Annotated in this window: 91 protein-coding genes and 3 rRNA genes (2 of these 94 only partly in view); 68 read left to right on the top strand and 26 right to left on the bottom strand. The window is 69.6% G+C overall.

Translation table 11 applies throughout. The features are described from left to right. The 14 genes from OVA17_RS03675 to OVA17_RS03610 all read left to right on the top strand — a co-directional run. A protein-coding gene (locus tag OVA17_RS03675; protein WP_115917206.1) for an ABC transporter substrate-binding protein crosses the window boundary here: on the top strand, positions 1 to 164 show its final stretch. It extends 820 nt beyond the left edge of the window; 164 of the gene's 984 nt are visible here — the last part of the coding sequence; the start codon falls outside the window, past its left edge; it ends in the stop codon at positions 162 to 164. A 123-nt stretch (positions 165 to 287) separates the two neighbouring features. Then, complete coding sequence (locus OVA17_RS03670) at positions 288 to 1,898, top strand: sugar ABC transporter ATP-binding protein (protein WP_210076917.1); 1,611 nt, start codon at positions 288 to 290, stop codon at positions 1,896 to 1,898. Beyond that, positions 1,895 to 2,938 carry an ABC transporter permease gene (locus OVA17_RS03665; RefSeq protein ID WP_267788251.1) on the top strand — a complete coding sequence of 348 codons (1,044 nt, stop codon included), beginning with the start codon at positions 1,895 to 1,897 and terminating at the stop codon, positions 2,936 to 2,938. The genes OVA17_RS03670 and OVA17_RS03665 overlap by 4 nt, the downstream gene beginning before the upstream one ends. Beyond that, the gene (locus OVA17_RS03660; protein ID WP_210076919.1) at positions 2,938 to 3,957 is read left to right on the top strand and encodes an ABC transporter permease subunit; all 1,020 of its coding nucleotides are present in this window, start codon (positions 2,938 to 2,940) and stop codon (positions 3,955 to 3,957) included. The genes OVA17_RS03665 and OVA17_RS03660 overlap by 1 nt, the downstream gene beginning before the upstream one ends. Before the next feature lie 77 nt (positions 3,958 to 4,034). Continuing rightward, positions 4,035 to 5,570: a sugar ABC transporter ATP-binding protein gene (locus tag OVA17_RS03655; protein ID WP_267788249.1), complete on the top strand. Its 1,536-nt coding sequence runs from the start codon at positions 4,035 to 4,037 to the stop codon at positions 5,568 to 5,570. Beyond that, positions 5,563 to 6,600, top strand: coding sequence for a LacI family DNA-binding transcriptional regulator (locus OVA17_RS03650; RefSeq protein WP_210076921.1), 1,038 nt, complete (start codon positions 5,563 to 5,565; stop codon positions 6,598 to 6,600). The genes OVA17_RS03655 and OVA17_RS03650 overlap by 8 nt, the downstream gene beginning before the upstream one ends. A gap of 216 nt (positions 6,601 to 6,816) precedes the next feature. Continuing rightward, positions 6,817 to 11,133, top strand: coding sequence for a family 43 glycosylhydrolase (locus OVA17_RS03645; protein ID WP_267788246.1), 4,317 nt, complete (start codon positions 6,817 to 6,819; stop codon positions 11,131 to 11,133). Between the two features lie 238 nt (positions 11,134 to 11,371). Further along, a complete protein-coding gene (locus OVA17_RS03640; protein ID WP_267788244.1) occupies positions 11,372 to 15,529 on the top strand; it encodes a LamG-like jellyroll fold domain-containing protein in 4,158 nt (1,385 codons plus the stop codon). Between the two features lie 184 nt (positions 15,530 to 15,713). Further along, entirely contained in the window at positions 15,714 to 16,715 is a 1,002-nt protein-coding gene (locus tag OVA17_RS03635) for a LacI family DNA-binding transcriptional regulator (protein ID WP_210076923.1), read from the top strand. A gap of 100 nt (positions 16,716 to 16,815) precedes the next feature. Beyond that, positions 16,816 to 18,057 (top strand): sugar ABC transporter substrate-binding protein, encoded by a 1,242-nt coding sequence (locus OVA17_RS03630; protein WP_267788242.1) that lies wholly within the window; start codon positions 16,816 to 16,818, stop codon positions 18,055 to 18,057. 28 nt (positions 18,058 to 18,085) lie between these two features. Then, on the top strand, positions 18,086 to 19,060 hold the full coding sequence (locus tag OVA17_RS03625; RefSeq protein ID WP_267788241.1) for a carbohydrate ABC transporter permease: 975 nt from the start codon (positions 18,086 to 18,088) through the stop codon (positions 19,058 to 19,060). After that, the gene (locus OVA17_RS03620; protein WP_210076926.1) at positions 19,060 to 19,875 is read left to right on the top strand and encodes a carbohydrate ABC transporter permease; all 816 of its coding nucleotides are present in this window, start codon (positions 19,060 to 19,062) and stop codon (positions 19,873 to 19,875) included. Before OVA17_RS03625 ends, OVA17_RS03620 begins: the two co-directional genes overlap by 1 nt. A gap of 17 nt (positions 19,876 to 19,892) precedes the next feature. Further along, positions 19,893 to 21,641, top strand: coding sequence for an amylo-alpha-1,6-glucosidase (locus tag OVA17_RS03615; RefSeq protein WP_267788238.1), 1,749 nt, complete (start codon positions 19,893 to 19,895; stop codon positions 21,639 to 21,641). Beyond that, the gene (locus OVA17_RS03610) at positions 21,638 to 23,701 is read left to right on the top strand and encodes a TIM-barrel domain-containing protein (protein WP_267788236.1); all 2,064 of its coding nucleotides are present in this window, start codon (positions 21,638 to 21,640) and stop codon (positions 23,699 to 23,701) included. Before OVA17_RS03615 ends, OVA17_RS03610 begins: the two co-directional genes overlap by 4 nt. A gap of 54 nt (positions 23,702 to 23,755) precedes the next feature. On the opposite strand, the gene OVA17_RS03605 is transcribed toward OVA17_RS03610, so the two are convergent. Next, positions 23,756 to 25,282: a CitMHS family transporter gene (locus OVA17_RS03605; protein WP_267788235.1), complete on the bottom strand. Its 1,527-nt coding sequence runs from the start codon at positions 25,280 to 25,282 to the stop codon at positions 23,756 to 23,758. A gap of 159 nt (positions 25,283 to 25,441) precedes the next feature. On the opposite strand from OVA17_RS03605, the gene OVA17_RS03600 reads away from it, so the two are divergent. Together OVA17_RS03600 and OVA17_RS03595 are read left to right on the top strand one after the other, a co-directional pair. Next, positions 25,442 to 27,055, top strand: coding sequence for a sensor histidine kinase (locus tag OVA17_RS03600; RefSeq protein ID WP_267788234.1), 1,614 nt, complete (start codon positions 25,442 to 25,444; stop codon positions 27,053 to 27,055). Then, a complete protein-coding gene (locus OVA17_RS03595) occupies positions 27,052 to 27,702 on the top strand; it encodes a response regulator (protein ID WP_103208498.1) in 651 nt (216 codons plus the stop codon). Before OVA17_RS03600 ends, OVA17_RS03595 begins: the two co-directional genes overlap by 4 nt. A 171-nt stretch (positions 27,703 to 27,873) precedes the next feature. On the opposite strand, the gene OVA17_RS03590 is transcribed toward OVA17_RS03595, so the two are convergent. Further along, positions 27,874 to 29,157, bottom strand: coding sequence for an alpha-amylase family glycosyl hydrolase (locus OVA17_RS03590; RefSeq protein WP_267788230.1), 1,284 nt, complete (start codon positions 29,155 to 29,157; stop codon positions 27,874 to 27,876). A 98-nt stretch (positions 29,158 to 29,255) separates the two neighbouring features. Further along, positions 29,256 to 30,488, bottom strand: coding sequence for an ROK family protein (locus tag OVA17_RS03585; RefSeq protein WP_246078337.1), 1,233 nt, complete (start codon positions 30,486 to 30,488; stop codon positions 29,256 to 29,258). A 137-nt stretch (positions 30,489 to 30,625) separates the two neighbouring features. On the opposite strand from OVA17_RS03585, the gene OVA17_RS03580 reads away from it, so the two are divergent. From OVA17_RS03580 to OVA17_RS03565, 4 genes are all read left to right on the top strand, one after another. Further along, on the top strand, positions 30,626 to 31,939 hold the full coding sequence (locus OVA17_RS03580; protein ID WP_170210726.1) for an ABC transporter substrate-binding protein: 1,314 nt from the start codon (positions 30,626 to 30,628) through the stop codon (positions 31,937 to 31,939). Then, positions 31,936 to 32,850, top strand: coding sequence for a carbohydrate ABC transporter permease (locus OVA17_RS03575; protein ID WP_094736161.1), 915 nt, complete (start codon positions 31,936 to 31,938; stop codon positions 32,848 to 32,850). The genes OVA17_RS03580 and OVA17_RS03575 overlap by 4 nt, the downstream gene beginning before the upstream one ends. 98 nt (positions 32,851 to 32,948) lie before the next feature. Then, positions 32,949 to 33,770, top strand: coding sequence for a carbohydrate ABC transporter permease (locus tag OVA17_RS03570; protein ID WP_094736171.1), 822 nt, complete (start codon positions 32,949 to 32,951; stop codon positions 33,768 to 33,770). 28 nt (positions 33,771 to 33,798) lie between these two features. After that, a complete protein-coding gene (locus OVA17_RS03565) occupies positions 33,799 to 35,481 on the top strand; it encodes a glycoside hydrolase family 13 protein (RefSeq protein ID WP_267788223.1) in 1,683 nt (560 codons plus the stop codon). 153 nt (positions 35,482 to 35,634) lie between these two features. Here OVA17_RS03565 and OVA17_RS03560 read toward each other — a convergent pair whose 3' ends face one another. Next, positions 35,635 to 36,657, bottom strand: coding sequence for a LacI family DNA-binding transcriptional regulator (locus tag OVA17_RS03560; protein ID WP_103208505.1), 1,023 nt, complete (start codon positions 36,655 to 36,657; stop codon positions 35,635 to 35,637). Positions 36,658 to 36,836: 179 nt separating this feature from the next. Here OVA17_RS03560 and OVA17_RS03555 point away from each other — a divergent pair, with 179 nt between their 5' ends. The 5 genes from OVA17_RS03555 to OVA17_RS03535 are packed head-to-tail and all read left to right on the top strand — an operon-like array spanning position 36,837 to position 42,124. Further along, on the top strand, positions 36,837 to 38,189 hold the full coding sequence (locus OVA17_RS03555; protein ID WP_094736158.1) for an ABC transporter substrate-binding protein: 1,353 nt from the start codon (positions 36,837 to 36,839) through the stop codon (positions 38,187 to 38,189). Then, positions 38,189 to 39,160, top strand: a complete 972-nt coding sequence (locus OVA17_RS03550; RefSeq protein WP_371861629.1) for a carbohydrate ABC transporter permease — start codon at positions 38,189 to 38,191, stop codon at positions 39,158 to 39,160. Before OVA17_RS03555 ends, OVA17_RS03550 begins: the two co-directional genes overlap by 1 nt. After that, positions 39,157 to 39,981, top strand: a complete 825-nt coding sequence (locus OVA17_RS03545; RefSeq protein ID WP_094736157.1) for a carbohydrate ABC transporter permease — start codon at positions 39,157 to 39,159, stop codon at positions 39,979 to 39,981. Before OVA17_RS03550 ends, OVA17_RS03545 begins: the two co-directional genes overlap by 4 nt. Positions 39,982 to 40,010: 29 nt before the next feature. Further along, the gene (locus tag OVA17_RS03540; RefSeq protein WP_094736156.1) at positions 40,011 to 40,967 is read left to right on the top strand and encodes a family 43 glycosylhydrolase; all 957 of its coding nucleotides are present in this window, start codon (positions 40,011 to 40,013) and stop codon (positions 40,965 to 40,967) included. After that, a complete protein-coding gene (locus OVA17_RS03535; protein WP_267788219.1) occupies positions 40,964 to 42,124 on the top strand; it encodes a serine hydrolase domain-containing protein in 1,161 nt (386 codons plus the stop codon). The genes OVA17_RS03540 and OVA17_RS03535 overlap by 4 nt, the downstream gene beginning before the upstream one ends. 7 nt (positions 42,125 to 42,131) lie before the next feature. Here the strand turns inward: OVA17_RS03535 and OVA17_RS03530 are convergent, their stop codons facing one another. The 4 genes from OVA17_RS03530 to OVA17_RS03515 are packed head-to-tail and all read right to left on the bottom strand — an operon-like array spanning position 42,132 to position 46,214. Continuing rightward, positions 42,132 to 42,944: a glycosyltransferase family 2 protein gene (locus tag OVA17_RS03530; RefSeq protein ID WP_103208511.1), complete on the bottom strand. Its 813-nt coding sequence runs from the start codon at positions 42,942 to 42,944 to the stop codon at positions 42,132 to 42,134. Further along, positions 42,941 to 43,945: a hypothetical protein gene (locus OVA17_RS03525; RefSeq protein ID WP_174799718.1), complete on the bottom strand. Its 1,005-nt coding sequence runs from the start codon at positions 43,943 to 43,945 to the stop codon at positions 42,941 to 42,943. Before OVA17_RS03525 ends, OVA17_RS03530 begins: the two co-directional genes overlap by 4 nt. Then, positions 43,942 to 45,078, bottom strand: a complete 1,137-nt coding sequence (locus OVA17_RS03520) for a glycosyltransferase (protein ID WP_267788215.1) — start codon at positions 45,076 to 45,078, stop codon at positions 43,942 to 43,944. The genes OVA17_RS03525 and OVA17_RS03520 overlap by 4 nt, the downstream gene beginning before the upstream one ends. Next, a complete protein-coding gene (locus tag OVA17_RS03515; RefSeq protein WP_267788214.1) occupies positions 45,075 to 46,214 on the bottom strand; it encodes a glycosyltransferase in 1,140 nt (379 codons plus the stop codon). The genes OVA17_RS03520 and OVA17_RS03515 overlap by 4 nt, the downstream gene beginning before the upstream one ends. 6 nt (positions 46,215 to 46,220) lie before the next feature. Between OVA17_RS03515 and OVA17_RS03510 the strand changes: the two genes are divergently transcribed. The 17 genes from OVA17_RS03510 (at position 46,221) to OVA17_RS03430 (ending at position 67,038) form a co-directional block, all read left to right on the top strand. Continuing rightward, entirely contained in the window at positions 46,221 to 47,213 is a 993-nt protein-coding gene (locus OVA17_RS03510) for a WcbI family polysaccharide biosynthesis putative acetyltransferase (protein WP_267788212.1), read from the top strand. Continuing rightward, a complete protein-coding gene (locus OVA17_RS03505) occupies positions 47,210 to 48,211 on the top strand; it encodes a glycosyltransferase (protein WP_267788211.1) in 1,002 nt (333 codons plus the stop codon). The genes OVA17_RS03510 and OVA17_RS03505 overlap by 4 nt, the downstream gene beginning before the upstream one ends. Further along, the gene (locus tag OVA17_RS03500) at positions 48,208 to 49,530 is read left to right on the top strand and encodes a glycosyltransferase family 2 protein (RefSeq protein ID WP_267788210.1); all 1,323 of its coding nucleotides are present in this window, start codon (positions 48,208 to 48,210) and stop codon (positions 49,528 to 49,530) included. The genes OVA17_RS03505 and OVA17_RS03500 overlap by 4 nt, the downstream gene beginning before the upstream one ends. Before the next feature lie 563 nt (positions 49,531 to 50,093). Next, positions 50,094 to 51,614: ribosomal RNA gene (locus tag OVA17_RS03495) — 16S ribosomal RNA — on the top strand. A gap of 414 nt (positions 51,615 to 52,028) precedes the next feature. Beyond that, positions 52,029 to 55,138: ribosomal RNA gene (locus OVA17_RS03490) — 23S ribosomal RNA — on the top strand. Between the two features lie 102 nt (positions 55,139 to 55,240). Beyond that, a 5S ribosomal RNA gene (rrf, locus tag OVA17_RS03485) occupies positions 55,241 to 55,357 on the top strand. The 16S, 23S and 5S rRNA genes sit together here, the layout of an rRNA operon. A 323-nt stretch (positions 55,358 to 55,680) precedes the next feature. Continuing rightward, positions 55,681 to 56,433, top strand: coding sequence for a hypothetical protein (locus OVA17_RS03480; protein ID WP_267788208.1), 753 nt, complete (start codon positions 55,681 to 55,683; stop codon positions 56,431 to 56,433). After that, positions 56,430 to 57,227: a hypothetical protein gene (locus OVA17_RS03475; RefSeq protein ID WP_267788206.1), complete on the top strand. Its 798-nt coding sequence runs from the start codon at positions 56,430 to 56,432 to the stop codon at positions 57,225 to 57,227. The genes OVA17_RS03480 and OVA17_RS03475 overlap by 4 nt, the downstream gene beginning before the upstream one ends. Then, positions 57,224 to 58,261, top strand: coding sequence for an HAD-IIA family hydrolase (locus OVA17_RS03470; protein WP_267788203.1), 1,038 nt, complete (start codon positions 57,224 to 57,226; stop codon positions 58,259 to 58,261). The genes OVA17_RS03475 and OVA17_RS03470 overlap by 4 nt, the downstream gene beginning before the upstream one ends. 19 nt (positions 58,262 to 58,280) lie before the next feature. After that, on the top strand, positions 58,281 to 58,442 hold the full coding sequence (locus OVA17_RS03465) for a hypothetical protein (protein WP_180993495.1): 162 nt from the start codon (positions 58,281 to 58,283) through the stop codon (positions 58,440 to 58,442). Next, positions 58,439 to 59,239: a TlyA family RNA methyltransferase gene (locus OVA17_RS03460; RefSeq protein ID WP_267788198.1), complete on the top strand. Its 801-nt coding sequence runs from the start codon at positions 58,439 to 58,441 to the stop codon at positions 59,237 to 59,239. The genes OVA17_RS03465 and OVA17_RS03460 overlap by 4 nt, the downstream gene beginning before the upstream one ends. After that, positions 59,236 to 60,156, top strand: a complete 921-nt coding sequence (locus OVA17_RS03455) for an NAD kinase (RefSeq protein WP_103211006.1) — start codon at positions 59,236 to 59,238, stop codon at positions 60,154 to 60,156. The genes OVA17_RS03460 and OVA17_RS03455 overlap by 4 nt, the downstream gene beginning before the upstream one ends. Further along, entirely contained in the window at positions 60,153 to 61,847 is a 1,695-nt protein-coding gene (recN, locus tag OVA17_RS03450; RefSeq protein WP_267788193.1) for a DNA repair protein RecN, read from the top strand. The genes OVA17_RS03455 and recN overlap by 4 nt, the downstream gene beginning before the upstream one ends. Positions 61,848 to 62,104: 257 nt before the next feature. After that, positions 62,105 to 63,802, top strand: coding sequence for a CTP synthase (locus tag OVA17_RS03445; protein ID WP_210074117.1), 1,698 nt, complete (start codon positions 62,105 to 62,107; stop codon positions 63,800 to 63,802). 1 nt (position 63,803) lies between these two features. Beyond that, positions 63,804 to 64,382 carry an NUDIX domain-containing protein gene (locus OVA17_RS03440; protein WP_267788192.1) on the top strand — a complete coding sequence of 193 codons (579 nt, stop codon included), beginning with the start codon at positions 63,804 to 63,806 and terminating at the stop codon, positions 64,380 to 64,382. Between the two features lies 1 nt (position 64,383). After that, the gene (gene xerD / locus OVA17_RS03435) at positions 64,384 to 65,313 is read left to right on the top strand and encodes a site-specific tyrosine recombinase XerD (RefSeq protein ID WP_267788190.1); all 930 of its coding nucleotides are present in this window, start codon (positions 64,384 to 64,386) and stop codon (positions 65,311 to 65,313) included. An 84-nt stretch (positions 65,314 to 65,397) separates the two neighbouring features. Further along, positions 65,398 to 67,038 carry an ABC-F family ATP-binding cassette domain-containing protein gene (locus tag OVA17_RS03430; protein WP_267788189.1) on the top strand — a complete coding sequence of 547 codons (1,641 nt, stop codon included), beginning with the start codon at positions 65,398 to 65,400 and terminating at the stop codon, positions 67,036 to 67,038. Between the two features lie 250 nt (positions 67,039 to 67,288). Here the strand turns inward: OVA17_RS03430 and OVA17_RS03425 are convergent, their stop codons facing one another. From OVA17_RS03425 to OVA17_RS03395, 7 genes are all read right to left on the bottom strand, one after another. Next, on the bottom strand, positions 67,289 to 67,633 hold the full coding sequence (locus OVA17_RS03425; RefSeq protein WP_210072800.1) for a LysR family transcriptional regulator: 345 nt from the start codon (positions 67,631 to 67,633) through the stop codon (positions 67,289 to 67,291). Positions 67,634 to 67,751: 118 nt separating this feature from the next. Next, a complete protein-coding gene (locus OVA17_RS03420) occupies positions 67,752 to 69,305 on the bottom strand; it encodes a GMC family oxidoreductase (RefSeq protein ID WP_267788188.1) in 1,554 nt (517 codons plus the stop codon). Continuing rightward, on the bottom strand, positions 69,302 to 70,696 hold the full coding sequence (locus OVA17_RS03415; protein ID WP_267788187.1) for an alpha/beta fold hydrolase: 1,395 nt from the start codon (positions 70,694 to 70,696) through the stop codon (positions 69,302 to 69,304). Before OVA17_RS03415 ends, OVA17_RS03420 begins: the two co-directional genes overlap by 4 nt. A 251-nt stretch (positions 70,697 to 70,947) precedes the next feature. Continuing rightward, positions 70,948 to 71,850 carry an SDR family oxidoreductase gene (locus tag OVA17_RS03410; RefSeq protein ID WP_267788185.1) on the bottom strand — a complete coding sequence of 301 codons (903 nt, stop codon included), beginning with the start codon at positions 71,848 to 71,850 and terminating at the stop codon, positions 70,948 to 70,950. Between the two features lie 68 nt (positions 71,851 to 71,918). Next, complete coding sequence (locus OVA17_RS03405) at positions 71,919 to 72,914, bottom strand: LacI family DNA-binding transcriptional regulator (protein WP_267788184.1); 996 nt, start codon at positions 72,912 to 72,914, stop codon at positions 71,919 to 71,921. Between the two features lie 122 nt (positions 72,915 to 73,036). Further along, positions 73,037 to 74,191, bottom strand: coding sequence for a Gfo/Idh/MocA family protein (locus tag OVA17_RS03400; RefSeq protein WP_267788182.1), 1,155 nt, complete (start codon positions 74,189 to 74,191; stop codon positions 73,037 to 73,039). Continuing rightward, positions 74,188 to 75,042 carry a class I fructose-bisphosphate aldolase gene (locus OVA17_RS03395; RefSeq protein ID WP_267788181.1) on the bottom strand — a complete coding sequence of 285 codons (855 nt, stop codon included), beginning with the start codon at positions 75,040 to 75,042 and terminating at the stop codon, positions 74,188 to 74,190. The genes OVA17_RS03400 and OVA17_RS03395 overlap by 4 nt, the downstream gene beginning before the upstream one ends. A 95-nt stretch (positions 75,043 to 75,137) precedes the next feature. Here OVA17_RS03395 and OVA17_RS03390 point away from each other — a divergent pair, with 95 nt between their 5' ends. From OVA17_RS03390 to OVA17_RS03345, 10 genes are all read left to right on the top strand, one after another. After that, positions 75,138 to 76,163, top strand: a complete 1,026-nt coding sequence (locus OVA17_RS03390; RefSeq protein ID WP_267788179.1) for an aldose 1-epimerase family protein — start codon at positions 75,138 to 75,140, stop codon at positions 76,161 to 76,163. 90 nt (positions 76,164 to 76,253) lie between these two features. After that, the gene (locus OVA17_RS03385; RefSeq protein WP_267788177.1) at positions 76,254 to 77,474 is read left to right on the top strand and encodes a LacI family DNA-binding transcriptional regulator; all 1,221 of its coding nucleotides are present in this window, start codon (positions 76,254 to 76,256) and stop codon (positions 77,472 to 77,474) included. Further along, positions 77,471 to 78,508, top strand: coding sequence for a class I mannose-6-phosphate isomerase (locus tag OVA17_RS03380; protein WP_267788175.1), 1,038 nt, complete (start codon positions 77,471 to 77,473; stop codon positions 78,506 to 78,508). The genes OVA17_RS03385 and OVA17_RS03380 overlap by 4 nt, the downstream gene beginning before the upstream one ends. Next, positions 78,505 to 79,899, top strand: a complete 1,395-nt coding sequence (locus tag OVA17_RS03375; protein ID WP_267788174.1) for an FGGY-family carbohydrate kinase — start codon at positions 78,505 to 78,507, stop codon at positions 79,897 to 79,899. The genes OVA17_RS03380 and OVA17_RS03375 overlap by 4 nt, the downstream gene beginning before the upstream one ends. Positions 79,900 to 79,901: 2 nt before the next feature. Then, positions 79,902 to 80,681, top strand: a complete 780-nt coding sequence (locus tag OVA17_RS03370) for an ATP-binding cassette domain-containing protein (RefSeq protein WP_210072821.1) — start codon at positions 79,902 to 79,904, stop codon at positions 80,679 to 80,681. Then, the gene (locus OVA17_RS03365) at positions 80,678 to 81,760 is read left to right on the top strand and encodes an ABC transporter permease (RefSeq protein WP_267788172.1); all 1,083 of its coding nucleotides are present in this window, start codon (positions 80,678 to 80,680) and stop codon (positions 81,758 to 81,760) included. Before OVA17_RS03370 ends, OVA17_RS03365 begins: the two co-directional genes overlap by 4 nt. A gap of 42 nt (positions 81,761 to 81,802) precedes the next feature. Continuing rightward, positions 81,803 to 82,789, top strand: coding sequence for an ABC transporter substrate-binding protein (locus OVA17_RS03360; RefSeq protein ID WP_267788170.1), 987 nt, complete (start codon positions 81,803 to 81,805; stop codon positions 82,787 to 82,789). Between the two features lie 211 nt (positions 82,790 to 83,000). Beyond that, complete coding sequence (locus OVA17_RS03355; protein ID WP_267788168.1) at positions 83,001 to 83,873, top strand: class II fructose-bisphosphate aldolase; 873 nt, start codon at positions 83,001 to 83,003, stop codon at positions 83,871 to 83,873. Further along, positions 83,870 to 84,868 carry a 1-phosphofructokinase family hexose kinase gene (locus OVA17_RS03350; RefSeq protein ID WP_267788166.1) on the top strand — a complete coding sequence of 333 codons (999 nt, stop codon included), beginning with the start codon at positions 83,870 to 83,872 and terminating at the stop codon, positions 84,866 to 84,868. The genes OVA17_RS03355 and OVA17_RS03350 overlap by 4 nt, the downstream gene beginning before the upstream one ends. 31 nt (positions 84,869 to 84,899) lie before the next feature. After that, positions 84,900 to 87,710, top strand: a complete 2,811-nt coding sequence (locus OVA17_RS03345; RefSeq protein WP_267788165.1) for an FAD-binding and (Fe-S)-binding domain-containing protein — start codon at positions 84,900 to 84,902, stop codon at positions 87,708 to 87,710. A 37-nt stretch (positions 87,711 to 87,747) separates the two neighbouring features. On the opposite strand, the gene OVA17_RS03340 is transcribed toward OVA17_RS03345, so the two are convergent. From OVA17_RS03340 to OVA17_RS03330, 3 genes are all read right to left on the bottom strand, one after another. Then, positions 87,748 to 88,848, bottom strand: coding sequence for an NAD(P)-dependent alcohol dehydrogenase (locus OVA17_RS03340; RefSeq protein ID WP_210072832.1), 1,101 nt, complete (start codon positions 88,846 to 88,848; stop codon positions 87,748 to 87,750). A gap of 153 nt (positions 88,849 to 89,001) precedes the next feature. Next, complete coding sequence (locus OVA17_RS03335) at positions 89,002 to 89,583, bottom strand: hypothetical protein (protein WP_210072834.1); 582 nt, start codon at positions 89,581 to 89,583, stop codon at positions 89,002 to 89,004. Then, positions 89,580 to 90,116 (bottom strand): RNA polymerase sigma factor, encoded by a 537-nt coding sequence (locus OVA17_RS03330; protein WP_267788163.1) that lies wholly within the window; start codon positions 90,114 to 90,116, stop codon positions 89,580 to 89,582. Before OVA17_RS03330 ends, OVA17_RS03335 begins: the two co-directional genes overlap by 4 nt. A gap of 220 nt (positions 90,117 to 90,336) precedes the next feature. Here OVA17_RS03330 and OVA17_RS03325 point away from each other — a divergent pair, with 220 nt between their 5' ends. Next, a complete protein-coding gene (locus OVA17_RS03325; protein WP_267788162.1) occupies positions 90,337 to 90,864 on the top strand; it encodes a hypothetical protein in 528 nt (175 codons plus the stop codon). 77 nt (positions 90,865 to 90,941) lie between these two features. Here OVA17_RS03325 and OVA17_RS03320 read toward each other — a convergent pair whose 3' ends face one another. After that, the gene (locus tag OVA17_RS03320; RefSeq protein ID WP_267788161.1) at positions 90,942 to 92,156 is read right to left on the bottom strand and encodes an HAD-IA family hydrolase; all 1,215 of its coding nucleotides are present in this window, start codon (positions 92,154 to 92,156) and stop codon (positions 90,942 to 90,944) included. A 101-nt stretch (positions 92,157 to 92,257) separates the two neighbouring features. On the opposite strand from OVA17_RS03320, the gene OVA17_RS03315 reads away from it, so the two are divergent. The 7 genes from OVA17_RS03315 to OVA17_RS03285 all read left to right on the top strand — a co-directional run bounded on the left by OVA17_RS03315 (position 92,258) and on the right by OVA17_RS03285 (position 99,190). Next, complete coding sequence (locus OVA17_RS03315; RefSeq protein ID WP_267788159.1) at positions 92,258 to 93,610, top strand: FGGY family carbohydrate kinase; 1,353 nt, start codon at positions 92,258 to 92,260, stop codon at positions 93,608 to 93,610. A 49-nt stretch (positions 93,611 to 93,659) separates the two neighbouring features. Then, positions 93,660 to 94,547 carry a hypothetical protein gene (locus tag OVA17_RS03310; protein WP_210072843.1) on the top strand — a complete coding sequence of 296 codons (888 nt, stop codon included), beginning with the start codon at positions 93,660 to 93,662 and terminating at the stop codon, positions 94,545 to 94,547. 162 nt (positions 94,548 to 94,709) lie between these two features. Next, positions 94,710 to 95,681: a LacI family DNA-binding transcriptional regulator gene (locus OVA17_RS03305; protein WP_267789351.1), complete on the top strand. Its 972-nt coding sequence runs from the start codon at positions 94,710 to 94,712 to the stop codon at positions 95,679 to 95,681. Between the two features lie 327 nt (positions 95,682 to 96,008). Next, the gene (locus OVA17_RS03300) at positions 96,009 to 96,653 is read left to right on the top strand and encodes a helix-turn-helix domain-containing protein (protein WP_210072847.1); all 645 of its coding nucleotides are present in this window, start codon (positions 96,009 to 96,011) and stop codon (positions 96,651 to 96,653) included. 22 nt (positions 96,654 to 96,675) lie between these two features. Beyond that, entirely contained in the window at positions 96,676 to 97,137 is a 462-nt protein-coding gene (locus OVA17_RS03295; protein ID WP_210072850.1) for a hypothetical protein, read from the top strand. Further along, a complete protein-coding gene (locus OVA17_RS03290; protein ID WP_267788157.1) occupies positions 97,131 to 98,057 on the top strand; it encodes a hypothetical protein in 927 nt (308 codons plus the stop codon). Before OVA17_RS03295 ends, OVA17_RS03290 begins: the two co-directional genes overlap by 7 nt. Next, a complete protein-coding gene (locus tag OVA17_RS03285) occupies positions 98,054 to 99,190 on the top strand; it encodes an alpha/beta hydrolase family protein (protein WP_267788156.1) in 1,137 nt (378 codons plus the stop codon). The genes OVA17_RS03290 and OVA17_RS03285 overlap by 4 nt, the downstream gene beginning before the upstream one ends. Before the next feature lie 31 nt (positions 99,191 to 99,221). Here the strand turns inward: OVA17_RS03285 and OVA17_RS03280 are convergent, their stop codons facing one another. From OVA17_RS03280 to OVA17_RS03260, 5 genes are all read right to left on the bottom strand, one after another. Then, positions 99,222 to 100,682, bottom strand: coding sequence for a mannitol dehydrogenase family protein (locus OVA17_RS03280; RefSeq protein ID WP_267788155.1), 1,461 nt, complete (start codon positions 100,680 to 100,682; stop codon positions 99,222 to 99,224). A 127-nt stretch (positions 100,683 to 100,809) separates the two neighbouring features. After that, a complete protein-coding gene (locus OVA17_RS03275; RefSeq protein ID WP_267788154.1) occupies positions 100,810 to 101,796 on the bottom strand; it encodes an ABC transporter substrate-binding protein in 987 nt (328 codons plus the stop codon). A gap of 63 nt (positions 101,797 to 101,859) precedes the next feature. After that, a complete protein-coding gene (locus OVA17_RS03270) occupies positions 101,860 to 102,945 on the bottom strand; it encodes an ABC transporter permease (protein WP_210072861.1) in 1,086 nt (361 codons plus the stop codon). Beyond that, on the bottom strand, positions 102,942 to 103,718 hold the full coding sequence (locus tag OVA17_RS03265) for an ATP-binding cassette domain-containing protein (RefSeq protein ID WP_267788151.1): 777 nt from the start codon (positions 103,716 to 103,718) through the stop codon (positions 102,942 to 102,944). Before OVA17_RS03265 ends, OVA17_RS03270 begins: the two co-directional genes overlap by 4 nt. Then, the gene (locus OVA17_RS03260; protein WP_267788149.1) at positions 103,715 to 104,404 is read right to left on the bottom strand and encodes a nucleoside/nucleotide kinase family protein; all 690 of its coding nucleotides are present in this window, start codon (positions 104,402 to 104,404) and stop codon (positions 103,715 to 103,717) included. The genes OVA17_RS03265 and OVA17_RS03260 overlap by 4 nt, the downstream gene beginning before the upstream one ends. A 234-nt stretch (positions 104,405 to 104,638) precedes the next feature. Here OVA17_RS03260 and OVA17_RS03255 point away from each other — a divergent pair, with 234 nt between their 5' ends. Continuing rightward, positions 104,639 to 105,367, top strand: a complete 729-nt coding sequence (locus OVA17_RS03255; protein ID WP_267788147.1) for an SDR family oxidoreductase — start codon at positions 104,639 to 104,641, stop codon at positions 105,365 to 105,367. A 580-nt stretch (positions 105,368 to 105,947) separates the two neighbouring features. Here the strand turns inward: OVA17_RS03255 and OVA17_RS03250 are convergent. Beyond that, positions 105,948 to 107,195, bottom strand: coding sequence for a D-arabinono-1,4-lactone oxidase (locus OVA17_RS03250; RefSeq protein WP_267788146.1), 1,248 nt, complete (start codon positions 107,193 to 107,195; stop codon positions 105,948 to 105,950). A gap of 63 nt (positions 107,196 to 107,258) precedes the next feature. Further along, complete coding sequence (locus OVA17_RS03245) at positions 107,259 to 108,419, bottom strand: ROK family transcriptional regulator (RefSeq protein ID WP_267788144.1); 1,161 nt, start codon at positions 108,417 to 108,419, stop codon at positions 107,259 to 107,261. Positions 108,420 to 108,711: 292 nt separating this feature from the next. Here OVA17_RS03245 and OVA17_RS03240 point away from each other — a divergent pair, with 292 nt between their 5' ends. The 7 genes from OVA17_RS03240 to OVA17_RS03210 all read left to right on the top strand — a co-directional run. After that, positions 108,712 to 109,197, top strand: a complete 486-nt coding sequence (locus OVA17_RS03240; protein ID WP_210072869.1) for a glutathione peroxidase — start codon at positions 108,712 to 108,714, stop codon at positions 109,195 to 109,197. A gap of 28 nt (positions 109,198 to 109,225) precedes the next feature. Continuing rightward, entirely contained in the window at positions 109,226 to 110,122 is an 897-nt protein-coding gene (locus OVA17_RS03235; RefSeq protein WP_267788142.1) for an alpha/beta fold hydrolase, read from the top strand. Positions 110,123 to 110,223: 101 nt separating this feature from the next. Further along, positions 110,224 to 111,411 (top strand): xylose isomerase, encoded by a 1,188-nt coding sequence (gene xylA / locus OVA17_RS03230; protein WP_210072873.1) that lies wholly within the window; start codon positions 110,224 to 110,226, stop codon positions 111,409 to 111,411. 269 nt (positions 111,412 to 111,680) lie between these two features. Further along, complete coding sequence (gene xylB, locus OVA17_RS03225; RefSeq protein ID WP_267788139.1) at positions 111,681 to 113,072, top strand: xylulokinase; 1,392 nt, start codon at positions 111,681 to 111,683, stop codon at positions 113,070 to 113,072. 256 nt (positions 113,073 to 113,328) lie between these two features. After that, positions 113,329 to 114,339 carry a LacI family DNA-binding transcriptional regulator gene (locus OVA17_RS03220; RefSeq protein ID WP_210072877.1) on the top strand — a complete coding sequence of 337 codons (1,011 nt, stop codon included), beginning with the start codon at positions 113,329 to 113,331 and terminating at the stop codon, positions 114,337 to 114,339. 174 nt (positions 114,340 to 114,513) lie between these two features. Then, positions 114,514 to 115,230: an L-ribulose-5-phosphate 4-epimerase gene (locus OVA17_RS03215; RefSeq protein ID WP_210072879.1), complete on the top strand. Its 717-nt coding sequence runs from the start codon at positions 114,514 to 114,516 to the stop codon at positions 115,228 to 115,230. After that, positions 115,227 to 115,343, top strand: partial view of a xylulokinase gene (locus OVA17_RS03210; RefSeq protein WP_267788136.1) — the 5' end (the start) only. It continues 1,455 nt past the right edge of the window; only the first 117 of its 1,572 coding nucleotides appear in the window; the start codon lies at positions 115,227 to 115,229; its stop codon lies off the right edge, out of view. The genes OVA17_RS03215 and OVA17_RS03210 overlap by 4 nt, the downstream gene beginning before the upstream one ends.

Here is a 115,343-nt window from a genome sequence, read left to right as displayed (position 1 = left end):
AGTTCAACTACATCGTCGAGTGCAACCCGCTCCTCGGTGAGAAGACCGCCGAGGTCGTGAAGAAGGTCGTGGCCGGCGAGTCCGTCGACAAGAGCTACATCGTCGAGGACCAGGCGTTCGACCAGGAGCAGGCCAAGAAGGTCCTGGACAGCCGCCCCTACTGATCCGCAGGGATCCGTCGTCGACTCCCCTCGACGACACCCCGGCATCGACGGAACATCCTCCCCGGCGTGCGGGGTCGGTATCCACCGGCCCCGCACGCTCCCGATCCGAGAAAGCGATCGACAATGACATTCGAACGGGTCGCCGTGCAGACAGCCGAACGGGCAGCCGTGGTCGCGATGCGCGGCATCAGCATCCAGTTCCCCGGGGTGAAGGCGCTCGACGGCGTGGACTTCACCCTCTACGCCGGCGAAGTGCACTCCCTCATGGGAGAGAACGGCGCCGGAAAGTCCACCCTCATCAAGGCCCTGACCGGCGTGTACGGGATCGACGAAGGCGTCATCCGCGTCGGCGGGACCGAGCGTCAGTTCCGCGCCACCGCCGACGCCCAGGCCGCGGGCATCGCCACCGTCTATCAAGAGGTCAACCTCTGCCAGAACCTCACCGTCGGTGAGAACGTCATGCTCGGCAACGAGATCCGTCGCGCCGGCATGGTCGACTGGAAGGCCACGCACGCCGCGGCCGCCACCTACCTCGCCGAGCTGGGCGTGCATATCGATACCCGATCGATCCTGGCCAGCCACTCGATCGCCGTGCAGCAGCTGGTCGCGATCAGCCGCGCCATGGTCGTCGACACCAAGGTCCTCGTGCTCGACGAGCCCACCTCGAGCCTCGACCGCGGGGAGGTCGAGCAGCTGTTCGGCGTCATCCGGGATCTGCGCGACCGCGGCGTGGCCATCCTCTTCGTCTCGCACTTCCTCGACCAGATCTACGAGATCTCCGACCGTCTCACGGTGCTGCGCAACGGCACCCTGGTGGGGGAGTACCCCGTCGCCGAACTCGGCCGCGAGCAGCTCGTCGCGAAGATGATCGGCCGCGAGCTCGGTGAGCTCGATGCGATCTCCGCCAGTGCCGAGAGACCGATCGACCGCACCGGAACCCCGGTGCTGCGCACTCTGTCGCTCGGGCGCAAGAACGCCCTCGAGCCGGTCGACCTCGACGTCTACCCGGGCGAGGTCGTGGGGCTGGCCGGGCTCCTGGGCTCCGGCCGCACCGAACTCGCCCGCCTGATCGCCGGCGCCGATCGGCCCGACGACGGCACCGTGCAGGTGTCCGGCTCGGGCGCGCGCACCGGGTCGCCCCGTCACGCTCTCGACCGCGGCATCGCGTTCTCGTCCGAGGACCGCCGTGCCGAGGGCATCGTCGGCGACCTGACCGTCGCCGAGAACATCGTGCTCGGCATCCAGGCCCGCCGGGGAGCGCTGCGCAAGATCAGCGCGGCCGAGAAGCAGGCGGTCGTCGAGGAGTACATCACCGCCCTCGGCGTGCGCCCGGCCGATCCCAACGCCCTCATCCGAAACCTCTCGGGCGGCAACCAGCAGAAGGTGCTGCTGGCACGATGGCTCGCCACCGCCCCCGAATTGCTCATCCTCGACGAACCCACCCGCGGCATCGACGTCGGTGCGAAGGCCGATATCCAACGCAAGGTCGCCGAGCTCGCCGAGAAGGGCCTCGCGGTCATCTTCATCTCGTCCGAACTCGAAGAGGTCCTGCGCCTCGCGCAGCGCGTGGCCGTGTTGCGCGACCGTCGTAAGATCGGCGAACTGGCCACCCGAGACGTCGACCTCGACGCCCTCGTGGCCTACATCGCCGAGGGGCAATCCGAGTCGGCGACCGCCGAAACGCCGCACGCCGCACCCGAGACACCGTCGTCCGATCGGGAGAAGATCGCATGAAGAAATTCCTCACCCACCGCCTCGTGTGGCCGATCGCGGCTCTGCTCGCGCTCATCGCCATCAACACGATCTCGCGGCCGTCCTTCCTGAGCATCACGGTGCAGAACGGTCAGTTCTACGGGTCGCTGATCGACATCCTGCGCAACAGCGCGCCCCTCATGCTCGTCGCCCTCGGGATGACCCTGGTCATCGCCACTCGCGGCATCGACCTCTCGGTCGGCGCGATCATGGCCGTCTCGGGGGCCGTCGCGCTCACCGTCATCGAGGCCTCGCCCGACCCCGGCAACCTCGGGGTGGTCTTCACCGCGATCGCCGCAGCGGTCGGCGTCGCCCTGATCCTCGGTGTCTGGAACGGCTTCCTCGTCTCGGTGCTCGGCATCCAGCCGATCATCGCGACGCTGGTGCTCATGCTCGCCGGACGCGGGGTCGCCCTGCTCATCACGGGCGGCTTCATCACCACGATCAACAGCGATCCCTACAAGTTCATCGCCGGCGGGTACGTTTTCGGCCTCCCCTTCGCGTTCTTCGTCGCGATCTTCGCGGTGATCGTCGTCGGCATCCTCGAACGGCGAACGGCCCTCGGCATGCTGACCGAGGCGGTCGGCATCAACCCCGAGGCCAGCCGCCTGGCGGGTGTCCGCTCGCGCGGCATCATCTGGGGGGCCTACATCGCCAGCGGCGCCCTCGCGGGCATCGCGGGCATCCTCTACAGCTCGAACATCATGGCCGCCGACGCCAACGCCGCCGGTCTCTACATCGAACTGGATGCCATCCTCGCGGTCGTTCTGGGCGGTACCTCGCTCGCGGGGGGAAAGTTCAGCCTCGCCGGCACCGTCGTGGGCGTCTTCACCATCCAGACGCTGAAGAGCACCATCACCTTCCTCGGTGTTCCGCCCGCGGTCAGCCCCGTGTTCATGGCCGCGGCGGTGCTCATCGTGGTGCTGCTGCAGTCGAAGCGCTTCCGTGCCTACTTCCACACGGCCGGGCGCAGCGCGCTCCGTCCGATCACCCGACGTCCTGACGCAAAGGTGCTGTCCTGATGGCCACTCTCACCGAAGAACGACGCTCGACGTCGTCGCCCGCGGTCTCGTACCGTCGCTTCCTCAGCCGTCACATCTCGTGGGTGCCCGTCTTCGCCGCGGTCGTCATCCTCGTCGTGATGATCGCCGGGGCCATGTGGTACTTCCCGAACTTCCAGCTGAACCGCATCATGTCGTCGATCCTGCTCGACAACGCCTACCTGCTCGTGCTCGCGGTGGGCATGACCTTCGTCATCCTCACCGGCGGCATCGATCTGTCGGTGGGAGCCGTGATGGCGTTCACCGGCATCCTGTGCGCGAAGATGCTCGGCGACGGCGTCCCGGTCGCGGTCGCCATCCCCGCGATGGTGCTTATCGGCGCGGCGATAGGCCTGCTGATCGGCGTGCTGGTGCAGTTCTTCGACGTGCAGCCCTTCATCGCGTCGCTGATCGGGATGTTCCTCGCTCGCGGCCTGGCCTTCGTCGTCAGCCTCGAATCGATCAAGGTCGACAACGAAGGGCTGCTGTGGCTGCAGTCGACGCGCTTCTCGTTCGCGGGCTGGTACATCACCCCGACCGGCATCATCGCGCTGCTGACCGTCGCGCTCGCCGCGTTCGTCCTGCGCTACACGCGTTTCGGACGCACGGTCTACGCGGTGGGCGGCAACGAGCAGTCGGCTCGCCTGATGGGCCTTCCCGTCGTCCGTGCCAAGCTGTCGGTCTACGTCATCAGCGGTGTGTGCGCGGGCCTGGCCGGTATCGTCCTGACCGCGTACTCGGGCGCCGGCTACCCCCTGAACGGCGTAGGCACCGAGCTGGACACCATCGCCGCGGTGGTCATCGGCGGCACGCTGCTGACCGGAGGCAGCGGGTTCGTCCTCGGCTCGATGATCGGCGTCTTCGTCTACGGGCTGATCCGCACGATCATCTCTTTCTCGGGAGCAGAACAGTCCTGGACGCGCATCACCGTGGGCGCCCTGCTGCTGCTGTTCGTGGTCGTGCAGCGCGTGATCGTGTCGCGCTCCGCCCTGAGTCGTTGACTTCCGGCCGGGGCGGCGCGGAACACGCTCCGCCTCGGTGTTAGCGCTCTCGCCCCGACGCGGGCATGATTGACCCCATGCCCGCCGCCGTCGCCCCGCCCCTTCTCGAGGTGCGCGGGGCGTCGGTGCGTTTCGGCGTCGAGTCGGCGCTCTCGGGCGTCGACTTCCGGCTGCAGGCCGGCGAGGTCCACTCGCTCATGGGCGAGAACGGTGCCGGCAAGTCGACGCTGATCAAGGCGATCACCGGAGCCCTCCGCCTCGACAGCGGCCAGATCCTCATCGAGGGTGCGCCCGTGCGACTGTCGTCCCCCGCCGAGGCGCAGGCGGCCGGCATCTCGACGGTCTACCAGGAGATCGATCTCCTCCCCAATCTCACGGTGGCCGAGAACATCTCCCTCGGCCGCGAGCCCCGCAAGTGGGGCATGATCGACCACGCCGCGATGCGTCGTCGGGCCACATCCGCCCTGGCGTCTCTGGGTGTCGAGGTGGATCCGGCCTCGATCCTGTCTTCGCATCCGCTGGCGATCCAGCAACTCGTCGCCATCGCTCGCGCGGTCTCGGTCGACGTCAAGGTGCTCGTCCTCGACGAGCCGACCTCGAGCCTCGACGCCGACGAGGTCGCCGAGCTCTTCCGGGTCATCCGCGAGCTGAAGGACACCGGCATCGCGGTCGTGTTCGTCTCGCACTTCCTCGACCAGGTCTACGAGATCTGCGACCGCGTCACGGTCCTGCGTGGGGGCCACCTCGTCGGTGAGTACGCCACGAGGGAGCTGTTGCGCATCGATCTCGTGGAGAAGATGCTCGGTGCCGCCGCGGACGTTCTCGCGCCCCTCGGCCAGCGCACCGTCGATGACAGCGAGGGTCCCGCTGTCGTCAGCGCACGCGGCCTGAGTGCCGGCTCCCGACTGCGCGAGGCCGATCTCGATCTCGCCGAGGGGGAGGTGATCGGGGTCGCGGGTCTTCTCGGTTCCGGCCGAAGCGAGCTGGCCCGGGCGCTGACCGGCGTGGACCAGCCGGGATCGGGCGAGGTGCTCGTCGATGGTGTGTCGGCGCGATTCCGTTCGCCGCGTGAGGCCATGAGTCGCCGGATCGCCTATTCGTCCGAGAACCGTCGCACCGAGGGCGTCATCGGCGACCTGAGCGTCCTCGACAACATCAGCCTCGCGCTGCAGGCTCAGCGCGGAGTGCTGCGGAGAATGAGCACGGCGCGGCGTCGCGAACTGGCCACCAGCTGGGTCGAGGCTTTGCACATCCGCCCCGCCGACATCGATCGCCCGGTCTCGACGCTGTCGGGCGGCAACCAGCAGAAAGTGCTTCTCGCGCGCCTGCTCGCTCTCTCACCCCGCGTGATCGTCCTGGACGAGCCCACGCGGGGCATCGACGTGGGCGCCAAGGCGGAGATCCAGCGGCTCGTCGGTGAGCTGTCCGACAACGGGCTCTCGATCATCTACATCTCGGCCGAGCTCGACGAGGTGCTGCGCGTGGCGCACTTGGTGGCGGTCATGCGAGACGGAGTCCTCGCGCAGATCGTCCCCGCCGTCGATCTCACCCCCGATGCCCTCCTGGCTCTCGTGGCGGGGCACGAGAGTCCCGGTGAGGCGGTCCATGGCTGACGACAAAGCGGCGCGTACGGCGAACATCTTCGATGTGGCCCGCCTGGCGGGCGTCTCGCATCAGACGGTCTCGCGCGTCCTGAACAACATGCCGAACGTGCGCCCGGCCACGCGCGCGCGAGTCGAGCAGGCCATCGCGCAGCTGCGGTACAGCCCGTCGCCGGCCGCCCGGGCCCTCGTCACGCGCCGGACCCGCACCATCGGCCTCGTCACCCCGGGCAGCGTCGACTACGGCCCCTCGTCGATCGCGATGAACTTCAACTTCGCGGCCCGCGCCGCGCGGTACAACGTCGACGCCATCAGCTCCCCGCAGGGCGACGCCGTGGCGGTGAGAGCGGCCATCGACGGGCTCTTGAAGCAGCGAGTGGATGCCATCGTGCTCATCGTTGTGGACACCGAGGTGCTGGCATCCGTGCAGGCCCTCGACCTCGACATCCCGGTCGTGGCGTCGGCGACGACGAGTCGGCCGCACCCGCGCCTGGTCGCCATCGACCAGTACCGAGCGGCCCGGAGCGCGGTACGACACCTGCGCGAGGCGGGCTACGGCCCGATCCGCCACATCGCCGGCCCCGCTCGAAACCCCGACGCCGTCGAGCGCATCCGCGGGTGGCGCGAAGAGCTCGCGTCCTCGCGCAGCGAGTCGATGGACCTCGTGCACGGGGACTGGTCGGCCGAGAGCGGATACCGCATCGCCGGTGAGGCCGACATCGCCCCGGGCGAGGGCATCTTCGTCGCCAACGACCACATGGCGATCGGCGTGCTCTCGGCTCTGCGCGAGCGTGGGCTGCGCGTGCCGGAGGACGTCGGTGTCGTCGGCATCGACGATGTCCCGGAGGCGGCATTCCTCTACCCGTCCCTGACGACGGTGCGGCAGGACTTCGCGGCCCTCGGAGAGATCCTCATGCAGAAGGTGCTGCTGGCCGTCGAAGACCCCGACACCGTGAGCGAGAGCACCCCCCTTCCCACGCGACTCATCGTGCGCGACTCGGCGCCGACCGTACGTCCCACCGGCTCGCGTCGCTCGCGCTGATCGCGCCGACGCGTCCCGCGGGCGCGGATGCTCGAGCGATCGATGGGCCAGAGGGAGGTCTCGGCCGCGAAACGCGAGGCCGTGACATCGCTCCCACGGCCGGCGGGTGAGGCTGTTGACGTAACCATGCTGGTCATCGCGTGGTGTGAGCGCTAACATGCGAAGGGCCGTCGAAGACGACGGTTCCTGCAATGACGCACCCCGAGAGGACCCCCCGTGACCCCTCACGATCGATTGGCGACCCCGCGCCGCCGTTCCCGTTGGACGCTCGCCGTCCCGGTCATCGCCGCCCTGGTCGCGGCACCCCTCACCGTCCCCGCCATGGCCGGCGCGGTCGCCGCCGACGCGAGCCTCGTGGTGGCATACCCCCTCGACGAGACCACCGGCACCGTCGCCCGCGACGCATCCGGCAACGGACGCGACGCCGCCTTCGAGGGCGGGCCGACGCTCACGGGCGCCGACGGCGTCCGTCTCGACGGCGACGACGATGACATCAAGCTGCCCGATGGCATCCTCGAGGGGCTCGATTCGATCACGGTCAGCACCGACGTCATCGTGCGGCCCGAGCAGAGCGGCAATTACTTCATCTGGGGCCTCGGCAATACCAAGGAGTGGTACGGCAACGGCTACCTCTTCGCCACGGGCAACCCGGCGCGCACGGGAATCGCCCTGGGTAACTGGGAGACCGAGCAGAAGGCCGAGAGCACCGATGCCCTCGAGCGCGGCGTCTGGAAGACGCTGACGTACACGCTCGATGCGGGGTCGAAGACGTCGCGTATGTACATCGACGGCGTGCAGATCGCCGAGAACACCAACACCACCACGCTCCCGAGCATGATCGGCGGCGGTGCCACGACCGCGAACTACCTCGGTCGCTCCACCTACACCCCCGACAAGCGCCTGGCCGGAAGCCTCCGCGACTTCCGTATCTACGACCGCGCCCTCTCCGCCACCGAGGTCAAAGCCCTCGTGAAGACGCCCGAGGACAGCACGGCGGTGCAGTCTGCGCTCAGCGCACTGACGGTGACGAACGTCGACGACGTCCGCGGCAACCTCACCCTCCCCGGGTCGTCGCAGGGGCTCCCGGTCACCTGGACGACCTCGGATGCGAAGATCGTCACCGCCGACGGCGTCGTCACGCGCCCCGCGGCCGACACGACCGTGGCGCTCACGGCATCCGTCACGAAGAACGCCGTCACCCAGACGCGCGACTTCTCCGCGACCGTCCGTAAGGCGGCGCAGATCGGGCCGTTCGAGGGGTACACGTTCGCGTACTTCACGGGCAACTCCGTCGCGGGCGAGAACATCTACTTCGCCGCCAGCAACGGAAACAACGCCCTGTCCTGGACCGAGCTCAACAACGGGCAGCCGACGCTCACCTCGACGTTCGGCGAGAAGGGCCTGCGCGATCCGTTCCTCATCCGCTCTCCGGAGGGCGACACGTTTTACCTGATCGCCACCGACCTCTCGATCGGCCGCGACGGAAACTGGGATCGCGCGCAGCGCACGGGGTCGAAGTACCTCGAGGTGTGGGAGTCGCACGACCTCATCACCTGGAGCCCCCAGCGCCACGTCAAGGTCTCGCCGGACACGGCGGGGAACACGTGGGCGCCCGAGGCGTACTGGGATGAATCGCTGGGTGAGTACGTCGTCTTCTGGGCGTCGAAGCTCTACCCCGAGAGCGACCCGAACCACACCTCGAACGTCGCCAACAGCATGCTGTACGCCACCACCCGCGACTTCGTCACCTTCAGCGACACCAAGGTCTGGCAGGGCGGTATGTCGCGGATCGACTCCACCGTCATCAAGGCCGACGGGGTCTACCAGCGCTTCACGAAGGATGAGGGCGCGGGCACCACCGGCTGCAGCGACATCATCCAGGAGAGCTCGTCGGTGCTGACGGCACCGCTCGACCAGTGGAAGCCCGTCACCTCGTGCATCGGCAAGAACGCGGGTACCGGCGCCGTCGAGGGGCCGAGCATCTTCAAGTCGAACCCCGGCGACGTCAACGGCGACAAGTACTACCTGTTCGTCGACGAGTACGGCGGACGCGGCTACATCCCGCTCGCGACCACCGACATCGCCAACCCGGACTGGCAGGTCCCGGCGTCGTACCGTCTGCCCGGCAGCCCGCGGCACGGCACCGTCATGCCCGTCACCCAGGCCGAGCTCACGGCGCTCCGTGCGAACCTTCCGCAGCCGCTCGCGGCCAACGAGAAGGGCGAGCTCCTGCGCTACGACTTCACCGACGGCTCCGGCTCGACCCTGCACGACCGCTCCGGTGCGGGGCGCGATGCGCAGATCAAGGGGAATGCCGTCTGGGATGACGCCGCCCTCACCTTCGACGGGACAGACGACTACGTCGATCTCCCCGACAACGTGCTGGCGGGGACGACCGACATCACGGTCCAGGCGGAGATGCGCGTCGACGCGGCGCAGAAGAACCCGTACTTCCTGTACGCGTTCGGCAACACCGCTCAGGACGGCACCGGCAACGGTTATCTGTTCGCGACGGGCGACAACCAGCTCCGCGGAGCGCTCACGACGGGCAACTGGTCGCGGGAGCAGAACGCGCAATCGGCGTCGGCTCTGCCGCGCGACCGGTGGGTGAACGTGACCTACACTCTCAGCGGCTCGACGGCACGTCTCTACCTCGACGGCCAGCAGGTCGCCGAGAACACCAACGTCACGGTGCGCCCCGGCGATATCGGCGGCGGTCGTACCCTCGCCAACTACATCGGGAAGTCGGTCTACAACGCCGACAACCTGCTCCGCGGCCGGGTGCGCGAGTTCGCGCTCTACAACCGCGCGCTGTCGGCCGACGAGATCGTCGCGCAGTCGGGCAACGGATCGATCCTCGGGGCGGTGAGCCTTCAAGACTCCAGCGTGCTGAAGGTCGCGCCGATGGTCGACGCCGACACCCGGACGGTGACGTTCCCGGTCAAGCCCGGCACCGACCTGACCACGCTGCGCCCGACCTTCGCCACCGCGACGGGAACGACCGCGACCCCGGCGTCGGGGACGCTGCGCAACCTCAGCTCGCCGGTGACGGTCACGCTCAAGACGTCCGGCCAGGCCGACACGGCGTGGACGCTGACGGCCGTCGAGATGAAGAGCCCGGTCCTGCCGGGGCTGTACGCCGATCCGAACATCGCGGTGTTCGGTGACACGTACTACATCTACGCGACGACCGACGGTACCCCTGGCTGGGGCGGCAACACCTTCTACGTCTGGAAGTCCAAGAACCTCGTGGACTGGACGCGTTCGGACAAGCCGTTCCTGACCCTCGACGGCGCCGCGGGCAATGTCCCGTGGGCCACCGGCAACGCGTGGGCTCCGACGATCATCGAGAAGGGCGGGAAGTACTACTTCTACTTCAGCGGTCACGAGCCCACCGACAACCGCAAGGAGATCGGCGTCGCCGTGGCAGACAGCCCCGAGGGGCCGTTCACCGCGGAGTCGCGGCCGATGATCACCAACGCCGAGAGCGTCAACAGCGGTCAGGCGATCGACCCCGCGGCGTTCAAGGACCCCCAGACGGGCAAGTTCTACCTGTTCTGGGGCAACGGCCGGCCGGTCTACGGAGAGCTGTCCGACGACATGAAGAGCATCAAGGCGGGAACGATCAAGCCGATCAGCGGCCTGCCCGACTTCCGCGAGGGGCTCTTCATGAACTTCCGGGACGGCACCTACCATCTGACGTACTCGATCGACGACACCGGGTCGCCCGACTACCGCGTCGGCTACGCCACGTCGACGAGCATCGACGGACCGTGGACCTACCGCGGCATCCTGCTGCAGAAGGACCCCTCGCAGGGGATCCTCGGACCTGCGCACAGCTCGATCATCAACGTGCCGGGAACCGACGAGTGGTACATCGCGTACCACCGCTTCGCGATCCCCGGAGGGGGCGGAACCAACCGCGAGACGACGATCGACCGGGTCCCGATCGGTGCCGATGGGCTGTTCCAGACCGTGAAGCCGACGCTGACCAGCGTTGCTGCGCGCGAGGTCCCCACCGAGTCGAACCCCGAGCCGAGCCCGTCGCCGAGCGGCCCGCCCACGGCGAGCCCGTCTCCCACGCCGCCTCCGACCGGTACGCCCACGGCCCAGCCGACCGCCTCACCGACGACAGCTCCGGCGGCCCCCTCGGTCTCGGTATCGGCGTCGACGGTCGAGCGCGGTGGCACGGTACGGGTCACGGTCACGGGCCTCGGAGCCGGCGAGCAGATCACCGCCGAGCTGCGCAGCACGCCGATCCGCATCGCCGGGATCCCCGTCGCCGATGCGGCGGGCCGGGTCAGCTTCGACGTTCGCATCCCCGCGGACCTCGAGGCGGGCGCGCACTCGATCGTGGTGTTCGCGGCGGACGGCTCGGTGATCCAGCGAGTGCCGATCACGGTCGTCCCGCGGGGTCAGCTCGCCGCGACCGGCGCGCAGGGTCCGTTGGGCGCATCGCTGCTCGCGGTCTTCCTCCTGGTCGGGGGAGCGTCGGTCTGGGCAATGCGTCGACCGCGGCGCACGGTGTCGTAAGCACCCGAGAGGGGCGACGAGAAGGGGTCCGGATGCCGCGACATCCGGGCCCCTTCTCGTGTTTCGCTGACGCCGGGCGGCGCGTGCGGGAGTGCGGTCCGAGAGCACCCGTCGCGGGCGACGGCTACGACAGCGGCGAATCCCCTCTTGACCGTGTGGCGATACCGATCTACCGTGTGTGTCGAACCGGTTCGACAGATGAAACGGTGATCCCCTCGACGACGAGAGAAGAGTTTCCATGAGGCCGACTCGACGGCGTGCCGTACGCGCGCCCATCGCGACCGTCACGGCAGGGCTGGCCGTCGCCGCCCTTGCCATCGGTTCCCCCGCCCACCCCCAGGTCGCTCAGGCGGCACCCGCCGCCGATTCCGGCAGCCATGTCATCCTCGACTACGAATTCGACGCAGAGACCGCCGTCTCCTCGACCGTGAAGGACGAATCGGGCAAGGGACGCGACGGCGTGCTGACCAACCCGGGCTCGGCGCAGCTGGTCGACGGTCCGGCGGGAGGCAAGGCTCTGCATCTCTCCGGCGGCGCAGCCGGATCGAGCACGGCGCCGTTCATCACGGTGCCCTCGGGACTGTTCCAGGGGCTCACCTCGACCACGATCTCGACGTGGGTCAAGTGGGATGGCGGTGACGCCTTCCAGTGGCTGTACACGCTCGGCAAAGACAAGGACAACGCCGCCTTCTACACCCCTCGCTTCCAGGGCGACGACAAGGCGCGCTCGAGCATCAAACCCACTGCACAGGGCGAGGTGGGAGCTTCCGGATCGACGGCCCTGCCATCCGGCGAGTGGCACCTGGTGACCACGACCATCGACTCCGAGGCGCTCGTGTACTACCTCGACGGCCTCGAGGTAAGCCGCACCCGGGTCGGAGCCGATGTGTCGACCGCTCTCTTCGACGCGTCTTCGCCCGACTCGGGCTTCATCGGTCAGCCCTTCTGGACCGGGGTCCACCCCTTCTTCGCCGGGGCGATCGACGACTTCCAGGTCTACGACACCGCTCTCTCGGCGGCCCAGGTACGCGCGCTCGCCAGCACCGCGGCACCGAAGCCCACCAAGGTGCTGCAGACGAGCGTCGACGTGCAGACCGACGTGGGTAAAGCCCCCGACCTCCCCGGGGTGAAGGCCGAGTTCGACGACGGCCAGCAGCGGCTCGCTCCCGTCACCTGGGCCCAGGTCCCGGCATCCTCCTACGCTCAGCGCGGCGTCTTCGTCGTCACCGGTACGGTGGACGGGACCGACACCGCGGTCACGGCCACCGTCCGGGTCACGACGCCCGACGAGTTCTCGATCGACGTCGGGGATCGCACCGGCGCATTCATGGGCGGCGCGTCGGGAACGCTCTACGGCCTGTACGGTCCCGGTCTGCCCTCGAACAACCTCATCGACGGCATCCAGCTGCGCACCGTCTCCACCAAGGCCCAGGACGGCCCCCAGCACCCCGGCGCCGACGCGCTCGAGGTGGTCAAGCCGCTCGCCGACTCCTCCAACGGTGACGTCTACATCTACATGACCGACATCAACCGCGGCTTCCCGTACGAGGTGCCCGGCGACGACGGCGCAGCGAAGGAGGCCTGGTACCTCGATTCGATCGGCGCGCAGGTCGACCAGGTGCTGCAACTGCCCGAGCAGTACCGCAAGCGCATCGTCTTCGTGCCCTTCAACGAGCCCGAGGGCAATATGTACGGCAACGGCGCTCAGTCGTTCTGGGGCCAGAGCTGGCTCGACAACCCCGACCGCTTCTTCAGCGCGTGGGATCGCGCCTATCGGCTCATCAAGAGCAAGATGCCCGATGCGCGCATCGGTGGGCCGAACACGAGTGTGCTGTTCGACCAGGACTACGGGTTCCTGCAGCACGCGATCGCCAACGACACGGTTCCGCAGGCGTTCACCTGGCACGAGCTGAGCAACCCCGCCACGATCCGCGACTCCGTCGCGAAGTACCGCGGATGGGAAGACGAGCTGTTCGCCGGCACGAAGTGGGCCGGTCAGCACCTGCCGATCAACGTCAACGAGTACGCGTTCAACTACCACACGTCGGTTCCCGCGCAGATGATCCAGTGGATCTCCGCGATCGAGGACTCCAAGATCGACGCGGACATCGCCTATTGGAACATCGACGGCAACCTCAGCGACTCGGCCGTCCAGTCCAACCGCGGCAACGGCCAGTGGTGGTTGCTCAACGCCTACGGCAACATGACCGGCGACACGGTCACCGTGCACCCGCCGCGTCCCGGAGAGAGCTACACGCTGCAGGGGGTGGCCACCGTGGACGACGCCGACAAGAAGGTGCATGCCCTCCTCGGCGGCAGCTCCGGCGATCAGAACGTCTACTTCGACCGTCTGCCCGACTACCTGTCGGGGACCGCTCGCGTCCAGGTGCGCGACATCCGCTGGACCGGTCAGATCGGCGACTCGGGCGAGCCGCAGACGGTCGCCGAGTTCGACGCCCCCGTGACGAACGGCTCGCTCGGCCTCCGGTTCGGTCAGGGCGGCCTTCCGCAGCTGGGCACCGACTCGGCGTACGAGATCATCGTCACCCCGGGCCAGAACGCCTCGAGCCCGGCGCAGTCGCCGGTGTCGTGGCGTGGCGTCTACGAGGCGGAGGACGCCCGCTTCAGCGGAGCAACCCCCGAGATCAACGGTCCCGAAGGCACGCCGAGCAACGTGGGCGGCTTCTACACCTCGGGGACGAAGGACGTTGGGGGGATCCGCGGCGGATCGAATCTGCAGATCTCCTTCGACGTCGACGTGCCCGCCGCCGGCTCCTACGACCTCAGTGTTCTCGCCAGCGCGTACAACAAGGACCAGCTCAACCTCGCGCAGGGGCCGGTGAACATGTTCGTGACCGTGAACGGCGGCGCCGAACAGGAGATCTACGCGGAGCTCGGATACAAGTGGGTCGTCTGGAATCACAGTGACACGACGGTCGACCTGCAGGCAGGCAAGAACACCATCACCATCGCGGCGAAGAGTCTCGACGGGACCAAGCAGACCGTCGGTACGGCGATCATCGACAAGATCGACCTGACCCAGCCCAACCCCGGGTACACGCCCATCTACGAGGCCGAGAACGCCGTCCTGCACGGCGCCGCGGCCGCGTACGACAAGGCGGGCGTCTCGGGATCGGGGTACGTGCCCGTCGCGAGCGGCGAATCGGTCACGTTCTGGGTCTACAACGCCGACGACTCCGAGAAGTCCCTCGAGGTGAAGACCCTCGGAGGCGGCACCGCGACCCTGCGCGTCAACGGTGTGGACCTCGGTACGGTGTCCGACACCGCGGTGATCCCGGCCTTCCTCGTCGGCGGTATCAACAAGGTGGAGGTCGTCGGGTCGTCCGGGACCCTTGCCCTGGACCGCGTGGCGGTGCGGGCCTCGAAGAACGAGCTGGCCTCGCAGACCATCGAGGCGGAGGCCGGAACCCTCGCGGGCTCGGCGAAGGTTCAGGACCTCTCGCTCGCAAGCGGCGGCAAGGCGGTCGTCGGCATCGGCGGCGCCCCCGGCAACGGCAACAGCCTCACCCAGAAGGTGACGGTCGCCCAGGCGGGGACCTACGCGATGACCCTGCGCTACTCGAACGAGGAGCAGTCGCCGTCCTCGCACTACAACCCCGATCCCGTGGCCCGTCGCGCCGACATCACCGTCAACGGCGGCCCGGTGCAGAAGGTGCTGTTCCCGCAGAGCTACAACGCCAACCAGTTCTGGGATCTGACGGTCGAGGTGCAGTTGCAGGCCGGGGAGAACTCGATCCGCTTCGCATCGGAGGAGCAGCCGGACTTCAACGGCGTCACCTACATCTCCGAGCGGTACCCGACCCTGGGGCTGCGCTCCCAGTGGGCGCCGAACCTCGATCGGATGACGTTCACGGCCCTCCACCCCGATACGTCTTCGGCCCCGACCCTCTCGGCGGGGGCCTCCTCGGTCGCTCAGGGAGCGACGGTGACCGCGTCGGGCACGGGCTTCACCCCGGGAGAGAAGGTCGAGTTCGTCCTGCACTCCGACCCGATCGTGCTCGGTGAGGCGTCGGCGGATGCCGCGGGTGCCGTGTCGGCGACCTTGACGGTGCCCGTATCGGCGCCCGTCGGCGACCACCGGCTCATCGCGACGGGGGCGATCTCGCAGCGCTCGGCGACCACGTCTCTCGCGGTGACCGCCGCGAGCGCCGGCGGCTCGGGCGGGGGCGGAACGGGTGGTACCGGCTCCGGTGGGACCGGTGGCGGGGCGTCGTCGGGGGGAGCGGCGCCCTCGGGCGCCGGCGTCTCGGCCTCCGGATCGCTCGCCATGACGGGCTCCACCTTCGTCGGCTTCGGCGGTCTGCTCGTCGGGGCTGCGGCTCTCGCCGCGGGTGCCGCGCTCATCGCCCGCCGAACGGAACGTGCGAGCAGCTGACGGCTCGATCGCAGGACGCCCCGGGGACCCGAGCCCCGGGGCGTCCTCGCGTCGTGCGCGGGCACCCGCGGCGGTGACCTGAAGGCGGGTGAAATACCCCGCGTTCGACTGCAAAACTGTTTGCTGTGGTCCGATTACGGCGCTACACTAGTCGAACCGGTTCGATGATGAAGGGGGTGCAGAGATGACCACCATCGGTGACGTGGCCAAAGCTGCGGGCGTCTCACGCAGCACGGTCTCGTACGCGCTCTCGGGCAACCGTCCCATCTCGCGCGAGACGCGGGAGCGCATCGATGCCGCCATCTCCGAGCTCGGCTTCACCGTGAACGCGGGGGCGCGAGCTCTCGCCACCTCGCAGACCATGGTCCTCGGGCTGCTACTGCAATTCCACGAGGACGAGTTCCCGCCGGCCATGCTGCAGTACATCTTGGCGGTGTCCGATGCGGCGCGCGAGCTCGGATACGACATCCTCATGGTCACCGATGGCGACGGTCCGGGGGCGATCCGTCGCATCACGTCGTCGAACATGGTCGACGGCGTCGTGCTCCTCGACGTCACGCACGACGATCCTCGCCTCGACGCGCTCCGCCAGGCGCGCCAGCCCGGCGCGCTCGTCGGTCTGCCGCGCGACACGGAGGGGCTCGACGTCTTCGACCTCGACTTCGGTGAGGCCGCGCGCCTCACCGTCGATCACCTCTACGGGCTCGGCCATCACGACATCGTGCTCGTCTCGCCCCCGCGGCACGTCTTCGAGCGCGGTGGCGCCTACGCATGGCGGTTCCGCGATGCCGCCCTCGAGCGGGCCGCGCGCTACGGGATCCGTATCCATGCCCACTACGGCGAGTCGCAGCAGCCCGCGATCGAGCGCAGTCTCAACGCGATCCTCGACACCCGAACCGACGCCACGGCGCTCATCGTGCACAACGATGCCTCGATCGCCGCGCTCCCCGGGGTGCTGCGCGAGCGCGGCACCGTGGTTCCCCGAGACCTGTCCGTCGTCAGCCTCTACTCGAGAGACTTCGGGCGCACCTTCCTGCTGCCGTACACGGCAGTCGAGACCTCCCCCGACGGTCTGGGACGCAAGGCGGTCCAGCACCTGGTCCGGCGCATCGCCGACCCCGACTACGGGCCCCCCGTCGTCGGGTTCATCGAGCCCGAGCTGACCGACCGGGGGAGCACCGCCTGACGGGGCGGAAGACGCGCCCCGTTCCGTCGGTCCCTCGTCGAACCGGTTCAACGCGTCGCTTGAACGACAACGTAGTCACATTTCAGAGAGGAAATCGCAAGTGAGCACGACAATCACCCGTACCCGCGCTCTCGGAGCGCTCGCCATCGGCGCCGTCGCCGTCGGTGTCCTGGCCGGTTGCTCCAGCGGAGGCTCCGGCGGATCCGGAGACTCCGGCGGCAGCTACACCTTCTGGGACCCGTACCCGCAGTACGACGCCACCTCGGACTGGGCCAAGGTCATCGACAAGTGCGCGGCCGACGCCGGAGTCACCGTCGAGCGCACCGGCTTCGACACGAGCGATCTGACCAGCAAGGCGCTTCTCGCAGGCCAGCAGGGCGACTCTCCGGACATCCTCCTCATCGACAACCCCGCGGTCTCGACGCTGGTCGAGGCGGGCATCGTCACCGCAACCGACGAGAACGGACTGCAGGTCGGCGACGTCGCCGAGAACATCCTCGGTGCGTCGGCCATCGACGGGAAGACGTACGGCGTCCCGATCGGGGCGAACACCCTCGCCCTGTACTACAACCCCACCGTCCTCAGCGCCGCCGGCGTCGATCCCTCCTCCATCAAGGATTGGTCGAGCCTCAACAGCGCGATCGAGAAGGTCGTGGCATCCGGCAAGAAGGGCATCACCTTCTCGGGTATCGGCACGGAAGAGGGCAGTTTTCAGTTCCTGCCGTGGTTCTGGGGTGCGGGTGCGGACCTGACGCAGCTCGACTCCTCGCAAGCGGTCTCCGCCGTGCAGCTGTGGACCGACTGGGTCAAGAAGGGCTGGGCGCCGAACTCGGTCATCAACAACACCCAGACCACCAGCTGGCAGGAATTCGAGACCGGCGACTTCGGCTTCGCCGAGAACGGCACCTGGCAGAAGGCGGGAGCGGCGAAGGCCGGTTACCAGGTCATCCCGATCCCGTCGGCCAAGGGCGGCGCAGCCCCCGCTCCCACCGGCGGTGAGTTCCTCACCCTGCCTGTCCAGAAGGACTCGGCCCGTTACGCCACCTCGGCCAAGATCGTCGAGTGCCTCACCAGCACGGCGAACGTGGTCGGCACCGACAACACGCTCAACTACATCGCGGCCACGCCCGAGGCGCAGAAGGAGCAGCTGGCGAAGGACCCCTCGCTCGAGCCCTGGGTCGAAGCCGTCGGCGCGGCCAAGGCCCGCACCGGAGACAACCTCGGTGTGAAGTACCCGATCATCTCCGAGCAGCTCTGGACCGCGGTGCAGAACTCCCTCACCGGCGCGCAGTCGCCGCAGGACGCCCTGAAGGCCGCCCAGCAGGCCGCCTCGTCCAAGTAATCCCATCCATCGAAAGGGGTACGCCGACATGACCGCGACGCAGATCACTGCCTCGACGGGCACCGGCGACGCCGGGAGGGCGGCGGCGCGGTCCGCCGTCCTCCCCGCCCCCGGCGGCCGCCCGCGGCGCCGGGGCCAGTGGACGGCGTGGGCGTTCCTCGCCCCCGTCGTCATCTATCTGGTCGTCTTCTACGCCTATCCGCTCTATCGCAACCTCGACCTGAGCCTGCGCGACTACACCGTCCGCTCGTTCATCGACGGCAACGCCCCCTTCGTCTGGTTCGCCAACTACGTCGCCGTCTTCCAAGACGCCACGTTCTGGCCCGCGCTGGCGAACGCGGCCACCTTCACGCTCGTCTCCATCGCGTTCCAGTACACGATCGGCATGGCGCTGGCCGTGTTCTTCTTCCAACGTTTCCCGCTGTCGGCCACGCTGCGCGCGCTGTTCCTCGTGCCGTGGCTGCTGCCGCTGCTGGTCTCGGCCTCCGCGTGGTCGTGGATGCTCAACTCGGACTCCGGAGTGGTCAATGCCGCGCTCGGCGCGGTGGGCATCGATCCGGTGAACTGGCTCACCTCCCCGCAGTGGGCACTGGTGTCCGTGCTGATCGCGAACATCTGGATCGGGGTGCCGTTCAATCTCGTCATCCTCTACAGCGGCCTGCAGAACATCTCGACCGACATCTACGAAGCGGCATCCATCGACGGGGCGAACGCGTGGCAGAAGTTCTGGCGCATCACCTTCCCGCTGCTGCGCCCCGTCTCGGCGATCACGATCCTGCTGGGGCTGGTCTACACGCTCAAGGTGTTCGACATCATCTGGATCATGACGCGAGGGGGCCCGGGCTCCAGCTCCACCACCTTCGCGATCTGGTCGTACCGGCTCGGCTTCGGGTCGGCCCTGCCCGACCTCAGCCCCGCGGCGGCCGTCGGCAACCTTCTCATCGTGATCGCCCTGGTCTTCGGGCTGATCTACATCCGCGCCCAGCGCCGTCTGGAGGTCTGATGAAGCGTCGACCGTGGTGGATCACCCTCGTGGGTGTGATCCTGACCGGGATCATGCTGTTCCCGATCTACTGGATGATCAACGTCTCGCTCACCCCCCAGGGCGATATGCGCAAGTCGCCGCCGGATCTGTTCCCCCTCGCCCCTACCTTCGAGGGATACCAGAGGGTGCTCTCCGACCAGTTGCCCTACCTCGGCACCAGCTTCGTGATCGGTGTCGGCACCGTGGTGCTGACGCTGGTGCTGTCGGCACCGGCGGCCTACGCCCTAGCCAAGCTCCGTCCCCGGGGAGGCAACGTGCTCAGCTTCGCGTTGCTCATCGCGCAGATGATCCCCGGGATCATCATGGCGATGGGGTTCTACGGCATCTACCTCAATGCCGGGATCCTCAACACGGTGCCCGGGCTGATCCTCGCCGACTCCACCCTGGCGGTGCCCTTCGGGGTGCTGATCTTCACCGCCTTCATGCGGGGTATCCCCGATGAGCTCCTCGCCGCCGCCCGCATCGACGGGGCGGGCACCTGGCGCACGTTCCGGTCGATCGTCCTCCCGGTCAGCCGCAACTCGATCGTCACGGTCTCGCTGTTCGCGTTCCTGTGGTCGTGGTCCGACTTCATCTTCGCCTCGACGCTGAACAGCGGCGGCAAGCTCCAGCCGATCACGATCGGCATCTACCGGTACATCGGCAACAACAACCAGGAGTGGAACGCCATCATGGCGACCGCCGTCGTGGCATCCATTCCCGCCGCCGTCCTGCTGATCCTCGCCCAGCGCTACGTGGCGGCCGGTGTGACCGCCGGCGCGGTCAAAGACTGACCCCTGAAAGGCCTCTCGTGTCCCTCTCTTCTCTGCCGTCGTTCGACGTGCGCGAAATCCCCTTCAGCCGTCGCGGTTCGTGGATGAACCTGTCTCCCGTGATCGGGCTGCACCGCCGCGTGCGCGACATCCATCTGGTCTCCCACCTCACCGGCATGCACGCGGTGCTGCGTCTGACGCTGAGCCGGGACGGTTCCTTCGTGGATGCCGAGACCGTGGCAGACCCCTCGGCTCTGTCGTGGCTGGTCGAGGGCGAGGTCGTGGCCTCGGCGGTGTTCGAGTCGAACGACGTGGTGCGGCTGGCGGGTACGGGGGTCGACCTCGTCCTGGCGGACGCGGCAGAGGAGCTCACCCCCTTCAGCGGCTCGTACTTCTTCCGAGAGCCCCGCGACCGATCGTGGGTCTTCACCTCGTACGAGACGGGGAGGCGCTACCGGGTGACCGTGCTGTCGGGGACCGCGGCGGCAGAGGGGGAGGAAGCCCTCGGGCAGAACGCCCGCTCGATCACCGTGGGCGGCGTGGCCGGTTGGGAGGTCGCGATCGAGCAGATCGAGAGCGCGGCCCCGGTGTTCACCTCTCTCGAGACCTTCGCCGAGGTGCAGCGGCGGGTCGTCGAGGAGTTCGAGGAGTATCTCGAGGCAGTGGCGGGCTGGCGGAGCGAGGACACACCCGCCGCGGCGCTCGCCGCCTACGTGCTGTGGTCGGCGACCGTCGTCCCCGCCGGCTTCGTCACTCGCGAGTCGGTGCTCATGTCGAAGCACTGGATGGACAAGGTCTGGAGCTGGGACCACACCTTCAACGCCCTGGCCCTCGCGCCCGGTGCGCCGGAGCTCGCCCTCGACCAGTTCCACGCCCCGTTCGACCACCAGGATGCCGCGGGTGCCCTGCCCGACTCGATCACCCACTCCGAGGTGCTCTACAACTTCGTCAAGCCCCCGATCCACGGGTGGGCGCTGACGCGCCTCCGTGAGCGGCTGCCCCGTCCCCTCGACCGGGCGGAGCTCGAAGCGGTGTACGCGCGGCTCGCGCGCTGGTCGCGGTTCTGGCTGGACTCCCGGACGGCCCCGGGTCGCTCGCTGCCCTATTACCAGCACGGCAACGACAGCGGCTGGGACAACTCCACCGCCTTCGACCACGACCGTGTCGTCGAGGCGCCCGACCTCGCCGCTTTTCTCGCAGTCCAGCTCGACGTCGTGGCAGATCTCGCCGACGAGCTCGGGCTCGACGAGGGCGCCCACTGGCGCGACGAGCGCGACCGGGTCGAGCGGGCGCTGCTGGCCGAGCTGCGCGACGAGGACGGCTTCTTCGCCGTCGGCGCCCTGAGCCGCACCCGCAGCAAGCGCACCAGCCTGCTCACCCTGCTGCCGGTGCTGGCCTCCCCGCGTCTTCCGGGCGACGTCGTCGACGCCCTGGCCGCCGGAATCGAGGCGCATCTCACCGAATGGGGGCCGGCGACCCAGCTCGTCGACACCGCGGAGTACGAGAGCGACGGCTACTGGAGGGGCCCCATCTGGGCCCCCTCGACGATGCTGATCGAGGAGGGGCTCCGCCGCGGGGGCCGGATCGGCCTCGCCGACACGATCAGCGAGAGGTTCCGGGCCCTGTGCGAGCGGTCCGGGTTCGCCGAGAACTTCGACGCCCTCACCGGTGAGGGGCTGCGCGATCGGGCCTACACCTGGACCGCGAGCGTGTACCTCGTCTTCGCCCACGATCACGTGGAGCGGCGCCGAGCCGAGGAGGCCGAGGGTATCGAGGCCCGGGCGTGAGCACCGTCACCGAGCACTTCTCCATCGAGGGGGACCGCCTCGTGTGGCGGGGCGATGGCGAGACCGTGGTGGTCGAGCCGTGGGGGCGAGACAGCGTGCGCGTGCGCGCGCGTCTCATGCACGACGTGCTCGATAACGACTGGGCGCTCCTGGCCGCCGATCCCGTGTCCGCGACGATCGAGATCGAGGGGGAACGGGCGACGCTGAGCAACGGGCGGCTGCGCGTGGTCGCGACCTCGCGCAGCGGCATCCAGCTGCAGACCGGATACCACCGCAACTTCTGCCACCTCGCCTTCTTCGACGCCTCGGGGCGCCTGCTCTTCGCCGAGAGGGATGCGGGAGGCTCGTTGGCGCTCGTCGCGCGCGAGCATCGCCCCATCGCGGGAGGCGACGTCAGGCTCACGGCGTCGTTCGACACCGCCGCGGACGAGCACCTGTACGGCATGGGGCAGTACCAGCAGGACGTGCTGGATCTGAAGGGCAGCTCCCTCGAGCTCGCCCACCGCAACTCGCAGTCGAGCGTGCCGTTCGTCATGTCGAGTCGTGGCTACGGCTTCCTCTGGCACAACCCCGCGATCGGGCGCGCGACGTTCGCGACCAACGGCACCCGGTGGGAGGCCGAGTCGACCGAGCAGCTCGACTACTGGGTGACCGCCGGCCAGACCCCGCGCGAGATCGCCCGGGCCTACGCGGATGCCACGGGGCACGCGCCGATGATGCCGGAGCGCGGGCTGGGGTTCTGGCAGTGCAAGCTCCGGTACTCCTCGCAGGAGGAGCTGCTGTCGGTGGCGCGCGAGCACGCGCGCCGCGGTCTTCCCCTCGACGTCATCGTCGCGGACTTCTTCCACTGGCCGAGGATGGGGGACTTCCGCTTCGAGCAGGAGTTCTGGCCGGATCCGGCGGCGATGGTGCGCGAGCTCGACGAGCTCGGCGTCGAGCTCATGGTCTCGGTGTGGCCGCAGGTGTCGCTCGAGAGCGAGAACTACGCGCTCATGAAGAAAGAGAACCTGCTCGTGCGCGCCGAGCGCGGGCTCGACGTGCAGATGTCGTTCGAGGGGCCGAGCGCGTTCCTCGACGCCACCAACCCCCGCGCCCGCGACTTCGTGTGGCAGAAATGCCGCGACAACTATGCGCGCCACGGCATCCGCACCTTCTGGCTCGACGAAGCGGAGCCCGAGTTTGGTCTCTACGACTACGACAACTACCGGTATCACGCCGGTCCGGTGCCGCAGGTGGCAAACCTCTACCCCCAGCACTACGCTCGCGCTTTCGCCGAGGGACAGTGGGCAGACGACGAGACCGAGGTCGTGAACCTCCTGCGCGCCGCCTGGGCGGGGTCTCAGCGCTACGGCGCCCTCGTCTGGTCGGGCGACATCGCCTCGACCTTCGCTGCGTTGCGGGCGCAGATCACCGCCGGGATCCACATGGGGGTGGCGGGTATCCCGTGGTTCACCACCGACATCGGCGGCTTCCACCACGGCGATCCCGACGACGAGGGGTTCCGCGAGCTCTTGGTGCGCTGGTTCCAATTCGGCGCGTTCAGCCCGGTGATGCGCCTGCACGGCGACCGCCTGCCGACGACCCCGGTGCACGCCGCCGACGGCTCGCGGCGGTCCCCGAGCGGCGGACCGAACGAGGTCTGGAGCTTCGGCGACCAGGTCACGCCGATCCTGGAGCGGTACCTGTTCGCGCGGGAGGCGTTGCGACCGTACCTGCGAGAGGTGATGCGCGATGCGCACCGGGACGGGCAGCCCGTGCTGCGCGGGCTGTTCCACGAGTTCCCCGCCGACGAGCGCTCGTGGACCGTGAAGGACCAGTACCTGCTCGGCTCCGACCTGCTCGTGGCCCCCGTTCTCGAGGCCGGTGCGCGCACCCGCCGCGTCCTGCTGCCCGAGGGCGCAGGCTGGACCGACCTGTGGACCGGCGCCGTGCACCTCGGCGGGGGAGAGGTCGAGGTCGAGACTCCTGCCGACCGCGTCCCGCTGTTCGTCCGCAACGCCGCGCACCCCGAGATCTTCGAGGCCGTGCGTCGCGCTCTGATTCCGTCGTCGGGACGGTGAACGACAAGACCCCGGATGCCATGGCATCCGGGGTCATGTTCTTTCGAGGTCGCGTCAGCGCAGCAGCGGCACCGCGCCCACGAGAACGCCCACGGCGAGCATCACCAGTGAGACGATCGTGGCGCGCCACAGCACCTTCTTGTGGTGGTCGCCGAGGTTGACGCCGGCGAGCGAGACGAGCAGCAGGATCGCGGGCACCAGCGGGCTCTGCAGGTGCACCGGCTGCCCGGTGATCGAGGCGCGGGCCATCTCGACCGGGGCGATGCCGTAGTTCGCCGCACTCTCGGCGAGCACGGGCAGGATGCCGAAGTAGAACGCATCGTTCGACATGAAGAACGTGAACGGGATCGACAGCACCCCGGTGATGACGGCGAGGAACGGGCCCATCGACGAGGGGATGACCTCGGTGATCCACGAGGCCATCGCCGTGACCATGCCGGTGCCGTTGAGGACGCCGACCAGGACGCCGGCCGCCAGCACCATCGACACGACGCCGACGATCGAGGGCGCGTGAGCGACGATCTCGTCGGCCTGCGCGCGGAGCTTGGGGAAGTTCACGATGAGGGCGATCGCGGCGCCGACCATGAAGACGAAGGCCAGCGGGAACAGGTCCATGACCAGCAGCACCATGACCGCGGCCGTCAGGGCCAGGTTGAACCAGATGAGCTTCGGGCGCAGCGTCGCGCGGTTCGGGTCGAGCATGGTGTCGGCCATGGCGGTGTCGGCGGTGTCGACCAGTTGCGCGGCGGCGACGGCGTCGCGACCGCCGCGGACGGTGACGATGTTGCCGGTGCGCAGAGAGGCGACCGCGCCGGGCTTGGATTCGGCACCGCGGAAGATCTTCGGGGCGCCGAGTCGGCCGAAGCCGCCGGGCTCGTCGATCCTGGTGGTGTCGACGGTGCCGGCGAGACGCTTGCGCTCGGACAGCCCGAGGAACCAGGCGAAAGCGAGCGAGACGACCAGGCCGGCCAGCAGTGAGGGGATCATCGGCACGAAGACGTCGGTGGGCTGCAGGCCCAGGGCGGTCGCGGCGCGGACTGTCGGCCCACCCCACGGGACGATGTTCATCGTGCCGTTCATCAGTCCCGCGACGCAGGTGAGCACGACGGGACTCATACCCAGACGCAGGTACAGGGGCAGCATCGCCGAGGTGGTGATGATGAAGGTCGTCGAGCCGTCGCCGTCGAGCGAGACCGCCCCGGCGAGGATGGCCGTGCCCAGCACGATCTTGGCCGGGTCGTTCCCCAGCACGCGCGTGATCACGCGGATCAGCGGGTCGAAAAGGCCGACGTCGATCATGATGCCGAAGTACATGATCGCGAACATCAGCAGTGCCGCGGTGGGCGCCATCTTGCTGATCGCGTCGATCACCATGTCGCCGAGGCCGAGACCCGCCCCGGCGATGAGACCGAAGACGGTGGGGACGACGATGAGAGCGACCATCGGGGTCAGGCGTCGGGTCATGATCAGGGCCATGAACGACAGGACCATGAGGAAGCCCAGGGCCACGAGCACCCCATCGGCGGGCGTATAGGCCACCGGGTACTCGGCGGCGTCCGCCGCAAGGATCAGGGGGGTCATCGCGACTCCTTCGTCGTGACGGGCGCGGCTCTCGCACTCGATCCGGCGAGGTTACGCACGACGAGCCTCCCGGCGCGTGCTTGCTCGCATTGCGGACGGTTATGCGCGTACCGTGTGTTCTGCGCATTTCGCGCACGAGAGTCGAGGCGGGAGGTGCGGATGCGGTTCGCCACGCGCATGCTGGTCGTGCAGGTCGCCACGCAGGTGGCCGTCGTCGCCGTGTGCACCGCCGTCTTCGCCTGGCTCGGCGTGCAGCAGCTGAAGGCCGAGGCCGATTCCTCGGCGCTGAACATCGCCCGGTCCGTCGCCGAAGCCCCCGAGGTGCGCGACCTCGTCGAGACCTACTCCGCCGATCCCGGGACCCCGGATGCCGCGGGCTTGCGCGACGGCCTGCTGCAGCGGTACGCCACCGACGTCACTACCCGCACGGAGGGCCTGTTCGTCGTGATCACCGACGATCACGGCATCCGTCTCGCCCACCCCGATCCCGACCGCCTCGGCGAGGTGGTGAGCACGAGCTTCGCGGACGCGCTCGCGGGGCGAGAGGTGGTCACGTGGGAGACGGGAACGCTCGGCGAGTCCGCCCGCGCAAAGGTGCCGGTCTACGCGCCCGGCGGGGGATCCCCGGTGGGGGAGGTGAGCGTGGGCTTCGAGCGGGCGAGCGTCTTCGACGACCTCCCGGCCCTGATCGGCGGGATCGCCGTCGCCGTGGCGCTCGCCGTGGCGATCGGCGCCGTGGTCGCCCTGTTCATGCGTCGCCGCCTCGAGCGGCTCACTCTCGGCGTGCAGCCCGAAGAACTCGTCTCGCTCGTCCAGACCCAGACCGCCGTTCTCGAAAGCGCCGATGAGGGGGTCGTCGCCCTCGATGACGCCGGCGTCGTGCGCGTGTGCACGGCCGCCGCCGAACGGCTTTTCGGAGTGAGGGATGCCGTGGGTCGGCCGGTGCGCGATCTCGGACTGCCCCCGGCGGTCGCCGCGGCTCTGTCGGGCACCGGGGCCTCGAGCGGGCTCCCCCTGGGCGACCGCGTCGTGTTCATCGACGTGCGACCGGTGCGGCGCGGGGCCCGCTCCTTCGGCCGCGTGGCGACGCTGCGCGATCGCACCGACGTCATGGCCCTGTCGGGGCGGCTCGACAGCGTCCGCGCGATGAGCGATGCCCTGCGCGTGCAACGGCACGAGAACGCCAACCGGCTGCACGCGGCGGTGGGCCTGCTCGACGCGGGGCGCGCGGGCGAGGCGCGCGCCTTCCTCGCCGATCTCGTCGACCGGGGCTCGGTCGACTGGGCGGTGCCCGGGATCGACCTCGTGGGCGATGCGATGCTGCAGTCGTTCCTGGGGGCGAAGGCCCTCTCGGCCCGCGAGCGCGGCGTGGTGCTGCGCGTCGCCGACGAGACGTTCCTGCGCACTCCGATCGACGAGGTCGAGGACGTCGTGGCCGTCCTCGGCAACCTCGTCGACAACGCCGTGACGGCGGCAGCGGCGGCGCCGGCACCCCGAGAGGTCGAGGTGGCGGTGCTCGGCGACGGGGATGCCGTCGTGCTCACGGTCGGCGACACGGGGGCGGGTATCGCCGACCCCGAGGCCGCCTTCCTCCCGCGAGAGCGGAGCGACGACCCTTCCGCGGTGCACGGACTCGGCATCGGCCTCCCCCTGTCGCGCGAGTTCGCCCGTCGGCGCGGCGGCGACGTCTGGGTCGTCGACCCGGGAGGCGACGGTCACGGCGCCGTCGTGGCCGCGAGACTGCCCGGCGTGACCCGAGGAGAAACCGAATGACAGACATCCGCGTCCTCGTCGTCGACGATGACTTCCGGGTCGCGGGACTGCACCGCGACGCCGTGACCGCGCGCCCGGGGTTCGTCGCGCTCGAGCCCGCGCGCACCGTCGGCGAGGCCCGCGCCGCGCTCGCCGCGCACGCTCCCGACCTGCTGCTGGCCGACGTCTACCTCCCCGACGGCGACGGCATCGAGTTGGTGCGCTCGGCCGGCGTCGACGCGTTCGTCCTGTCGGCGGCGACGGATGCCGCGACCGTGCGCCGGGCGTTCACCGCCGGGGCCCTCGCCTTCCTCGTGAAGCCCTTCGACACGCGGGTGCTGGCGGAACGCCTCGACCGGTACGCGCGGTACCGCAACCTCCTCGCGAGCCCGCGGCCCCTGTCGCAGGACGACATCGACCGCGCAGCCTCGGTCATGCGCGGGGAGCGCGAGGGTGCCTCTCTCGCCCGATCCGCGACCGAGCAGACCGTGCTCGCCGCCCTCGGCGCTGACGAGGCCTCGGCGACCGAGGTGGCCGAGCGCATCGGCGTCTCGCGCGCGACGGCGCAACGCCACTTGACCGCCCTCGCCGAGAGGGGCCTCGTGCAGGTGAGTCTGCGCTACGGCACCACCGGTCGCCCCGAGCACCGCTTCCGCGCCGGGGGCTGACTCGCGCAGGCGGCACGATTCTTCGACACAGCGCGGGGTAGAGGTGGCTGAGCGTGTCGACGTCACCGGGCGTGCTGCGGAGCCCGGTCCCTTCGACAGGCTCAGGGACCTCGGTGCGCGGGTCCAGGGACCTCGCGCCGCGGCCCGGGCGCGAGGATCAGCGCGCCGCGCTCAGGCCTCCAGTACCGCCCACCCTCGCGGTCCCAGCTCGATCCGGCCGTCCGCCGGCGCGCCCTCGCCCGTGACCAGCTGCCGTCCGTCGGCGACCGGCAGCGATACGGGCTCGTCGCCGATGTTCAGCGCCACCACCACGGCGTCGTCTCCCACGGCCGTGCGCAGAGCGATCGCCGTGTTCGTCACCTCGATCACGTCGGTGTGCGCGCGCCAGAGCCATGGTTTGCGGCGCCGCAGCGCGATCAGTTCCCGGTGCACCCGCAGGATGCCCTCGTCGGGGTCGACCTCGTCGGGGCGCGCGGGGAACTCCGGGCGCACCGCATCGTCGCCGCCGAGCCGCTCCTCTTTCACCCCGGTCCACCCGAACTCGTCGCCGGCGTACACCGAGGGCGTTCCCGCGACGGTGAACAGCACCGCGAGGGCGTGCGGCACGAGATCCGCGCCCACCGCCGAGGCGATACGGCTGACATCGTGGTTGCCGACGAAGGTCTGCGGGGCGTAGGTCGACAGCAACTCGTCATGCCGCTCGACGGCATGGCTGAGCTCGAAGAGGTTGCCGTCGGAGATGCCGTGCCAGATCCCCTGCCACAGCTCGTACTGCGTCAGCGAGTCGATAGTCGATTCCCGCACGATCTGCGGACCGTCGCCGTGGATGACCTCGCCCAGGAACCATGCGTCGGGGAAGCGCTCGCGCACCCGCGGAAGCACCTGGGCCCAGAACGACGACGGCACCGCGTACGCGGCATCCAGTCTCCATCCGTCGATCCCGTGGTCGAGCCAGTGACACATGACCTCCACCACGAGATCGACGACGTCGGCAGACGCGTGATCCAGCGCGACGAGGGCGTCGTGCCCCTCGAAGACCTCGGGCTCGAAGCGCCCGTCGACCCACCGCCCCCGGAACAGGCTCGGCCCGTCCTCCCGCAGGTCGCGGAACGCCGGGTGCCCCCGCCCGACGTGGTTGAAGACGCCGTCGAGAAGGACCCGGATGCCACGCCCACGCGCCGCGGAGACGAGTCGGTCGAGATCAGCGGTGTCGCCGAGTCGTGGGTCGATGCGGAGGTGGTCGACGGTGTCGTAGCCGTGTGTCTCCGACGCGAACACCGGGCCCAGGAGCAGACCGTTGAGCCCCAGCTCGATGACGTGGTCGAGCCACGGGTCGAGGCGGTCGAGACGGTGCACCGGGTCGGCATCCGGATCCACGCCGTCACGGATCGGCGCACCGACGAATCCCAGCGGGTAGACGTGCCACCAGATGACGTGTTCGGGCCACGCGGGCATGGATTCTCCTCGGCCCGGCGGGTCGGCGCCGGCGCAGTTCGACGCTATCCCTCCGTCGCCGCGGCGACGCGGGGGGTTGTGGGGGCGGATGCCGGGGGTCACGCTCGCGCGCGGTCGTCCGGGAGGGAGAAGACCGGCAGGTCGAGGGCGTGATCGCGTGCGGCGTCGACGGCGGCGGCGACCGCGCCGATCGAGACGATGTCGGCGCCGAGGGTCGAGGCGACGATCGCGGGGGCGGGGAGGTCGAGCGCGCGCGGGAGGGCGTCGATGGCGGCCGTGATGATGGGGGCCGCGCCCGCGGCGATGGCGCCGGAGACGATCACGCGATCCACGTCGAACAGGCTCCCGAAGATGCCCACGACGCCCGCCAGGGCGCCCCCCACCTCGCGAGCGACGGCGAGGGCTCCTGGATCTCCGGATGCCGCGAGGTCGAGCACGCTCTTGGCGTCGATCGCCGCGGGGTCGATGTCGTGCAGGGCGCTCTGCGCGGGCAGCGAGCCGGAGCGCAGTGCCGCCCGCGCCGCCTCGACGCAGCGGGGCGCGAGCCCCTCGGCGCTGCCGACGCCCTCGACGCGGTCGAAGGCTACGGTCTCTCCCGCGCCGCCGTGCTTTCCGCGCAGGAGGTGCCCGTCGAGGCAGATCCCGGCGCCGAAGCGTTCACCGGCCAAGAGGGCGACGAAGTCGTCGCAATCGGCGGCCGCCCCGCGCGCGTGCTCGGCCACCGCGGCCAGGGTCGCGTCGTTCTCGACCCGCACCACGGGCGACCAGCTCTGGAAGGTGTCGATGAAGCCGGGGTTCATCCGTTCCCAGAAGCGGTCGTGGTGCACGGGGGAGCGGCCCTCGCGGTCGACCGGGGCGGGAACCCCCGCGCACAGCGCGACGATCTCGGAGCGATCGCGTCGTGCGCGTTTCAGGGTCGCCTCCACGGTCGCCTCCGCCGCGCGTCGGCGCCGTTCGGGCGAATCGCGCTCGGGGTCGACCGTCAGGCGCGAGGTCGCGAGCGTCTCGCCGCGCAGGTCGGCCACCGTGGCCGTCAGATGCCCGCGTCCCGCGTCGACCCCCACCACGACGCCCGCCTCGGGCCGGAAGGCGAAGCGGCGCGCGGGGCGCCCCTTGGAGTACTCGCCGACGGCGCGCGCGTTGGGCATCTCCGCGAGCAGGCGCCGCGCGGTCAGCTCGTCAAGCACGTCGATGGCGGTGGAGCGGGTCACCCCGATCGCGGCGATCACGTCGCTGGCGGTGAAGGCGTCGACCTGCCAGGCGTGGCGCAGCACGGCGTCGAGGCTGTGACGTCGCAGCGAGGGCGTCGCGGTCACGGCATCCATCGGCATCCGCCCTCTCTTCGCGTCGGGCGGTCGCTCTTGACCGCCGTGCGTTCCCCCTGCAATACTGCCTGCACGACATTGATTTGGCGACTAGATTTAGTCATCAACACAACATATTCGCAATGCGGCGGAGGAGGAACCAGGTGTCGACGAAGACCAGGGCGACCCGGCGGTGGGTCGCGGCGGCCGCGGTGGGGGTGCTCGGGGCGAGCCTGCTCGCGGGCTGCTCGGCCGATGGGCGCGAGACCATCCGCTTCACCTTCAGCAAACGCGAGGCGCTCTCGTTCATGAACGACGTCGTCGCGCAGTACAACGCCTCTCAAGACAGGGTGCGCGTCGAGATGGACAGCTCCGGCGTCGACGTCGTCTCGGCCAGCTTCGTCCGCGGCAACCCGCCCGACATCATGCTGGCGAACTACAACTACGAGGTGGCCCGGTTCGTGCAGCGCTGCGCCCTCTCCGACCTCAGCGGCACCGCGGCGGCGGCGAGCGTGCGCGAAGACTTGCAGCCGCTCATGGACCAGTACGGCTCGTGCGCGGGTCGCACCAGCGCCCTGCCGTACTCGGTGATGGCGGCATCCGTCATCTACAACACGCAGATCTTCGACCAGCTCGGCCTGTCGGTCCCCACCACGTGGGGCGAGCTCCTCGAGGTGTCCGAGACCCTGAAGGCCAACGGCATCACCCCATTCTACGGCACCTTCAAAGACGACTGGACCGTCGCCCAGGGCTGGTACGACTACTCCGTCGGGGGCTCGCTGGACGTGCTCGACTTCTTCGACTCCCTGGCCGCCGAGGGCGATCAGGTCGGCCCCGACTCGTCGGTGTCGTTCGCGAAGGACTTCACCCAGCCCATGGACCGCATGCTCGAGCTCGCGACGAACTACACGAATGCGGATGCTGAGAGCCGGGCCTACGGCGATGGGAACCTCGCCTTCGCACAGGGGCAGGCGGCGATGTACCTGCAGGGGCCGTGGGCGCTCGGCGAGATCGCTAAGACCGCGCCGGACCTGCCGGTCGGTACCTTCCCCCTGCCGATGACCGACGACCCCGACGACCTCAAGGTGCGCGTCAACATGGACCTCGCCGCCATCATCCCCGAGGCATCGCATCACCAGGATGCCGCTCGCGACTTCCTCGAGTACCTCTACCGCCCCGAGGTGATCGAGGCCTACAACGAGTCGCAGCTCGGCTTCGCGCCCACGGCGGACGCCCCGTCGCCGAGCGACCCGCGCGTGGCGGGCATGGTGCCGTACTACGACGAAGGCCGCATCTACCAGGGCGCCTCGGTGCTCGTGCCCAAGACGATCCCCACCTTCAACTACGCGCAGGCGATGATCTTCGGCGCAGCGCCCGAGACCACCCTGCGCACCATGGACGAGGACTGGTCGCGCCTCGCGTTCCGCCAGCCCCCGGCCTCGACGAACGATGCCGCTGGCGAGGAGGCCGCGCGATGACCACCACCACCACGATCGTCACCGGGGGCAAAGCGACCGCGCGTCGCAGCTCCCGCCGGATCGAGCCGATCTATTACCTGTTCCTGCTGCCGACCCTCGTGCTGTTCACGCTCGCGATCACGGTTCCGGGTCTCATCGGCATCTTCTTCAGCTTCACGGACTCCATCGGGCTGGGGGAGTGGAGCTTCACGGGCCTGACCAACTACATCGCGATCTTCAGCGACCCGGCGATCCTGCAGGCGTACCTGTTCACCTTCGGCTTCTCGGTGGCCACGGTCATCGTGGTCAACGTGGCCGCGTTCCTGCTCGCGGTCGGGCTCACCTCGCAGATCCGGTTCACGAAGGCCCTGCGGACGGTGTTCGTCATCCCGATGGTGATCTCGGGCATCATCATCGCCTACGTCTTCAATTTCCTCTTCAGCAACTCGGTGCCCCAGGCCGGGGCTGCCCTCGGCATCCCGTGGCTCGAGACGAGCCTGCTCGCCAACCCCGACCTGGCGTGGGTGGCGATCGTGATCGTCACCGCCTGGCAGGCCGTGCCCGGCACGCTGCTCATCTACATCGCGGGGCTCCTCTCCGTCCCCGGCGACGTCTACGAGGCCGCGGGCCTCGACGGGGCGAGCAAGACCCAGCAACTGCTGCGCATCACGCTCCCGCTCGTCGCGGGGTACGTAGTGATCAACATCATCCTGGGCTTCAAGGGCTTCCTGAACGCCTACGACATCATCGTCGGGCTCACCGGCGGAGGCCCCGGTACCGCGACCCGCAGCGTCGCGATGTCGATCATCCTCGGCTTCAACGGCGGCGACTACGCGTATCAGATGGCGAACGCAGCGCTCTTCTTCGTCGTGGCCATCGTCATCTCGCTCCTGCAGCTCTCGCTGACCCGGGGAAGGAACACCCTGTCATGACCGCTCTCAACCAGCCGGCCCTCGCCTTCGAGCAGGCCGAGCTCGCCGTCCCCGATCGTCAGGGCCCCCAGGCTCCCCGCCGCCGTCGTCGCGTCGGCATGGAGCGCATCAACTGGTCGACGACGACGATCCTGGTGCTCTGTTCCCTCACCGTGCTGCTGCCGTTGTACGTCACGGTCTCGATGGCGCTGAAGAGCGGCACGCAGGTCGTCGACGGCAACGCGTTCTCGTTCCCCTCGCCGCTCAGCTTCGACGGCTTCGTCCAGGCGTGGACGCTGACGAAGTTCCCCGTGGGCCTGGCGATCTCGCTGCTGGTGACCGCCGGCACGGTCGTGGCGACGATCGTGCTCGCCGCCTTCGCCTCGTACGCGATCGCGCGCAACTGGGACCGGAAGCTCTTCCGGTACTCGTTCTTCTACCTGCTCGCGGCGATGTTCATCCCGTTCCCCGTCGTGGCGCTTCCGCAGATCCAGCTCACCGGTCGGGTGGGGCTCGACAACCCCGTCGGCGTGATCATCCTCGCCACGATGTTCCAGCTGAGCTTCAGCGTGCTGCTGTTCACGGCCTTCCTCCGGTCGATCCCGCTCGAACTCGAAGAGAGCGCACGCATCGACGGGGCGACGACCTGGCAGACGTTCTGGCGGCTCATCTTCCCGCTCCTGGCCCCTATGAGCGCCACCGTCGGCATCTTCGCCTTCCTCTACGCGTGGAACGACTTCATGATGCCCTCGCTCATCATCAGCGACCCGGCGCTGCAGACCCTGCCGGTGCGGCAGAACCTCTTCCAGACGCAGTTCAGCAACAACTACAACGTCGCTTTCGCGTCGTACCTCATGGCCATGGCCCCCGCCATCATCGCCTACCTCTTCACCCAGCGCTGGGTGATGGCGGGCGTGACCCAGGGCGCCGTCAAGGGCTGACCGACCACCCCCCCTCGAAAGGAAAAACGTGACCACCGCCGCACCCTCCGTGCAGACCCGCGAACTCAGCGCAGCCCCCGACTGGTGGCGCCAGGCCGTGGTGTACCAGGTGTATCCCCGCAGCTTCGCCGACACCGACGGCGACGGCCTGGGCGACATCCGCGGAATCACCTCGCGCGTACCGTATCTGGCAGAGCTGGGGGTGGATGCCGTCTGGCTCAGCCCCTTCTACCCCTCCGATCTCGCGGACGGCGGCTACGACGTCGCCGACTACCGCGACGTCGACCCGCGGCTGGGGACCCTGGCCGACATGGACGAGCTCATTGCGCAGCTGCACGCCCATGGCATCCGGGTCGTCGTCGACATCGTGCCCAACCACACGTCCGACAGGCACGCCTGGTTCCAGGAGGCGCTGGCCGCGGGCCGCGGGTCGGCGGCGCGTGCGCGTTACATCTTCCGTGAGGGCACCGGGCCCGACGGCGGGGAACCGCCCACCGACTGGGTGTCGATCTTCGGCGGCTCGGCGTGGGAGCGGGTGGAGGACGGGCAGTGGTACCTGCACAACTTCGACGTGTCGCAACCCGACCTCGACTGGTCGAACCCCGCGGTGCGCGCCGACTTCGTCACGACGCTGCGTTTCTGGAGCGACCGGGGAGTCGACGGCTTCCGCATCGACGTGGCGCACATGCTCACGAAAGACCTCAGCGAGCCGCTGCCCTCCCGCGCCGAGCTCGAAGCGCTTCCGCAGGACGGCTCCCACCCGATGATCGATCGCGACGACGTGCACGAGGTCTACGCCGAGTGGCGCGCGGTCTTCAACTCGTACGATCCGCCGCGGACGGCGGTCGCCGAGGCGTGGGTGCACCCCTCGCGGGTGCCGCTGTACGCGAGTGCCGACAGCCTCGGGCAGGCGTTCAACTTCGACCTGCTCGAGGCCGACTTCGACCCCGCGCAGTTCCGCCGCATCGTCGCCGACAACCTCGCGCTCGCCGCGGAGTCGGGATCGTCGACGACGTGGGTGCTGTCGAACCACGACGTCGTCCGGCACGCGACGCGCTACGGGCTGCCCGATGCCGAGCGCGGGGACGACGGACGCCCGACGCTCAAGCACGGCAACGAGTGGTTGCTGTCCGGGGGACAGTCGCCGACGCTCGATGCCGCGCGCGGAGAGCGCCGAGCCCGCGCCGCCGCGATGTTCGTCCTGGGCCTGCCCGGTTCGGCGTACCTGTACCAGGGTGAGGAGCTCGGTCTGCACGAGGTGGCCGAGATCCCCGACGCCGCGCGGCAGGATCCGACGTTCTTCCGCAGCCCCGGCATCGATCAGGGTCGGGACGGATGCCGCGTGCCCCTGCCGTGGAGCGCGACCGGCCCCGCGTTCGGCTTCGGAGCGGGCGGCGCGCACCTGCCGCAGCCGGAGTGGTTCGGCTCCTACGCGGTCGACGCGCAGGACGGCGATGCCGACTCGACGCTGACGCTGTACCGGCGCGCTCTCGACCTGCGGCACGAGCTGCAGACCGACGAGCAGCTGCGGTGGATCGACGGCACTCCCGGCGAGGTCGTGGCCTTCGAGCGCCCGAACGGCTGGACGGTCGTGACCAACTTCGGCAGCGAGCCGGCCGCCCTCCCCTCGGGTGACGTGCTGCTGTCGAGCACGGCGCTCGAGGGCGACCTCCTGCCCGGTGAGACGACGGTCTGGCTCCGCCGCGCCTGACGCCTCACGCACGCCCCGGTACCGCGAGTGCCGGGGCGTGCGTGCGCTCACGCACTGCCTCGATGATGTCGAGCGTCCGACACCTCCGGGACGAGCCCTCGGACGATCCGGATGTGTCGGACACGCGACGTCGTCCGCAGATCGCCCGATCGTTCAGGAACGCCGGATGGACTCGCGGACCACGACCGGCATGTCGACGAGGTGGTGCCCCGCGGGCGGGCCCCCGGGCGACAGGAGCAGCTCGACGGCGCGACGCCCCATGTCCTCGTGCGGGAGGCCGATGGTCGTGAGCCCCGGGCGGAGGTAGGCGGCGAGCTCGTCGTTGTCGAACGAGACGAGCGAGACGTCCTCGGGGACGCGGAGCCCGGCATCTCCGAGGGCCTGGAGGGCGCCGAAGGCGAGCCGGTCGTTGAGGCAGACGATCGCGCGCGGCCGCAGGCCTCTCGCGAGCAGGCGCGCGGTGAACTCGTACCCGGGAGCGGGCTCCCACAACCAGATCGATTCCTCGTGGAGGAAGCGCGCCCCGGCATCGGCCATCGCCGCCGAGATCCCGCGGACGCGGGCGGCCACGGTGGCGGAGCGGAAGAGGTCCCGTTCGGCCTCGGCGTCGTATCCCAGCAGCAGGATGCCGTCGCGGATCCCCGCGTCGACGAGAAGCTCGATCGCCCGCCGGCCGCCGGTCTCCTCGTCGGGGAGCACGCTGCAGCGATGCACCTCGTTGGTCGCGTTCAGCATGACGACGCGCAAGTTCGAGGGGAGTGGCGGGACGAAGGTCTCGCGTGCGCGCATCGAGGCGAAGATGATGCCGTCGACCTGGCGGTCCAGCAGTGCCGACACCGCCTCGGCCTCGCGCTCGGGCTCGCCGCCGGTCTCGGCCACGAGCACCACTTGCCCCGCTGCCTCGGCCGCACCGAGGGCGCCCTTGATCAGTCCACTGGCGAATCGGGTCGTGGCGACCAGGTCGGAGACGAATCCGACCGTGTGCGAGGTGTCGGTGCGCAGTGCCCGAGCGGCCATGTTCGGGCGGTAGCCGAGCTCGGCCGCCGCGGCGTGGACGCGTTCGTGAGCGTCCTGCGACAACCGGGTGTCGGGTCGGCCGTTCAGGATCATCGACGCCGCCGCGGGAGACAAACCGGCCAGGCGTGCGACGTCGGCCAGCGTGACCCTCTTGCCCATCGATGCCCCCGTTCTGCGGCCTCGATGCCGCGGTCACGATCTTCGCAGCGATCTTGACAGCGCCGTGGAGGTCTGTATAAATAATCCTGCTAAATCCTTTCAGCAAGGGTATCGCACCAGAAGTCCCGACGCCGGAACCGCCCGAGCGCCGGCACCGCAGCATTGACGAAGGAGTCGACATGAACACCCGTTTCCCGCGCCGTCGCCGAGGGGTATCCCTGGCGCTGCTGACCATCGCGGGCCTCACCGGCGCCGCGCTCACCGGTTGTGCTCCCGGAAGCGCCGCCCCCGCCGCGCAGAACGACGTCCAGGTGAGCACCGAGCTGACGAGCGACCCCGTCCAGCTCACGATCGCCGATGAGACGGGCTTCCCGGTCACCGACAAGCTGACCGAGGAGTTCACCAAGCAGCACCCGAACGTGACCTTCACGATCAACCGCGACACGTTCCAGAACCTCACCGCGAACGCCCCGAAGCTCCTCGCCAGTGCGACGCCGCCCGACCTCATCCGCCTCCCCACGCTCGGCGACACGGTCCGCGACGGTCTGGTCGCGAACCTCGACCCCTATTTCGACGCGTACGGATGGAGCGCGTGGCCCGCGTCTCAGCTCGCTCCCCTCCGGATGAACGACGACGGCGTGCGCGGTTCCGGCTCGCTGTACCAGCTCGGCCTCGGCTACAGCATCACCGGGATCTACATGAACACCACCTTGGCCGCGCAGGTGGGCATCGACTCTCCGCCGCAGACACTGGCCGAGCTCGAGGCCGACATGGCGAAGGCGAAGGCCGCCGGCATCCTGCCGATCATGGCGGGCGACAAGGACGGCGTCGTCAACTTCGTCGTGCAGGCCGCGATGAACCAGTACGTCGACAAGGACAAATTCCTGTCGTGGATGTTCAACGAACCGGGAGCGCGCTACGACGAGTCCGGAAACGTCGAGGGTGCCGAGCTGGTGCGCAAGTGGGCGGACGCCGGATACTTCCCCTCCGACATCAACGCGATCGACTACTTCACCTTCACGAGCCGGTTCTCCGGCGGAGAGGGCCTCTTCACCTTCAACGGCAACTGGGAGGCCGCGAACTATCAGAAGGCACTCGGCTCGAACGTCGAGTTCTTCTTGGTGCCGCCCGCAGAGGCGGGAGCCGACCACGTCGCGATGGGGGCGGCGAACTCGTTCTCGGTCGCGGCGAAGTCGCCGCACATCAACGAGATCGTCTATTTCCTCAACTGGGTGCACACCGACCCCACGGCCCGACAGATCATCGTCGATGTCACGGGGGCGTCGCCCGGTGGCGACCCGGCGCAGGACCTGCCCACGGTGGAGTCCGGCTCGCTGATCGAGAACGCCCTGAAGATGTCCGCGCAGATCGGCGCCGAGAACGGGCAGGTCGACTTCATGGCCAACACCACCGCGGGAATCTACGCCGGCTCGATCATCCCCGAGTCGCAGCTGCTGGTGACCAGTCAGATCACCGGTCAGGACTTCGTCGACCGCGTGCAGAAGTTCTACGAGAGCGAGGTCGGCAAGTAATGACCGATCGTGCGGTCGCCGTCGCGGCGGCCCCTCGACCCGACGGCGCCCCTCCGGCGACGACGACCGCACCTCCTCGTCGGGCTGCCGCACGCGCGGTGGCCCGACGGGCGGCCCGCACCGGATGGCTGCTGCTCGTGCCGGCGCTGGGGTTCTACGTCGCGTTCGTGGTCTGGCCGCTCCTCCAAGGCGTGCAGTACTCGTTCTACGACTGGAACGGTATCGGCGTCGCCCGATGGGTGGGCTTCGGCAACTACCTCACCGTCTTCACCGACCCCGACCTCCTCGGCGCCATCCGCAACGCCTTCATCCTGATCGCGTTCTTCACCGTGATTCCCGTGAGCCTGGGACTCGTCCTGGCCACGCTCATCCGCGGCATCCGATACAAGGGATTCGCGGCGGCCGCGCAGACCGTCCTCTTCCTCCCGCAGATCATCCCGCTGGCCGCGGCGGGTATCGCCTGGTCGTGGATGTACGCCCAGACCGGTGCGATCAACCAGATCCTCGGAGGGGTCGGCCTCGGCTGGATCACGCGGCCGTGGCTCGCCGACTACGGCACCGCCCTCCCCGCGGTGGGACTCATCGGTTCGTGGGTGCTGACGGGCCTGTGCACCGTGCTCCTGCTGACCGGCCTCGGCAAGATCGACGTGTCGCTGTACGAGGCGATCCGTCTCGACGGCGCCGGATGGTGGCGCGAGTTCTTCACCATCACCCTGCCCGGGTTGCGTCAAGAGATCGCGGTGCTCGTCACCGTCACCGTCATCGCCGCGCTGTCGAGCTTCGACATCATCTACACCTCGACCCAGGGCGGTCCGGGACGGGCGACCCTCGTTCCCGGCCTGTCGATCTTCCGCATCGGTTTCACACAGAGTGACGTGGGCCTGGCCTCCGCCTTTGGCATCGTGCTCATGGCGCTCGTGCTCGTCGTGGTCCTTCCCATCCAACGCCTCTCGAGAGCGAGCGACTCGTGATCGCCAGCCGCACCGAGCGCCTGCTCGGCATCCTCCTCCTCAGCGTCGCCGCGATCGTGACGCTCCTGCCGCTGATCAGCATGCTGTCGGCCGCCCTGCAGCCGGCCGACCGCAACCCGACGGGGCTGACCTGGCCGACCGATCCGCAGTGGGGGAACTTCGCCACGGCCTTCGAGACGGGTCACGTCTGGCAGCTCATGGGTTCCAGCCTGCTGATCGTCCTCGGAGTCGTGCCGGTGAGTCTGGTGGCCGCGACCCTCGCCGGATTCGCGCTGGGATCCCTTCAGGTGCGCTTCGGTCGCGGCATCCTGGTGTTCTTCGTTCTCGGGCTCACCATCCCGTTCGAGGCCCTGATCATCCCGCTGTACTACCAAGCGCAGTCGTTGGGCACCGTGAACACCCCGTGGGCGGTGATCTTCCCCCTGATCGGGCTCTACATGCCCTTTGGCGTCTTCTGGATGCGCGCCCACTTCATCAACGTGCCGCGCGAGCTCTCCGAGGCGGCGCGGGTGGACGGCGCGTCGATCTGGCGCGAGTTCCGCAGCATCCAGCTGCCGTTGGCGGCCCCCGCTCTGTCGGCCCTGGCGATCCTGCTGTTCATCTGGACGTGGAACCAGTTCCTGCTTCCCGTCGTCCTCATCGCCGACCCACTGCAGCGGACGGTTGCGGGCGCCCTGACCTTCTTCCAGGGCCAGTACTCGCTGAGCATCCCGCTGCTGAATGCGGGGGCCCTGATCATCATCACTCCCGCCGTCCTGCTGTTCCTCGTCTTCCAGCGCCAGTTCATCCGCGCCCTCGTCCAGGGCGCGGTCAAGGGCTGAGCGCTCCCACCATCTCGAAACGGATCCCCATGACGTTCACGCTGCCCGACCACTGGGTCTGGGACTTCTGGCTCGCCCACGACGGCGACACCCACCACATGATGTTCCTCCAGGCGCCCATGAGCCTCGGCGACCCGGATCTGCGCCATCGCAACGCCAGTGTCGGCTACGCCACCTCCGACGACCTGCGCTCGTGGACCGTCCACGGGACGGTGCTGGAGCCGTCGGGCGGTCAGGCCCCCGACGCCACGGCCACCTGGACGGGCAGCATCGTGCGGACGGATGCCGACTGGCGCATGTTCTACACCGGATCGCGGTTTCTCCGCGAGGGCGAGATCACGAACGTCGAGACGGTGCTGGCCGCCGCCTCGGACGACCTCGCCGCATGGACGAAGGACCCGGCTGTGGTCGTCTCCGCCGACCCCCGGTGGTACGAGACGCTCGCGCACGGAACCTGGCACGAAGAAGCCTGGCGCGATCCGTGGGTGTTCGCCGATCCGGACGGGGACGGCTGGCACATGCTCGTCACCGCTCGTGCGCGGGAGGGTGTCTCGCGCGACCGCGGGGTGATCGGTCACGCCTGGTCGGCCGATCTGCGCCGTTGGGAGGTGCGGCCTCCGCTCAGTGCCCCGGGCGCGGGATTCGCCCACCTCGAGGTGCCGCAGGTCGTGCACGTCGAGGGACGGTGGGTCCTGCTGTTCTCGTGCGACTCCGCGCATCTCGCCGGAGCGAGAGAAGGGCAGGTCGGCGGGATCTGGGCCGTCGCCCTCGACGATCCGCGGGGGCCGTATCCGGTGGAGCGCGCCACCCTCGTGACCGACGAGAGCCTGTACAGCGGTCGCATCGCGCAGGACGCCGAGGGTCGCTCCGTCATGCTTGCTTTTGAGAACACGAGCTCCGACGGGGTCTTCGTCGGAACGCTCTCCGATCCCGTGGCGGTGCGATGGAACGACGACCGCCTCGAGACCGAGGGAGCGCTCCGGTGACGGCTGTGGAGGGCACCGTCGCCCCCGGGTTCGAGGCCGTCGCCGACGCGTTCGCCGCCGCCTTCGAGGGGCTGCCCGAGATGGGCGGCGCTCTCGCTGTGCGCGTGGAGGGTCGCAGCGTCCTCGACCTGTGGGGCGGCGTGGCCGACAGTCGCGACGGTAGACGATGGCAGCGCGAGACGCCGTCCGTGGTGTTCTCCTGCACCAAGGGCCTCATGGCGATCCTGGCGGCGCGGCTGGTCGCGTCGGGCCGTCTCGACCTCGATGAGCCTCTCAGTGCGCTCTGGCCCGAGTTCGGTGCGCGCGGGAAGGACCGGGTGAGCGTCGGTGACGCCCTCGCCCACCGCGCCGGAGTGTCGGCTCCCAGAGAGGACGTCTCGCGCGCGCAGCTCCTCGACTTCGACGCGATGGCGGCTCTGCTCGCGCGACAGCAACCCTTGTGGCAACCGGGCGAGGGATGGGCCTATCACGCGCTCACCCACGGCTGGATCTCCGGAGAGATCGTTCGTCGCGCCGGCGCGACGGAACCGGGAGCGGCCTTCGCCGAGATGGCGGCGGCCGTGGGCGGGGGCGCATGGCTCGGGATGCCGCCCGAGGTCGCGGCATCCGTCGCGCACCTGCGCGTCGGGCCCACGCTGGCCGCTCATGTGGCCCGGCAGCGGGAGGGGCGGGAACCCGCGACCACCGACTGGCTCGAGCGGGCGATGACCCTCGGCGGCGCGCTCCCCGAGACGCTGGTCACCGATGACGACGGCTTCAATGCCGACGACGTCCGCGCCGCGGTCATCCCCGGCGCCGGCGCCATCGCCACCGCTCGTGCCGTCGCGGCGATGTGGTCCGCCACCGTCGCCGTCACCGAGGGCGTCCGCATCCTGGACGACGAGACCCTTCGGGTGGTGACGCGGGAACGGACCGCCGGTCCGCCGGTCTTCGCCGCTCCTGCGCCGTGGCCGCGGTGGGCGGCCGGCTTCCAGCTCGACTCCGAGGCCCGCCGTTACCTGGGCCCCACGAGCTTCGGGCACGATGGAGCCGGTGGTCAGGTGGCGTTCGCCGACCTCGACTCCCGGATCGGATTCGCCTTCGTGACCAACTGGATGGAGGCCGACGATCCCCGCGCGACGCGCATCGTCGACGCGCTCCGCGAGGTCGTGCGCTGATCGGGATTCAGCGCACCCGCGCCCACCCGTCCTCGCGTCGCTCGATGGCCCCGGCCGCTGCGAACGCCTCGAGCCACCCGCCCATCGGCCACACGCCCCACCGTTCGTGGAAGGTGGCGCCGTTGCGCAGGATGTCGTCGAGATGCTGCCACGGGGGAGAAGACACCGGATGCCACTGGTGGTACGCGTCCGCGCCGCCCACCCAGAGCATCTCGATGTCGGCCGCTCGCGCCGTCCAGGCGAGGTCGGTGTCTTCCGCGCCGTACCCCTCGTAGCCCGGGTGAAACCCCCCGATGCGCTTCCACGTCGCGGGGGTGACGGCGAAGGACAGCGACCAGAACAGGTCGTACTCCTCCGGGGTCGCTCGGCGGGTCGCACCGGCGGGCAGGGCGGGCCGGGCCCGGTGGGGACGGGTGAGGAAGGGCAGATCGGATGCCGTTTCCGGCCGCTGCACGCTCACCAGGTACGTGACCGCTCCCGAGAGGACGGCGTCGGGGTTGCTCGAGGCCGCGGTCCGGTATGCGGAAAGCAGGTCGGCGCCGGGCAGGCAGTCCACGTCGAGGAAGACGAGCAGCTCGGCCCCTGCCTCGATGGCCGCCGCGGCGGCACGGTTGCGACCTTCGCCGACGCGGAGCCCCGTCGACCCCGGTGGAACGTGCAGCGTGAGGGTGCCGGCATCCGGGACGTCGGTCGGCGGTGTCTCATCGAGCCAGACCTCGACGCGCACGATGTCGTCGGCGACCTCGGCGAGCACGCGTCGTTGGCGGTCCAGGTGCTCCCGCCGGGATCGCGAGGCGACCGTGAGGACGGCGGTCTTCACGGCAGCGCCGCCTCGATCGCCGCGGCCATGCGCGCGGCCGCTCCGTCGACCTGCCACCGCGACCAGTCGGGGTCGTCTCCGGCGGCGAGTTCGACGAGCGCCACGAGACCCGCGGCGTCGATGCCGCTGCCGCCCTGCCGGGCGAGCCCCCACCGCTCGAGCGCTGCGGCCGTGTCCCGCTGCTCGTCGAACGGGCGCTCCTGCGCGACGACCACTGCACGCGCGCCCGCTGCAGCCAGATCCGCCACGCTGTTCTGCCCGGCGGCGCTCACCACGACCGTGCTGCGTGCGAGCAGCGGCCACGGATCGTCGACCCGGGAAGAGGGGTCGTGTCCCGCCGAGGTGACGTCCCATCCCCGCTCGCGAAGCCGTGCGACGGCATCCTCGCGGACGTGCTCGTCGACCACCCGGCCCAGCAGCAGCACCGACCGTTCCTCGCGCGGTGCGTCGCGTTCGCGTCCGTCGAAGCGCGAGATCCCGCCCGTCCAGACCACGCGATCGGCGTGCGCCGTCAGTGCGTCGGCGCAGACGGCGCCGCGCGGCCAGGGCGCGAGGATGGCGTCGGCGAGGTCGTAGGCGAGCGCGTGCGGCGCGTCCGTGCGCGTCCCGGGCTGCGTCATGGCGAGGGTGCGCAGTCCGAGCAGGCGCGCGAGCGCCACGACCTCGACGCTCACGTCCACCACCAGGGCCGTCACGGACCGTTCGGCGGCGGTCGAAGCGATGAGTGCCAGACGGTCGCGATGGCCCGGGTGATCGTGCGGTGCCCAGTGCAGATGACCGCGCACCGTGGGGTCGGCGTCTCGCGGATCGGCCGTCGACCCATCGGCCCGGGGGAAGGGGTCGGCATCCGGGGGCAGTTCGATCCAGTCCACCCCCGCAGCAAGGCCCGCCGGGCGGGGCATCGACGAGAAGGCGACGACGGGCGTCCGCAGGTGCGGGGTCACCGCGAGGAACCGCGCGACATGCCCGTAGCCGTGATGGTGGACGTACCAGCCGATCACCACGACACCGCCGGCACCCTGCGCGCGGCGGCGGGCTGCGCGACGTGGGTGAGCACGCGCTCGACCTCGCGGTGCCGGTGAGCGAGGGAATGCTGACGTACCGCGGCTTGGCGTGTCCACACGCGCGTGAGCGGCTCGCGAACGCCCTCAGCGGCGAGGTGGGCGGCGGCCTTCCCGAGGGCGACGATGTCGCCGGGCATGACCGTCGCCGAACCCGGCATGCCCGCGAGCACCTCGGAGACGCCGCCGATGTCGAAGGCCGCGACGGGAGTCCCGGTCGCGAGGGCCTCGGCGATCACGAGCCCGAACGGCTCCTCCCACATCGGCGTCACGAGAGCGACCGCCGAAGACCCGACCAGGCGGCAGAGATCGGCCTGGTGAAGCGGGCCGACGTATCGCGCGTGCACGCCGAGACGGGGGACGATCTCCTGCTCGAAATAGTCCACATCGCCGATCCGCCCGGCCAGCACGATGTGCGCATCGGCCTCGCGCGCCGCCTCGATCGCCAGGTGGGGGGCCTTCTCGGGGACGACGCGCCCCGACCAGACCCACGAGGGTCCGCCCGCACCGCGGATCCACTGATCGGTGTCGACACCGTTGGGGAAGACGAATGCGTCGACGCCCTCGACCGACCAGGCGCGCGCGGTGGCCTGGCTCACGGCGACGAACCGATGGGAGGCCTCGGACACCTCGGCTGCCGCCTCGAGCAGGGCCTCCAGCGGAGGCGTGTGCAGGGTCGTGACGACGGGGATGTCGGCCTCGACGCTCCAGCGGATGGGAGCCGGGTGCAGGCTGTGGTTGTCGACGACGTCGAAGTGATGGCGGTCGGCGATCAGCCGGTCCCGGGCGGCGTCGAAGGCCGCGTCGACGGCTTCGGCGTATCCCCGCGGGTACTCGGTGTCGGAGGAGTGCTCCGGCCGCGTCCACTCCGGCGCGGGAAGGCGGAACTCGGGCACGTCGTCGAGGAAGTCGGAACCCTCCGCCGCGCACAGGGTGACCTGGTGTCCGCGGGAACGGAGCCAGCGCACCCGATCCCAGACGGTGGCCTCGAGGCCGCCCGCGTGTGGTTGTCGAAGCGGGTAGCGCGACGGCGCGACGACCAGCACGCGCAGCGGCCGCTGCCCGCGGATCACGCGGCCACCTCGGCGGCGAGCACGCGGCGATAGACGGCGAGGTGCGCTGATCGCACGTCCTCGAGCTCCGCGGAGCGCTCGCTGCGTCGGCGCAGGACTTCGCCCTCGCGTCGAGCGGAACCGGGCGTGGACCACACCTCGTGCGTGGCGTCGAGGATCGCTCGCGCGAGGGACACGGGCTCACCCACGTCGAAGGTGTGGAAATCGTCCGGATGCTGAGCCGCGACGTGTCCGATGCGCGTACCGATCACTGGGACGGCCAGGTCGTAGCAGAGCTCGGCCCATCCCGACTGCGTGCCGTGTCGGTAGGGCAGCACGCACGCGTCGAGGTCGGCGAGCCAGCGGGCGAGCGCGTCGTCGTCGAGACGGGGCCCGCGCTCGACGCGGACGCCCTCGGTCCCCGCGGCCAGCAGATCGATGGATGCCGCGGCCTCCTCGTCGCGTACCCGCTCGTTCACCCGCACGACGGCCTCGACGCGCGCTCCCTGAGCGCGCAGGTCGGAAATGGCCCGCACGAGCGTGGCGGTGGTTCCGACGCCGTCGATGTTGGGGCGGAGGTCGCGCAGGTGAACGCCCACACGGGTGGTGTCGTGGGCCGATCCGGTCGGACGCGGATCGTCTCCGAGGAGGGTCGGATGCGGGATCACGGTCGTGGCGCGGTGCGCGATCGTGTGCACCTCGGCCCCGGCGGTGTCGGTGAGGGTGATGAGCTCGTCCGCTGCGGCGGCGAGCACGGCGAGCGAAGCGCGGTGCTCGTCCTGCGCGCTCAGCTGGGGGTTCTCCAGATCGTGCACCGTGTAGACCAATGGCCGACCGAGGCGGCGCAGGGTCGCGACCGTGTCCTCGAGTTCCGCGGGGCTGTACGACTCGATCCCGAAATGCACGTGGACCAGGTCGAAATCTTCGACGTTCGCCTCGAGCCACGCCGGCAGCAGGACCTGCGGGGGCCACCACTGGCCGGCCGGAGCTCCCGGCGGCGGCGGGTCGGCCAGCACGCGAACGTGGTGCGGATCCGCGATGGCGGCGACGTAGGGATGGGCCGAGGGAACGGCGGCGACTCGAATGGGGGTGACGACGATCTTCTCTCCTCCTCGTGATTGCGTGCGTGACGGTGCGCGTACCGCATCGCCAGGCACATCGCAATGCAACGGGGCGGTTGGGACGACGACGACACCGACGGATACGTTCACATCATGGGTGCGGAGAGGGCAGGCGCGACAAGCCTTGCGGACCACGGCGACGCGGTGATAGCGCGTCGTGTCCACTACGCCGAGTTCTTCGGCGACGCACCCGCCCCCGACGGCTACGGCGTCGTCGTCGGCAACTGCCAGGCCGAGTCCCTGCGGCTCGTCATCGCCTCCGAACAGCTGCCGGCCGTGCGGATCCCCGCCGTGCACGAGCTCGACGCCGCCGAAGCGTCCCGTCTGCACGCTCTGCTCGCGGGGGCGTCCTTCCTCGTGTCGCAGCCCATCCGTGACGACTACCGCGGCCTCCCGCTCGGCACCGCGCAGTTGCGGGCTTCGCTTCCTTCCGGCGCCCGCGTGGTGCTCGTTCCCGCTGTTCGCTTCGCGGGTCTGCACCCGTTCCAGGCGGTGCTCCGACTCCCCGCGTTCCCCGAGGACCCGCCCCTGGTGGCCTATCACGACGTCCGCACGGTTGCCGAAGCGGGTGGGCTGAGCGTGCCCGCGCACCTTCCCGCCTCGGCGGTTCGCGCTCTGGCCGACGCCTCCGTTGCGGAACTGCGTCGCCGCGAGGCCCTCGGCCTTGACGTCGCGGCATCCGACCTCTTCTCTCCCGTCGTCGAAGACCTCGCGCGCACGGTCAATCACCCCGGCAACGCCCTCTTCCTACCCCTGGGGGAGCGCATCGTCGAGGCACTGGGCTCGCCCGGACGCGTCGTCGACCCGGGGCGGCCGATCCTCGCTTCGGTGCGCGCGCCCCTCGAATCGTGGGTCGTCGACGCGTGGAACCTCGACGCCGCACCTCGCCCCGAATGGATCGTGGCCGGCGAGACCGTCTCGGCCGACGCCGTGCGCCGCGCCCACCTCGCCTATTACGCGAAACGTCCCGCCCTTCTCGCAGCCGTCGTCGACCGTATGGCCCCGCTGCTGCGCATCTGGAGCGCCGCCGCATGAGTTCGAAGATCTCGATCCCGGATGCCACCCTCCCGGTGCTCCTCGTCCATCCCGGCCCGCACGGTGTCGCGGTCTACGCCCGGCAGATCGCGGCCGAAGTCGTGGCGGCGGAGCCGCACGCGCGGATCACGACCGTCGATGCTCTCGCCGCCCTCCCCGAGGGGACGCCGGTTCACGCTCACGTCACCGACCGCCTGTGGGGAGCATCGCCCGAGGAGGCGACGCACGCGCTCACGGGCCTCGCCGCCCGGCATCCGCTCACCGTGACGCTGCACGACGTGCCGCAGGAATCCGACGGCGAACGCAACCGCCCGCGGCGCCGAGCCTTCTATCGCGCCGTGACCGAGGCGTCGCGCGGGGTCGTCGTCAACAGCGCCCATGAGCGCGAACTGCTGCGCGAAGAGGGCGTCTTCGACGGCCCGGTCGCCGTCGTGCCTCTCCCGGTCGATTCCGTGGCCGTGCCGCTCGCAACGCCGGAGGTCGACGACTCCGTCGGCGTCCTCGGATACTTCTACCCCGGCAAGGGCCATGACGAGGCGCTCGAAGCCGCTGCGACCGCGGGGCTGACGCGACTGACCGTGCTCGGACGGGCCTCCGACGGCCACGCGGGCGACCTCGACGCCTTCGCGCGACGCGCCGGCGCGCGGGGGGTGTCGGTGGAAGTGACCGGGTGGCTCGACGACGCCGAGATGGCCGACCGGGTGCGTCGCATCGCCGTCCCGGTGATCGCGCACCGTCATGTCTCGGCGTCGGGCTCTCTGGCCTCGTGGATCGGCTGGGGACGCCGTCCTCTCGCCGTCCGCAACCGCTACAACGACGAGATGGCCGCGCTCCGGCCCGGCACCGTGACCCTCGTCGAGCCGGACGCCCTCGCGGCGGCGATCTCAGCCGCCCGTGACGACGAACCCTCCACGTGGCACGGCCAGCACCCTGTGCCTTTCGAACGCGCTGACGCCGCCCGCGCGTACCTCCGCTGGTGGAGCGAGGTCACGTCATGACGGGGGACACCCCCTGGAACGACCGGATGCCATGGGTGCCGGGCAACCGCTGGGACCTGGTCGCACACCTCGAGCCCCAACCGCCGCGCGTGAGCGTCATCGTCACCCATTACGCTCAGCCGGCGGAACTCGCCCGCACCCTCGAGGCTCTCCGCCGACAGGATCACCCGCGCAACCGTCTCGAGATCATCGTCGCCGACGACGGCTCTCCCGAGGCGCCGTCGGTCCCCGAGGGCGTCCTGCTGGTTCGTCAGGAGGACCGCGGTTTCCGCGCGGCCGCGGCTCGAAACCTGGGAGCCGCGGCCGCGTCGGGCGACGTTCTCTGCTTCTTGGATGCCGACACCAGCCCGGAACCCGAGTACGTGCGACGAATCTCGCGTCTTCCCGCACTCCTGTCCGAGGCGGTGACGGTGGGGCGCCGTCGACACGCGGACTTCGCGGGCGTCCCGGCCCAGATCCCGGTCGAGGAATGCGGTCCCGCACGGGAACTCCCCGAACCGGCCTGGCTCCGAGACGCGTACCAGCGCAGTCAGAACCTCCTGCTCGCCGACGACCGGTCCTATCGGTATGTCATCAGCGCCGTCGTGGCCTGCTCCCGATCATTCTTCGAAGAGGTGGGCGGTTTCGACGAGACCTTCTCGTCGTACGGAGGAGAGGATTGGGAGTGGGCGCACCGATGCTGGCAAGCCGGCGCGGTTCTCGCGCATGTTCCGGATGCCGTCGCCTGGCACGACGGCCCGGACTGGGCGGGCCGGGGGGACTCCGAGCGCGAGGCCGAGGGCAATCGGCAGTCGATTCAGCTGGTGACGAAGATCCCCGTCGATGGGTCAGCGGCACGAGGTCTCCTTCCCGCGATGCCCGACATCGAGGTACGCGTGCCGGTGACGACGACCGCGGCCGCGTTCGTGTGCGCCGACTCGCTCCTTGCGGCGCTGCCTCGAGCCGCTGTCGTGATGGCTCCCGTCCCGGATGCGGCCGCGCTGCGCGCTGACCCCCGCGTTCGCTCCACCGTCACCGAGGACCCGCGCGTGAGGGTGGAGCTGGAACACCCGGTGGTCGTGTTGCGTCCCGATGCGCTGAGCGATGCCCTCGCCGTCCTCGGCGAAGGTGACGTGGGACGAGTGCATCTGCGGTCTGCGGAGGGGGTGCCGCTCGGGTCGGCGACGAGCCGCCGGGCCCGCGCCAGGAGCATACGGTGGAGCACGAGGTTGGGGCACGCAGAGACCACTCGCGTCATCGAGGGCATGCACGTCCTGCGGGCGGAACCGTCGGTCGAAGCGTGGCTCGGCGGGTGGGGCGGAGCGCCTCGGTTCCTCTGAGCCCACCGACTTCCGCGGAATTTCGCGGAATGAGCTTCGCGACACGCCCGGGAAGCGTATGAGTTCGACCGAACCCGGGGTCGCACGTAAGCTCTTACATGTTCGCCCCACAGGGGAGAGCGGAGCGGCCGAAAGGCCCCGCGTCCTCTCAAGTGGCGAACCACCCCCAACACCAACACTTGAGAGTTTCGACTCTTTGGTCTACAGTTGGGATCCTGCCACTCGGCACACAAACTCAGTCTGACTGCTTCTTCGTGAAGCTCAATTGCGCTGATCTGGTTGCCGAGTCCGCAGGTCAAATGAAGTGAACCGCCTCACGGGTAGGTCGAGAGATCGTTTCTGTGGGTGCGTCCGTTCCTTGAGAACTCAACAGCGTGCACTTGTCAAATGCCAATTTATTCCTCGTCGGTCTGACTTTTGTTGGATTGCGAGAAATTCCTTTGGATCAAAGACCAGCCCTTCCGGGGGTTGGCATATGAATTCGTCAGTTTTGATGTTTTCTCTTTGGTCAGTTTCAAACTCGCTATGACTGTCGTTTTCCCGGTGGTTGTATGCATTTCTTTTTTACGGAGAGTTTGATCCTGGCTCAGGATGAACGCTGGCGGCGTGCTTAACACATGCAAGTCGAACGGTGAAGCCAAGCTTGCTTGGTGGATCAGTGGCGAACGGGTGAGTAACACGTGAGCAACCTGCCCTGGACTCTGGGATAAGCGCTGGAAACGGCGTCTAATACTGGATATGAGACGTGATCGCATGGTCGTGTTTGGAAAGATTTTTCGGTCTGGGATGGGCTCGCGGCCTATCAGCTTGTTGGTGAGGTAATGGCTCACCAAGGCGTCGACGGGTAGCCGGCCTGAGAGGGTGACCGGCCACACTGGGACTGAGACACGGCCCAGACTCCTACGGGAGGCAGCAGTGGGGAATATTGCACAATGGGCGGAAGCCTGATGCAGCAACGCCGCGTGAGGGATGACGGCCTTCGGGTTGTAAACCTCTTTTAGCAGGGAAGAAGCGTAAGTGACGGTACCTGCAGAAAAAGCGCCGGCTAACTACGTGCCAGCAGCCGCGGTAATACGTAGGGCGCAAGCGTTATCCGGAATTATTGGGCGTAAAGAGCTCGTAGGCGGTTTGTCGCGTCTGCTGTGAAATCCCGAGGCTCAACCTCGGGCCTGCAGTGGGTACGGGCAGACTAGAGTGCGGTAGGGGAGATTGGAATTCCTGGTGTAGCGGTGGAATGCGCAGATATCAGGAGGAACACCGATGGCGAAGGCAGATCTCTGGGCCGTAACTGACGCTGAGGAGCGAAAGGGTGGGGAGCAAACAGGCTTAGATACCCTGGTAGTCCACCCCGTAAACGTTGGGAACTAGTTGTGGGGACCATTCCACGGTTTCCGTGACGCAGCTAACGCATTAAGTTCCCCGCCTGGGGAGTACGGCCGCAAGGCTAAAACTCAAAGGAATTGACGGGGACCCGCACAAGCGGCGGAGCATGCGGATTAATTCGATGCAACGCGAAGAACCTTACCAAGGCTTGACATATACGAGAACGGGCCAGAAATGGTCAACTCTTTGGACACTCGTAAACAGGTGGTGCATGGTTGTCGTCAGCTCGTGTCGTGAGATGTTGGGTTAAGTCCCGCAACGAGCGCAACCCTCGTTCTATGTTGCCAGCACGTAATGGTGGGAACTCATGGGATACTGCCGGGGTCAACTCGGAGGAAGGTGGGGATGACGTCAAATCATCATGCCCCTTATGTCTTGGGCTTCACGCATGCTACAATGGCCGGTACAAAGGGCTGCAATACCGTGAGGTGGAGCGAATCCCAAAAGCCGGTCCCAGTTCGGATTGAGGTCTGCAACTCGACCTCATGAAGTCGGAGTCGCTAGTAATCGCAGATCAGCAACGCTGCGGTGAATACGTTCCCGGGTCTTGTACACACCGCCCGTCAAGTCATGAAAGTCGGTAACACCTGAAGCCGGTGGCCTAACCCTTGTGGAGGGAGCCGTCGAAGGTGGGATCGGTAATTAGGACTAAGTCGTAACAAGGTAGCCGTACCGGAAGGTGCGGCTGGATCACCTCCTTTCTAAGGAGCATCTGGCACTCGGGTTTCGGTTCGAGTGTCCAGGCGCCAGTTCAACACCGAATGTGTGTTGCTGGTAGCTCATGGGTGGAACATTTGATGGGGTGCTCATGCCGATGGTTCGGGTCTAGTACGCAGCTTGCTGTGTGAACGGTTCGGGTTGGAGGGGTGGGTACATGCACGCTGTTGGGTCCTGAGGGGCCGGGCGCTGGTTGCGCTAGTCGGAAGGCTGGTGTGGTTGGTGGCTGTTCCTCGTGGGCCTTCCCTGCTGTCACGGTTGTGGCGTGTGGGGTGGGTACCGCCCGTACTTTGAGAACTACACAGTGGACGCGAGCATCTTCGACATGACCTTTTGGTTGTGTCGTGAAGATGATCTTAAAGATCATTAGTCAATTTTTGACGATTCAACTCATGTGATTTCAAGTCTTTAAGAGCAAACGGTGGATGCCTTGGCATCTGGAGCCGAAGAAGGACGTAGCAATCTGCGATAAGCCTCGGGGAACTGATAAGCGAGTTTTGATCCGAGGATGTCCGAATGGGGAAACCCCGCCAGGGCGCGTGCGTACCTGGTGACTCCCGCCTGAATATATAGGGCGGGTAGAGGGAACGTGGGGAAGTGAAACATCTCAGTACCCACAGGAAGAGAAAGCAAAAGCGATTCCGTAAGTAGTGGCGAGCGAAACCGGAAGAGGCTAAACCTAGCGTGTGTGATAGCCGGCAGGCGTTGCATGTTGGGGGTTGCGGGACTTTTCTGATTGTTCTGCCGAATGATCGACGTGACAAGAGGGTATAGACGAACGGTTTTGAATGGCCGGTCATAGAGGGTGCGAACCCCGTAGTCGAAATGCCTGTTCTTGGCGTGAGAAGTATCCCAAGTAGCACGGGGCCCGAGAAATCCCGTGTGAATCTGTCAGGACCACCTGATAAGCCTAAATACTCCCAGATGACCGATAGCGGACAAGTACCGTGAGGGAAAGGTGAAAAGTACCCCGGGAGGGGAGTGAAATAGTACCTGAAACCGTTTGCTTACAAACCGTTGGAGCCTCCTTAGTAGGGGTGACAGCGTGCCTTTTGAAGAATGAGCCTGCGAGTTAGCGATACGTGGCGAGGTTAACCCGAGTGGGGTAGCCGTAGCGAAAGCGAGTCTGAATAGGGCGATTCAGTCGCGTGTCCTAGACCCGAAGCGAAGTGATCTATCCATGGCCAGGTTGAAGCGACGGTAAGACGTCGTGGAGGACCGAACCCACTTAGGTTGAAAACTGAGGGGATGAGCTGTGGATAGGGGTGAAAGGCCAATCAAACTTCGTGATAGCTGGTTCTCTCCGAAATGCATTTAGGTGCAGCGTTGCGTGTTTCTTGCCGGAGGTAGAGCTACTGGATGGCCGATGGGCCCTACAAGGTTACTGACGTCAGCCAAACTCCGAATGCCGGTAAGTGAGAGCGCAGCAGTGAGACTGTGGGGGATAAGCTTCATAGTCGAGAGGGAAACAACCCAGACCACCAACTAAGGTCCCTAAGCGCGTGCTAAGTGGGAAAGGATGTGGAGTTGCTTTGACAACCAGGAGGTTGGCTTAGAAGCAGCCACCCTTGAAAGAGTGCGTAATAGCTCACTGGTCAAGTGATTCCGCGCCGACAATGTAACGGGGCTCAAGCACGCCACCGAAGTTGTGGCATTGACATTTTTGGTAGGCCTTCGTGGTCCAGCCGTGTTGATGGGTAGGAGAGCGTCGTGTGGCGAGTGAAGCGGCGGGGTGACCCAGCCGTGGACGCTACACGAGTGAGAATGCAGGCATGAGTAGCGAAAGACGTGTGAGAAACACGTCCTCCGAAAGACCAAGGGTTCCAGGGTCAAGCTAATCTTCCCTGGGTAAGTCGGGACCTAAGGCGAGGCCGACAGGCGTAGTCGATGGACAACGGGTTGATATTCCCGTACCGGCGAAGAACCGCCCCAGTCAATCCAGTGGTGCTAAGAGTCCTAGCTCACGCTTTAGCGGATCCCTTCGGGGTGAGGCGGGTGTGTGTGAACGCTCGACCCCATGCTGGTGCGGCTAGCGTATTAACAGGTGTGACGCAGGAAGGTAGCCCAAGCCAGGCGATGGTAGTCCTGGTGCAAGTGCGTAGGCCGACTCTTAGGCAAATCCGGGAGTCATGAGGCTGAGACACGATGCGGATAAAAAGTGGGTGATCCTATGCTGCCAAGAAAAGCATCGACGCGAGGTTCTAGCCGCCCGTACCCCAAACCGACTCAGGTGGTCAGGTAGAGAATACCAAGGAGATCGAGAGAATCGTGGTTAAGGAACTCGGCAAAATGCCCCCGTAACTTCGGGAGAAGGGGGGCCATCCACTTATTAGGACTTGCTCCGAAAGGGTGTGGTGGCCGCAGAGACTAGTGGGTAGCGACTGTTTACTAAAAACACAGGTCCGTGCCAAGTCGCAAGACGATGTATACGGACTGACGCCTGCCCGGTGCTGGAAGGTTAAGAGGACCGGTTAGCCGTAAGGCGAAGCTGAGAATTTAAGCCCCAGTAAACGGCGGTGGTAACTATAACCATCCTAAGGTAGCGAAATTCCTTGTCGGGTAAGTTCCGACCTGCACGAATGGCGTAACGACTTCCCAACTGTCTCAACCGCGAACTCGGCGAAATTGCATTACGAGTAAAGATGCTCGTTACGCGCAGCAGGACGGAAAGACCCCGTGACCTTTACTACAGCTTGGTATTGGTGTTCGGTGTGGCTTGTGTAGGATAGGTGGGAGACGGTGAAGCATTCACGCCAGTGAGTGTGGAGTCATTGTTGAAATACCACTCTGGTCACTCTGGATATCTAACTTAGGACCGTGATCCGGTTCAGGGACAGTGCCTGGTGGGTAGTTTAACTGGGGCGGTTGCCTCCCAAAATGTAACGGAGGCGCCCAAAGGTTCCCTCAACCTGGTTGGCAATCAGGTGGCGAGTGTAAGTGCACAAGGGAGCTTGACTGTGAGACTGACAGGTCGAGCAGGGACGAAAGTCGGGACTAGTGATCCGGCAGTGGCTTGTGGAAGCGCTGTCGCTCAACGGATAAAAGGTACCTCGGGGATAACAGGCTGATCTTGCCCAAGAGTCCATATCGACGGCATGGTTTGGCACCTCGATGTCGGCTCGTCGCATCCTGGGGCTGGAGTAGGTCCCAAGGGTTGGGCTGTTCGCCCATTAAAGCGGTACGCGAGCTGGGTTTAGAACGTCGTGAGACAGTTCGGTCCCTATCCGCTGCGCGCGTAAGAAGTTTGAGAGGATCTGACCCTAGTACGAGAGGACCGGGTTGGACGAACCTCTGGTGTGTCAGTTGTTCCGCCAGGAGCACCGCTGATTAGCTACGTTCGGGATGGATAACCGCTGAAAGCATCTAAGCGGGAAGCCGGCCTCAAGATGAGACTTCCATACCTTTATGGTGAGAGGCTCCCAGCCAGACTACTGGGTTGATAGGCCGGATGTGGAAGCGTAGTAATACGTGAAGCTGACCGGTACTAATAAGCCGATGACTTGATAACACACCTGTTTTTGGTGCTTGCGTCCACTGAGTGGTTCTCGATGTACGGTCGGGAACTCAACAATGATCATGTCGTTGTTGGTTTGTGAAACATCAATAGTGTTTCGGCGGCCATAGCGAGAGGGAAACGCCCGGTTACATTCCGAACCCGGAAGCTAAGCCTCTCAGCGCCGATGGTACTGCAGGGGGGACCCTGTGGGAGAGTAGGACACCGCCGGACTTCTTTTCAGTCGAAATGGCCACCCAACGTTGGGTGGCCATTTCGCATTTACGGGCACTTTTTCCCGGGAAGGACAGTCATGTCTACGGACGACGCGAACGATCGCAGGAGCAACGAAGGGCGCTCGGGCGACCGCGCGTCCGGGCGTGGACAGTCCTCCCGTGGCAACGATTCTTCGTCGCGGAGCGACCGCCCGTTCCGTCGCGACGGCGAAGGTTCGGGTCGTGCGCGTCGTGAGGGTGACTCGCGTCCGTTCCGCCGTGAACACGATGGTGGCGCGCGCCCTTCCGGTCGCGACGGTGGCGGCACGGGTCGCCCCGCGCGTGACGGTGATCGTCCGGTTCGTCGCGATGGAGATCGGCCTGTTCGTCGGGATGGGGATCGTCCGTTCCGTCGCGACGGCGATCGGCCTGTTGGTCGGGAGGGTGACCGTCCGGTTCGTCGTGATGGGGATCGTCCGTTCCGTCGCGACGGCGATCGGCCTGTTGGTCGGGAGGGTGACCGTCCGGTTCGTCGTGATGGGGATCGTCCCTTCCGTGGTGACGGGGATCGGCCTGTTCGTCGGGAGGGTGACCGTCCGGTTCGTCGTGATGGGGATCGTCCCTTCCGTGGTGACGGGGATCGTCCGGTTCGTCGCGATGGTGATCGTCCGTTCCGTCGCGACGGCGACCGGCCCGTGCGTCGGGGTGGGGATCGACCGTTCCGTCGGGAGGGTGACCGTCCGGTTCGTCGTGATGGCGACCGGCCCGTGCGTCGGGATGGGGATCGACCGTTCCGACGTGATGGCGAGCGGCCCGTTCGTCGCGACGGTGACCGTCCGGTGCGTCGCGACGGCGATCGCCCCGTGCGTCGGGACGGGGATCGTCCCGTCCGTCGTGACGGGGATTCCCGCGGCTTCTCCGGCACGGACCGTCGTCCGACGGGCGACCGTCGTCCGGGTGCCGGGGCGCCCCGTAGGTTCGACCGCGAGGACTCGCGGGCCACGCGGCCGCCTCAGGACCGTCGCGAGCGCGGCCCCGAGATCCCCGAGGAGATCACCGCCTACGATCTGCCGGGCGCGGCGCGCAACGAGTTGAAGACCCTCAGCAAGGACAACGCCGACAACGTCGCCCGCCACCTCGCGATGGCGGCTCGCGTGATCGACGAGGACCCGGAGCTCGCCCACCAGCACGCGCTGGCGGCATCCCGGAGCGCGGGACGCGTTGGCGTGGTCCGGGAGACGGTCGCCATCACCGCTTATGCGGTGGGGGACTTCGCCCTGGCGCTTCGCGAGCTGCGCACGCACCGCCGCATCACGGGCTCCGACGACCAGCTCCCGCTCATCGTCGATAGCGAGCGCGGTGTCGGTCGCCCGGATCGTGCGCTCGAGGAGGGCCGCGCGGTCGACCGGTCGACGCTGTCGGTCCCGGTGCGCGTGCAGCTGGCGATCGCCATGTCCGGCGCGCGACTCGACCTCGGCCAGGCTGATCGCGCTCTGCAAGAGCTCGAGATCCCCGAGGCCGACCCTGACCGCGCGTTCGAATGGAGCCCCGCTCTCTTCTCCGCTCGCGCTGCGGTGCTCGAAGAGCTCGGACGCGCGGACGAAGCCGAAGAGTGGGAACGTCGGGCGTCGATCGCGGCCGACGCGCTCGACGCGGCTGCCGGTGTCGCCGACCGCGAGGTGATCGTCGTCGAGGAGATCGAGCTCATCGATGACGAAGGCGGTGTGGATGTGGCATCCGGAGTCATCCCCCTCGAGGAGGACCGCCAGGACTCGGTCGAGTCCGGAGGCGACGAGCACGTCGTCGACGTCGACGGAGAAAGCACCTCCGTCGACGCGAATGCCGACGGACGCGACGACGTGTCGAGTGACGAGGAAGACGCGCGATGATCTTCGGGCGCAGCACCCCTCCGCCGACGCCCCTCGACGGCATCGACGTCGTGCTGGCCGACCTGGACGGTGTCGTGTATGCCGGGCCGGGTGCTCTCCCGCACGCGGTCGACAGCCTGAACCGCGCCCAGCAGGAGGGGCGCCGGCTCGGGTACATCACCAACAATGCTTCGCGTACCGATGCGTCGGTGGCGGAGCACCTCACCTCGCTCGGGTTGCGTGTCGCTCCGGATGACGTCACGACCAGCCCGCAGGCGGCGATGCGTCTCATGCGCGATCTGGTTCCCGCGGGTTCGACCCTGCTGGTCGTCGGCGGAGAGGGCCTCGTCGTCGAGGTCGAGAAGGCGGGATTCGTCGTGACGCGCAGTGCGGACGACAATCCGGCCGCCGTCGTCCAGGGGTTCGCGCCGGACGTCGGGTGGGTCCATCTGGCGGAGGCGGCCTACGCTCTGGCCACACCGGTCGAACAGGGGGGCATTCCCTGGGTGGCGACCAACTCCGACTGGACCATTCCGCAGGCTCGTGGCATCGCACCGGGCAACGGCACGCTCGTGTCCGCCGTGCACACGGCCGTCGGCAGACTGGCGACGATCGCCGGCAAGCCCGAGCGACCCATCTTCGACGTCGCCGTCGCCCGTACGGGCGCGCAGACGCCGCTGTTCATCGGTGACCGTCTCGACACCGACATCCAGGGTGCGCGCACCGCGGAGATGCGGTCCCTGCTGGTGCTGACGGGGATCGATCGTCCCAAGCAGATCCTCGCGGCACCGCCCTCGCAGCGCCCGGACTACATCGTCGAAGACCTCCGGCAGTTGTTCGAGCCGTACCCCGTCACGGTCGTCAAGGGCGAACGTACCCGCGTGGGCGACGCGATCGTCGAGATCGACGGCGTCGATCTGCGGATCGTGAACGACGGAGGTCGCCAGATCGACCTCCTGCGCGCGGGGGCCGCAGCCATCTGGAACAGCGGGCGGGCGATCTTCGGCTTCCGGGTTCCCGAACAGCTCTACGCGGACCCGTTCCGCGTGCGCTGACGTCGGTAGCATGGCATCCATGTCCGACAGCTCCGCCCCGGATGCCGCCGGGCTCATCGATCGGCTGCGTCTCATCGAGGAGCAGCCCCTCGACACCCGCGCGGCCGCCTACGCCGCCGTGCACGAGGAACTGGCTCGACGCCTCGAGTCCGCACCCGCCGATCCGTCCTCGCCGTCGTGACCTCGCGCCTCGACGCCGAACTCGCCGCGCGGGGACTCGCGCGCTCGCGCTCGCACGCGGCGCAGCTGATCTCGGGCGGCCTCGTGACCGTGAACGGACGCGCGGTGGTCAAAGCGGCGGCTCAGGTCGAGGCCGAGAGCGTCATCGAGGTCGCCGGCGCGGACCACTACGTCAGCCGCGGCGCTCACAAGCTGCTCGCGGCTCTCGACGCCTTCGGCCTGGAGGTGCGGGATCGCGTCGCCCTCGACATGGGGGCATCGACGGGCGGCTTCACGCAGGTCCTCCGCGAACGTGGGGCGCGACCGGTGATGGCCGTGGATGTCGGGCACGGACAGTTATCCACCGTCATTGAGGCGGACCCCGACGTGGTGTCGGTCGAGGGGTATAACGTGCGGTTCATGACCGCCGACTCTCTCGCCCACGCCACCGGCGTCGCCGAGCGCGCCACCGTGGTGACGGGGGATCTCTCTTTCATCTCGCTGGAGCACGTGCTGCCCGCCGTGGTCGCCACGGCAGCACCTGACGCCGACATCGTGCTGCTTGTGAAGCCGCAATTCGAAGTGGGGCGTACGTCGGTGAAGGGCGGGCTCGTGACGGACCCGGCGCTGCGGTCGGATGCCGTGCACGGCGTCCTCTGGGCGGCATGGGATGCGGGGCTGAAGACCGCGGGTCTGATCGCGTCCCCCGTCGTCGGCACGCATGGCAACCAGGAGTACGTCGCGTGGTTCTCGGCCACTCGGGGCAGCGACCCCTCAGAATGGGAGAGCACCGTGACCCGACTGACCGGAAGCCGATGACCCCCAGCGATCGCCGAATCCTCCTCGTCGTCCACGCGCGCCGTGACGACACCGTCCATGCCGCCGAGCGCATCCTGACCGCCGTGCGGTCGGCCGGTGCCACACCGGTGGTGTCCGCGGAGGACCGGCCCGAACTGGCGGAGCGGCTTTCGCTCGACGGCGTGCAGACCCTCGGCGTCGACGTGGGTATCGATGAGGTCGAGCTGGCGATCGTCCTGGGCGGCGACGGTACGATTCTGCGGGCGGCCGAGGTCGTCCGCGGCGGAACGGTCCCCATCCTCGGGATCAACATGGGCCACGTCGGTTTTCTCGCCGAGATCGAACGCGACGACATGGACGACGCCGTGCGCCGGGTGATCGACCGCGACTATGTCGTGGAAGAACGTCTCGCTCTCGCCGTGCGTGTCCTCGACGCCGACGACGAGGTCATCTTCGAGACCTGGGCCCTGAACGAGGCCACCGTCGAGAAGGCCAGCCGGGAGCGGATGCTCGAGGTCGTCATGGAGGTCGACGGACGACCGCTGTCGTCGTTCGGGTGCGACGGCATCGTCGTGGCGTCCCCGACCGGGTCGACCGCCTACAACTTCTCGGCCGGGGGGCCCGTCATCTGGCCGACGGTCGAGGCCATCGCCGTCGTCCCCCTCTCGGCACATGCTCTGTTCGCCCGCCCGCTGGTGGTCAGCCCCGACGCCATGGTGGCCGTCGAGGTGCTCGAGCGCACCAGCGGCAGCGGCATCCTGTGGTGCGACGGTCGTCGCTCGCACGAGCTGCCCCCGGGCGCCCGCGTGATGGTGCGCCGTTCGTCGCGCCCCGTCCGCCTCGCACGCCTTCACCCCGCGGCCTTCACCGACCGCCTCGTCCGCAAGTTCCGACTCCCGGTCACGGGATGGCGTGGGATGCCCGGGGGTGCGGCGTGATCGAGGAGATGCGGCTGCGCGACCTCGGGGTCATCGCCGATGCGACGCTTCCGATCGGGCGGGGCTTCACCGCGATCACCGGTGAGACCGGCGCGGGAAAGACGATGGTGGTGACCGGCCTGGGACTGCTGCTCGGCCAGCGCGCGGATTCCGGCGCGGTGCGCAAGGGGGCGGCTCAGGCTGCCGTCGAAGGCGTGTGGCTCGTCCCCGAAGAAGGGGTGGTGGCCGCGCGCGTACGCGAGGCCGGCGGCGACGTCGAGCCCGTCGGCGGCGGGTCCGCCGAGCTCTATCTCGGACGCACCGTCTCGAGCGAGGGGCGTGGCCGAGCCACCGTCGGCGGCCGTACGGCCCCCGCGGGGGTTCTCGCCGACCTGGCCGACGACCTCGTGGTCGTGCACGGGCAGTCCGACCAACTGCGTCTGAAGTCCTCGTCGGCCCAGCGCGAGGCCCTCGACCGCTTCGGCGGTGAGCCCGTCGGCGCCGCTCGGACGGCGTACCGCGCCGCCTGGGACGTCTGGCGCAGGCTGGATGCCGAACTGACCACCCTCACCGCGGACCGCGATGAGCGGGCGCGCGAGGCGGAGCGACTGCGCGCGGCCATCGCCGAGATCGAGGCCGTGGCTCCCGTCGCCGGCGAGGAGGAGGAGCTGGCTCGCCGAGCCGAGCGCCTCGCCAACGCCGAGGACCTGCGCGTCGCCGCCGTGACGGCGCACGCCGCTCTGTCGAGCGAGGACGGCGCACCCGATGTCGTCACGCTTCTGGCAGAGGCCCGCCGAGCCCTCGAGCGGATCTCGGGCAGCGATGAGGCGCTCGCGGAGATCGGCGCGCTCGTCACCGATCTCGGGTACCGCGCGACCGATGCCTCCGTCGCCCTGTCGGGCTACCTCGCCGATCTCGATGAGTCCGGCCCGCACGAGCTGGCCGCGGTGGACGAGCGGCGTGGCGTGATCGCGGGGCTCGTCCGCGCGCACGGTTCCGTGGACGCGGCGATCTCGTTGCTCGAGACGGGCTCGGCCCGCCTGGTCGAGCTCGACGACGACGGCGACCGTCTGCAGCGGCTCGAGACGCAGCGCGACGCGGCCGCCGCCGAGCTCGACGCCGCAGCTGAGGCGTTGACCGCCGCGCGACGCGAGGCCGCCGAACGGCTGAGCGCTGCCGTCACCGAGGAACTGCACGCGCTCGCTCTTCCCGACGCCCGTCTGAGCGTCGACGTGGCGCCCGCGACCCCGGCCGGTCATGGCCGCGACGAGGTCGCGATCCTGCTCGCTCCGCACCCGGGCGCCGACCCTCGGCCCGTCTCGCGGGGGGCGTCGGGTGGAGAGTTGAGCCGTGTCATGCTCGCGATCGAGGTCGTCATCGCGGGTGTCGACCCCGTTCCGACCTTCGTCTTCGACGAGGTCGACGCCGGTATCGGCGGCGCAGCAGCGATCGAGGTCGGCCGTCGTCTCGCCCGGCTCGCCGAGTCTTCGCAGGTGATCGCGGTCACGCACCTCGCCCAGGTCGCGGCCTTCGCCGGGAACCACCTGACGGTCGTCAAGGGGAACGACGGAGCGGTCACGGCATCCAGTGTCCGACGCTTGGACGGTGCGGAACGCGAAGCCGAGATGGCCCGCCTGTTGTCGGGGCTCAGCGATTCGGATGCCGCTCTGACCCACGCCCGCGAGCTGCTGGAGACCGGGCGATCCCGATGAGGCGACCGACGAGGACGAGCCGGGCAGCCGGTGGCCCTCGTCGTCGACGGACGGGTCTGATCTGACATTCGCCGCCGGTCCGTTCTCTTCGGCGGCGACGTCGAGCTGACGCTTTCGCCCTCTGTGCGCTCGTCTCCACCGCTGTGGTCGGCACACGCCGACGCGGCATCGTCACGCGAACGTGACGTGGATGTCGGAGGGGGGTGCGACACTCGGAGTCGAACCCCCACACGCGACTGATAGGATCGAAGCCCGTGATGCAGACTTCGGACGCGGGACAATCAGACGGCACGACTTTCACGACGAAGCACATCTTCGTCACCGGAGGTGTCGTCTCCTCCCTGGGAAAGGGCCTGACGGCGGCAAGCCTCGGCAACCTCCTCACGGCTCGCGGTCTCCGCGTGGTCATGCAGAAGCTCGACCCGTATCTGAACGTCGATCCCGGAACGATGAACCCGTTCCAGCACGGCGAGGTCTTCGTCACCGATGACGGCGCCGAGACCGATCTCGACATCGGCCACTACGAGCGCTTCCTCGACATCGAGCTGAGCCAGGCGGCCAACGTCACCACCGGCCAGATCTACTCGCAGGTCATCGCGCGCGAGCGTCGGGGCGAGTACCTGGGCGACACCGTGCAGGTCATCCCGCACATCACCGACGAGATCAAACGCCGCATGCGCCTTCAGGCGAGCGAGCAGCCGCAGCCCGACGTCATCATCACCGAGATCGGCGGCACCGTCGGCGACATCGAGTCGCAGCCCTTCATCGAGTCGGCTCGTCAGATCCGCCACGAGCTCGGACGAAAGAACGTCTTCTTCGTGCACGTCTCGCTGGTCCCCTTCATGGGAGCCTCGGGAGAGCAGAAGACCAAGCCCACCCAGCACTCCGTCGCCACCCTGCGTTCGATCGGTATCCAGCCCGACGCGCTCGTACTGCGCAGCGACCGGCCGGTCACCGAGTCGAACAAGCGCAAGATCGCGCTCATGTGCGACGTCGACGAAGATGCCGTGGTCAACGCGATCGACGTCCCGAGCATCTACGACATCCCCTCGATGCTGAACGACCAGGGCCTCGACGGGCACATCGTCGACGCCCTCGACCTCGACAAGGCGAGCGACGTCGACTGGTCGCGCTGGCAGCGCGTCCTGCAGGCGGTGCACAATCCCAAGCACGAGGTCACGATCGGTCTCGTCGGCAAGTACATCGACCTGCCCGACGCCTACCTCTCGGTCACCGAGGCCATCAAGGCCGGTGGTTTCGGCCAGGAGACCCACGTGAAGATCACGTGGATCCCCTCCGACCAGTGCGAGACGCCCGAGGGCGCCGCCAAGGCGCTGGGCGCGGTCGACGGCATCATCGTTCCGGGCGGCTTCGGCATCCGCGGCATCGAGGGCAAGCTCGGAGCCCTGCGCTTCGCGCGAGAGCAGGGCATCCCGACGCTCGGCATCTGCCTGGGCCTGCAGTGCATGGTCATCGAGTACGCGCGCACGGTCGCCGGTCTCGACGGGGCGTCGTCGAGCGAGTTCGATCCCGACACCGCGCACCCGGTCGTGGCGACGATGGCCGAGCAGGTCGACATCCTGCAGAGCGGCGACCTGGGCGGCACGATGCGCCTCGGGCTCTACCCGGCAGCCCTCTCGGAGGGATCCCTCGCCGCGGAGGTCTACGGATCGAGCACCATCTCGGAGCGCCACCGCCACCGCTACGAGGTCAACAACGCCTACCGCCAGCAGCTGAGCGACGCGGGCCTGGTGTTCTCGGGCGTGAACCCCGATCTCGACCTCGTCGAGTTCGTCGAGCTGCCGCGTGACGTGCACCCGTACTACATCGCCACCCAGGCCCACCCCGAGCTGCGCTCGCGGCCGACCGAGCCGCACCCGCTCTTCCGCGGTCTCGTCGCGGCGGCATTGGATCGTCACCGCTCGAGCGAGCTGTTCGACGTCGAGGAGGACTGACGTGGAGGAGCTGCGCGACGAGAAGGTCGACCTCGAGCTGGTCTCGACGGACCTCGTCTACGAAGGCGCCGTCTGGGACGTGCGCTCCGACACCGTGCGGTACGGCGACGGCGAGATGACCCGCCAGTACGTCGAGCACCCGGGTGCGGCCGCGGTCGTCGCGCTCGACGACGACGAGAACGTCGTGCTCATTCAGCAGTACCGCCACCCCATCAAGGAACGCGACTGGGAGATCCCGGCCGGTCTCCTCGACGTGGCCGGCGAGCCTCCTCTCGAGACGGCGAAGCGCGAGCTGGCCGAGGAGGTCGACCTCGAGGCCGACCGCTGGCAGCATCTCGTGTCGATGCACACCACGCCCGGAGGAAGCGACGAAGTCGTGCACCTCTTCCTCGCCCGCGGCCTGCGCAGCGTCGAGACCGACTACGAGCGGGAGCACGAGGAGTCCGACATGCGCGTCGAACGCGTGCCTCTCGCGGACGTGATCGACGGAGTGCTCGCGGGACGCCTGCGTAACGGCATCCTGGCCACGGGCGCTTTTGCCGCCGCAGAAGTGCTGCGCCGCGAGGCGTCCACCCGCTGACGTGGAACTCGAGCGGGCGGTCGAGGCCTACCTCCGGCACGTCGCGCTCGAGCGCGGTCTTTCCGACCACACGGTGTCGGCCTACCGCCGTGACCTCGGGGTGTACGTCGAGTGGCTTCGCGCGCGCGGCCTCGGCACCGTCGAAGAGGTGACTCCCGCCCTCGTCGCGGACTTCGCGGGGGAGCGGGCCTCGACGGAACCGCCGCCCGCGTCGTCGTCGCTCGCTCGTCTGCAATCGTCGGTGCGCGGATTGCACCGGTTCCTCGTGCGGGAAGGTCGGGTCGACGCGGACCCGAGCGGCAGACTTCGCCCCCCGAAAACTCCGCGGCGGCTCCCGAAGGCGCTGACCGTCACGCAGATCGACGAGCTCCTGGATGCCGCGGGTCCCGCGCCGGGATCAGCGGACGCGTCCGCGGCGGAGCCGTCGGCGGTCCGCGACCGGGCCCTGCTCGAGCTGTTGTACGCGACCGGGGCGCGCGTCTCGGAGATCGTCCAGCTCGACGTCGACGACACCGCCCACGGAGACCTTCTGCGCGTGCGCGGAAAAGGCGACAAGGAACGCGTGGTGCCGGTGGGGTCGTACGCGCAAGCCGCGATCGAGGCCTACCTCACCCGGGTACGCCCGGCCTGGGCGGCGAAGGCGCGTGCGACGCCTCGGCTGTTCCTGGGCGTGCGCGGTGCTCCGCTGTCGCGCCAGAGCGCCTGGCTCATCATCCAGGCCGCGGCGGAGCGCGCGGGACTGACGGCACACGTGTCGCCGCACACGCTGCGCCACTCCTTCGCCACCCACCTGTTGCAGGGCGGTGCCGACGTGCGGGTCGTGCAAGAACTACTCGGTCATGCCTCGGTGTCGACGACGCAGATCTACACGCACGTGTCGGTCGACGCGCTCCGCGACGTGTACGCGACGTCTCACCCTCGGGCGAGATAGGGACGGCATCCGGCGCCTTCGGCGGGTGAGGGGACCGGGGCGGTGCGGGTACGGGGCCCGACGGCGCCCTGAGACACTAGAGGGATGACCGCCACCCTCGTCGCACAGGGCCTCGCCGGGGGCCACGGACACCGCACGCTCTTCGACGGCGTCGACCTGACGGTCGCACCGGGAGACGTCGTCGGTGTGGTCGGGGCGAACGGGGCCGGTAAGTCGACTCTGCTGCGCCTGCTCGCCGGCGTCGACGAGCCACAGGCGGGAACGGTCAGCCTCGCTCCCGCCGACGCGTTCGTCGGCTGGCTGCCGCAGGAACACGAGCGCGTGGACGGAGAGACGGTCGCGCAGTACATCGCCCGACGGACGGGCGCCGCCGAGGCGACCCGCGAGATGGATGCCACGGCGGCAGCGCTCGGCGACCCTGCGGCTGTCGGAGCCGACGACGCCTACGCGACAGCCCTCGAACGATGGCTCGCAAGCGGCGCCGCCGACCTCGACGAGCGGATGCCGGTGGTGCTCGCCGACCTGGGGCTGGAAGTCGGTGCGGATGCCGAGATGACGGGTCTGTCCGGAGGCCAGGCCGCGCGCGTCGGTCTGGCAGCTCTGCTGCTGTCGCGTTTCGACATCGCCCTGCTCGATGAGCCGACCAACGACCTGGACCTCGACGGGCTGGAGCGTCTCGAGACGTTCGTGCGCGGGCTCCGCGGCGGCGTCGTGCTCGTGAGCCACGATCGCGAGTTCCTCGCCCGTTCGGTGACGCGCGTGCTGGAGCTCGACCTCGCGCAGAACTCCCACCGGGTCTACGGCGGCGGGTACGACGCGTACCTCGAGGAGCGCGCCACGCTGCGGCGTCAGGCGCGCGAGAAGTACGAGGAGTACGCCGACACCAAGGCCGACCTGGTCTCGCGCGCCCGCACGCAGCGGGAGTGGTCCAGTCAGGGCGTCCGCAACGCGATGAAGAAGTCGCCCGACAACGACAAGATCCGCCGCAAGGCCGCCACGGAATCGAGCGAGAAGCAGGCGCAGAAGGTGCGCCAGATGGAGAGCCGGATCGCCCGTCTCGACGAGGTCGAGGAACCGCGCAAGGAGTGGCAGCTCGAGTTCACGATCGGTTCGGCACCGCGGTCGAGCTCGGTCGTCTCGACCCTGTCGGGCGCGGTCTTCCGCCAGGGCGACTTCACCCTCGGTCCTGTCTCGCTGCAGGTGAATGCGGGGGAGCGCATCGGTATCACGGGGCCGAACGGTGCCGGAAAGTCGACGCTGCTGCGTGGCATCCTGGGCCGTCAGACGCCGGACGAGGGATCGGCGAGCCTGGGCGCGAGCGTCGAGATCGGCGAGATCGACCAGGCCCGGTCGCTGTTCGTGGGAGAGCGAGCGCTCGCGGAGACGTTCGAGGGGTTCGTGCCCGAGATGAACGCCGGCGAGGTGCGAACGCTGTTGGCCAAGTTCGGTCTCAAGGCCGACCACGTCACGCGTCCGGTCGACGGGCTGTCGCCGGGAGAGCGCACGCGCGCGGGGCTCGCTCTGCTGCAGGCGCGCGGGGTGAACGTGCTCGTGCTCGACGAGCCGACGAACCACCTCGACCTGCCGGCGATCGAGCAGCTCGAGCAGGCGTTGGAGTCGTACACGGGGACGCTGCTGCTGGTCACGCACGACCGACGCATGCTTGCGGCGGTGCAGACCGACCGTCGCTGGCGCGTCGAGGCGGGGCAGGTCACGGAGCTGTAGAGCGGTCAGGGCACCCGGCCCCGGTGCGCTGTCCGGCCTCGTCGAGCGTGCGCCGGCCGCCGGCCCCGGTGCGCTTGGCCGGCGGGGCCGACCGTGCCTCCGGGCAGCGGCCCCGGCCTAAGATCCGAGGCGCGGGGCGGACGCCGCCGAGCCCGCCGATACTTACGCAGAAACGCTTTCCACGCCTAGAAACGCGTGCAGCACGTGTTTCCGGGCGCAGATCGCGTTTATGCGTGGGGAGGGGGCCGAGTCAGCGGCCTTGGCGCTTCTTGTAGGGCTTGGGCTCGCCCTTCACGATCGGGGCGCGGCCCTTGCCCTTGTTCGCCTTCGCTTTGCCGCCGCCGGGAGCCTTCTGCCGGGGCGCCGCGGGAGGAGCATCGGCGATGCGACGGTGGGCCTCCTCGAGCAGCAGCTCACCGGCCGGCAGCAGCCGCGTGGGCGCCGTGCGCTGCACGAGGGGTTGGCCGACCTCCTCCTCGAGCTTGTCGACGGTGGTGTACAGCGAGGCGAGGGGGATACGCAGCTTGTCGGCCGCGCGCGGGAAGTGCAGCTCCTCTGCGAGGGCGGCGAACCGGACGAGGTGCTCGAGCTTCATGGCATCCATTCTCCCGTGTTGCGAGGTGCGGTGTTGAGCGTCCAGGACACGCCACCTCGCGCGGGGCGGAGGCGGCGTGTCCTGGACACTCGACGGGAGGGGACGACGGAGCCGCGGGTCAGGCGGCGGCCGCGGCGAGGAAGCGGTCGGCGGTGCGCAGCGACAGGGCCATGATCGTCAGCGCGGGGTTGGCCGCGATGGCGGAGGGGAAGACCGAGTTGTCGCAGATCCAGAGGTTCGGGATCTCGTGCGAGCGCCCGTCGGCGTCCACCACGCCGTCGGACGGGTCGTTCGACATGCGGCACGTGCCGATGGTGTGCGCGGTGCGCGCGAGGACCATGGTCTCGCGAGCCCCGGCGGCCTCCATCACCCGCAGCATGAACGCGGTGGCGTGCTTGTCGATCGCCTTCTCGTTCTCACCGGCGGTGAAGCTCACCCGAGCGCGGGGGATGCCGAACTCGTCGGTCTCGTCGACCAGCTCGAGCCTGTTGTCGTCCGACGGCAGGCAATCGGCGTTGATGCCGATACCGGCCATGAACCGTGACTGATCGAGCCGCTGCATGAGCTCGGGACCCCAGAGGCCGCCGCCGCGCACGAGCGTGGTCGAGAAGGTCAGGGGCATGACGCCGAGGCTCTGCACGAGGTAGCCGCCGGCGAAATCCGCATCGGCGGGACGCATCATGTCCTCGCTGATGAGCGACGAGGGGTATCCGCGGTGCCCGCGCACCGGCTCGTCGAACCGCCCCCACACCTGGGTGGCGCCGTGGGCGAGGAAGTTGCGGCCGACCTGGCCGTTGTCGTTCGCCAGGCCCGTGTGCAGCAGCAGGCGCGGCGTCTCGACGCCCCCACCGGCCAGGACGAGTGCGCGACAGCGCTGGCGACGATCGACGCCGCCCTTGCGGTACACGACCGCCTCGACACGGCCGCGGGCGTCGAGCTCGATCCCGTGCACCATCGACTCGCTGCGGATCTCGGCACCGGCCGCGACCGCCGCGGGCAGATATGTGTTCGCGGTGGAGGCCTTGGCATCCACCCGGCAGCCCTGGTGGCATTCTCCGCAGTTCACGCAGGCGCTGCGCTCGCCGTGGTGGTCTTGCAGTCGTGCCCGCGTGAGCACCGCCGCGGGCGCGTCGGCCCAGCGGACGCCGAGGGCCTCGCAGCCCTTCGCGACGAGATTCGCCGGGGCGTTGCGCTTCGCCGGGGCGTAGGCGTATCGGCGCGACGGATCCCAGGGGTACGGGGTCGGTCCGGACACACCGATGTCGCCCTCGACGCGCTCGACGTAGGAGAGCAGTTCGTCGGGGTCGACCGGCCAGTCACGGCCCACACCCGACTCGGTGCGCAGCGCGAGGTCGCGGCGATCCGGGCGCGGGGTGAACGCGCCCCAGTGCAGCATCGAGCCGCCGACGCCGCGTCCGCTGTTGTTCGGGCCGAAGGCCGTGGGGTCGTTGCCGCCGCTGAGTCGTTCCGACATCCAGTTGATCTCGACGGCCTCGGTCTCGTCGGGGGTGAGGTCGTCGAGCGAGAAGTGCCGCCCCGCCTCCAGCGCCACGACGGTGAGTCCCTTGCGCGCCAGCTCGGCGGTGAGGGGGGCGCCGCCGGCACCGGTTCCGACCACCACGATATCGACGATCTCGTCGTCGGTGTAGGTGCGCATCGCTTCGAGGTTCATGCCGCGTCTCCCGTCGCGATCGTGCCGCCGACGTTCGCCGGCTCCCAGTCTTCGCGGCGTCCGAGACGCAGCTCCACGTATCCGCGGATGGGTCTGCCGCCGGTGGCGAAGCCGTCGTACCCGACGCGCGCCATGCTCGCCGGGTGCGCGAGCCACTGCCGGACCAGGTCGTTCCGTACGTCTTCGAGCCACGTCTCGAGCTGAGCGGAGTCGAAGGGACCCTCGGCATCCGACTCTCCCTCGACGGCGGCGCGGAAGGTCTCGGCCCGCTCGGCGGGATCGGTGGGCCAGGTGGTCGCCAGTTGGTCGAGCCCGGTGCGGTACGCCTCGACGTCGACGGGGAGGTCGGCGTTGCGCCAGCCGTCCCCCTCGCCGCGGGCGAGCTGCGCGTCGACGCGTCCGGCGATGTCGATGGCCGGCCCGTCCTGCGGAACGACGAGGTCGGCGATCTCGCGCAGCAGGGTCAGCTGCGCCAGGTTCAGCGCCGCGGGAGCGTAACCGCGGTCGTCGGGCATGCCACGGCGGGCCAGAATGCCGCGGACCCGGTCGTCGACGCGATCGCCCGCGATCAGACGGGCCCAGTCCTCCGGCACCACGGGTCCGACCCGCACCTCGTCCGCGATGAAGCGGGAGATCGCCTCGGCCGCCTCGGCCGGGCGCTCCAGCGGGATCATGTGCCCCGTGTCGGGGAGGGCCCTGAACCGCGCGCGGGGGTAGACGGAGGCGAGCAGCTCGGGCTGGGCGGAGGCGCCGAGATCGGCGTCGTCGGTGCCGGCGAGCACGAGCACGGGCAGGTCGAGCGTTTGCACCTCGACGGTCGCGTCGACGCGGCTCCCCGTCTCGAGCCACGCGCGCCACGCGGTGGGCGAGGTGCGGCGGAGGTCTGCGAGGGCGAGCGAGTGCGCCCCGGCATCGAGGGGTTCGGCCGTGTTCTGGTCGATGAAGGTCTCGGCGTCGTGCTCGGAGATGGCTCCTTCGTCGACCCACGAGAGCATCCGCTCACGACGCTCCTCGTCCATGGGTTCGGGGCGTGGCGGAGAGGGCGCCATCAGCACCATGCCGTGCAGCCCGAAGAGAGGGGCCTCGCCGCGGAGCACGCGCGCTGCGACCAGAGCGGCGATCTTGCCGCCCATGCTGTGGCCGCCGAGCATCCACGGACCGTTCGCGTGCTCGGAGAGGTGCCGGACGACGTGGTCGACGGTCTCGTCGAGCGTGGCGTCAGGGGCGCTCGCGGCGGAGCCGAAACCGGGCAGGTCGATGCCCTGCACGCGCACGTCGCCCGCGAGCTCGTCGGCGAGACGGTCGAAGGATCCAGAGCTGGCCCCCAGCGCGTGCAGCAGGTACAGGGTGAGGGGTGCCCCGTCTGTGGCGGGAGCGGATTCGGTGGGCATGCACTCACGCTCGCTTACGAGAGGGGCCGCGGAGGGTCGCTTGCGCAACGGCACGATTTGCGCAAGCACCGCGGCGGGACGATCGGCGGTGCGGGGACCGCGTACCGAACTCCTGAGAAGCGGCGGCCCTCGCCGCGTGGTGCGGGGCCGCCACCCGGTATGCGAGGTCGGGCCGCGCGGACCTCAGGAGATTCGCACACGACGATCGCCCCGTCCGCACGCGGCGGGCCGGGGCGATCGGGGCGCGCGGGTTACGGCGTGACCATGCCGCCGTTGACGTTAAGGGTCTCGCCCGAGACGTAGCTCGACTCCGCAGAGGCGAGGAAGACGAACGCCGGTGCGATCTCTGCGGGCTGACCGGCGCGCTGGTACGTGCTCTCGTCGTCGAAGTGCTCCATCTGGTCGTCGGAGACGCCCTGGCTCACCTGCAGCGCCGACCAGGTGGGCCCCGGCGCGACGACGTTGACCCGGATGCCGCGCGAGGCGAGCTGCTGCGCGAGGCCCTTCGACAGATTGTTGATCGCGGCCTTGGTCGCGGCGTAGTCGAGGCGATCGGGCGCGGGAACATACGCCTCGAGCGAGGCGGTGTTGATGATGGTGCCGCCCTCGGGAAGGTGGGCCAGCGCCGCCTTCGTGATCCAGAACGGGGCGAACACGTTCGTGCGGAAGGTCTGCTCGAACTGCTCGTCGGCGAGGTCGTCGACCTTCTCGACCATCACCTGCTTGCCAGCGTTGTTCACGACGATGTCGAGACCGCCGAGTGCCTCGGCGGTGCGGGCGACGAGCTCGCGGCACGCGGCGGGATCGGTGATGTCGGTCGCGATCGAGACGCCGGTGCGGCCGGCATCCCGGATCTGCTCGAGGATGTGGTCGGCGTCGCGCTGTTCGTCGGGCAGGTGCACGATGGCCACGTCGGCTCCCTCGCGGGCGAACGCGATCGCCACGGCGCCGCCGATGCCGGAGTCTCCGCCCGTGATGAGGGCCTTTCGCCCGACCAGGCGGCCGAGCCCGCGGTAGGTCTTCTCGCCCAGGTCGGGTACCGGAGTCATATCCGCCTGGACGCCGGGCTCGGGCTGGTGCTGCACGGGCGGCTCGACGCGCGCGTAGCGAGTGACGGGATTGTCGAAGGTGAACTGATCGCGATCGGAGGTCATGTTTCGACGTTAGGCAGAGCCGGCGCTGCGGTGCGCGGCCTTGACGGGGGAGCGGATGCCACGCAGGCTCAGGACACCCCGCCCCGGTCGACGAGACGCGTCGACACAAGGTGCGTGTGGGATCCCGTCGCGGGGTCGGCTCCCCGCGCCAGCAGTGTCTCGGCGGCGCGCGTGCCGAGCTCCGTCACGTCGTAGTCGACGATGCGGATGCGGCGGGGGAGCAGGCGGGAGAGCTCGAAGTCGTCGAAGCCGGCGATGGCGACCTCGGCGCCGCGAGGCAGGATCGCCTCGAGAGCCCCGATCGTGACGCGGTTGTTCGCGCAGAAGACCGCCGTGGGCGGGTCGGCGGAGTCGAGGAGCCGGTGCACCGCGTCACGGGTGACGGCGGGGGTGTGCAACCCGTCGACGACCAGGGCGGGGTCGAGCGTGAGACCCGCGGCGGCGAAGGCCTCGCGTGCTCCGGCGAGGCGCTCGACCATCGTGTAGATCTCGGCGGAGTCGAGCAGGACGGCGATACGGCGGTGCCCGCTCTCGAGCAGCTCGGCGACGGCTGAGCGAGACCCGCCGCGGTTGTCGAGCAGGATCGCGTCGGCGGGGACGCCGCTGCCGGGACGGTCGAGGAAGACCACCGGCGTTCCCAGCTCCACCTCGCGGGAGAGGTAGGAGTGGTCGGCCGCGGTGGGCACGACGATGAGGCCGCCGATCTGACGCTGGCACAGATCGAGGGCGAGGGTGCGTTCCAGATCGGCATCCTCTTCGCTGGATGCCATGACCAGGTGCATGCGCTCGCGCGTGGCGATCGCCGAGACGGCGGCCGCGACCGCCATGTAGAACGTGTTCGAGAGGTCGGCGGCGACGAAACCGATCGTGTCGCGGTTGCCCGATCGCAGGCTGGCGGCGAGGGAGTTGCGGTGGTAGCCGAGCCGGCCGACCGATGCGAGCACTCGCTCGATCATGGCGGGGTCGACGTTCGGCTCCCCGTTCACCACGCGCGAGACGGTCTTCAGGCTCACCCCGGCGTCGGCGGCGACGTCGATCATGGTGGGCCGACCGGTCTTGCGCATGCGTCTCCTCGGGTGGTGCCGCGCGGGGTCGGCACCCTTCGAGCATACGGATACCGCCGGTGGCGCCGGAGAACGAGGAAGAGGGGGTGTCCGCACGCGGCGGGCACTCCCTCTTTCCGTCGTCACGCCTCGGGCGTAACCTGCGCACCCGTCTCGTGCGAGGCGATCGCCGCGGCGAAGAGGCGGTGGGTCAACGCGGCCTCTTCGGGGCGGACGCAGCCGAACCCGTCGCCGAGCTCACCGACGAACTCGGCGAGGAAGGCCGCCCACATCTGCAGGATGGCATCCGAGAACCCCGACTCGAAGTTCGGGCCCGTCACCGTCGGCCACACCGACTGGCTGCCCGCGTCGATGCTCTGCCAACTCTGCTCGCGGCCGATCCCGGGAACGTCGACGAAGGCGAACACCTCGACGCGCTTGGGGTTCTTGGTGCTGAAGCGCACGCCGCCCGACATGCCGATGGCTTCGAACTCCCACGTGTTCTTCTGCCCGGGCGCGATGCGCTTGGTCTCGGTGGTGAGGGGGAACGGGGCGCCGTCGTGGCGCGCCCACGAGTGGATGACCGCGTTGTCCCAGGTGTCGCAGGGCTGGAGCGTGCCGTCGGGGCCGGGACGCTCGGTGACGATGTCCTGCAGGATGCCGACGACCTTCTCGGGCGTCCATCCCAGGCGCAGCGGCACGTGCCACGTGTGCATGCCGAGGTCGTTGAGCACACCGGCGTCGCCGCAGAACTGCTTCTGCCGCTTCCAGTTGAGGGGCTTGTTCACATCGATGTCGCTCGAGTGCAGGAACGTGCATTTCGCCTCGACGATGCGGCCCAGCGCGCCGGAGCGGACGTAGTCGACCGCCCACTGCGCGCCGGGGAAGAACGGCATCTCGCTGGAGACGCGGACGAACGACCCGGGCGTTTCGTCGATCGCGGCGACCACCGCGTCGGCGGCTGCGCGGTCGATACCGAAGGGCTTCTCGGCGAGGAGCGCCTTGCCGGCGCGGACGGTGTCGACGTAGAGGCGCTCGTGCAGGTCGTGTCGCACGGCGATGTACACGACGTCGACGCGGGGGTCGGCGAGGAGCTCGTGGTGGTCGGTCGTGGTGAGCTGCACCGTGTCGATGCGCTCGAAGAACGACAGCGCCGCCGGGTTGATGTCGCAGACCGCGACGAGCTCGGGCTCGGCGGGGTGGTCGATGAGAGCGGGCCAGCGCCGAAGCGCCGCGGCGATCTCGCGCCCCATGAGGCCGCCGCCGATGATGCCGACGCCGATCTTCCTGCCGGTCATGCGCGGTCTCCTTCGTCGGTGCCGCCGATGAGGGCGAGGGCCTCGTCGACCGAGGCGTCGTCGTGCACCACGGCCATGAGGGCCGCGGTGATGCCGGCCGGGTCGCGGTGCTGGATGACGTTGCGACCGTAGACGATGCCGCGAGCACCCTGCTCGAGCACCGCCTTCGTGCGCTCGAGAAGCGTGCGGTCGTCGACCCGCCCCCCGCCGCGCACCAGCAGGGGGGTGTCGCCGGCGGCCTGGATGACCCGGTGGTACTCGGTGATGTCGTCGGTGGGGTCGGCCTTGATGAGGTCGGCACCGAGCTCGCGTGCCTGGCGGACGAGGGTGACGACCTTGGCGGTGTCGCCGTCGACGCCGTAGCCGCCGGTGCCGGGCTTGGTCTGCATGACGAGCGGCTCGATCATGAGCGGCATCCCGTACTTCTCGGCGTCGCTGCGCAGGGCGAGGATCGAGCGGATGCACTGCTCGCGCACCTGCGGTTCGCCGGGCAGGTCGAGCAGGTTCACGCACACGGCGACGGCGTCGAGGCGGACGGCGACCTCGATGGCATCCGGGACGTGGATGCTGTGCAGCGGCGTCTCGAGCGGGTCGCCGTAGACGTTGGCGATGTCGGTGCGCAGCACGAGTCCGGGCTTCTGCTTGCCGGGGACCGACTGCAGCAGCGGCGCCTGGCCGAGCGTGAGCTGCACGGCGTCGGGACCGGCGTGGACGAGGGTCGCGACGGTCTTCGCCATGTCTTCGATGCCGGTGAGGAACGAGTGTTCGTGGAAGGCGCCGTGGTCGACGGCGACGTCGAGGGCGCGGCCGGAGCGCGCGTTGAAGAGGCGGTTGAGGCGGGGTTTCGACATGGGGTGTGGGTCTCCGAAGCGTCGTGTCGGGGCGCGGCTCTGCGCTCGACGGTCAGTATGCGGGGAGCAAGACAACGTTGTCAATCACTGCTAGCGTGAGCCGCGTCACGGCGAGGAAGGCGGGGCTCATGGGTGAGCTGTACGGGCGGTCGATCGAAGGCGCGCGACGGCGCGTGGGTTCTGCCACGGCCCTGGCGGCCGTGGAGGCGTCGGTGCGCACGGATGGGCCGGATGCCGGAACCCGGCGCCTGCGGCTCATCGCCGGCGACCTGGACGTCGAGCTGCTTCCCGACCGCGGGCTCGATCTCGGCCAGGTGCGACACCGCGGCGTGCCCCTGGCGTGGGTCTCGCCCACCGGTTGGCCGCGCCCGGGGGCGAGCGGTTTCGGCGCGGCGTTCGGCGGCGGTCTCGTAACCACCTGCGGGCTGCTCTCGTTCGGCCCGCCGTCGGTCGACATCGAGGGGGAGCATCCGCAGCACGGTCGTTACAGCGGACTCTCGGCATCCGTCGTCCGGGCCGAGGCGGGGCATGACGCCGTGGTCGTCGAGGCCGTGGTGGTCGAGGCGACCGTTCTCGGCGCGCACCTCGAGCTGCGGCGGAGCGTGCGGCTCCCGCTCGGCGAGGGGCGCATCGAACTGCGCGACGAGATCGTGAACCGCGGCTCGCGCGAGGTCGAACCCATGGTGCTGTACCACGTGAACCTCGGTTGGCCGCTGGTGGACGCGGGCACGGTCCTGCGCTCGCCGGCGGAGAGTGTGCGCGCGCGCGACGTCGCCGCGGAGGCGGGGTTGTCGTCGTGGGCGGAGTTCCCCGAGCCGTCGGCGCGCTATCCCGAGCAGGTATTCGCGCACCAACTGCCGACCGATCGCCGCGTGAGCGCTGAGGTGGTCGCGGTGTCGGGGCTCGGCATCCGGATCTCGTTCGACACCGCCCGGTTGCCGGGGATGTTCCAGTGGCGGGTCGCTCAGAAGGACGGGGTGGTGCTCGGGGTGGAGCCGGCCACGGCGCCGACGATCCTGGGTCGAGGTGATGCGCGAGCGCGCGGGCTGCTGCGTCCGCTCGCGCCGGGAGCATCGTGGGAGCTCGGTCTCGACATCGATGTCATCGAGATCCATCCGTGACTTGACAACGTTGTCCCGTCGGGCTCATGCTTTCTCCATCGAGGCCCGCCCCAGGGTTCCCTCCCGAATGACAACGATGTCGGAGATGCGATGACGCACGATGAGCGACGGACCGTGACCGCGGTCGCCGAGGCCGCGACGGCCCGCCCGCGCGCTCGGCTCATCGACGTCGCGACGGCAGCGGGCGTGAGCCCCAAGACCGTGTCGCGCGTCATCAACGACGAAGCCGGCGTCCTCCCCGGAACCCGCGACCGCGTGCTGCAGATGGTGCGCGATCTGGGGTTCGTCCCCGACCGCAGCGCCCGCGAGCTCAAGCGTCGCGAGGCCGACACGATCGGCATCCTGATCGATGCGATCAGCGACCCGTTCTTCGCCGCCTTCGTGAGCGTGGTCGAAGAGCTCGCGATCGCCGAGGGCCTGAGCGTGATCTTCGCCAGCACCGGCTACGACGCGGCGCGTGAGACGGCCCAGCTCGACCGCTTGACCGGCCACCGTCTCGCCGGTCTCATCGTGGCGCCGGTCGCGGTCCCCGCCGCGGTCCTCGCGGGACTGCGCCACCGCTGCCCGGTGGTGACCGTCGACCGCGTGCGCTCCGGGATCGACTCCATCGTCATCGACGACTTCGGGGCCGCGGCCGAGGCCACCGCCGCCCTGCTCTCGCACGGCCACCGTCGCGTCGCCTTCATGGGCGAGGACGTGCCGTACCCCACGGTCAGCGACCGCCTCGCCGGGTACCGTTCGGCGCTCGAGGCGGCGGGCGTGGCGTTCGATCCCTCGCTCGTCGTCACCCACGAGCGATTCCGTGCGGGAGAGGCCGCCGAAGCCTCGCTCCTGCTCGGGCGCCCCGACGCTCCCACCGCCCTGCTGTGCGCGACGAGCCTCGCCGCGATCGCGACCGTTCGGGCGATCCGTGCGCGCGGACTCCGGATGCCGGCGCTCATCTCCTTCGGCGACTTCACCCTCGCCGAGGTGCTCGAACCCGGCATCACCTACGTCGACCACGACCCCCGTCTGCTCGGCGCGGCGGCCTTCCGGCGCCTGCGCCACCTGGCCCTGCATGCCGACGACGCCCCGACCCGCACGGTCGTGCCCACGCGCCTCGTGCCCCGCGGTTCGGGCGAGGTGCCCTTCGCCGGATCGGTCGAGCGCAGCGGAACCGGATCCGTCTCGGCATCCGCTCCGATGGCGTTGCATCCGTCCGATTCCGTGACCGCGGCGCGCACGTCGCCCGCGGTGGTCGCCCTCGTCCACCCCGAGCCGCCCGGCGCTGTCGCCGTCCCGGCCGCAGCCACCCTGGGAGCCCCCTCATGAAGCCCGTCCTGCTGCCTCCCCATCCCGTGCAGCACTTCTACCTCGGCGGCGACCGCATCGCCGCGCTGCGGGGCATCGTCCCCGAGACCGACCGGCAGCCCGAGGAGTGGCTCGGATCGACCGTGTCGCGCTTCGGCTCCGACACGGTCGGTCTCGCCGTCACCGACGGCGGCGACTTCCTGCGCGACCTCGTCACCGCCGATCGCGGGGCCTGGGTGGGAGCCCGCGGCGGACGCGATGCCGCCGATCTCGGCATCCTGGTCAAGCTGCTCGACGCGCGTCAGCGCCTGCCCGTCCACGTGCACCCGGATCGGGGTTTCTCGACCGCGCACCTCGACTGCCCGTACGGCAAGACCGAGGCCTGGTACGTGCTCGAGACCGAGGACGACTGCGCCGTGCACGTCGGCTGGAACCAGACCGTCGACCGCGACGAGCTGGACCGTCGCCGCGACGCGCAGGACAGCGAGTGGATGCTCTCGCGCATGAACCGCGTGGTCGTGCGCCCCGGCATGGGCGTTCTCGTCCCCGCCGGCACCGTGCACGCGATCGACGGAGGCATCTTCGTCGCCGAGGTGCAGGAGCCCACCGACTTCTCGATCCTGCTGGAGTGGTCGGTCACGACCTCGACGCGCGAGGAGTCGCACCTCGACCTCGGATTCGACGCGGTGATGCCCGCGGTCTCGACCCAGAAGCTGGATGCCGAGGCCCTCGGCGCCCTGATCAGCACGACGGGCACGACGCCGGCGGGGGCGGACTTCCGCTCGCTGCTGCCCGCGGTCGCCGACCCCTACTTCCGCCTCTTCGACGCGGCGGGGGAGACCGCGGCGCGCGAAGCCGGGTTCGCGGTGGTGCTGGTGCGCGAGGGATCCGGCGCGCTGGTGTCGGACGCCGGATCGATAGACATCGAGCGCGGTCAGGTCTACGCCGTGCCGTACGCCTTCGGTGCCTGGCGCCTGTCCGGCGAGGCCGAGGTCCTCATCGCCGCTCCCGGCGCCGGCTGGCCCGGCACCCTCCGCGGAGGTGAGGTGCGATGAGCGACTACGTCGTCGGCGTCGACATGGGCAGCACCAGCACGAAGCTGCTCGTCGCCACCCCCGAGGGGCGCCAGGTGCTCGTGGTGAGCCGCCCCTCGCCCTGGACCAACCTCGACCACGGTCGGGCCGAGATGCCCGCCCACCGCGCGATCGCCCTCGTTCGCGAGCTCGCCGTCGAGGCCGACGCCCGTCTCGGCGAGGGCTACCGCGTCCTCGCGCTCGGCGTCTCGGGCATGGCGGAGGCGGGGGTGCTGCTGAATGCCGCAGGCACCGCGCTCGCGCCGATCATGGCCTGGTTCGACCCGCGGGGTGCCACCCAGATCGTCGCGACGCCCGAGGAGTTCCGCGCCGAGTTCCCCGGTCGTACCGGCTTGCCGGTGGGGCCGCTGGCCTCCATCGCCAAACTCCTGCACCTGCGCGACAGCGGGATCGAGCTCGCGGGGACGACGTTCCTCAACGTCCCCGAGTTCGTCGTGCACGCCCTCGGCGGCCCGCGGGTGGCCGAGTACTCGCTCGTCTCGCGCACCGGTCTCATCGACCAGGACGACAGCACCCCGTGGCAGGCCGCCCTCGACGTGCTGGGCGTCGACGAGTCGATCCTCGGTGCGCGCGTGAGCGCCGGAGAGGCCGTCGGCGTGCTGACCGACGACACGATGCCCGCGGGCTTCCGAGGCGCGGTCCTCACCATCGCCGGCCACGACCACCTGGTGTCCGCCGTCGCCGTCGGAGCCACGCACACCGGCCAGCTCTACGACTCCATGGGTACGGCCGAGGCCCTCGTGCGCGTGCTCGACGACACCCTCCCCTTCGCCGCGCGCGAGCGCCTCGCCCACGCCGGCATCAACTGCGTGCGCCACGTCATCCCGGGCAAGTACGTGCTGCTCGCGGGGACGAAGTCGGGCCTGCTCATGCGTCGCGTGCTCCAGCTGCTCGGGATCACGGATGCCACGGGCCGCGCGGTCGTCGACGAGGCCGCCCTCGCCCTTCCCGTCGACGGAACGCTCGCCGATGGGGGCCTCGAGGTCTCGGGCGCTCGCAACGACGACGGTGTTCTCAAGATCGTCGCCCAGAGCGACGGGCTCAGCCCCGCCGAGCTGTTCGCGGCGAGCCTGCGCCACGGCAACGACATGCTCGCCGAGTGCATGGCGGCGATGGACCGCGAGGTGGCCCCGCCGACCTCGACGGTGCTGACCGGGGGCTGGTCGACCATGGCATCCGTCGTCCGCTCGCGTTCGGCGCTGCTGCCCGAGGTCACCGTCTCGACCCACGACGAGGGCACGGCCTACGGGGCGGCGCTGTTCGCCGCCTTCGCCGCCTCGACGGAACCGTTCGACACGGTCGCCTCGACCTTCCTGTCTTCGTCCCTCATCCTCACCAACGAAAGGAGCTGACGATGTCGTCAGTCACAACGGCCGTCCCGGTGCTGCAAGCGCGCGGTCTCTCGCGTCAGTTCGGTCACGTCCGAGCCCTCAACAACGTGGACTTCGAGGTCTACCCCGGTGAGGTCACCGCCCTCATCGGCGACAACGGCGCCGGCAAATCCACCCTCGTGAAGGCCCTCTCGGGCAACCTCGCGGTCGACGAGGGCGAGATCCTCTTCGACGGCAAGCCGATCGAGATGAGCAACCCGCAGATCGCATCGTCACTGGGAATCGAGACGGTCTATCAGGACCTCGCTCTCGCTCCCCACCTCGACCCCGTGCAGAACATGTACCTCGGCCGCGAGATCCGCCGCCCCGGCCTCGCCGGAGCCCTCGGGTTCATGAAGACGAAGGACATGGCCGTGGCCTCGCGGGCCGCGTTCGACGAGCTCGGCGCCACCGTCCGCTCGCTCTCTTCGCCGGTGGGGGAGATGTCGGGCGGTCAGCGTCAGGCGATCGCGATCGCCCGCGCCGTCCACTGGGCCGGACGCCTCGTCTTCCTCGACGAACCGACCGCGGCCCTCGGTGTGCGTCAGACCAAGAACGTCCTCGAGACCATCCGGCGCGTGCGCGACAAGGGCATCGCGGTGGTCCTGATCTCGCACTCCATGCCGCACGTGATGGAGGTCTGCGATCGCATCCAGGTGCTGCGCCTGGGCACCCGGGTCGCGAACGTCGACGCGAAGAACACCTCCATGGAAGAACTCGTCGGGCTCATGACCGGCGCCGTCACGAAGGACGACTCCAAATGAGTACTCGGACACCCCCTACCGAGACCGTGGCCATCGGCACGTTCGAGGAGAACAAGCCCCGCTTCTTCACGGGACTGCTCAAGGCGCAGGCCTTCCAGATCCTGATCATCCTCATCGTCATCGTGCTGATCTTCAGCGCCCTGGCGCCGGACTCGTTCGCGCAGTGGTCGAACTTCCGCCTCATCATCCAGAACGCCTCGATCCTCGCCGTCCTCGGCGTCGGGATGACGTACATCATCATCACCTCGGGCATCGATCTCTCGATCGGCTCGGTGCTGGTGTTCTCGGGCGTCGTCTCGGCCCTGACGATGCGCGCACTCGGCGGTGAGGGCTGGGGCGTGGCGACCATCGGCATCCTGGTCTCGATCCTCAGCGGCGTGTGCTGGGGCCTGTTGAACGGCTTCCTCATCGCCAAGGCCAAGATCCCGCCGCTCATCGTCACGCTGGGTTCGCTCGGTATGGCGCTCGGTCTCGCGCAGATCCTCACCGGCGGCGTCGACATCCGCGACGTGCCGACCGTACTGACGGTCTCGATCGGATACGGCAATGTCTTCGGGTCGCTTCCGATCATCAGCGTCATCGCGCTCGTGGTCGTGGTGATCGGCGCCGTCGTGCTGCACTTCACGAAGTTCGGGCTCTACACCTACGCCGTCGGCTCGAGCGAACTGGCCGCCCGCCGCGTGGGCGTGAAGGTCGACCGCCACCTGATCTCGGTCTACACGCTGTCGGGCGCTCTCGCGGGTCTCGCCGGCATCCTGGCCCTGTCGCAGTTCTCGACCACCGCCATCGCCGGTCAGTCGCAGACCAACCTCAACGTGATCGCGGCCGTCGTGATCGGTGGCACCTCGCTGTTCGGCGGCGTCGGCACGATCTTCGGGACCGTGGTCGGCCTCTTCATCCCCGCCGTCCTGCAGAACGGCTTCGTCATCACCGGCGTGCAGCCCTTCTGGCAGCAGGTCGCGGTGGGCGCGGTGCTCATCACCGCCGTCTACGTCGACCAGGTGCGCCGCACCGCCGCGACCCGCGGCAACACCCAGAGCCTCTGGCGCAAGTTCGTCAGCGGAGGACGCCGCGGCTGAGGCCCGGCATCCGAATCCCACCAAGAGAGAACGGTCATCACAATGCAGTGGAACAACAAGGTTCTCGCGTTCGCCACCCTCGGCGCCGCAGCCACCCTCGTACTCGCCGGGTGTTCCGGCGGCTCCTCGTCGGGCTCCGCCTCGGGCGGAGACGGCGGGTACAAGATCGCGTTCGTGCAGGGCGTCGCCGGAGATGAGTTCTACATCTCGATGCAGTGCGGCATTCAGGATGAGGCCGCCAAGGAAGGCGCCACCGTCACCACCCAGGGCCCCGAGAAGTTCGACCCCACCCTGCAAAAGCCGATCGTTGACGCCGTGGTCGCATCGAAGCCCGATGCGCTGCTGATCGCCCCCACGGATGTGTCGGCCATGCAGGCGCCGATCGCGGCGGCCGAGGCTGCCGGGATCAAGGTCGTCCTCGTCGACACGACGCTGGAAGACCCGTCGGGTGCCGTGTCGCAGATCTCGAGCGACAACGAGGGCGGCGGGGCTGCCGCGTTCAAGGCGATCCAGGATGCCAACCCCAACGGCGGCAAGGTGCTCGTCGTGTCGGTCGACCCCGGCATCTCGACCACGGACGCCCGAGCGAAGGGCTTCGAAGACGCCGTCGCAAAGGACAGCAAGTTCGAGTCGGTGGGTGTGCAGTACTCGCACAACGAGCCCTCCACCGCCGCCGAGATCGTCACCGCCGCCCTCCAGAAGGACCCCGACATCGTCGGCATCTTCGCCGCGAACCTGTTCGCCGCCGAGGGCTCGGCCACCGGCGTGCAGCAGGCCGGCAAGCAGGGCTCCGTCACCATCGTCGGCTTCGACGCCGGCCCCGCCCAGGTCAAGGCCCTCGAAGCCGGCACCGTCCAGGCCCTCGTCGCCCAGGAGCCCGCCACCATCGGCGAAGACGGCGTCAAGCAGGCCATCGCCGCGCTTAAGGGTGAGGCGACGGAGGAGAAGATCCAGACCGGCTTCACCATCCTCACCAAAGACAACATCACCACCGACGGCAAGGACGCGGTCTACAAGTCCAGCTGCTGATCCACCCGGATGCCGGGCCCCTCACGCCGACGCGGGGGTCCCGGCACCCCCCCCGTCAGACGCCTCAGGGGGTCAGGACTCCTCGCTGTCCAGACACTCACGTTCGCGCCCCTCGTCCTGTCGTGAGGGGCCGAGAACTGTCGCCGCGGGATGTCCCAGGCGACAGAAGACGACCCCTCACGCGGAGGGGCGACCCGAGAGAGAGACCGCCGTGCCGCTGGCCGCCATGCCCGAACTGCTCGCCGCGCACCGCGCGGTCGGAGCCTTCAACTTCATCACCCTCGAGGTCGCCGAGGCCATCGTCGCCGGGGCCGAGGCCGCCGGGGCGGGCGTGATCCTCCAGCTCTCGCAGAACGCCATCGCGTTCCACGGCGGCATCGGCCCCGCGGGAGCCGCCGCTCTGCGACTGGCCGACGCCGCGTCCGTGCCGGTCGTCGTGCACCTCGACCACGCCACCGACGAGCCGCTCGTCGACGAGGCGTTGGCGGTCGGGATCCGGTCGGTGATGTTCGACGCCGCCCATCTGACGGATGCCGAGAACCTCGAGCGCACCGCCGCCGTCGCCGCCCGTGCGCACGCCGTGGGAGCCTGGGTCGAGGCCGAGCTCGGCGAGATCGGCGGCAAGGGCGCCCACGCCCCGGGCGTACGGACCGACGTCGCCGAGGCCGCGCGATTCGTCGAGGCCACCGGGGTCGACGCCCTGGCCGTGGCCGTCGGCAGCGAGCACGCGATGCGCGAACGCAGCGCCCTGCTCGATGAGACCCTCATCGCGGAACTCGCCGCGGCCCTGCCCGTGCCTCTCGTCCTGCACGGCTCCAGCGGGGTCGCCGACGCCGGGATCGACGGCGCCGTGCGCGCGGGCATGCGCAAGATCAACATCGGCACGCACCTGAACACCGTGCTGACCGCGGCCGTGCGCGACGAGCTCGAGCGGGATCCGGATGCCATCGACCCCCGCCGCTGGCTCGCCCCGGGGCGCGCGGCGGTCGCCGCGGAGGTGCGGCGCCTGCTCGACGTCATCACCGGGCGCGTCGCGACCGGCGTCGACGGCACCGGTCTCGGCGCCGCGGGGATCCGCGCGTGAGCGGCATCGTCACGCTGACCGCCGCGGGGGCGATCGATGCCACGTACCGCGTCGGCACCCTGCGCCGCGGTGCTTTCGCCCGCGCCGACAGCTACACCCGCGAGGTGAGCGGCAAGGGCGTCAACGTTTCGGCCGCCCTCGCCGCGGGAGGAGCCCGCACCGCCGCCGTGGTCGTGCTCGGTGCCGACGACGTGCGCTTCGCCCGGTGCGGACTCACCGCCCCGCTGCTGCGCATCGTCGAAGTGCCCGGCGCCACCCGCGTGAACACCTCGATCATCGACGCCGAGGGGGCGACCACCAAGGTCAACGCGCCCACCCCGCCGCTGTCGTCGGGGGCCTGGGCGGCCACGCTCGCGGCGCTGCGCGAAGAGCTGGCGCTCCAGACCGCCACGTGGCTCGTGATCTCGGGGAGCCTGCCGAAGCTCTCCGGATCTGAAGAGCTGGTCGAGCTGGCAGCCGTCCGCGCGGCCGCTGGGGAACACGGTGCGCGGGTCGCGGTCGACACGAGCGGGCCGGCGCTCGACGCGCTCCTGGCCGAGCCCGCGGGCATCGACCTGCTCACCCCGAACGCCGAAGAGCTGTCCGCCGCGGTGGGGCGCCCCCTCGCCACACTCGGTGAGGTCATCGCCGCCGCCCGGGAGATCGTCGAGCGCGGTGTCACCACGGTGCTCGCGAGCCTCGGCGCCGACGGGCTGGTCGCCGTGACCGCCGACCGCGCCGTGTTCGCGCGGGCCGATGCCCCCTTCGTCGCCAACACCGCGGGAGCGGGCGATGCCGCCCTCGCCGGCTTCCTTCTCGGGCTGACGCGCGAAGCCACCGCCACCGCCGCGGGAGACGACCCCCTCGCCGTCGCCGCCGCATCGGCGGCGGAGTGGGGAGCGCACGCCGTCGCGCACGCCTCGACCCTGGTCGCGGGACCGCCGCACGGCATCCGGGCTCTCGTCGAAACCGATCCGGACCTGACGCGGGTCCTCACCCCGGAGGGCGAGGAGTGATGTCCCTGCCGCACCGTTCGAAGGACGACGCATGACCCTCGCCACCCCCGAGATCGCTCCCGAGGTCGCCGCGGCCGTCGCCGACGTCTCGCGCATCCGCACGCGCGCGATCGACCGCGTCGCCTACGCCAACGACGCCTCGCACTATCTGCTGACCCCGGATGCCGTCGTCGTCGCCGCCGATGCGGCGGAGGTCGCCGGGGTGCTGCGCGCAGCCACGGAGTCGGGAACCCCCGTGACCTTCCGCTCCGGCGGCACGAGCCTGTCGGGGCAGTCGTCGGGTACCGGGCTCCTCGTCGACGTGCGCCAGGGCTTCGGGCGCATCGACGTGCTCGACGGCGGCCGGCGCGTGCGCTCGCAGCCCGGGGCGACCGTGCGTCAGGTCAACGCGCGGCTGCTGCGGCACGGCCACCGTCTCGGTCCCGACCCGGCGAGCGAGGCCGCGTGCACCATCGGCGGAGTCGTCGCGAACAACTCCAGCGGCATGGCGTGCGGAACCGTCGAGAACTCGTACCGCACGCTCGAGGGGCTCGTGCTCGTGCTGGCCTCGGGGACCGTCGTCGACACCGCGGAGCCTGACGCCGACGCCCTGCTGCGCGAGCGTGAGCCGGCTCTCGTCGAGGGCTTGATGCGTCTGCGGGAGCGGGTCGTGAGCAACCCGGCGAGCGTCGCCCTCATCGAGCGGCAGTTCGCGATGAAGAACACCATGGGCTACGCCCTCAACGCCTTCCTCGACTTCGATACGCCCGCGGCGCTGCTCGCGCATCTGGTCGTGGGGTCGGAGGGGACGCTCGCGTTCGTCGCCGAGGCGACCTTCCGCACCGTGCCGATCCGTCCCGCGATCGCCACCACCCTCGCGGTGTTCCCGACTCTCGACGCGGCGACCCGGTCCCTGCCGGCGCTGGTGGCGACGGGCGCGGCGACATTGGAGCTGATGGATGCCACTTCGCTCCGCGTCGGACAGCGTCTGGCCGGGACGCCCGCCGCCATCCACGGATTCGAGGCGACCACGCAGGCGGCGCTGCTGGTGGAGTACCACGCCGACGATGCTCTCGCGCTGAGGGAGCTCGCCGGCGCGGGCGCGCGCGTGCTCGCCGAGGAGCCCCTGCTCGACGCGGCCGTGTTCTCGAGCGACCCCGTGCAACGCGCCGCGGCCTGGACCTTCCGCAAGGGCCTGTACGCCTCGGTCGCCGGTGCCCGGCCGAGCGGCACGACGGCTCTGCTCGAAGACGTGGTCGTGCCGGTCGAACGTCTCGCCGACACCTGCGAGGGGCTGCAGGAGCTGTTCGCGCGTTTCGGCTATGCCGACAGCGTCATCTTCGGCCACGCCAAGGACGGCAACATCCACTTCATGCTCACCGACCGGTTCGAGGGCGCCAAGGCTCTCGGCCGTTTCGAGGGCTTCACCGACGCGATGGTCGACCTCGTGCTGGGGGCGGGGGGCAACCTCAAGGCCGAGCACGGCACGGGTCGGGCGATGGCTCCGTACGTGCGCCGGCAGTACGGCGACGAGCTGTACGAGGTGATCGTGGGGCTGAAGCGTCTGCTCGATCCGCGCGGCATCTTGAATCCGGGCGTGATCGTCGACGACGACCCCGGCGCGCACATGCGCCACTTGAAGGCGCCGGTGTCGATCGAGCCCGAGGCCGACCGGTGCGTGGAGTGCGGATACTGCGAGCCGGTGTGCCCGAGCCGCTCGCTCACCCTCACGCCGCGCCAGCGCATCGCGGTGCGCCGCGCCTCGACCGCGGCCCGCGAGCGCGGCGACGGCGCCCTCGTCGCGGAGCTCGAGAAGGACTACGACTACGACGGCGTGCAGACCTGCGCCGTCGACGGGATGTGCCAGACGGCATGCCCGGTGCTCATCAACACCGGGACGCTTATGAAGCGCTTCCGGCGGGAGGATGCCAATCCCGTGCTCGCCGCCGGATGGTCGGCCGCGGCGGCGGGGTGGGGTGCGGTGACCCGGGCCGGGTCGTTGGCGCTCTCGGTCGCCGACAGGGTCCCGCTCCCGCTCGTGAGAACGGCCACGGATGTCGCCCGCGCGGTGCTCGGCACCGACACGGTGCCGCGGTACTCGGCGGAGCTGCCGGGGGGCGGCGCGGCCCGGCGCGCGCTCGGGCGCGTCGTGGGGGCCTCGGGGGTCGAGCCCTCGGCGGTGTTCCTCCCCGCGTGCGTGGGCAGCATGTTCGGCCCGGCGGACGGTATCGGGGCGACCGAAGCCTTCGTCTTGCTGCTCGAGCGTTCCGGCCGCGCCGCTGTCGTCCCGGAGGGTATCGAGTCGCTGTGCTGCGGTACGCCGTGGTCTTCGAAGGGTTATGCGAAGGGCCACGCCACGATGTCGGCCCGCGTGCGCGCCGCCGTGCGCGCGGCCACCGGCGACGGCGTGCTCCCGGTGGTGTGCGATGCCTCCAGCTGCACCGAGGGGTTCGCGGCGACGCTGCGCGAGGACGGCATCCGAGTGGTGGATGCCGTGGCCTTCGCCGCCGCCGAGCTGCTGCCCGTGCTGTCGCCGACCCCGGTGGCGGAGCTCCTGGCGCTGCACCCGACGTGCTCCTCGAAGCAACTCGGCATCGACCCCGCCCTCCGCGCGATCGGCGAGGTGGTGGCATCCGAGGTGCGTGTTCCCGATGCGTGGGGCTGCTGTGCCTACGCGGGGGACCGCGGCATGCTGCACCCCGAGTTGACGGAGGCCGCGACCGCCCCCGAGGCGTCGGAGGTCGCCGCGTGGGGCGCGGACGCCTTCGCGTCGTGCAACCGCACCTGCGAGCTGGGCATGACCAAGGCGACAGGGGAGTCGTACGTGCACGTGCTGGAGCTGCTGGAGAAGGCGACGCGGTGAGGGGACGCGCTCGAACGGGCGCGTCCCCTCTCGTCGCTCACTGCGAGGCGGGCAACTCCGCGGCGCTGTCGCGGTCGGCATCCAGGGTGCTGCTGTCGATCACGAAGCGGAAGCGGATGTCGTTGGCGACCATCTCGTCGAAGGCCTCGTTCACCTGCTGCACGGGGATGACCTTCACCTCGGCGGCGATGCCGTGCTCGGCGGCGAAGTCGAGCACTTCCTGCGTCTCGGCGATGCTGCCGATCAGCGAGCCGGCGATCGTGATGCGGTTCATCGAGACGAAGCCGAAGTCGATGCCCTCCTCGTGGATGGGCTCGAGCATGCCGACCGTCACCAGTGCACCGTCGTGGCGGATGAGCGACAGGTAGGGCTTCATGTCGAACGGCGTCGGGATGGTCGACAGGACGAAGTCGATGCTCGAGGCGTGGGCCTCGACGGCATCCTCGTCGGTCATGTCGATCACGTCGTCGGCGCCGAGGGCCCGCACGGCGTCGGCCTTGTCGGGGCTGGTGGTCAGCGCGATCACGCGGTCGGCGCCGCGCGCCTTCGCCAGCTGCACGGCGAGGTGGCCGAGCCCGCCGAGGCCGGCGACGGCGACGACGCTGCCGGGACCGATGTTCCAGTGCGCCAGCGGCGACCACGTCGTGACCCCCGCGCACAGCAGCGGAGCCGCCTGCTCGAGCGGGATGGCATCGGGGATGCGCAGCACGAAGTGCTCGTTGACGACGATCTCGTCGGAGTAGCCGCCGAGGGTGACGTTCCCGGTGTCGGGATCCTGGCCGTTGTACGTGAAGATCGCGGGCGGGTTCTGGTACTGCTCCTCGTCCACGCCGCGCTGGGACTCGTCGCCCCAATAGACGAGGCAGCCGACGCCCACGCGGTCGCCGACGGCGTAACGGGTCACCGCGGAGCCCACCTCGGCGACGGTTCCGGCGATCTCGTGCCCCGGGAGGCAGGGCCAGAGCGTCGCGAGGGCGCCGCCGAACTCGTCGCGCGCCTGGTGCACGTCGGAGTGGCAGACGCCGCAGTAGGCGATGTCGATGCGCACGTCTTCGGGGCCCACCTCGCGGCGGTCGAAGGTGAAGGGCGCCAGGGGGGTGTTCTTGTCAGGGGTGGCGTAGCCGATGTTGCGGGACATGATTTTCCTCAGGTCGGGGCGAGTGCGTCCCCACACGGTAGGAAAAGCCCCTGACGAGAAACGGCCCCTGGTGTTTACGACGGATACCGGTAGCATTTGCGGCCGGCCGGGCCCCCGACGGACGTGAGAGGGCATGCCGCGACGCGACACGGGTCACCTCGTCGTCGGCGAGGGGAATGCCCGGGCGTAGATCTGGCGGAGCGCGTCTGTCGCCGGGCCGCTGTCGCAGTCGGAGATGTACTCATCGGCGGAGGCGATGAGGTACGACTCTCCGGCCACGAACAGACCTGCGCCGTCGGGATTGGCGGGATCGTGCTGCTGGGGAACGGTCAGCGTGCGTCCGGGGGATCCGGCGAACACCCGGGTCACCTCGAGGGTGACGTCGTCGCCGACGACGGTGATCGCGGTGGCCTCGTAGGCGGTGTCGGAGTCGCGCAGGCTCTCGACGCTCGTGGGCGCGCAGGACGCAGAGGTCTCGGAGGGTCCGGGGGCTTGCACGGCGGGCGTGGCGACGAGGCCGGCGATGAGCAGGCCGGCGGCAGCGGTCGCGGCGGCTCCGATGGAGGCTCCGGCGAACAGGCGACGCCGACGCCGGGGGGCCGGTTCGCCGGTGCCGCCGAGACCGTCGCGCTCCGCGGCAGCGACGATGCGCCGGATACGTGCATCATCGAGGGGCTGCTGCCCGCGGCCGGGGTCTGCGTCGCGGAGCAGTGCTCTCAGGTCGTCGTCGTTCATCGGTCTCCTCCTTTCGTGGTGGTGGGTCGGTGGGATCGGTCCATTTCCTGTCTGAGCTTCTTCTTGGCTCGATGCAGGCGGATGGTGGCGGCGTTGACGGAGATGTCGAGGACCGTCGCGATCTCGGGGGGTGCGAGCTCTTCCCATGCCCACAGGCGCAGCACTTCCGCGTCGGTCGTGGAGAGTCGGGCCAGGGCGTTTCGCAGGCAGTCCGCTCGGGGATCTTCTTCGGGCCCGGCGTCGACGGCGTCGGCGGGTGGGTCGATGGTCGTGATCTTCTCGACGACGCGCCACTGGCGCCGTGTCGACCGTTCGGCGGTGCGCAGACAATTGCGCGCGGTGACATACAGCCAGGGCAGGGGCTCATCGGGCACATCGTCGAAGCGCCGCCAGAGGACGAGCATGGTCTCGGAGAAGACGTCTTCGGCGGTCTGCGGCTCGGTGCGTCGTCGCAAAAATCGCAGAACGGCGTCACCGTGCATGCGTACGAGCGACTCGTACGCACGAGAGCGGTCCGGAGAGAAAGGCTGCACACCTTCATCATGTCCGGCCGCGGCGGTTTCTTTCACGGCGGACGAAGCGCACCCGCAGGCGCTCTCGGCTCTCGCCGACCGTTCCCAGGAAACCTCCAGGAAGTTTTCTCGCGGATCGTGAAAGACGGATCGCGGTCACGGCCATTCCCTCGGTACAGGCCGCGATCATCACTCGTCCACCAGGGGCGGGGCGCGGCATACCGACCGAAAGGTGCAGCTCATGCGCATTCGAACCCTCACCGCCGTGACCGCGTCGATCCTCGCCGTGGGCCTGATCAGCACCGGTGCCGCCGCCTACGCCGCCGCCCAGGCAACCCCCGCCTCCGATCAGAGCACCTTCATCGACGGCGTCCCCGCCCCGCAGGACGACACCTTCATCGACGGTGTCCCCACCCCGAGCCAGGATGAAGACGTGACCCCCGACAACGAACAGGGCATCGTGCTCGACGGTCAGCCCGCCCCGCTGTTCCTCACCCCCGCCGACCTCGCCAAGGGCCCCGTGACGCTGGCGCCGGGTCAGTCGCTGATCGTCGTGCTCGACACCGAGAACGGGGGGAGGTTCACCGGCACCGGCGGCACCGAAGACAACGCCGTGGCCACGTTCGACGCGGCCACCACCGGCGCCACCGACGACGACGCCTCGTTCTACGCCGCATTCTCCGGCGAGAAGGTCGGCACCACCAAGGGGTGGATCGCCGGCGCCGACGGACAGCGCACCACGTTCGACATCATCGTCGCCGCCTCCTGACAGCGGCTCATCCGAGGGTCGGCGGAGTCATCCGCCGGCCCTCGTCGCTGTCGTAACGGCGGCCTCTTCGCACCGGCTCAGGCCGGCACCAGTCGCAGCGCCCCGGATGCCGCGACCTCGAGGCGCACGGCATCCAGTCCGTCCACCACGAGGTCGGCACTCAGCTCCTCCTCGGTCGTCGTGCCGGTCAGGGCGAGGACGGCGCACCCTGCCGCGCGGGCGGCGACGATGCCGGCGGGCGCGTCCTCGACGACGAGGCAGCGCCCCGGGGCGACACCGAGGCGCATCGCGGCCGTGAGGAACGGCTCGGGGTGAGGCTTGCCGTTCTCGACGTCGTCGACCGTGACGAACACCGCGGGCCGCTCGTAACCGGCGGCTTCCAGTCGGGCGGTGGCGATCGGCACCGACCCCGACGTCACGATCGCCCGGCGCTCGGCGGGCACCGACGCGAAGAACACGGCGGCGCCGCGGACGGGCGCCAGGCCCACGGCATCCGTCACCTCTAGCTCGGTGACGTGGGCGAGCGCCTCGGTGTGGCGCTCGGCGGGCAGCAACAGGCCGACGAGCGTGCGCGCGGGCTGGCCGTGATTGGCGTGCAGGGCCTTCATGGACACACCGAAGTGTTCGGCGAAACGGCGCCATGACCGCACCACGGATGCCGTGGAGTCCACCAGCGTGCCGTCGAGGTCGAAGAGCACGGCGTCGAACTCGCGCGTGAAGATCTCGGCGCCCGCATCGATCTGCCGCCGGATACCCAGCGACGGCAGGACGCGGGCCAGCTGCTGCGCCGTCGACAGCTCGGCATCGACGGTGGTGACCGGGATCGAGGGGGCCACGGGGGCGGTGTCGGGGCGGTGCGCGTCGCGAGAGGCCCCGCGCGAGGAGCGACGGGATGCCAGCACGGCGGGGTCTCCGTCGACGTGCACGACGTGGGGCTCGGCGGGGGCGAGGGCGGCGACCAGCGCGTCCCACTCGGTGCCGCCCGAAAGCTCCGCGGTGAAGGGGGCGACGACCACCACGCGGCCGGCCGTGGCCAGGGCGTCGGCGGCGGTGGCCCGGAGGGCGGCGTAGCGCCCGGCGCGGATCGCGGGGGCGTGCGGCGAGGTGAGCCAGTGCGCGCCCAGCACCTCTTCGGGCAGCGCGTCGAGCAGCGGCGTGGTCACGCTGTCGAGGTCGACGAGCGGCGCGCGCAGGGTCTCGGCGATCGCCCGCCCGAGCGTGCTCTTGCCGCTGCCGGCGGTTCCGGCGACGACGACGGCGAGCAGATCGGGTATTTGACACGGCGACGGCATACCCCCACCATAGACGTAGCAAGTCACCGGTGTCATGCTTGAAATTCCGGGACTCGGAGAAGTTCCGGAAAGGACGGCCGCTCATGCGAGACACCGGTGACATGGTTTCGAGGTCGGCGCGCCTGCACGGCGGACTCGACCTCGGCAGCACCGCGATCAAGATGCTCGTCATCGCCGACGACGGCAGCGAGATCGCCGGCGTCCAGGTGCCCACGCCGTGGCGCGTCGGCGAGGGCGGGACCACCGACATCGTCGCCGACGACCTGCTCGGCGCGATCCGGACGCTGATCGCTCTGATCGATGCGCAACTCGCTCCGCTCGCCTCCGCCCCGCTCGCCTCGCTCGCCGTCGCGGGCATGGGCGAGACCGGCATCCTCATCGACGCCGAAGGCCGGGCCGTCGCACCCGGCTTCGCGTGGTTCGACCCGCGCGGGCTCGCGCAGATCGCCGCATTCCCCGCCGTGGTGCGCGAGGAGTTCGCGGGGCGGACGGGTCTGCCGCTCGGTGCCCAGGTGAGCGTCGCCAAGCTCGCGTGGCTGCGCGATCAGGGCACCGACCTCACGGGCCTGCGGTGGCTCGACCTTCCGGAGTTCGTCGTCGCGGCACTCGGGGGCGACACCGCCCTCGAGCTCTCGCTCGCCTCGCGCACCGGCCTCATCGACCAGGACTCCGGCGCCGCCTGGCCCGCGATGCTCGACGCGCTGGGCGTCACCGCCGACCTCCTGCCGCCGCTGCGCGGGGGCGGACTGCCCTGGGGCACGGCATCTGGGGCCTTCGGCTCCCGTGTCGCCGGGGCCGCCCTCACGGTCGCCGGCCACGACCACCTCGTCGCCGCGCAAGCCAATGGGACCCTGGATGCCGACGGCTACCACGTCTCGCTCGGCACCGCAGAGGTGTTGCTGCGGGTGCTCGACGCGCCCCTGGGCTTCGCGGCGCGTCAGCGCCTGGCGGACGCGCTCATCAACGAGGTGCGCCACGTCGTGCCCGGTCAGCACGTGCTCGTCGCGGGCGTGAAGACCGGACTGCTGCTGCGCCGGGTCCTGCACGCCGCCGGCATCAGCGACCGCGCCGGTCGGGATGCCCTCGACGCCGCGGCCATGGCGTTGCCCCTCGAGGGGGAGCTGCCCGCGGGGGCCGTCGAGGTCACCGGCGCCCGAAACGACGACGGCGTGCTGCGCCTGACCCTCCACGCCGAGGCATCACCCGCCGAGATCTTCCTGGCGGCGCTGCGTCACAGCAACGACGAGGTCGCCCAGCTCATCGCCGCGATGGACCGCGAAGTCGCTCCTGCCACCCACTCCACCCTGACCGGCGGTTGGGCGGGGATGGCTTCGGTCCGCCGCGCCCGCGCCGAGGTGCTGCCGAAACCGTCCCTGTCCACCCGCGAGCAGGACGTCGCGTGGGGAGCCGCCGACATGGCGCGGCGCCTCGTCTCGGCATCCGTCCCCTCCTGACCAGACCTCCGCGCGGACCCGCGCGCGAAGACCCCAGAGAAGAGAGATCATGAACGAACTCACCACGCTCGAGCGCCGTGCGCTCCAGTCGATCAGCACCGCCGACGGCCACATGCTCATCGTCGCCGCCGACCAGCGCAACGGCATGAAGGCCGCCATCAAGGACGCCCCGAACGGCTCCGAAGCGATCACGCGCGAGGAGCTCGCCGAGGTGAAGGCCGACCTCGTGCGCCACCTCGCCAACCACGCCCCCGCGATCCTGCTCGACCCCGAGGTCGCCCTGCCCCAGATCGTCGACGACGGCGTTCTCGACCGCGAGACCGGCCTCGTCGTCGGCCTCGACGCCTCGGGATTCGAGACCGTGGACGCGCTGAAGTACACGCGCTTCGTGCCGGGTGTGACGCCCCGCACCGTCCGCGACATGGGCGGCACCGTGGCGAAGATGCTCTACTACACGCGCCCCGACAAGCAGGATGCCGACTCCCGCGTCGCGCAGGAGATCCGCGACCTGGTCGCCGCGTGCGAGGCCGAGGGGCTGCTGCTCATCGTCGAGCTGCTGACCTACCAGCTCGAGGGCGAGAGCGACGAGGAGTACCGCGCGAAGTTCGCCGACCTCGTCGTCGACGGCGCCGCGCTCGCCGTCGCCTGCGGCGCGAAGATCCTCAAGCTGCAGTACCCCGGCTCGGCCGAGGCCAGTGCCCGCGTGACCGAGGTCGCCCAGGGCGTGCCGTGGGCGGTGCTGTCGGCCGGCGTCGATCACGAGACCTTCATCGAACAGGTGCGCACCGCCGTCGCGAACGGCGCCTCGGGTGCGATGGCCGGCCGGTCGCTGTGGAAGGACAGCCTCTCGATCGACGCCGACCGTCGCGAGGAGCTGCTCACCGGTCGTGCCCTGCCGCGCCTGCGCGAGCTCGCCGACGCGGTCGACGGCCGCTGACGTGACCACGCCCGCCCGGGACGCGGCGAGCTGCCCGCGGGTGCACGCGGGGGAGCGTCGTCGCGGGCCCGGGCGGGCGGGTTCCACCCGCCGCCGGATAGGGTGGCCTGTCGGAGCAGCCCCCCGTCCGAACCCCTATCCCGGAGGTGCCTCGTGACCACCATGCGCGATGTCGCCCTGCGCGCCGGGGTGAGCACCAAGACCGTGTCGCGCGTCTTCAACGACGACCCCCACGTGCTGCCCGACACCCGCGCCCTCGTCGAGGCCGCGATGCGCGAGCTCAACTATGTGCCCAACGCCCTCGCGACGACCTTCCGCGCGGGGCGCGCCTCGGTCATCGGGGTGGCCGTTCCCGATGTCGTCGACCCGTTCTTCGCCGCGATCGCGCGCTCCGTCGAGGACACCGCGCGACGCCGGGGGCTTTCGACCCTCGTGACCAGCCTCGGCGAAGACCCGGCCGACGAGCGGCCCGCGCTCGAGTCCCTCCTCGGCCGTCAGCTCACGGGCCTCGTCATCGCGCCGGTCGGCACCGACCACTCCTGGCTCGAACGCTGGCGCGGCCACACCCCGATCGTGTTCGTCGACCGCGCCCCGGTGGGCCTTCACACCGACACCTTCACCGAGAACGACGAAGCCGGCGCGCACGCGGCCACGGCCCATCTGCTCTCGCACGGTCACCGCCGCATCGCCTACGTCGGCGACATGGTGCACCTCTCGACCGAGACCAAGCGCGTCGAGGGCTGGCGGCGAGCGCTGCGCGAAGCCGGGGTCGACGTCGATGAGCAGCTCATCGCCTCGCAGGTGTCGGACCGTGAGTCCGCGGCATCCGCCCTCGACCGCCTGCGCGCGCTCTCGGACCCGCCCACCGCCGTGTTCTCCGCGAACGCCCGCTCGTCGATGGCCCTCGTGCACGTGCTGCGCGGGCAGGCGATGCCCTTCGTCGGCTTCGGCGATTTCCCGATGGCCGACACCCTGACCCCCTCGGTCACGGTGGTGGACCAGGATCCGCGCCGCATCGGTGCGCTGGCGGCCGAGCGCGTCTTCGCGCGCCTCCAGCCCGACGCCGGTCTCGGCCTCGATGAGCTGACGGTGATCGACGTGTCGCTCATCGAACGAGAGTCCTGCGCGCTGTGAGGCGCTCCCGCGACTAAGGGGTGCGGTGACCGCCACCCGGACGGTCTCGGAGACGACACCTCTCGGCGACTCTCGCGGGGTCTCGCCCGGCTGGGCGACGCTCTGCCCCGAACCGGAGAGCGAACGGGCGCGGCACCCCCCAATGGTGCCGCGCCCATCGCCGACGGACCGGAAAGCCTCTTCCGACCTCTCGCACGCGAGGGTTCCCCCACGGACGCCTCGCGTGCGGTCTTCATCCATACAAGCACAGGGCTTCGTAAATAGCACCCGGCCTCGGGTCGTAAATACGATCATCCGGTGGCGGTCGAGGGCGTCTACGATCGAAACGTGGGTCGCGGCGCCGTCGGACCACCCTCGCGGTACTCCCGTCGAGTGGTGGCGAATGTGGACCGCCTGCGTCGGGCGAAAGGCCTGACGGTGGGTGAGTTGATCAGTCGCGCCGGAATGACGAAGAGCTATTACCAGTCGCGTGCCGGCTTCTCGCTGCCCTACAACACCAACGACATCGAAGCGCTCGCCGCCGCCCTCGGGGTGTCCCCCGAAGAGGTCGCGAACCCCGAGTCGGCTCCGCGGGTCGAGATGCGGGTTCCCGCGGGCCCGCTCGCCGCGCGAGTCCGCCGGCTCGTCGCCAGCCAGGCGGCTCGCGAGAGCGATCTCGTCGATCACCTCGACGAGATCGATCCCGCGTCGGCCGAGAGCGCCCGGGCCCTGCTGGCCGCGGCCACCAACACGGTCGTGCTCGACGAGGAGGTGCTTCGCCTCATCACGCAGTGGGCCGACGTCCCCACCGAGTACCTCACCGACTACACCGACGACGCCGTCACCGACCGCACCGATGCCGAGCTCGAGTTGCGCGACGCCATGCGCGAAGCCGGAGCCAGCAGCATCCAGTTCCGCGCCCTGGGGGAGATGTCGCCCGACGCCCTCCGCGCGATCGCCCACTCCCTGCGCGGGAGGCCGCCCGCGACATGATCGGCCGTAAGGGGGGACGGGGATGACGGAGACGGACGAGACGCTCGATCGCGTGCACGCGCGCGTGGAGCACGCGCTTCAGCGTGCCGGCCTGACCCCCGGAATGACCTTCGACGAGGTCGTCCACGCGGTGGAGCGGGCACTGGAGATCCGCCTGCGCGTCGTGCGAGAGGTCGACACCACGGGGTGGGGGACGCTGACCGGCTTCCTCACCTATTTCGCCGACCGGCGCGAGGGCAGCATCCACGTTCGAGCCTCGGATGCCGTGATCTACAGCCAGTTCGCCGCCTCCCACGAACTGGGGCACCTGCTCGACGACGCGCACTGCTCGGGAGCCCTGCACGAGCGCTCGTCGGTCTCGCCTCACGACAACCCGCGACTGACCACGCCCGAGTACGAGGCGGAGCTGGTCGCCGAGCACGTCGCGCACCGCATCGCCCGTCTGCTGTACGCCTCGCCGAGGGTGGCCGAGTCGTCGTGGTGACCGTGATGCTCATCGACGCGGCGCTCGCGGGCCTGCTGCTCGTGGTCGTGCTGCGGGCGCGGGTCGCCTGGCGTCAGCCCCGAGCGCGCATCGCCTGGCTTGCCGCACTCGTCGGCTCGATCGCCCTGCTCACCCAGGGCACGATCATCCCGCTCGGCCTTCTCGACGGCCTGCTCGGTGGCACGAACGTCCTCAAGCTCGTGCAGAACGTGCTCACGATGGTGGCGCTGTGGCTCGGCATCCAGGCCGGAACCGCTCCGGTGACGGCGCGCATCCGCACGCTGCGGTGGGGGTTCCCCGGGTTGCTCGCCGCCCTCTTCGCCGTCGTCTTCTTCGTCGCGATGCCCGAGCGCGGGACGTCCTCGTTCCGCTTCCTCGAGGACTTGGCGGTGACCTCCACCGGGGCCTGGGCGTACGGGGTGCTGCACATGGCGGGCATCGCCCTCGTCGGCCTGCTGCTGTTGCGCTCGGCCCGCGGGTCGCTGCCGAGAACGCGCGTGTTCTTCCGCGTCGGGGCCGTCGGGATCGTGCTCGGGTGTCTGAGCGAGATCCTCGATCTCACGCTGACGCGTTTCTTCGAGCCCGACGCCGTGGTCAGCGCACTGTTCGACCCCCTGTTCTACCTCGGCGTCGTGTCGTTCGTGGTGGGCATCTTCGTGGCATCCCGCACGACGGCGAAGATCCGTCGACGGGGCGAGGACCTGCTCGCGCGGCTCGAGCCGATCGCGCGCGAACGCGGTGTGCACTCGTTCCCGGGGCTCCCCGCGGACGCCGTCACCGACACGCGCCTGCACGCCCTGCGTGTCGCCGTCGAGGACGACGCGATCGCCACCTCGACGCCGCTCGCCCCCGCGCAGCGCGCCCTGCTCGACGACATCGACGCCCACCTGACCCGCCGAACCACCGGAGCCCGTTCATGATCCGTTCCCTCGCCGTCGGAACCGGCGTCGCCGCCGCGACCGTCGCCGTCGCCCACACGGCCCTCGCCGGCTACGTCGCCCGCCGCCTCATCGCGCCCAAGGCGCCGAAGGTCTACGCCCCGATCACGCTCGCGGGCGACACCGTCACCGTGCCCGCCACGCCGGAGAGCCGCGAGCCGGGAACCTACGGTCTGTGGCTCGATGACGGCCGGCACGTCGTCGTGGGCGAGCCGCTCCGCATCGAGAGGGACCGTGTCATGCGTGCGCTCGCGTCGCGGCCGGACGGGCTCGAAGACGGGGATGCCGTCGCCACCTGGACCTCGCAGAGCATCGGCGCCCCCGAAGAGGTCGGCCCCACCCGCCATGTCTCCGTGCCCCTGCGCCGCGGCGGTGTCGCGGAGGCCTGGGAGATCGGCGACCGCGAGAGCACGGACGGCCGATGGACGATCCATGTGCACGGCCTGCGCTCGAGCCGCAACGGCGCTCTGCGCTCCGCCCCGGCGGCCGTGGAGGCGGGCTGGATGTCGCTCGTCGTGTCGTACGCCGGCGACGAGGAGTGCGCCCCCGCGGACTCCCTCCCCTCGACGCTCGGCACGCGCGAGTGGCGCGATGTCGACGATGCGATCTCTTATGCGATCGAGCAGGGAGCGCGGGAGATCGTGCTGGTCGCGTGGTCGATGGGCGGGACGATCGCGATGCTCGCGCTCGAGCAGTCGGCGCACCGCGACCGGGTCACGGCCCTCGTGCTCGTCGCCCCCGCCCTCGACTGGACGCGCGTCGTCGAGAACGCCGTCGCGGGTGCTCGCCTCCCGCGCTCGGTCGCCGGCGCGTCGATGCGCATCCTCGGCAGCAGCCTCGGCGCGAAGGCGCTGGGACTGATCGAAGCGGTGGACGCTCCGGCGCTCAACTGGGTCGACGGGCCGCGTCCGGCACCCCGGGTGCCCACGCTGATCGTGCACAGCCTCCGCGACCCGGTGGTGCCGGTGAGCGGGTCGCTCGCCTACGTGAAACGGCATCCGGGTGCCGAGCTCGTCGCGTTCGACGCGACCGGTCACTGCAACGAGGCGAACCAGGACCCCGCGCGCTTCCACGACGCGATCGCCGGATTCCTGCGGGGCCTCACCCGCGACTGAGGGGCGGGACCCGGCGACTCGTGCGCGGTGATCAGGCCGTCAGCGCGGCGATCGCGCCGCGGGCGCCGCGCTCGGCGAGCGACGCGCGGGCCGACAGGTAGGCCTCGCGCAGACGGGCGTCGCGACCGAGGTCACCGAACACCGGAGCGTAGTCGAGGAGCGCCGCGGGATCATCGGTGACGATCGCGCGGAGCTCGTCGAGGCGGCTGTCGACGGCGGGAGTCTCCTCGCCCGTCTCGGTGCGGCCCTCGAGGAACACGCTCCACCCCGCGAGCACGAGGGCGCAGTGATCGATGCTCCCGCCCGAGGCGAGCTGTTCGCGGACGACGGGCAGCAGGAACTTGGGCAGGCGGTCGGAGCCGTCCACGACCTGACGCGCGAGGGTGTCGCGGATCGCCTCGCTGCCGAAGCGGGCGAGGAGCTGGTCGCAGTACGCGTCGAGGTCGATGCCCGGCACGGGTCGGAGCGTCGGGATCGCTTCCTCGTGCATGTACCCCCGCAGGAAGTCGACGAACAGCGGGTCGGTGCACACCTCGTGCACGTAGTGCGCCCCCGACAGGATCCCGAGATAGCTCATCGCCTGGTGCGAGGCGTTGAGCAGCCGCAGCTTCATCAGCTCGTAGGGCTCGACGTCGTCGACGAGTTGCACACCGACCTCGTCGAACGGCGGTCGGCCGGCGGGAAAGGCGTCTTCGAGCACCCACTGCTCGAACGACTCGCTTCTCACGGGCCAGCGGTCCCGGATGCCGAACTCCTCGGCGACCGCGGCGCGCGTCTCGTCGGTGGTGACCGGGGTGATGCGATCGACCATCGAGTTCGGGAACGACACGTTCTTGGAGATCCAGCGACCCAGCTCGGGGTCGAGACGCTCGGCGAAGCCGCGGAGGGCGGCGCGGGCCACGCGTCCGTTGCCCTGGATGTTGTCGCACGACATCACGGTGAAGGCCGGGATGCCGGCATCCCGCCGCCGACGAAGACCCTCGGTGAGCAGGCCCATGACGCTGCGGGGAGGGACGGCGCCGTCGAGATCGGCGAGGGTCGCCTTGTCGCGCGGCGCGTACTCGCCCGTCGCATCGTCGACGCCGTACCCGCCCTCGGTGATGGTGAGCGAGACGATCGCGGTGTCGGGATCGGCGAGCTTGGCGGCGACGGCCTCGGGGTCGTCGGGCACGAAGAGATACTCGACGATCGATCCGACGACGCGCGCAGCAGAGGTGCTGTCGGGCGCGGTGGTGACGAGCGTGTAGAGGTCGTCTTGCGCCGCGAGCGCGTCGCGCATGGCCGCATCGACCGACAGGACCCCGACTCCGCACAGACCCCATTCGGTGTGGCCGGCTTCGAGCAGTCGGTCGAGATACATGGCCTCGTGCGCCCGGTGGAAGCCGCCCACACCGAAGTGCACGATGCGCGAGCGCACGGCCGACCTGTCGTACGTCGGAACGGAGACGTTCGCCGCGAGGGAGGGGAGGGCGGCGGCGGTGAGGTCGGTCATGCGGGGCTCCGTGTGTCGGGAAAGGGGGCGAGCGGGTCTGGTGCGGAACCCGCCCCAGACCGAGATCAGAAGTGTGGATGCCGGGACCCGGGCAGTCGCTCCGGGTCCCGGCATCCGGGATCAGACGTCAGCAGCTGGACTTGTAGACCGCGTCCTTGCCGTCGGTGGTGATGTTGTCTTTGGTGAGGATGGTGAAGCCGGTCTGGATCTTGGCTTCGGTGGTTTCGCCCTTGAGGGCGGCGATGGCCTGCTTGACGCCGTCTTCGCCGATGGTGGCGGGCTCCTGGGCGACGAGGGCCTGGACGGTGCCGGCTTCGAGGGCCTTGACCTGGGCGGGGCCGGCGTCGAAGCCGACGATGGTGACGGAGCCCTGCTTGCCGGCCTGCTGGACGCCGGTGGCGCTTCCCTCGGCGGCGAACAGGTTGGCGGCGAAGATGCCGACGATGTCGGGGTCCTTCTGGAGGGCGGCGGTGACGATCTCGGCGGCGGTGGAGGGCTCGTTGTGCGAGTACTGAACGCCGACGGATTCGAACTTCGAGTCCTTCTTGACGGCGTCTTCGAAGCCCTGGGCGCGGGCGTCGGTGGTGGAGACACCGGGGTCGGTGGAGACGACGAGGACCTTGCCGCCATTGGGGTTCGCCTTCTGGATCGCCTCGAAGGCGGCGGCGCCGCCGCCCTGGTTGTCGGAGGAGATCTGCGACACGGCTCCCGAGGGGTCCTCGAGGGTGGTGTCGACGAGGACGACCTTGATGCCCGCGGCCTCGGCTGCGGCGATCGGCGCCTGCATGGCCGAGACGTCGGTCGGGGCGATGAGAAGGGCGTCGGGCTTGGAGGCGACGACGGCGTCGACGATGGGCTTCTGCAGGGTGGGGTCGAACTTCTCGGGGCCCTGGGTGGTGACGGTGGCGCCTTCTTTGGCGGCTTCGGACTGGATGCCGCACTGCATGGAGATGTAGAACTCATCTCCGGCGACGCCCTGCACGAACGCGATCTTGTAGCCGTCGGCACCGCCGGACGCACCGCCCGAGGCCGAGCCGCCCGAGCAGCCCGCGAGGGTCAGCGTCGCCGCCACACCGAAGACCGTCAGGGCGGTCGCCTTGTTGTTCCACTTCATTGTGTTCACCGTTCTTTGTTCGGGTTGGTAAGGGGGTTGAGAGGGAAGGGATGCCGCAGCGGTTCAGCCGCGCCGGCCTCCGCTGAGGAACTTGCGCCAGAGGCCCTGCGAATTGCCGCGGGTCGCGGCCGTCCGGCGGACCTGGTCGACGTAGACCGCCGCGATCAGCACCGCGCCCACCGCGACCTGCTGCCAGAAGGGCTGCACGCCGGTGATGACGAAGCCGTTCTGCAGCACCGCGGGGATGAACAGGCCGACGACCGTGCCCATGATCGTGCCGACGCCGCCGAAGAGCGACGTTCCGCCGATCACGACGGCCGCGATCACGTTGAGGTTGGTCTGCGACTGACCGGCGATGGCGGTGGTCGAGAACTGCGAGAGCGACAGGATGCCGCCGAGCCCCGCCAGGGCGCCCGAGATCGTGTAGATCTTGATGAGCTGGGCGTCGACCTTCACGCCGACCCGTCGGGCGGCGATCTCGCTCGAGCCCACCGCCAGCGTGTAGAGACCGAAGCGCGTGAAGTGCAGCACGACCGCGCCGATCAGGACGACGACCAGCGCGATGACGCTGATGATCGGGACGGAGCCGAAGACGTTGCCGTAGCCGATCGAGACGGTGAGGACGGTGGGGACGTCGCGGATGTCGACGCCGCCGGTGAGGATCTGCGCGAGACCGAGGGCCATGCCGAGCGAACCCAGGGTCACGATGAGCGGCGGGATCTTCGCCTTCGCGATGAGGAAGCCGTTGAACAGGCCCCAGCACACGCCGCTGAGGACGGCGACGATGATTCCGACGGTCGCGACGCCCCAGCCCTCACCGCCCATCGCCCTCATGGCGAGCGCCGAGACGACGCCGGAGAACACCAGTACCGAGCCGACGGAGAGATCGATGCCGGCCGTGATGATCACGTAGGTCATGCCCACCGCGAGCACGGCGAGGATCGAGGCGTTCTGGATGATGAGGCGGAAGTTCGACCACTGCGCGAACGAATCGGGAGCGATGATGCTGAAGACGATGATGATCGCCAGCAGCACCAGGAGGATCTGGAACGCCTGGGTCCGCAGGGCTGCGACGACGGGGTTCGTCTTCTTGTTGTCGTCGAACGTGCCGATCGCGACGGTCTCGGTGGGGGGAGTCTTGAGGCTCACTTCTGGTCGTCCTTCGTGACGGCGCCGGTCATGAGCCCGACGAGTTCTTCCATGGAGGTGTTCTTGGCGTCGACGTTCGCGACCCGGGTGCCCAGACGCAGCACCTGGATGCGGTCCGACACGTCGATGACGTGCGGCATCGAGTGCGAGATGAAGACGACGGCGATGCCCTTGTCGCGGACGCGTCGGATGGTCTCGAGGACGTTCTTGGTCTGGCGCACGCCGAGTGCCGCGGTCGGTTCGTCGAGGAACACCACCCGCGAGGCCCAGTGGACGGCGCGGGCGATCGCGATCGCCTGACGCTGACCGCCCGACATCTCGCCCACCGGCGAGGTGAGGGAACGCACCGTGGCGCCGAGCTCGTCGAACGCCGCGCGGGAGGCCTTCGCCATGTCCTTGGTCTTCATGAAGCCCAGGGCCCCCGCCACACCGGGGCGGCGGATCTCGCGGCCGAGGTACATGTTCTGCACGGGGTCGAGGTGGGGCGCGAGCGCGAGGTCCTGATACACCGTCTCGATGCCGAGGCTCGAGGCGATCTGCGGGTTCGACATGTCGATCGGCTTGCCGTCGAAGAGGATCTCGCCCTCGTCGACCGCGAGGTTGCCCGAGAGGGCCTTCACGAGGGTGGATTTGCCGGCGCCGTTGTCGCCGATCAACGCGGTGACCTCACCGGGGTAGACCTCGAAGTCCACGTCGTTGAGGGCTCGGACGGATCCGAATTGGCGCGACAGGCCGCGCGCCTGCAGCACGGGCACGGTCGTGGTGGTGCTCATGAGGAAGCTCCTTCGTGGGGACCGACGGGGGCATCGGAGACGGTGACGATGAGATCGGCGCGGTGGCGGCCGCGTTCGACGACGAGCGCGTTACGCTCGTCGACCTCGCGGACCCAGGCGACGGCCTCGTCGTGGGGATGGTCGTGGGAGAGGCGGCGGGCGATCAGTCGCTCGCGGCGGGCGTGCGCCTCGATGTCGAGGAACCACACCTCGTCGAGGCGGGGAGCCACGGCATCCCACCCGAACTCGTCGTGCAGGAGGTAGTTGCCCTCGGTAATGATGAGCGGCACGTCGGCGGGCACGAGGACCGCCGAGCCGATGGACTCCTCGAGTCCGCGGTCGAAGCGCGGGGCGTACACGGCGTGACCGGCGCGGATGCGATCGAGCAGGGCGACGTAGCCGTCGACGTCGAAGGTGTCGGGCGCACCCTTGCGGTCGCGTCGGCCGAGCCGGAGGAGTTCCTCGTTGGCGAGGTGGAAGCCGTCCATGCCGACCAGGACCGCGTCGTCGCCGAGAGCGGCGAGAAGGGCGTCGCTCACGGTGGACTTGCCCGCGCCAGGCGTTCCGCACAGACCCAGCACGCGACGCTCGCCGGTGGCCACCAGCTGCCGTGCTCGCTCGACGAGGTCGTCGAGGTGCACGGCTGCGGCCGTGGTCGGCGCGGCGTTCTCCGAGGTGGGGGTCACGGCGGTGTGGTCCTTCCGGGGACGCCGCACGTCGAGTGTGCTGCGTCGATGAAGCGGTTCCGGCGAGCGATCGCCGGTCGAACTCCGGTTACGCTAAGCCCACCGTGACACCGGTGTCAACACCCGTGATCAATTCGTCATGACACCGAAGTCATCCGCGTGATTCTGTGGTTATCATGGGCCGCGACGACATCGCCGTCGTCCTCGCCTCCAGGACCTTCGAAAGAGCCCTCCATGACCGAATTCACCGATCGCACCATCCTCGTCACCGGAGCCGGCGGCGGCATCGGCGGAGCGACCGTGCGCCATCTCGTCGCCGCCGGAGCGACGGTGCTCGCCGCCGGTCGCGACGCCGACAGCGTCGCTGCGATCTCCGCCGAGACGGGAGCCGAGCCCATCGTCTTCGACCTCGAGTCGGAGGAGCAGATCCGCACCGCGATCGAGGGACGAGACCTGTACGGCGTCGTCAACTGCGGAGGCTGGGGAGGCGAGATCGCCACACCGATGGAGACCGACATCGATGTCTTCGACAAGGTCATGAGCATCAACGCGCGCGGCTCACTGCTGGTCACCAAGTACGCCTCGCGCGAGATGATCCGCGTCGGCAAGGGTGGTGCGATCGTCAATGTGTCGAGCCAGGCGAGCCTCGTCGCCCTCACCGGCCACATCTCGTACGGGTCGTCGAAGGCGGCGCTCGACAACATCACGCGCGTCTCGGCACTCGAGCTCGGCGGCTACGGCATCCGTGTGAACAGCGTGAACCCGACGGTCGTGATGACGCCGATGTCGGCCTGGTACTGGGGGCGCCCCGACATCGAGGGCCCCTTCCTCGAGGCCATGCCGCTGCACAAGTGGGCCACCGAGGACGACATCGCCGCCCCCATCGTGTTCTTGCTCGGCGACGGTGCCGGCATGATCTCGGGCGTCTCGCTCCCCATCGACGGCGGCTACTCCAGCCGCTGATCCCGGATGCCACGCAGGCGGCGCCGCGGTGGGCGGCGTCGCTTTCGCGGTTCGGGGCGGGCGCGTCGCGTATCCTCCGGGATTTGCGCAAACTCAGTCGGGTTTCCGGCCTTGGGGGCTGATTTTGTGTGGGTTGCTGAGTGTGTGCGGATTGCTGAGTGTGTGCGGGCGCCGAGTGTGGGTGTTGCGCATCCTCTGGGATTTGCGTGAGCTCAGTCGGGTTTCGGGCCTTGCGGCTGATTTTGTGTGGGTTGCTGAGTGTGCGCGGGCACCGAGTGCGGGTGTTGCGCATCCTCTGGGATTTGCACGAGCTCAGTCGGGTTTCAGGCCTCGGGGCTGACTTTGTGCGGATTGCTGAGTGTGTGCGGACACCGAGTGCGGGTGTTGCGCATCCTCTGGGATTTGCGTGAGCTCAGTCGGGTTTCGGGCCTTGCGGCTGACTTTGTGTGGGTTGATGAGTGGGTGCGGACACCGAGTGCGGGTGTTGCGCATCCTCGGGGATTTACGCGAACTCAGTCGGGTTTCGGGCCTCGGGGCTGACTTTGTCCGGATTGCTGAGCTTGTGCGGGCCCGTCCCGGGCTACAAGCCCAAAGTCCGCCGCAGGTAGTCGTTGCGGAAGACACCGCGCGGGTCGATCTCTCGCGCCACGGCGAGGAAGTCGCCCGAGCGGGGGAGGGTCGACAGGATCCGCTCGCCGGGCATCGTGAACGCCTTGCCCCAGTGCGGGCGGGCGTCGAAGGGTGCGAGCGCCTGCTCGATCGCGGGGAGCACCGCCAGGACGCCGTCGGTGTCGTTGCGCCACGTGAAGTGGATGACCATGACATCGCGCTGGTACGCCGGGCTCAGCCACAGCTCGTCGGCCGCGACCGTGCGCAGCTCGGTCACGAGCAGCTGATCGTCGAACGTCGAGGCGAGGGCTCGCACGGCCGCCAGGGCCTCGCGCGCGGAGGCGAGGGGCACGAAGTACTCGCTCTGGATCTCGTCGCCATCGCTCGGCAGGGCGTCGGCACGGAAGTGCGGAAGGCGCGTGTGCCACGGGCCGGGCGTGCCGCGCGGGGTGGTGTTGTCGACCGTGCGGATGCGGCCGAGGTGGATGTCGTCGCCGACGGCTCGGCCGCCGATCTCCTCGACCCACGACGGCGCGCCATCGTCGCTCTTCGCCCACACGAGGTCGTGCTCGGGATCGCCCCAGGTCGTGAAGACGCTCACGCTGCGCGAGCCGCCGAACACCCCCTCGATGTCTCCGACGATGTCTTCCCAGGCGACGCCGGTGTAGGCCTGCTGCGTGACCTCGTACGTGGGTTCGGTCTGCAGCTCGACGGCGGTGACGACGCCGAGGGCGCCGAGGCTGAGGGCGGCGGCGCCGAACCACTCGTGCGTGTGATCGATACGGTGCGTGCGGCCGTCGGCATCCATGATCTCGACGGCGCGGAGGGCGCTGGAGAGGTTTCCGTTGCGCACGCCCGAGCCGTGGGTGCCGGTGGCGGTGGCCCCCACGATCGAGATGTGGGGGAGCGAGCCGAGGTTGTGCAGCGCCCGCCCCTCGGCCTCGAGGACGGGCGCGAGTTGCGCGAAAGTGACGAGTCCCTCGACGCGCACGCGGTCGCCCACCATCTCGACCCGCGTCGGCAGGCGTTCGAGCGACACCAGGGACGCATCGGAGTCGGCCACGTCGTTGAAGGTGTGCCGCGTGGCCTGTACGCGCAGAGTGCGGGCGGATGCCACCACCTCGGCGAGCTCGTCGACGTCGCCGGGCAGCAGCACTTCGGTCGCGCGGTAGCGGTGGTTGCCCGACCAGGTGGTGCCGGCGTCACGTCGTTGGGTCACGCCTCCATCTTGCACCGAGCCGCCGACATCGGGGCCGGTACGCCGACGTGTTCGCCGCGGCGCTCAGCGTCCCGGGAACAGCTGCGCCTCGAACACCGCCTCGGCCGCGCCCACGAGCAGGCGGTCCTCGCCCAGCTCGGCGACGGCGAGGCGCAGACCCTCGGCGCAGGCCGGGACGGTCTGGGCGCGCACGGCGGCGTCGAGGGCGTCGAGGTCGCGAGCGGCCAGGACCGCAAGGAACCCGCCCAGCACGATCACCGCCGGGTTCAACACGTTGGCGGCGTTCGCGAGCGCCGTCGCGAGGATGCGCCGCTGCCGGGCGACTTCAGCATGAGCGGCGGGGTCGGTGGTGGATGCCAGGGCGGCAGCCAGGGCTGCATCGTCACCGCCCTCGAGGCCCACGGCCGCGAGCAGGAAGGCGCGGCTGACCTCGTCCTCGAGCACGCCGTCGGGTGCGCGCCGGTCGGCCGTGTCGGCGATGCCGGGCCGGTTCTGGCCGAACTCCCCGGCGTAGCCGCCCTCGCCGCCGAGCGGGACGCCGCCGACGATCACCGCGCCGCCGATGCCGCTCGCTCCGCCGTTGAGGTAGACGACGTCGTGCGCGCCGCGCGCGGCCCCGAAGAGGTACTCGGCGAGGGCGCCGAGGGCTGCGTCGTTGCCGACGTGGGCGCGAACGCCGGTGGCGTCGGCGAGCATGACGCCGATCCGCGCCTCGATCCAGCCGAGGTGGGGCGCCTCGCGGACGACGCCGTCCGACGCGCGGACCGGCCCGGGGACGGCGGCGCCCACTCCGACGATCCGGGTGTCCGCGAGCGGTCCGCGGTGCCACGCCGACAGACGATCGGCGACGAGTTCGGCGACGCGCCTCGGGGTCAGCAGGGCCGTCTGCTCGATGCGTTCCCGCACGACGACGGTGCCGTCCAGGCTGATCGCGCCGACGTCGAGCGCGTCGACCTCGGGGTTGACCGCGAGGGCGACGACACGGGGGTCCGGCGTCACGATGGGCGACGGTCGGCCGACCCGGCCCTGGGCGTCGGAGGCGCGCTCGACGACGAGTCCCGCGCGCTGCAATTCGCCCACGAGGTCGGCGATGGTCGAGCGGTTGAGTCCCGTCGCCTCGGTGAGGGCGGCGCGGGAGCGGGGGCCCTCGCGATGCACCGTACGCAGCACGAGCGCGAGGTTGGCGCGGCGCATGCCGTCGCCCCGGCTGCCCGCGATGACCATGGGACCACTGTGCCATGGGCGAACGCCGCGGTACGGCTGCGCGCCGCTCCGGCCGAGCCTCGGCTCCGCGCCGATTCGGCAGAAACGCGATCCGCTCGCAGAAACGCGGTGTCCACGTGTTTCCGCGCGCGGATCGCGTTTCTGCGCGGGGCGCCGCCTGGTGCGGGGCGCCGCCTGGTGCGGGGCGAGGCCTGGTGCGGGGCGAGGCCTGGTGCGGGGCGCTGCTCCGGATCGGCGCGCCGGGCGCCGGGATTCCCACCCCGGGCAAAGCGGACGGTGCCAGGATCGGAGCATGGACCTCTCCGGCATCCCGATCACGACCATCCGTGGCGAGCAGACGACCTTCGGCGCGTTGACCGACGGCAAGGCCGCCCTGGTGGTGAACGTCGCTTCGCGCTGTGGTCTCGCGGGTCAGTACGAAACCCTCGAGGCGTTGCACAAACAGTACGGCGACCGCGGCTTCACGGTCATCGGCTTCCCCAGCAACCAGTTCCTGCAGGAGCTCAGCGACGACGACAAGATCGCCGAGTACTGCTCCGCGACGTGGGGCGTGACGTTCCCGATGTCGGAGAAGGTGAAGATCAACGGGCGCAACGCCCATCCGCTGTACAAGGAGCTGACCTCGACCCCGGATGCCGAGGGCAAGACCGGCCGCATCTCGTGGAACTTCGAGAAGTTCGTCGTCGCCCCCGACGGGCGCGTGACCCGCTTCAGCCCGCGTACGCAGCCCGACGCCCCCGAGGTCGTCGCCGCGATCGAAGACGCGCTCCCGCGCTGAGCGGGATCCGAACCGCGAAGGAGTCTCCGTGGCAGATGCCGTCGTCCTCGTCTCCGGTGGCGCCGCCGTCACTCCGTACACCGACCCGGAACGCGCCGCGGCGACGGGCCTGGCCGCGGGCAACACGCTCACCGCTCTGCGCGATCACTTCGTCTCCGCCGGCGTCGCGGCCTTCACCGCTCCCGCCCGGATGGGAGTGGGGACGGTCGAGCGGGATGCCGGGTGGCAGGGCTTCGACGACGTGCCCCTCGTCCTGCCGGCCGAGGTGACGGTCAACGCGGTCGGGGCCGTCGACGACGCGGGTGTCGCGCTCGCCGCGTTCGTCCGCTGGCTCCGCGACGAGCACGGGCTCGGGAGCGTCGATCTCGTCGGCCACTCGATGGGCGGACTGTTCTCTCGGGCGGCGATCCGCGAGCTCCGAACCGACGGACCGCGCATCGACCGGCTCGTGACGCTGGGAACGCCGTGGGACGGTGCCGTCCTCGGCGACGCCGTGGCGGGAGACCTCGCCCCGGCCGATGCCCACGGCGACCCCGCGACGACGGCGATCCTCGAGCAGGCGCTCGCGTACGCGGCGGCCAACTCGCAAGGGGCGGCCGAGCAGGTGTCGCGCCGTTTCCTGCGGGGGTGGAATCAGACGCAGGCGGGTGTGCTCGACGGCATCCCCGTCACCGCGATCGGCGCGGGTCACTTCGCGGCCGCGACCGAGCCCGCGCAGCTCTGGCCGCACGACGGGCTGGTCTCGCTGCGAAGCGGCCGGGCCGACGACGTCCCCCTCGAGGTGGTGCCCGTCATCGACCGGCACTCGTTCCCCGACCACGTCCACAGCATCTTCTTCGCCGACGGGTTCGGACTGCCGTGGGAGCGCGCCCTCACCTGGGATCCCGCGGTGTTCGCCGTCGTGGACTCGGCCCTGGGAATCTGAGCCGAGCGCTGGACGCCACGGCATCCGGGGTATATGTTGTGAGCACCAACAAACCCGAGGTGCGTCACCGCGTGCCCGTGCGTCCATGCGAAGGAGCAGGAATGCCCACCCCCACCCGCGATGACAAGTTCTCGTTCGGACTCTGGACCGTCGGCTACAACGGCACCGACCCCTTCGGCGGCCCCACGCGTGAGCCCCTCGACGTCGTGCACGTCGTCGAGAAGCTCGCCGAGCTCGGCGCCTACGGCCTGACCTTCCACGACGACGACCTCTTCGCCTTCGGCTCCACCGACGCCGAGCGCCAGAAGCAGATCGACCGGCTCAAGGGCGCGATGAAGGACACCGGCATCATCACGCCGATGGTCACCACCAACCTCTTCTCCGCCCCCGTCTTCAAGGACGGCGGCTTCACCTCCAACGACCGCCAGGTGCGCCGGTTCGCTCTGCGCAAGGTGCTGCGCAACCTCGACCTCGCCGCCGAGCTGGGCGCCAAGACCTTCGTCATGTGGGGCGGCCGCGAGGGCGCCGAGTACGACTCCGCGAAGGACATCCGCCAGGCGCTCGAGCGCTACCGCGAGGCCGTCAACCTGCTCGGCGACTACGTCACCGACAAGGGCTACGACATCCGCTTCGCGATCGAGCCCAAGCCGAACGAGCCCCGCGGCGACATCCTGCTGCCCACGCTCGGTCACGCGATCGCCTTCATCGACTCGCTCGAGCGCCCCGAGCTGGTGGGCCTGAATCCCGAGGTCGGTCACGAGCAGATGGCGGGCCTGAACTTCGCCGCCGGCATCGCCCAGGCGCTGTATCACGGCAAGCTCTTCCACATCGACCTCAACGGCCAGCGCGGCATCAAGTACGACCAGGACCTCGTGTTCGGCCACGGCGACCTGCACAACGCCTTCGCCCTGGTCGACCTGCTCGAGAACGGCGGCCCCGGTGGCGTGCCCTCCTACGACGGCCCCCGTCACTTCGACTACAAGCCCTCGCGCACCGAGGATGAGACGGGTGTCTGGGACTCCGTCTCGGCCAACATGAACACCTACCTGCTGCTCAAGGAGCGCGCCGCGGCCTTCCGCGCGGACCCCGAGGTGCAGGAGGCGCTCGAGGCCGCCAAGGTCGCCGAACTCGCCCAGCCGACGCTCAACGAGGGCGAGACCTACGACGACTTCCTCGCCGACCGCTCGGCCTACGAGGACTTCGACACCGACGCCTACCTCGGCGGCAAGGGCTTCGGGTTCGTCCGCCTGCAGCAGCTCGCCACCGAGCACCTGCTCGGCGCGCGCTGAGCCTCTCGGGCCTGGATGCCGCGGCATCCAGGCCCGTCCCGGCTCGCCGTCGGCGCGGGCATCACGCCCGTTCCGGCGCCGTGCACCCGCCTTGAGTGTCCAGAACACCCGGACGATTTCGAAATCACTCCGGGTGTTTTGGACACTCAACGGAGGGGTTGGGGCTCGGGCAGGGCCCCGGCCCCGGCCCGGCGCGTTACGGGCTGCGGCCCAGAGACAAAACCACACGAGCCGCGCCGACGAAGGCGTGGCGGACAGAAGGGCAGAGCATGGCGCTCGTCATGGGAGTCGACTCGTCGACGCAGTCGTGCAAGGTCGTCGTCGTCGACGCCGAGACCGGGAAGCTCGTGCGCGAGGGGCGCGCCTCGCACCCCGCCGGGACCTCGGTCGACCCCGAGGCCTGGTGGAAGGCGCTCCAGGATGCCATCGCACAGGCCGGCGGTCTCGACGACGTCGCGGCGGTGTCGATCGCGGGTCAGCAGCACGGCATGGTCGTCCTGGATGCGGAGGGCGCGGTGATCCGCGACGCCCTGCTGTGGAACGACACCCGGTCTGCGCAGGCCGCTCGCGACCTCATCGACGAGGTGGGCGCGGAGGCATTTGCCGAGCGCACGGGCGCCGTGCCGGTCGCCTCGTTCACCGGCACCAAACTGCGTTGGTTGCGCGACGCCGAGCCCGAGAACGCCGCGCGAGTCGCCGCCGTCGCGCTCCCGCATGACTGGTTGACCTGGCGTCTGCGCGGCTTCGGCCCGGGGAACGCCGTTCTCGAGGAGCTGGTCACCGACCGCTCCGATGCGTCGGGCACCGCCTACTGGGGCGCCGACGGCTACGACCTCGACCTCTTCCGTCGCGCTCTCGGCCACGATGCGCTGCTGCCGCGCGTGTTGGGGCCCTGGGAGAGCGCCGGCACGTTGACGGGTGGCGCACTGGTCGGCGCCGGTGCGGGCGACAACGCCGGCGCCGCTCTGGGATTGGGGGCGGGTCCGGGCGATGTCGTGGTGTCGCTGGGGACGTCGGGCACGGTGTTCGCCGTCGCCGAGGCCCCCACGCGTGACACGACGGGCGCCGTCGCCGGTTTCGCAGATGCGACCGGCCGTTTCCTGCCGCTCGTCGCGACGCTGAACGCGGCGCGTGTGCTCGACGCGATCGCGGGTCTCCTCGGCGTGACCCACGAGGAGCTCGGCGCCCTCGCCCTGCAGGCCGAGCCGGGCGCCGGCGGTGTCGTGCTCGTTCCCTGGTTCGAAGGGGAGCGCACGCCCAATCTCCCGAACGCCAAAGCCTCCCTGAACGGGCTGACCCTGGCATCCACGAACCGACCGAACCTGGCTCGCGCCGCGATCGAGGGCATGCTCAGCGGGCTGGCGGCCGGACTCGAGGCGATCCAGGCGCAGGGCGTCGAGGTGCGGCGGATCCTGCTCGTCGGCGGGGCGGCAGCCAATGCGGGTGTCGCGCGGATCGCCGCCGAGGTGTTCGACGCCGACATCGTCGTGCCGGCCGCGGGGGAGTATGTCGCCCTCGGCGCGGCGAGACAGGCCGCGGGCGTTCTCGCGGGTGGTCCGATCGAATGGACGGTCGCGACGACACGCGCGGTCGAATCAAACCACCGCGAGCTGATCCGCCGCAACTACGAGTCAATCGCCGCCCTTCGTGCGCGAGAGTAGACGCGGGCCCGTCGGCGTCTTGTAAGGGGGGCGTCGGCGGGTTCGCCCCGTCTACGGGAGCGGTCTCATCGGGGGTGGCGTGGACGCTCTCGATCGCCTGTCGATGTCGTCGTCCCGCTCCTACCGTCGCGCCATGTCCCGCGTTCGTTCCCATGCGCCCGCGATGGGGGATCCCGGTGCGCGGTGTCATCGCGCCATCGCACAGCGAGCGGCGCCGGTGAGCCGAGGGGGGTGCGCGCCGCTACTGTGAGGGACCATGAGCGGCGAGGTCGGGGGCAAGCGCATCGGCGTGCGCGAGGTCGCGGCCGCGGCGGGGGTCTCGACGCAGACCGTCTCGCGTGTGCTCAACGGCTACGCCGGCATCCGTGACAGCACGCGCGAGCGCGTTCTCGCCGCGGTGGCCGACCTCGATTACCGCGTGAACAATGCCGCGCGAGCGCTCGGCACGAGTTTGACGCGCACGGTGGGGGTCGTGGCATCCGATGCCGTCCTGCACGGGCCCTCGGCGGGCATCGCCGCTCTCGAACGGGCGGCGCGGGCGCGCGGGCGGTGGATCTCGACCGCGTACACCGACTCCGACGACCCCGCCGACATCGACGCCGCGGTGCGGCACCTGCTCGCCCAGGGAGTCGACGGGGTCGTGCTGGTCGCAGCGCACGGGGTCACTCCTCTCGAGGGGTACGACGTGCCGATCGTGCCGCTGTACGGCGCCTCGGGCACCCGCCAACGCGATGCGGCTGCCCTCGTCGTGGATCATCTCGCCGACCTCGGACATCGCTCGATCGTCGAGCTCGCCGGACCCTCCGACTGGCGCGAGGCCCTCGCCCGCACCGCGGGGGTCGCCGACGCCGTGACCCGTCGGGGGCTGTCGCTCGTCGGCCGTGTCGAGGGGGATTGGAGCGCGGCCTCGGGCTCGGCGCTTGCGGCTGAGGTCGCCGCGCGGGTCGCCGCGGGGGCCACGGCTGTGGCGGTCGCCAACGACCAGATGGCGTTGGGGCTCGTCGCCGGTCTCGCTGCGCGAGGGGTGCGCGTCCCCGCGGACGTCTCGGTGACCGGGTTCGACGACAACCCGGATGCCGCTTTCTACACGCCCGCGCTCACCACGGTGCGCCTCGACGTCGAGGGCGAGGCCGAGTACGCGGTGGCCGCTGTGCTCGGGCATGCGGCGGAGCTCCCGGCGGAGCCGGAGTTGGTGGTGCGGGACTCCACGGCCCCTGCGGGTGGTCTCCGCTCGCGACACGGGTCGGTGACCGAGCGAAACTCCTGAGTTTCGGGGTCGAGGCTGCGGGGAAGCCTCGAAATCGTCGGGTGGGGCGGGCGGGCTCCTTGATCGCTCAGGAGTTCGGCTCATGAAGCTCTCGCGCCGCGGCGATGTTACCGGTAACATTGCGATGCGAGGGCGCCGCGCCCCGCCACCCGAACCACCGTCGAAGGAGACCGCGTGTCCGACGCCGCCCCGTTCACGCCCGAGGTGCAGCAGGCGATCGACGCCGTGCGCGCCGACGTCGCCAAGCTGCACGCCGAGCTCGTGCGCTACAACCTCATCGTCTGGACCGGCGGCAACGTCTCGGGTCGCGTGCCGGGTGCCGACCTGTTCGTCATCAAGCCCTCGGGCGTCTCGTACGACGACCTCGCTCCCGAGAACATGATCCTCTGCGACCTCGACGGCAACGCCATCCCCGGCACCCCCGGTTCCGAGCGCAGCCCCTCGAGCGACACCGCGGCCCACGCCTACGTATACCGCCACATGCCCGAGGTCGGCGGCGTCGTGCACACGCACTCGACCTACGGCGTCGCGTGGGCGGCCCGCGGCGAAGAGATCCCCTGCGTCATCACGGCGATGGCCGACGAGTTCGGCGGTCCCATCCCGGTCGGCCCCTTCGCGATCATCGGCGACGACTCGATCGGTCGCGGCATCGTCGAGACCCTGCGCGGCCACCGCTCGCGCGGCGTCATCATGCAGAACCACGGCCCCTTCACGATCGGCACGAACGCGAAGGATGCCGTGAAGGCCGCCGTCATGCTCGAAGACGTCGCCCGTACCGTGCACATCGCGCGCGAGGCGGGCCCGCTCATCCCGATCCCGCAGGACAAGATCGACGCCCTCTACAACCGCTACCAGAACGTCTACGGACAGAGCACGGACGACCGCCGATGAACGCGCACATCACTGACGGCCGGGCCAGCCTCGGCATCGAGCTCGGCTCCACCCGCATCAAGGCGTGCCTGATCGGCCCCGATGCCGAGGTGCTGGCGACCGGATCCCACGAG

It is taken from the genome of Microbacterium sp. SL75 (assembly GCF_026625865.1).
Taxonomy (GTDB): Bacteria; Actinomycetota; Actinomycetes; order Actinomycetales; family Microbacteriaceae; genus Microbacterium.
Note: the sequence above shows the minus strand (reverse complement) of the source record. Positions and strands in the feature narration are given on the sequence as shown.

Bases quoted from the DNA above. Each gene is read 5' to 3' on its own strand.
- OVA17_RS03600 (WP_267788234.1), top strand. From the start codon at position 25,442: ATGCGGTTCGCCACGCGCATGCTGGTCGTGCAGGTCGCCACGCAGGTG.
- OVA17_RS03620 (WP_210076926.1), top strand. From the start codon at position 19,060: ATGAAGCGTCGACCGTGGTGGATCACCCTCGTGGGTGTGATCCTGACC.
- OVA17_RS03220 (WP_210072877.1), top strand. From the start codon at position 113,329: ATGAGCGGCGAGGTCGGGGGCAAGCGCATCGGCGTGCGCGAGGTCGCG.
- OVA17_RS03410 (WP_267788185.1), bottom strand. From the start codon at position 71,850: ATGACCTCCGATCGCGATCAGTTCACCTTCGACAATCCCGTCACTCGC.
- OVA17_RS03470 (WP_267788203.1), top strand. From the start codon at position 57,224: ATGATCTTCGGGCGCAGCACCCCTCCGCCGACGCCCCTCGACGGCATC.
- OVA17_RS03285 (WP_267788156.1), top strand. From the start codon at position 98,054: ATGATCCGTTCCCTCGCCGTCGGAACCGGCGTCGCCGCCGCGACCGTC.
- OVA17_RS03540 (WP_094736156.1), top strand. From the start codon at position 40,011: ATGACGTTCACGCTGCCCGACCACTGGGTCTGGGACTTCTGGCTCGCC.
- OVA17_RS03280 (WP_267788155.1), bottom strand. From the start codon at position 100,682: ATGACCGACCTCACCGCCGCCGCCCTCCCCTCCCTCGCGGCGAACGTC.
- OVA17_RS03255 (WP_267788147.1), top strand. From the start codon at position 104,639: ATGACCGAATTCACCGATCGCACCATCCTCGTCACCGGAGCCGGCGGC.
- OVA17_RS03550 (WP_371861629.1), top strand. From the start codon at position 38,189: ATGACCGATCGTGCGGTCGCCGTCGCGGCGGCCCCTCGACCCGACGGC.
- OVA17_RS03420 (WP_267788188.1), bottom strand. From the start codon at position 69,305: ATGAACCTCGAAGCGATGCGCACCTACACCGACGACGAGATCGTCGAT.
- OVA17_RS03560 (WP_103208505.1), bottom strand. From the start codon at position 36,657: ATGGGCAAGAGGGTCACGCTGGCCGACGTCGCACGCCTGGCCGGTTTG.
- OVA17_RS03510 (WP_267788212.1), top strand. From the start codon at position 46,221: ATGCAACGGGGCGGTTGGGACGACGACGACACCGACGGATACGTTCAC.
- OVA17_RS03595 (WP_103208498.1), top strand. From the start codon at position 27,052: ATGACAGACATCCGCGTCCTCGTCGTCGACGATGACTTCCGGGTCGCG.
- OVA17_RS03590 (WP_267788230.1), bottom strand. From the start codon at position 29,157: ATGCCCGCGTGGCCCGAACACGTCATCTGGTGGCACGTCTACCCGCTG.
- OVA17_RS03555 (WP_094736158.1), top strand. From the start codon at position 36,837: ATGAACACCCGTTTCCCGCGCCGTCGCCGAGGGGTATCCCTGGCGCTG.
- OVA17_RS03340 (WP_210072832.1), bottom strand. From the start codon at position 88,848: ATGTCCCGCAACATCGGCTACGCCACCCCTGACAAGAACACCCCCCTG.
- OVA17_RS03505 (WP_267788211.1), top strand. From the start codon at position 47,210: ATGAGTTCGAAGATCTCGATCCCGGATGCCACCCTCCCGGTGCTCCTC.
- OVA17_RS03465 (WP_180993495.1), top strand. From the start codon at position 58,281: ATGTCCGACAGCTCCGCCCCGGATGCCGCCGGGCTCATCGATCGGCTG.
- OVA17_RS03325 (WP_267788162.1), top strand. From the start codon at position 90,337: ATGCGCATTCGAACCCTCACCGCCGTGACCGCGTCGATCCTCGCCGTG.
- OVA17_RS03380 (WP_267788175.1), top strand. From the start codon at position 77,471: ATGAAGCCCGTCCTGCTGCCTCCCCATCCCGTGCAGCACTTCTACCTC.
- OVA17_RS03635 (WP_210076923.1), top strand. From the start codon at position 15,714: ATGACCACCATCGGTGACGTGGCCAAAGCTGCGGGCGTCTCACGCAGC.
- OVA17_RS03310 (WP_210072843.1), top strand. From the start codon at position 93,660: ATGAACGAACTCACCACGCTCGAGCGCCGTGCGCTCCAGTCGATCAGC.
- OVA17_RS03335 (WP_210072834.1), bottom strand. From the start codon at position 89,583: ATGAACGACGACGACCTGAGAGCACTGCTCCGCGACGCAGACCCCGGC.
- OVA17_RS03375 (WP_267788174.1), top strand. From the start codon at position 78,505: ATGAGCGACTACGTCGTCGGCGTCGACATGGGCAGCACCAGCACGAAG.
- OVA17_RS03245 (WP_267788144.1), bottom strand. From the start codon at position 108,419: ATGGTCATCGCGGGCAGCCGGGGCGACGGCATGCGCCGCGCCAACCTC.
- OVA17_RS03360 (WP_267788170.1), top strand. From the start codon at position 81,803: ATGCAGTGGAACAACAAGGTTCTCGCGTTCGCCACCCTCGGCGCCGCA.
- OVA17_RS03585 (WP_246078337.1), bottom strand. From the start codon at position 30,488: ATGCCGATGGATGCCGTGACCGCGACGCCCTCGCTGCGACGTCACAGC.
- OVA17_RS03445 (WP_210074117.1), top strand. From the start codon at position 62,105: ATGCAGACTTCGGACGCGGGACAATCAGACGGCACGACTTTCACGACG.
- OVA17_RS03665 (WP_267788251.1), top strand. From the start codon at position 1,895: ATGAAGAAATTCCTCACCCACCGCCTCGTGTGGCCGATCGCGGCTCTG.
- OVA17_RS03640 (WP_267788244.1), top strand. From the start codon at position 11,372: ATGAGGCCGACTCGACGGCGTGCCGTACGCGCGCCCATCGCGACCGTC.
- OVA17_RS03655 (WP_267788249.1), top strand. From the start codon at position 4,035: ATGCCCGCCGCCGTCGCCCCGCCCCTTCTCGAGGTGCGCGGGGCGTCG.
- OVA17_RS03605 (WP_267788235.1), bottom strand. From the start codon at position 25,282: ATGACCCCCCTGATCCTTGCGGCGGACGCCGCCGAGTACCCGGTGGCC.
- OVA17_RS03295 (WP_210072850.1), top strand. From the start codon at position 96,676: ATGACGGAGACGGACGAGACGCTCGATCGCGTGCACGCGCGCGTGGAG.
- OVA17_RS03670 (WP_210076917.1), top strand. From the start codon at position 288: ATGACATTCGAACGGGTCGCCGTGCAGACAGCCGAACGGGCAGCCGTG.
- xylB (WP_267788139.1), top strand. From the start codon at position 111,681: ATGGCGCTCGTCATGGGAGTCGACTCGTCGACGCAGTCGTGCAAGGTC.
- OVA17_RS03660 (WP_210076919.1), top strand. From the start codon at position 2,938: ATGGCCACTCTCACCGAAGAACGACGCTCGACGTCGTCGCCCGCGGTC.
- OVA17_RS03315 (WP_267788159.1), top strand. From the start codon at position 92,258: ATGGTTTCGAGGTCGGCGCGCCTGCACGGCGGACTCGACCTCGGCAGC.
- OVA17_RS03425 (WP_210072800.1), bottom strand. From the start codon at position 67,633: ATGAAGCTCGAGCACCTCGTCCGGTTCGCCGCCCTCGCAGAGGAGCTG.
- OVA17_RS03405 (WP_267788184.1), bottom strand. From the start codon at position 72,914: ATGCGCAAGACCGGTCGGCCCACCATGATCGACGTCGCCGCCGACGCC.
- OVA17_RS03370 (WP_210072821.1), top strand. From the start codon at position 79,902: ATGTCGTCAGTCACAACGGCCGTCCCGGTGCTGCAAGCGCGCGGTCTC.
- OVA17_RS03265 (WP_267788151.1), bottom strand. From the start codon at position 103,718: ATGAGCACCACCACGACCGTGCCCGTGCTGCAGGCGCGCGGCCTGTCG.
- OVA17_RS03275 (WP_267788154.1), bottom strand. From the start codon at position 101,796: ATGAAGTGGAACAACAAGGCGACCGCCCTGACGGTCTTCGGTGTGGCG.
- xylA (WP_210072873.1), top strand. From the start codon at position 110,224: ATGCCCACCCCCACCCGCGATGACAAGTTCTCGTTCGGACTCTGGACC.
- OVA17_RS03415 (WP_267788187.1), bottom strand. From the start codon at position 70,696: ATGCCCACCGAATCCGCTCCCGCCACAGACGGGGCACCCCTCACCCTG.
- OVA17_RS03650 (WP_210076921.1), top strand. From the start codon at position 5,563: ATGGCTGACGACAAAGCGGCGCGTACGGCGAACATCTTCGATGTGGCC.
- OVA17_RS03395 (WP_267788181.1), bottom strand. From the start codon at position 75,042: ATGTCGAAACCCCGCCTCAACCGCCTCTTCAACGCGCGCTCCGGCCGC.
- OVA17_RS03575 (WP_094736161.1), top strand. From the start codon at position 31,936: ATGACCACCACCACCACGATCGTCACCGGGGGCAAAGCGACCGCGCGT.
- OVA17_RS03365 (WP_267788172.1), top strand. From the start codon at position 80,678: ATGAGTACTCGGACACCCCCTACCGAGACCGTGGCCATCGGCACGTTC.
- OVA17_RS03500 (WP_267788210.1), top strand. From the start codon at position 48,208: ATGACGGGGGACACCCCCTGGAACGACCGGATGCCATGGGTGCCGGGC.
- OVA17_RS03455 (WP_103211006.1), top strand. From the start codon at position 59,236: ATGACCCCCAGCGATCGCCGAATCCTCCTCGTCGTCCACGCGCGCCGT.
- OVA17_RS03570 (WP_094736171.1), top strand. From the start codon at position 32,949: ATGGAGCGCATCAACTGGTCGACGACGACGATCCTGGTGCTCTGTTCC.
- OVA17_RS03345 (WP_267788165.1), top strand. From the start codon at position 84,900: ATGACCCTCGCCACCCCCGAGATCGCTCCCGAGGTCGCCGCGGCCGTC.
- OVA17_RS03400 (WP_267788182.1), bottom strand. From the start codon at position 74,191: ATGACCGGCAGGAAGATCGGCGTCGGCATCATCGGCGGCGGCCTCATG.
- OVA17_RS03625 (WP_267788241.1), top strand. From the start codon at position 18,086: ATGACCGCGACGCAGATCACTGCCTCGACGGGCACCGGCGACGCCGGG.
- OVA17_RS03320 (WP_267788161.1), bottom strand. From the start codon at position 92,156: ATGCCGTCGCCGTGTCAAATACCCGATCTGCTCGCCGTCGTCGTCGCC.
- OVA17_RS03385 (WP_267788177.1), top strand. From the start codon at position 76,254: ATGACGCACGATGAGCGACGGACCGTGACCGCGGTCGCCGAGGCCGCG.
- OVA17_RS03305 (WP_267789351.1), top strand. From the start codon at position 94,710: ATGCGCGATGTCGCCCTGCGCGCCGGGGTGAGCACCAAGACCGTGTCG.
- OVA17_RS03240 (WP_210072869.1), top strand. From the start codon at position 108,712: ATGGACCTCTCCGGCATCCCGATCACGACCATCCGTGGCGAGCAGACG.
- OVA17_RS03430 (WP_267788189.1), top strand. From the start codon at position 65,398: ATGACCGCCACCCTCGTCGCACAGGGCCTCGCCGGGGGCCACGGACAC.